Annotated in this window: 109 protein-coding genes, 5 pseudogenes and 2 riboswitches (2 of these 116 cut by a window edge); of the genes and pseudogenes, 88 read left to right on the forward strand and 26 right to left on the reverse strand. The window is 39.2% G+C overall.

Annotated features, from left to right (window positions below; all coding sequences use genetic code 11):
• The 4 genes from LQE94_RS00320 to LQE94_RS00335 all read right to left on the reverse strand — a co-directional run.
• A protein-coding gene (locus LQE94_RS00320) for a MobA/MobL family protein (protein ID WP_107029154.1) crosses the window boundary here: on the reverse strand, positions 1-1396 show its 5' portion. 326 nt of this gene lie to the left of the window's left edge; only the first 1396 of its 1722 coding nucleotides appear in the window; its start codon is at positions 1394-1396; its stop codon lies beyond the left edge, outside the window.
• Positions 1353-1724 carry a hypothetical protein gene (locus LQE94_RS00325; protein ID WP_044998624.1) on the reverse strand — a complete coding sequence of 124 codons (372 nt, stop codon included), beginning with the start codon at positions 1722-1724 and terminating at the stop codon, positions 1353-1355. The genes LQE94_RS00320 and LQE94_RS00325 overlap by 44 nt, the downstream gene beginning before the upstream one ends.
• On the reverse strand, positions 1724-2038 hold the full coding sequence (locus LQE94_RS00330) for a relaxasome subunit MobC (protein WP_072522126.1): 315 nt from the start codon (positions 2036-2038) through the stop codon (positions 1724-1726). Before LQE94_RS00330 ends, LQE94_RS00325 begins: the two co-directional genes overlap by 1 nt.
• 140 nt (positions 2039-2178) lie before the next feature.
• Positions 2179-2409, reverse strand: coding sequence for a helix-turn-helix domain-containing protein (locus tag LQE94_RS00335; RefSeq protein ID WP_004843519.1), 231 nt, complete (start codon positions 2407-2409; stop codon positions 2179-2181).
• A 171-nt stretch (positions 2410-2580) separates the two neighbouring features.
• Between LQE94_RS00335 and LQE94_RS00340 the strand changes: the two genes are divergently transcribed.
• The 13 genes from LQE94_RS00340 to LQE94_RS00400 all read left to right on the forward strand — a co-directional run bounded on the left by LQE94_RS00340 (position 2581) and on the right by LQE94_RS00400 (position 15482).
• Positions 2581-3210, forward strand: a complete 630-nt coding sequence (locus LQE94_RS00340) for a helix-turn-helix domain-containing protein (protein ID WP_008369918.1) — start codon at positions 2581-2583, stop codon at positions 3208-3210.
• Positions 3211-3296: 86 nt separating this feature from the next.
• Entirely contained in the window at positions 3297-4592 is a 1296-nt protein-coding gene (locus tag LQE94_RS00345) for a tyrosine-type recombinase/integrase (protein WP_117593971.1), read from the forward strand.
• A 286-nt stretch (positions 4593-4878) separates the two neighbouring features.
• Positions 4879-5541 carry a response regulator transcription factor gene (locus tag LQE94_RS00350; RefSeq protein WP_208728473.1) on the forward strand — a complete coding sequence of 221 codons (663 nt, stop codon included), beginning with the start codon at positions 4879-4881 and terminating at the stop codon, positions 5539-5541.
• On the forward strand, positions 5531-6355 hold the full coding sequence (locus tag LQE94_RS00355; RefSeq protein WP_240576704.1) for a sensor histidine kinase: 825 nt from the start codon (positions 5531-5533) through the stop codon (positions 6353-6355). The genes LQE94_RS00350 and LQE94_RS00355 overlap by 11 nt, the downstream gene beginning before the upstream one ends.
• Positions 6356-6531: 176 nt before the next feature.
• Positions 6532-7212, forward strand: a complete 681-nt coding sequence (locus LQE94_RS00360; RefSeq protein ID WP_015512815.1) for an ABC transporter ATP-binding protein — start codon at positions 6532-6534, stop codon at positions 7210-7212.
• Entirely contained in the window at positions 7212-9200 is a 1989-nt protein-coding gene (locus LQE94_RS00365; RefSeq protein WP_240576705.1) for an ABC transporter permease, read from the forward strand. The genes LQE94_RS00360 and LQE94_RS00365 overlap by 1 nt, the downstream gene beginning before the upstream one ends.
• Positions 9201-9617: 417 nt before the next feature.
• A complete protein-coding gene (locus tag LQE94_RS00370; RefSeq protein ID WP_009319994.1) occupies positions 9618-9953 on the forward strand; it encodes a DUF3784 domain-containing protein in 336 nt (111 codons plus the stop codon).
• Between the two features lie 27 nt (positions 9954-9980).
• The gene (locus tag LQE94_RS00375) at positions 9981-10169 is read left to right on the forward strand and encodes a hypothetical protein (RefSeq protein WP_005342828.1); all 189 of its coding nucleotides are present in this window, start codon (positions 9981-9983) and stop codon (positions 10167-10169) included.
• 149 nt (positions 10170-10318) lie between these two features.
• Entirely contained in the window at positions 10319-11329 is a 1011-nt protein-coding gene (locus LQE94_RS00380; RefSeq protein ID WP_240576706.1) for a helix-turn-helix domain-containing protein, read from the forward strand.
• Positions 11330-11681: 352 nt separating this feature from the next.
• A complete protein-coding gene (locus LQE94_RS00385; RefSeq protein WP_240576707.1) occupies positions 11682-12935 on the forward strand; it encodes an ATP-binding protein in 1254 nt (417 codons plus the stop codon).
• Positions 12936-13591: 656 nt separating this feature from the next.
• Entirely contained in the window at positions 13592-13768 is a 177-nt protein-coding gene (locus LQE94_RS00390; protein ID WP_240576708.1) for a helix-turn-helix domain-containing protein, read from the forward strand.
• Between the two features lie 120 nt (positions 13769-13888).
• On the forward strand, positions 13889-14458 hold the full coding sequence (locus LQE94_RS00395; protein WP_240576709.1) for a helix-turn-helix domain-containing protein: 570 nt from the start codon (positions 13889-13891) through the stop codon (positions 14456-14458).
• Position 14459: 1 nt separating this feature from the next.
• Entirely contained in the window at positions 14460-15482 is a 1023-nt protein-coding gene (locus tag LQE94_RS00400) for a phage integrase SAM-like domain-containing protein (RefSeq protein WP_240576710.1), read from the forward strand.
• A gap of 214 nt (positions 15483-15696) precedes the next feature.
• On the opposite strand, the gene LQE94_RS00405 is transcribed toward LQE94_RS00400, so the two are convergent.
• Positions 15697-17406 (reverse strand): acyl-CoA dehydratase activase, encoded by a 1710-nt coding sequence (locus LQE94_RS00405; RefSeq protein ID WP_240576711.1) that lies wholly within the window; start codon positions 17404-17406, stop codon positions 15697-15699.
• Positions 17403-18683 carry a 2-hydroxyacyl-CoA dehydratase family protein gene (locus tag LQE94_RS00410; RefSeq protein WP_240576712.1) on the reverse strand — a complete coding sequence of 427 codons (1281 nt, stop codon included), beginning with the start codon at positions 18681-18683 and terminating at the stop codon, positions 17403-17405. Before LQE94_RS00410 ends, LQE94_RS00405 begins: the two co-directional genes overlap by 4 nt.
• Before the next feature lie 210 nt (positions 18684-18893).
• Between LQE94_RS00410 and LQE94_RS00415 the strand changes: the two are divergent.
• The 11 genes and pseudogenes from LQE94_RS00415 to LQE94_RS00465 all read left to right on the forward strand — a co-directional run.
• Positions 18894-19256, forward strand: a pseudogene (locus tag LQE94_RS00415) (response regulator); the annotation flags it as partial.
• Between the two features lie 251 nt (positions 19257-19507).
• Positions 19508-21016 carry a hypothetical protein gene (locus LQE94_RS00420; protein ID WP_240576713.1) on the forward strand — a complete coding sequence of 503 codons (1509 nt, stop codon included), beginning with the start codon at positions 19508-19510 and terminating at the stop codon, positions 21014-21016.
• Positions 21017-21178: 162 nt separating this feature from the next.
• Positions 21179-21295 (forward strand): annotated as a pseudogene (locus LQE94_RS00425) (winged helix-turn-helix transcriptional regulator); the annotation flags it as partial.
• 61 nt (positions 21296-21356) lie between these two features.
• Entirely contained in the window at positions 21357-22289 is a 933-nt protein-coding gene (locus LQE94_RS00430) for an AEC family transporter (protein WP_118725002.1), read from the forward strand.
• Complete coding sequence (locus tag LQE94_RS00435) at positions 22273-22506, forward strand: hypothetical protein (protein WP_240576871.1); 234 nt, start codon at positions 22273-22275, stop codon at positions 22504-22506. Before LQE94_RS00430 ends, LQE94_RS00435 begins: the two co-directional genes overlap by 17 nt.
• Positions 22478-22693, forward strand: coding sequence for a hypothetical protein (locus tag LQE94_RS00440; RefSeq protein ID WP_240576714.1), 216 nt, complete (start codon positions 22478-22480; stop codon positions 22691-22693). The genes LQE94_RS00435 and LQE94_RS00440 overlap by 29 nt, the downstream gene beginning before the upstream one ends.
• Before the next feature lie 20 nt (positions 22694-22713).
• The gene (locus tag LQE94_RS00445; RefSeq protein WP_240576715.1) at positions 22714-23124 is read left to right on the forward strand and encodes a peptide deformylase; all 411 of its coding nucleotides are present in this window, start codon (positions 22714-22716) and stop codon (positions 23122-23124) included.
• Positions 23125-23150: 26 nt separating this feature from the next.
• Positions 23151-23519 carry a VOC family protein gene (locus LQE94_RS00450; protein WP_240576716.1) on the forward strand — a complete coding sequence of 123 codons (369 nt, stop codon included), beginning with the start codon at positions 23151-23153 and terminating at the stop codon, positions 23517-23519.
• 79 nt (positions 23520-23598) lie between these two features.
• Positions 23599-25125 carry a Y-family DNA polymerase gene (locus LQE94_RS00455; protein ID WP_240576862.1) on the forward strand — a complete coding sequence of 509 codons (1527 nt, stop codon included), beginning with the start codon at positions 23599-23601 and terminating at the stop codon, positions 25123-25125.
• Between the two features lie 15 nt (positions 25126-25140).
• Positions 25141-25554: a hypothetical protein gene (locus LQE94_RS00460; protein ID WP_240576717.1), complete on the forward strand. Its 414-nt coding sequence runs from the start codon at positions 25141-25143 to the stop codon at positions 25552-25554.
• A gap of 310 nt (positions 25555-25864) precedes the next feature.
• Positions 25865-27268, forward strand: a complete 1404-nt coding sequence (locus tag LQE94_RS00465; protein ID WP_240576718.1) for an alanine/glycine:cation symporter family protein — start codon at positions 25865-25867, stop codon at positions 27266-27268.
• Between the two features lie 139 nt (positions 27269-27407).
• Here LQE94_RS00465 and LQE94_RS00470 read toward each other — a convergent pair whose 3' ends face one another.
• From LQE94_RS00470 to LQE94_RS00490, 5 genes are all read right to left on the reverse strand, one after another.
• Positions 27408-28037: a YczE/YyaS/YitT family protein gene (locus tag LQE94_RS00470; protein ID WP_240576719.1), complete on the reverse strand. Its 630-nt coding sequence runs from the start codon at positions 28035-28037 to the stop codon at positions 27408-27410.
• A gap of 3 nt (positions 28038-28040) precedes the next feature.
• Complete coding sequence (locus LQE94_RS00475) at positions 28041-30284, reverse strand: alpha-galactosidase (protein WP_240576720.1); 2244 nt, start codon at positions 30282-30284, stop codon at positions 28041-28043.
• 33 nt (positions 30285-30317) lie between these two features.
• Complete coding sequence (gene melB, locus LQE94_RS00480; protein ID WP_118725008.1) at positions 30318-31736, reverse strand: melibiose:sodium transporter MelB; 1419 nt, start codon at positions 31734-31736, stop codon at positions 30318-30320.
• A 177-nt stretch (positions 31737-31913) separates the two neighbouring features.
• Positions 31914-32831 carry an AraC family transcriptional regulator gene (locus LQE94_RS00485; protein ID WP_240576721.1) on the reverse strand — a complete coding sequence of 306 codons (918 nt, stop codon included), beginning with the start codon at positions 32829-32831 and terminating at the stop codon, positions 31914-31916.
• A gap of 189 nt (positions 32832-33020) precedes the next feature.
• On the reverse strand, positions 33021-34307 hold the full coding sequence (locus LQE94_RS00490; protein WP_240576722.1) for an amidohydrolase family protein: 1287 nt from the start codon (positions 34305-34307) through the stop codon (positions 33021-33023).
• 50 nt (positions 34308-34357) lie between these two features.
• A riboswitch (purine riboswitch) is annotated at positions 34358-34454 on the reverse strand.
• Between the two features lie 181 nt (positions 34455-34635).
• Here LQE94_RS00490 and LQE94_RS00495 point away from each other — a divergent pair.
• A complete protein-coding gene (locus tag LQE94_RS00495) occupies positions 34636-35976 on the forward strand; it encodes an MATE family efflux transporter (protein ID WP_118737827.1) in 1341 nt (446 codons plus the stop codon).
• A 157-nt stretch (positions 35977-36133) separates the two neighbouring features.
• Positions 36134-37009: a YitT family protein gene (locus LQE94_RS00500; protein WP_240576723.1), complete on the forward strand. Its 876-nt coding sequence runs from the start codon at positions 36134-36136 to the stop codon at positions 37007-37009.
• A gap of 72 nt (positions 37010-37081) precedes the next feature.
• On the opposite strand, the gene LQE94_RS00505 is transcribed toward LQE94_RS00500, so the two are convergent.
• Both LQE94_RS00505 and LQE94_RS00510 read right to left on the reverse strand, forming a co-directional pair.
• On the reverse strand, positions 37082-38245 hold the full coding sequence (locus LQE94_RS00505) for an MFS transporter (protein WP_240576724.1): 1164 nt from the start codon (positions 38243-38245) through the stop codon (positions 37082-37084).
• Positions 38246-38428: 183 nt separating this feature from the next.
• Positions 38429-40189, reverse strand: a complete 1761-nt coding sequence (locus LQE94_RS00510; protein WP_240576725.1) for a diguanylate cyclase domain-containing protein — start codon at positions 40187-40189, stop codon at positions 38429-38431.
• 208 nt (positions 40190-40397) lie between these two features.
• On the opposite strand from LQE94_RS00510, the gene LQE94_RS00515 reads away from it, so the two are divergent.
• The 11 genes from LQE94_RS00515 to LQE94_RS00565 all read left to right on the forward strand — a co-directional run bounded on the left by LQE94_RS00515 (position 40398) and on the right by LQE94_RS00565 (position 47646).
• Positions 40398-41084, forward strand: coding sequence for an MBL fold metallo-hydrolase (locus LQE94_RS00515; protein WP_240576726.1), 687 nt, complete (start codon positions 40398-40400; stop codon positions 41082-41084).
• On the forward strand, positions 41081-41437 hold the full coding sequence (locus LQE94_RS00520) for a VOC family protein (RefSeq protein ID WP_240576727.1): 357 nt from the start codon (positions 41081-41083) through the stop codon (positions 41435-41437). Before LQE94_RS00515 ends, LQE94_RS00520 begins: the two co-directional genes overlap by 4 nt.
• 70 nt (positions 41438-41507) lie before the next feature.
• On the forward strand, positions 41508-41774 hold the full coding sequence (locus tag LQE94_RS00525) for a heavy-metal-associated domain-containing protein (RefSeq protein ID WP_022075194.1): 267 nt from the start codon (positions 41508-41510) through the stop codon (positions 41772-41774).
• A 153-nt stretch (positions 41775-41927) separates the two neighbouring features.
• Positions 41928-42125, forward strand: a complete 198-nt coding sequence (locus LQE94_RS00530; protein WP_021861414.1) for a helix-turn-helix domain-containing protein — start codon at positions 41928-41930, stop codon at positions 42123-42125.
• 129 nt (positions 42126-42254) lie between these two features.
• Complete coding sequence (locus LQE94_RS00535; RefSeq protein ID WP_117537382.1) at positions 42255-42782, forward strand: hypothetical protein; 528 nt, start codon at positions 42255-42257, stop codon at positions 42780-42782.
• A gap of 484 nt (positions 42783-43266) precedes the next feature.
• Positions 43267-43509 carry a DUF3427 domain-containing protein gene (locus LQE94_RS00540; RefSeq protein WP_240576728.1) on the forward strand — a complete coding sequence of 81 codons (243 nt, stop codon included), beginning with the start codon at positions 43267-43269 and terminating at the stop codon, positions 43507-43509.
• A gap of 10 nt (positions 43510-43519) precedes the next feature.
• Positions 43520-43918 carry a (deoxy)nucleoside triphosphate pyrophosphohydrolase gene (locus LQE94_RS00545; RefSeq protein WP_240576729.1) on the forward strand — a complete coding sequence of 133 codons (399 nt, stop codon included), beginning with the start codon at positions 43520-43522 and terminating at the stop codon, positions 43916-43918.
• Between the two features lie 53 nt (positions 43919-43971).
• Positions 43972-44517 carry a M48 family metallopeptidase gene (locus LQE94_RS00550; RefSeq protein ID WP_240576730.1) on the forward strand — a complete coding sequence of 182 codons (546 nt, stop codon included), beginning with the start codon at positions 43972-43974 and terminating at the stop codon, positions 44515-44517.
• Between the two features lie 69 nt (positions 44518-44586).
• The gene (locus LQE94_RS00555; protein ID WP_240576731.1) at positions 44587-45522 is read left to right on the forward strand and encodes a DUF4349 domain-containing protein; all 936 of its coding nucleotides are present in this window, start codon (positions 44587-44589) and stop codon (positions 45520-45522) included.
• A gap of 34 nt (positions 45523-45556) precedes the next feature.
• Positions 45557-46846 (forward strand): L-cysteine desulfidase family protein, encoded by a 1290-nt coding sequence (locus LQE94_RS00560; protein WP_240576732.1) that lies wholly within the window; start codon positions 45557-45559, stop codon positions 46844-46846.
• Positions 46847-46863: 17 nt separating this feature from the next.
• Positions 46864-47646 carry a hypothetical protein gene (locus LQE94_RS00565; RefSeq protein WP_240576733.1) on the forward strand — a complete coding sequence of 261 codons (783 nt, stop codon included), beginning with the start codon at positions 46864-46866 and terminating at the stop codon, positions 47644-47646.
• Positions 47647-47656: 10 nt separating this feature from the next.
• Here the strand turns inward: LQE94_RS00565 and LQE94_RS00570 are convergent, their stop codons facing one another.
• Positions 47657-48070, reverse strand: a complete 414-nt coding sequence (locus LQE94_RS00570) for a potassium channel family protein (protein WP_240576734.1) — start codon at positions 48068-48070, stop codon at positions 47657-47659.
• 161 nt (positions 48071-48231) lie between these two features.
• Between LQE94_RS00570 and LQE94_RS00575 the strand changes: the two genes are divergently transcribed.
• Together LQE94_RS00575 and LQE94_RS00580 are read left to right on the forward strand one after the other, a co-directional pair.
• Entirely contained in the window at positions 48232-49248 is a 1017-nt protein-coding gene (locus LQE94_RS00575) for an acyltransferase (RefSeq protein WP_240576735.1), read from the forward strand.
• A gap of 73 nt (positions 49249-49321) precedes the next feature.
• Positions 49322-50554 (forward strand): chloride channel protein, encoded by a 1233-nt coding sequence (locus LQE94_RS00580; RefSeq protein WP_240576736.1) that lies wholly within the window; start codon positions 49322-49324, stop codon positions 50552-50554.
• A gap of 113 nt (positions 50555-50667) precedes the next feature.
• Here the strand turns inward: LQE94_RS00580 and LQE94_RS00585 are convergent, their stop codons facing one another.
• On the reverse strand, positions 50668-51375 hold the full coding sequence (locus tag LQE94_RS00585; RefSeq protein ID WP_240576737.1) for a LytTR family transcriptional regulator DNA-binding domain-containing protein: 708 nt from the start codon (positions 51373-51375) through the stop codon (positions 50668-50670).
• Positions 51376-51653: 278 nt separating this feature from the next.
• Between LQE94_RS00585 and LQE94_RS00590 the strand changes: the two genes are divergently transcribed.
• From LQE94_RS00590 to LQE94_RS00600, 3 genes are all read left to right on the forward strand, one after another.
• Positions 51654-52193: an HdeD family acid-resistance protein gene (locus LQE94_RS00590; protein ID WP_240576738.1), complete on the forward strand. Its 540-nt coding sequence runs from the start codon at positions 51654-51656 to the stop codon at positions 52191-52193.
• Between the two features lie 154 nt (positions 52194-52347).
• A complete protein-coding gene (locus tag LQE94_RS00595; RefSeq protein ID WP_240576739.1) occupies positions 52348-53220 on the forward strand; it encodes an NAD(P)/FAD-dependent oxidoreductase in 873 nt (290 codons plus the stop codon).
• A complete protein-coding gene (locus LQE94_RS00600; protein ID WP_118725031.1) occupies positions 53221-53880 on the forward strand; it encodes an HAD family hydrolase in 660 nt (219 codons plus the stop codon).
• Positions 53881-54029: 149 nt separating this feature from the next.
• Here LQE94_RS00600 and LQE94_RS00605 read toward each other — a convergent pair whose 3' ends face one another.
• A complete protein-coding gene (locus LQE94_RS00605) occupies positions 54030-55481 on the reverse strand; it encodes a sodium:solute symporter family protein (RefSeq protein WP_118725032.1) in 1452 nt (483 codons plus the stop codon).
• Between the two features lie 271 nt (positions 55482-55752).
• Between LQE94_RS00605 and LQE94_RS00610 the strand changes: the two genes are divergently transcribed.
• The 7 genes from LQE94_RS00610 (at position 55753) to LQE94_RS00640 (ending at position 64798) form a co-directional block, all read left to right on the forward strand.
• Complete coding sequence (locus LQE94_RS00610) at positions 55753-56826, forward strand: FAD:protein FMN transferase (RefSeq protein ID WP_240576740.1); 1074 nt, start codon at positions 55753-55755, stop codon at positions 56824-56826.
• Positions 56827-56849: 23 nt separating this feature from the next.
• Positions 56850-58622: an FMN-binding protein gene (locus tag LQE94_RS00615; protein WP_240576741.1), complete on the forward strand. Its 1773-nt coding sequence runs from the start codon at positions 56850-56852 to the stop codon at positions 58620-58622.
• Between the two features lie 2 nt (positions 58623-58624).
• Entirely contained in the window at positions 58625-59050 is a 426-nt protein-coding gene (locus tag LQE94_RS00620; protein WP_240576742.1) for an FMN-binding protein, read from the forward strand.
• Between the two features lies 1 nt (position 59051).
• Positions 59052-59924, forward strand: a complete 873-nt coding sequence (locus LQE94_RS00625) for a 4Fe-4S binding protein (RefSeq protein ID WP_240576743.1) — start codon at positions 59052-59054, stop codon at positions 59922-59924.
• A gap of 2 nt (positions 59925-59926) precedes the next feature.
• Entirely contained in the window at positions 59927-60316 is a 390-nt protein-coding gene (locus tag LQE94_RS00630) for a NusG domain II-containing protein (RefSeq protein WP_240576744.1), read from the forward strand.
• Between the two features lie 83 nt (positions 60317-60399).
• On the forward strand, positions 60400-60915 hold the full coding sequence (locus tag LQE94_RS00635) for a Gx transporter family protein (protein WP_240576745.1): 516 nt from the start codon (positions 60400-60402) through the stop codon (positions 60913-60915).
• Between the two features lie 79 nt (positions 60916-60994).
• The gene (locus LQE94_RS00640; protein WP_240576746.1) at positions 60995-64798 is read left to right on the forward strand and encodes a penicillin-binding Tp47 domain C-containing protein; all 3804 of its coding nucleotides are present in this window, start codon (positions 60995-60997) and stop codon (positions 64796-64798) included.
• A gap of 31 nt (positions 64799-64829) precedes the next feature.
• Here the strand turns inward: LQE94_RS00640 and LQE94_RS00645 are convergent, their stop codons facing one another.
• A complete protein-coding gene (locus LQE94_RS00645; protein ID WP_240576747.1) occupies positions 64830-65120 on the reverse strand; it encodes a hypothetical protein in 291 nt (96 codons plus the stop codon).
• A gap of 166 nt (positions 65121-65286) precedes the next feature.
• Positions 65287-65401, forward strand: a riboswitch (FMN riboswitch).
• Positions 65402-65565: 164 nt separating this feature from the next.
• Here LQE94_RS00645 and ribD point away from each other — a divergent pair.
• From ribD to LQE94_RS00705, 12 genes are all read left to right on the forward strand, one after another.
• Positions 65566-66702, forward strand: a complete 1137-nt coding sequence (gene ribD, locus LQE94_RS00650) for a bifunctional diaminohydroxyphosphoribosylaminopyrimidine deaminase/5-amino-6-(5-phosphoribosylamino)uracil reductase RibD (RefSeq protein WP_240576748.1) — start codon at positions 65566-65568, stop codon at positions 66700-66702.
• On the forward strand, positions 66684-67337 hold the full coding sequence (gene ribE / locus LQE94_RS00655) for a riboflavin synthase (protein WP_240576749.1): 654 nt from the start codon (positions 66684-66686) through the stop codon (positions 67335-67337). The genes ribD and ribE overlap by 19 nt, the downstream gene beginning before the upstream one ends.
• Before the next feature lie 18 nt (positions 67338-67355).
• On the forward strand, positions 67356-68573 hold the full coding sequence (locus tag LQE94_RS00660) for a bifunctional 3,4-dihydroxy-2-butanone-4-phosphate synthase/GTP cyclohydrolase II (RefSeq protein WP_118725198.1): 1218 nt from the start codon (positions 67356-67358) through the stop codon (positions 68571-68573).
• A 32-nt stretch (positions 68574-68605) separates the two neighbouring features.
• Entirely contained in the window at positions 68606-69079 is a 474-nt protein-coding gene (ribH, locus tag LQE94_RS00665) for a 6,7-dimethyl-8-ribityllumazine synthase (protein ID WP_006427673.1), read from the forward strand.
• A gap of 13 nt (positions 69080-69092) precedes the next feature.
• Entirely contained in the window at positions 69093-69752 is a 660-nt protein-coding gene (locus tag LQE94_RS00670) for an HAD family hydrolase (RefSeq protein WP_240576750.1), read from the forward strand.
• Between the two features lie 276 nt (positions 69753-70028).
• A complete protein-coding gene (locus tag LQE94_RS00675; protein WP_022076198.1) occupies positions 70029-71372 on the forward strand; it encodes an ABC transporter substrate-binding protein in 1344 nt (447 codons plus the stop codon).
• Between the two features lie 33 nt (positions 71373-71405).
• On the forward strand, positions 71406-72248 hold the full coding sequence (locus tag LQE94_RS00680; protein WP_240576751.1) for a carbohydrate ABC transporter permease: 843 nt from the start codon (positions 71406-71408) through the stop codon (positions 72246-72248).
• A complete protein-coding gene (locus LQE94_RS00685; protein WP_022076196.1) occupies positions 72248-73087 on the forward strand; it encodes a carbohydrate ABC transporter permease in 840 nt (279 codons plus the stop codon). Before LQE94_RS00680 ends, LQE94_RS00685 begins: the two co-directional genes overlap by 1 nt.
• 121 nt (positions 73088-73208) lie before the next feature.
• Positions 73209-74753: a response regulator transcription factor gene (locus LQE94_RS00690; protein ID WP_240576752.1), complete on the forward strand. Its 1545-nt coding sequence runs from the start codon at positions 73209-73211 to the stop codon at positions 74751-74753.
• The gene (locus LQE94_RS00695; RefSeq protein ID WP_240576753.1) at positions 74725-76434 is read left to right on the forward strand and encodes a cache domain-containing sensor histidine kinase; all 1710 of its coding nucleotides are present in this window, start codon (positions 74725-74727) and stop codon (positions 76432-76434) included. Before LQE94_RS00690 ends, LQE94_RS00695 begins: the two co-directional genes overlap by 29 nt.
• 20 nt (positions 76435-76454) lie before the next feature.
• Positions 76455-78170, forward strand: coding sequence for an extracellular solute-binding protein (locus tag LQE94_RS00700; RefSeq protein WP_240576754.1), 1716 nt, complete (start codon positions 76455-76457; stop codon positions 78168-78170).
• Positions 78171-78376: 206 nt separating this feature from the next.
• Positions 78377-79819: a D-alanyl-D-alanine carboxypeptidase family protein gene (locus tag LQE94_RS00705; protein WP_240576755.1), complete on the forward strand. Its 1443-nt coding sequence runs from the start codon at positions 78377-78379 to the stop codon at positions 79817-79819.
• Positions 79820-79885: 66 nt separating this feature from the next.
• On the opposite strand, the gene mtnA is transcribed toward LQE94_RS00705, so the two are convergent.
• On the reverse strand, positions 79886-80935 hold the full coding sequence (gene mtnA, locus LQE94_RS00710; RefSeq protein WP_022076191.1) for an S-methyl-5-thioribose-1-phosphate isomerase: 1050 nt from the start codon (positions 80933-80935) through the stop codon (positions 79886-79888).
• A 522-nt stretch (positions 80936-81457) separates the two neighbouring features.
• Here mtnA and ileS point away from each other — a divergent pair.
• The 5 genes from ileS (at position 81458) to LQE94_RS00735 (ending at position 89751) form a co-directional block, all read left to right on the forward strand.
• On the forward strand, positions 81458-84613 hold the full coding sequence (gene ileS / locus LQE94_RS00715; RefSeq protein ID WP_240576756.1) for an isoleucine--tRNA ligase: 3156 nt from the start codon (positions 81458-81460) through the stop codon (positions 84611-84613).
• Between the two features lie 4 nt (positions 84614-84617).
• The gene (locus LQE94_RS00720) at positions 84618-87092 is read left to right on the forward strand and encodes a glycogen/starch/alpha-glucan phosphorylase (RefSeq protein ID WP_240576757.1); all 2475 of its coding nucleotides are present in this window, start codon (positions 84618-84620) and stop codon (positions 87090-87092) included.
• 17 nt (positions 87093-87109) lie between these two features.
• A complete protein-coding gene (locus LQE94_RS00725) occupies positions 87110-87883 on the forward strand; it encodes a hypothetical protein (RefSeq protein WP_240576758.1) in 774 nt (257 codons plus the stop codon).
• 55 nt (positions 87884-87938) lie between these two features.
• Complete coding sequence (locus LQE94_RS00730; protein ID WP_240576759.1) at positions 87939-88925, forward strand: SpoIID/LytB domain-containing protein; 987 nt, start codon at positions 87939-87941, stop codon at positions 88923-88925.
• 61 nt (positions 88926-88986) lie between these two features.
• Positions 88987-89751, forward strand: coding sequence for a M23 family metallopeptidase (locus tag LQE94_RS00735; protein WP_240576760.1), 765 nt, complete (start codon positions 88987-88989; stop codon positions 89749-89751).
• Positions 89752-90719: 968 nt separating this feature from the next.
• Here LQE94_RS00735 and LQE94_RS00740 read toward each other — a convergent pair.
• The 4 genes from LQE94_RS00740 to LQE94_RS00755 all read right to left on the reverse strand — a co-directional run bounded on the left by LQE94_RS00740 (position 90720) and on the right by LQE94_RS00755 (position 93768).
• The gene (locus LQE94_RS00740; RefSeq protein WP_240576761.1) at positions 90720-91556 is read right to left on the reverse strand and encodes a formate/nitrite transporter family protein; all 837 of its coding nucleotides are present in this window, start codon (positions 91554-91556) and stop codon (positions 90720-90722) included.
• 186 nt (positions 91557-91742) lie between these two features.
• The gene (locus LQE94_RS00745; RefSeq protein ID WP_240576762.1) at positions 91743-92672 is read right to left on the reverse strand and encodes a TlpA disulfide reductase family protein; all 930 of its coding nucleotides are present in this window, start codon (positions 92670-92672) and stop codon (positions 91743-91745) included.
• A gap of 69 nt (positions 92673-92741) precedes the next feature.
• Positions 92742-93635 (reverse strand): 4Fe-4S binding protein, encoded by an 894-nt coding sequence (locus LQE94_RS00750; RefSeq protein WP_186865514.1) that lies wholly within the window; start codon positions 93633-93635, stop codon positions 92742-92744.
• Positions 93628-93768, reverse strand: coding sequence for a CD1871A family CXXC motif-containing protein (locus tag LQE94_RS00755; protein ID WP_117991803.1), 141 nt, complete (start codon positions 93766-93768; stop codon positions 93628-93630). The genes LQE94_RS00750 and LQE94_RS00755 overlap by 8 nt, the downstream gene beginning before the upstream one ends.
• Before the next feature lie 102 nt (positions 93769-93870).
• On the opposite strand from LQE94_RS00755, the gene LQE94_RS00760 reads away from it, so the two are divergent.
• The 4 genes and pseudogenes from LQE94_RS00760 to LQE94_RS16175 all read left to right on the forward strand — a co-directional run bounded on the left by LQE94_RS00760 (position 93871) and on the right by LQE94_RS16175 (position 96055).
• Complete coding sequence (locus LQE94_RS00760) at positions 93871-94548, forward strand: response regulator transcription factor (RefSeq protein ID WP_022075849.1); 678 nt, start codon at positions 93871-93873, stop codon at positions 94546-94548.
• The gene (locus LQE94_RS00765) at positions 94545-95675 is read left to right on the forward strand and encodes a HAMP domain-containing sensor histidine kinase (RefSeq protein ID WP_240576763.1); all 1131 of its coding nucleotides are present in this window, start codon (positions 94545-94547) and stop codon (positions 95673-95675) included. Before LQE94_RS00760 ends, LQE94_RS00765 begins: the two co-directional genes overlap by 4 nt.
• Before the next feature lie 52 nt (positions 95676-95727).
• Positions 95728-95811 (forward strand): annotated as a pseudogene (locus tag LQE94_RS16370) (AAA family ATPase); the annotation flags it as partial.
• A 1-nt stretch (position 95812) separates the two neighbouring features.
• Entirely contained in the window at positions 95813-96055 is a 243-nt protein-coding gene (locus LQE94_RS16175; RefSeq protein ID WP_276312682.1) for an alpha-L-rhamnosidase C-terminal domain-containing protein, read from the forward strand.
• A gap of 44 nt (positions 96056-96099) precedes the next feature.
• On the opposite strand, the gene LQE94_RS00780 is transcribed toward LQE94_RS16175, so the two are convergent.
• Positions 96100-97146, reverse strand: a complete 1047-nt coding sequence (locus tag LQE94_RS00780; RefSeq protein WP_240576764.1) for a Gfo/Idh/MocA family protein — start codon at positions 97144-97146, stop codon at positions 96100-96102.
• 156 nt (positions 97147-97302) lie between these two features.
• Here LQE94_RS00780 and LQE94_RS00785 point away from each other — a divergent pair, with 156 nt between their 5' ends.
• The 4 genes and pseudogenes from LQE94_RS00785 to LQE94_RS00800 all read left to right on the forward strand — a co-directional run.
• On the forward strand, positions 97303-97515 hold the full coding sequence (locus LQE94_RS00785; protein ID WP_240576765.1) for a hypothetical protein: 213 nt from the start codon (positions 97303-97305) through the stop codon (positions 97513-97515).
• Positions 97490-98131, forward strand: a complete 642-nt coding sequence (locus LQE94_RS00790) for a helix-turn-helix domain-containing protein (RefSeq protein ID WP_240576766.1) — start codon at positions 97490-97492, stop codon at positions 98129-98131. The genes LQE94_RS00785 and LQE94_RS00790 overlap by 26 nt, the downstream gene beginning before the upstream one ends.
• 90 nt (positions 98132-98221) lie before the next feature.
• Positions 98222-98605, forward strand: coding sequence for a VOC family protein (locus LQE94_RS00795; protein WP_022075854.1), 384 nt, complete (start codon positions 98222-98224; stop codon positions 98603-98605).
• A gap of 391 nt (positions 98606-98996) precedes the next feature.
• Positions 98997-99365 (forward strand): annotated as a pseudogene (locus LQE94_RS00800) (PD-(D/E)XK nuclease family transposase); the annotation flags it as partial.
• 161 nt (positions 99366-99526) lie between these two features.
• Here LQE94_RS00800 and LQE94_RS00805 read toward each other — a convergent pair.
• Positions 99527-100069, reverse strand: a complete 543-nt coding sequence (locus LQE94_RS00805) for an NADH peroxidase (RefSeq protein ID WP_240576767.1) — start codon at positions 100067-100069, stop codon at positions 99527-99529.
• Between the two features lie 87 nt (positions 100070-100156).
• Positions 100157-100546, reverse strand: coding sequence for a Fur family transcriptional regulator (locus LQE94_RS00810; protein WP_240576768.1), 390 nt, complete (start codon positions 100544-100546; stop codon positions 100157-100159).
• A 510-nt stretch (positions 100547-101056) separates the two neighbouring features.
• Here LQE94_RS00810 and LQE94_RS00815 point away from each other — a divergent pair.
• Positions 101057-101674 (forward strand): annotated as a pseudogene (locus tag LQE94_RS00815) (C40 family peptidase); the annotation flags it as partial.
• A gap of 942 nt (positions 101675-102616) precedes the next feature.
• The gene (locus LQE94_RS00820; RefSeq protein WP_022075504.1) at positions 102617-102826 is read left to right on the forward strand and encodes a DUF1858 domain-containing protein; all 210 of its coding nucleotides are present in this window, start codon (positions 102617-102619) and stop codon (positions 102824-102826) included.
• Between the two features lie 113 nt (positions 102827-102939).
• On the opposite strand, the gene LQE94_RS00825 is transcribed toward LQE94_RS00820, so the two are convergent.
• Positions 102940-103686, reverse strand: coding sequence for an adaptor protein MecA (locus tag LQE94_RS00825; protein ID WP_240576770.1), 747 nt, complete (start codon positions 103684-103686; stop codon positions 102940-102942).
• A gap of 545 nt (positions 103687-104231) precedes the next feature.
• Between LQE94_RS00825 and LQE94_RS00830 the strand changes: the two genes are divergently transcribed.
• The 12 genes from LQE94_RS00830 to LQE94_RS00885 form a co-directional block, all read left to right on the forward strand.
• Positions 104232-104483 (forward strand): hypothetical protein, encoded by a 252-nt coding sequence (locus tag LQE94_RS00830; RefSeq protein WP_240576771.1) that lies wholly within the window; start codon positions 104232-104234, stop codon positions 104481-104483.
• Between the two features lie 57 nt (positions 104484-104540).
• Positions 104541-106460 carry a glycosyl hydrolase family 18 protein gene (locus LQE94_RS00835; RefSeq protein WP_240576772.1) on the forward strand — a complete coding sequence of 640 codons (1920 nt, stop codon included), beginning with the start codon at positions 104541-104543 and terminating at the stop codon, positions 106458-106460.
• 205 nt (positions 106461-106665) lie between these two features.
• Positions 106666-107304 carry an N-acetylmuramoyl-L-alanine amidase family protein gene (locus LQE94_RS00840; protein WP_442920066.1) on the forward strand — a complete coding sequence of 213 codons (639 nt, stop codon included), beginning with the start codon at positions 106666-106668 and terminating at the stop codon, positions 107302-107304.
• A gap of 106 nt (positions 107305-107410) precedes the next feature.
• Complete coding sequence (locus LQE94_RS00845) at positions 107411-108940, forward strand: L-threonylcarbamoyladenylate synthase (RefSeq protein WP_240576773.1); 1530 nt, start codon at positions 107411-107413, stop codon at positions 108938-108940.
• A gap of 24 nt (positions 108941-108964) precedes the next feature.
• Entirely contained in the window at positions 108965-109453 is a 489-nt protein-coding gene (locus LQE94_RS00850; RefSeq protein WP_240576774.1) for a deoxycytidylate deaminase, read from the forward strand.
• A 116-nt stretch (positions 109454-109569) separates the two neighbouring features.
• Entirely contained in the window at positions 109570-109779 is a 210-nt protein-coding gene (locus tag LQE94_RS00855; protein WP_118724008.1) for a pro-sigmaK processing inhibitor BofA family protein, read from the forward strand.
• Between the two features lie 282 nt (positions 109780-110061).
• Positions 110062-110970 carry a hypothetical protein gene (locus tag LQE94_RS00860; protein ID WP_240576775.1) on the forward strand — a complete coding sequence of 303 codons (909 nt, stop codon included), beginning with the start codon at positions 110062-110064 and terminating at the stop codon, positions 110968-110970.
• Positions 110971-111014: 44 nt separating this feature from the next.
• Positions 111015-112193 (forward strand): CpaF family protein, encoded by a 1179-nt coding sequence (locus LQE94_RS00865; protein WP_118687956.1) that lies wholly within the window; start codon positions 111015-111017, stop codon positions 112191-112193.
• A 7-nt stretch (positions 112194-112200) separates the two neighbouring features.
• Positions 112201-112899 (forward strand): type II secretion system F family protein, encoded by a 699-nt coding sequence (locus LQE94_RS00870; RefSeq protein WP_240576776.1) that lies wholly within the window; start codon positions 112201-112203, stop codon positions 112897-112899.
• Positions 112889-114166 (forward strand): type II secretion system F family protein, encoded by a 1278-nt coding sequence (locus LQE94_RS00875; protein WP_240576777.1) that lies wholly within the window; start codon positions 112889-112891, stop codon positions 114164-114166. Before LQE94_RS00870 ends, LQE94_RS00875 begins: the two co-directional genes overlap by 11 nt.
• A 46-nt stretch (positions 114167-114212) precedes the next feature.
• Positions 114213-114407 carry a Flp1 family type IVb pilin gene (locus LQE94_RS00880; RefSeq protein ID WP_240576866.1) on the forward strand — a complete coding sequence of 65 codons (195 nt, stop codon included), beginning with the start codon at positions 114213-114215 and terminating at the stop codon, positions 114405-114407.
• Positions 114407-115343 carry the 5' portion of a DUF5702 domain-containing protein gene (locus LQE94_RS00885; RefSeq protein ID WP_240576778.1) on the forward strand. Its footprint extends 422 nt past the window's final position, so 937 of the gene's 1359 nt are visible here — the first part of the coding sequence; its start codon is at positions 114407-114409; the stop codon falls past the right edge of the window. The genes LQE94_RS00880 and LQE94_RS00885 overlap by 1 nt, the downstream gene beginning before the upstream one ends.

Here is a 115343-nt window from a genome sequence, read left to right on the forward strand (position 1 = left end):
GGTGTTCTGTTTCAGTAATAAACTGTTTTCGCTGTTCAGCTTCTGTGCCAATTTCTGCCATTGCTGATTTTCGTTTTCCAAAAGCTCTATCTTCGTTTTCTGTTCTTCCATCTTGGAAAGCAGTTCCTCGGTATTTGGCAAAATGTTGAGCAGCTCGGTTAACTCGTTGTTTAATTTTTGTAATTTCTGATTCTGTTTTTGCATAAGAGAGAGTTGAGTGTCCCGGTTCTGCATTTCCAGAATCATTTCTGCCATTAGGTTCTGCTGTTCTTCGATTTGACCAATCATGGATTCCATTAAGGGTATAATTTCCCGGCTTTCTTCTAATGTCATTTAATCGCTCCTTCCATAATGATAATGCACCCGATACTTTCCCAAAGGTGTTTAGTATCTTTTGCAATAACGTGTTTTGTTGTTTTATGATTTGATTTTCCGCTACTTTCCACGAGCCTTTTATTTCCTGCCCGGCAAAAAACTTTTGTTCAATCTTTCTTGCGTCAGCTCCTTCATGGATGGTAGGAATCTGGAGTTTTCCCTGCTTTTCATAAGAACGATGATCAACTTGATTATGCAAAGGCAGATGTTCATTACATACCTTTGCCCATTCACTCCGCCACAGTTCACAATTTTTTGGATTGTTCCATCCAGTAGCATCGGTCAGCACCCGTTTCCATTGCAGGCGGTTTCTTGCTCCAATCTTCTGAATTCCGTTTTCGTCTAATACAGGGATACGGATTCCATGACGGTCAGGGTTTTTCTTATCCTGCCACCAGTTCGGATGGGATTCATCAATCACGATATTTCCGTTTTTATCTCTGACAAAATCCCAATCCTTGACTTCTTTCTTTCCCCAAGAATGATCCGGGTTAAAAGGACGCATAGTTAGAAGCAGATGGACATGGGGGTTGCCATCCCCTTTGTCGTGGATACTCCAATCAGCGCACATTCCTCTATCTACAAAAGTTTTTTGGATATAGTCGGTTGTATATTGAATTTGTTCCTGTCTGCTCCATTCTTTGGGGAGGGCAAATTCAAATGACCTGCCAAGTTGGGCATCTGCATTTTTTTCAATCTTCAATACCTCATTCCATAACCTCTGTTTTTGAAATGTGATTTTAAATTTTTTTATAGCAGCTTCTTTATCTTCTGACCTTTTGTATCGGACAGACTTTTGAAAGCGTTTTATATTTTCCTCTGGTACTATCTGCCATTCAGAAGGTGCGTTTTCGCACATCATCAGACTGGTGTAGACCACTTCTTTTTTAGAAGTGTAATAACTGATACTCCCGGTTTCTTCGTTTTTCATCACATCCCCATTGAGATATGCAGAAGCGGAGATAACAGATTTTCCTTTACTTCGTCCGACTATTTTGATTGTGTAATGAAAAATCGCCATGTCTGGATTCCTCCTTTCTGCACATCCGGCATAGATTTCCGGCAACATTGCTTTCAATTTTAGAAAAAGCAGCATTGCCGGAACGCCCTCTGCGTAAGAGTGCCCTGCGCATAGCAGTCTGCATGGAATGCGCCCCTCTGGCGAAGAGTGCCTCCTGCGGCATGAGCAGGTCTGGCTGAAAGCCCCGCCGACGGAACGAGCCCGGCAAGCGTGAGCGCAGACCGGTTGCCACTTGTGGCAAACTTATTGGGACGACCTCTGGTTGTCCATAAGTGCGCCCTTCATGAAAAAGCAATGAAGGGAATGAAAAACTCATCCCCTCCGCCATTACACTTCCTCCATATCGGTATTGGCTTCTTTCTGCATTGCCTTTGAGAAAAACTTCCCATTGGCTTCCTGCCTTTTCAGAAAACCAATCAGCTTTGGGATGTCTTCCTCCTCAATAGGTGCACCAAGAACGGATTCCACTGCACCGCCAATCTGACAGAGCCTATGGGTTCGTTTTTTACTTTCTTCGGCTTTCTTTCGTTTCAGAAGTTCTTTCTTCTGTGTTGCATATCTTTTCGCCTTTTCAAGGCTTTCCTGTTCCTTCTTTTCCATTTCAAGCATTCGTTCTTCATAACTTTTTGTTGATTTTGCCATGATTACATTCCCCTTTCTTTTGCAAACATAAGTTCTCGGTTGCGTATCAGAAGAAGCACATGGTATAATCTTCTTGCGTGTAGGTATATCATGGCTTCGGTCTGATAGAACCTTTGGCGGTTTCTTTGGAAGCCGCCTTTTTAATTTGCCGCAGTTCTTGTTACGGCTTTTACATTTCCTCTATCCCTCAAATCACGACCTTCATTCGCTTCCATAAACATTTCCAGAATATCGGTTTTAATCAGGACTTTGCGACCAACCTTTAATACTGGAAGTTTCTTCCATTCTACAAGCTGTCTTAAGGTATTTCTGCCGATTCCCGTATAATCAGCAGCTTCTTCGATGGATAATGCAATTTTTCTTTGCGTCATATAATCACCTCCTTATAAATTGCATTATGCAATTCTTGTGATGTAAGTATATCCTTTCCAAATCTTTTTGTCAAGCGTTACGAAATATTAAAAATAATTTTTATATTGCATATTGCAATTTCAGAAAAACAATGCTATAATTCATACATACCGAAAAAGGAGGCAGTCAGCATGAAAGATAAAGAACTACGCAAGCTGATAGGCAGCAGAATAAAACAGCGCCGTCTGGAATTGAATCTGACACAGCCTTATGTCGCAGAAAAGATGGGTGTTACCGCTTCTACAATCCTGCGTTATGAGAATGGTTCGATTGACAATACGAAAAAAATGGTGCTGGAAGGTCTTTCGGAAGCACTCCATGTATCCGTGGAATGGCTCAAAGGGGAAACAGATGAATATGAAACCGACATTACGGATAAGAGAGAATTACAGATTCGTGATGCGATGGGAGATATTCTGGAACAGTTACCGCTTGCCCTTACCAAAGAAGAAGATGCTTTTTCAAAAGATTTATTACTGCTGATGTTAAAACAATATGGTCTGTTTTTGGATTCCTTCCAGTTCGCCTGCAAAAACTTCAAGGGAAATGCTGGTCAGACGGATATTGCCAAAACAATAGGGTTTGAATCGAATGATGAATATAATGAGATTATGTTCTTAAGGGAAATCACTCCTACCATCAATGCTTTTAATGAGATGGCAGACATTGTAAGGCTCTATTCCAAGAAACAAAAAACAGCAGAACAAAGGCTTGCAAATCTTTTATCAGAAGTCTTATACGAAGATTCCGAATCGGTATAGTAAGACAACCGGAGTTATGATATACTTACACGCACGAAGCATTTCATCAGTTCCGATTGTCTAATATCGAAAGGAGACATACGATTATGGCAAAAGGATCTGTAAGAAAAAAAGGAAAGAAATGGTACTACCGCTTCTATGTAGAGGACGCAAGCGGCAATCTTGTTCAGAAAGAATGCGTTGGAACAGAAAGCAAAAGTGGAACTGAAAAGCTGCTCCGTCAGGCAATGGATGATTATGAGAAAAAGAAATTTGTTGCCAAAGCGGAAAATCTCACAGTCGGACAACTTCTGGATGTGTGGGCAGAGGAGGAATTAAAAACAGGTACGCTCAGCAATGGTACGGTGGAGAATTACCTCGGAACAATCCGAAATATTAAGAAACACCCATTGGCAGAACGGAAACTGAAAAATGTAACCTCTGAACATTTGCAATCCTTTTTTGATTTGCTTTCCTTCGGGGGAGTTCATCCCGACGGAAAAGAGAGAAAGGGTTACAGCAAAGATTACATCCATTCTTTTTCCGCAGTCATGCAGCAGTCCTTCCGCTTTGCAGTATTTCCAAAACAGTATATTACGTTTAATCCCATGCAGTATATTAAACTGCGGTATCAGACGGATGAAGTTGATTTGTTTTCAGACGAGGACATGGACGGAAATATCCAACCAATTTCACGAGAAGATTATGAAAGATTGCTTGCTTATCTGAAAAAAAAGAACCCAGCCGCAATACTTCCAATCCAGATAGCCTATTATGCCGGGCTTCGTATTGGAGAAGCCTGCGGTTTGGCGTGGCAGGACGTAAATCTGGAAGAACAATGCCTTACCATAAGACGTAGCATCCGATACGATGGCTCAAAGCGCAAATATATCATCGGACCAACCAAGCGGAAAAAAGTGAGGATTGTTGATTTTGGAGATACGCTGGTAGAGATTTTCCGTAATGCCCGGAAAGAGCAGTTAAAAAATCGAATGCAGTACGGAGAACTTTATCACACGAACTACTACAAAGCGGTCAAAGAGAAAAACAGAGTGTACTACGAATATTATTGCTTAGACAGAACAGAGGAAGTCCCGGCAGATTATAAAGAAATTTCTTTCGTCTGTTTAAGACCGGATGGTTGTCTGGAACTTCCAACTACTTTGGGGACTGTTTGCAGAAAGGTGGCAAAAACATTAGAGGGATTTGAAGGCTTTCATTTCCACCAGTTACGTCACACCTATACAAGCAACCTTTTAGCAAATGGAGCTGCCCCAAAAGATGTGCAGGAACTGTTAGGACACTCAGATGTAAGTACCACAATGAATGTCTATGCTCACTCCACAAGAGATGCTAAACGAAAATCAGTTAGGCTTCTTGATAAAGTGGTAGGCAATGATTAAAAAAATTCCCTTATTTCCCTTGTGATTATCTCATAAGGGTAAAAATAAGGGAAACTACATATCATTTCACTAATGGACAGGCGGGAAAGCCTATAAAATGGGGAAAGTTAGAGAGATAATTATATAAATTCCAGTTTGCAGAACTGACCCAAAAGAGCTCGAAGGAGCTCTTTTTCCTTTTTTATAATAGTATCATTATGGTATAATAGAGACATTAAAATCGGAAGTTGTTTAATGGAGAATATATGAAGAAGAGAATAATCTTATAACGAAAGGACTATAATTCATGAGTAGAATACTTTTGGTGGAAGATGACACAATGATTGCTTCGGGGATTCTGTATGCACTTGAGACAGAAGGTTATGAAACAAATCATGCCACAGGTATAAAAGATGCCGGAAGTTTAATTGAACATTATAATTTTGACCTGGCAATTATAGATATGCAGCTTCCGGATGGAACTGGATTTGATGTAAGTGAGATATTCAAAAATAATGCTACATCTGTGATTTTCCTGACAGTTGTGGATGATGAAAATACAATTGTGAGGGCATTTGATGAAGGAGCACAGGATTATATTGTAAAACCTTTCAGAATTCGAGAACTTTTGGCGAGAGTTCGGCGCATTTTATCTGTCAATATCAAAAATGGAGAGAAGGATAACATAATCTATATGGGTCATGCAGCCATCCATACAGATGAGGCAAAAGTTTATGTGAATGATAAAATCATAGAACTTACAGCATTGGAATATCGGTTGCTGCTTATTTTTGCGAGTAATAAAGGAATCCTTTTGACAAGGCAGCAGATTCTTGACAAAATATGGGACGCAGACGGCAACTTTGTTGAGGATAATACACTTACCGTTTATGTGAAACGGCTGCGGGAGAAACTTGGAGAGGCAATACACATTGAGACTGTGAGAGGAATGGGATATCGTGTGGATTAAGAAAAAAGAGATAGAACAGTTGTCGGAGTTTGTGAAAGGCTATAGTTCCGGCGAGGAACTGGATATTCGAGTGAATAAGGAAGGCTCTTTTAACATATTAAAAAATGATATTTATGCTCTTGTGAACACGAAAAATGAACAGATAAAGGCAGTTGAGGCAGAAAGAGACAGTCTCTCTGATTATATGGCAGATATTTCCCATCAGTTAAAAACACCGATTACTTCCATGATGATTATGGCAGATTTACTGGAGGATGCAGAGCCGGAAAAACAGGAAGAGTTCATTCATAACATTCAGGTTTCGCTAAACAAAATGGAGTGGCTTGTAGGGGCACTTCTTAAGATGGCAAAGCTTGATGCCCATGCAATTGATTTTATCAAAAATGACATCCGCACGTCAGAACTTTTAGAGGCGGTAAAACCATCGGTGGAAATCCTATTGGATATCCACAATCTGACCATAGAGCTGAAACAGGATTGCATCATACATTGTGATAAACGCTGGACCACAGAAGTACTTACGAACATTATCAAAAATGCGATCGAATATTCACCGGATGGAAGTGTGATTGAGATTGACAGCGGAGAAAATCCCATGTATAGCTGGATTTCAGTTAAGGACAGCGGTATGGGAATGGACAAAACAGAGTATGCTGCTCTTTTTAAACGGTTTGAAAATTCTACCAATGAAAATGGATTTGGAATCGGGATGCCGCTTGCACTCTCTATTCTGAAAGGACAGGGTGGCGACATTGATGTTGATTTTGGAGGCAGGGGAGAGGGAACGACTTTTATTTTAAAATTTTTCAAGTGATATCATTTATGCTGGAAGACCAGGAATTGTTTCTAAGTGACAAAATTGTCACAATAATAATTTATTTTGTCACGGAACAGTCATTTTGCATTGCTAGGATGGTATTTGAAAAAAGGAGTAAAATTCTCTCCTCACAAAAGGTTCGGATTTTACTCCGCAAAACAAGGAGAAATGCAATGGCTGTTTTAGAAGTGAAGGAATTAACAAAGAAATATGGTGAAGGCGAATCGGAAGTGATTGCGCTTGATCATGTGTCTTTTTCGGTAGAAAGAGGAGAATTTGTTGCAATCATCGGAGCATCCGGTTCCGGGAAATCGACACTTATGAATATGATTGGCGGAATTGATTATCCAACAAGCGGTTCTATTATCATTGATGGAAATGAGATACAAGCAATGAGTGAGGATGAACTTGCAATTTTCCGAAGAAGAAATCTGGGAATTGTTTATCAGTTTTATAATCTGATACCCACTCTTACTGCGGAGGAAAATATTGCGCTGCCATGGAAATTAGATGGAAGAAAAGAGAATAAGGAACGGCTTTCTGAGATTGTGAATATGCTGGGGCTTGAGAAAAGGGCAAAACATTTGCCAGGACAAATGTCAGGAGGTCAGCAGCAAAGAGTATCCATAGGAAGGGCACTTATAAACGAGCCGGCATTTATTCTTGCAGATGAGCCGACGGGAAATCTTGATAGTAAAACAAGCAGAGAGATTCTAGATATTTTGAAGTTCACCAATCAGAAATATAAGCAGACGATTCTTCTTGTCACACATGACGAAAAGATAGCACTGCAAGCGAACCGAATCATCACGATCGGAGATGGAAAAATCATAAAAGACGAGGTGATGAAGTAATGAAAATAACAGCACAACTCGCCTTAAGCCAGATGAAAGTGAATAAAAAAAGAACGATTGCAGGAATTTTTGCAATCGCACTTGCAACATCACTTATTACAACTGTAATGTGCTTTGTGACAAGCGCAAATAAGATGCTTACGGATTTCCTTGGTTCGGATTATGGAGAATATGGAGGAGCATACTCTCTCATGCTTGCAATACCGGCACTGCTTTTAGGTCTTCTTATTGCAGCAATGTCAATTACTGTAATATCCAATATATTTTCTGCTAGTGCCAATAGGCGGATTCAGGAGTTTGGTATTTTAAAATGTGTTGGTGCAACAGGCAGACAGATAAGGGCAAGTGTTATCTATGAGAGTTTATGGCTTAGTCTGACAGCCATCCCGCTTGGACTCATTGCAGGAACTATACTTGGTTATATTAGTGTGAAATTTACAGGACATTTTATTTCCGATATCAATGATGCTGCAAAAAAAATTATTATGAGACCTTTTATCTTTTCCCTGCCCTTTCATATATCTGTGTGGACATATTTGTTTGCAGGTGTATTTTCGTTTTGCATTGTATTATTCTCTGCATACAGACCAGCTAAAAAGGTTGGTAAATTTACTGCTATCCAGTGTGTAAAAGGGATTGGAGCAGGTACAGTTTTGAAAGAGATCCAAGTAAAAGACAGCTTTATCCAAAAAATATTTGGATGTGAGTCTGCAATTGCCTATAAAAACATGAAAAGAAACAAATACGGCTATAAGGCAACGATACGTGCATTGTCACTTGGTATTTTACTTTTTCTGTTAACCGGAGGATTATCCGGTCAGGCAAAGGAATTCCAAGAATGGATGACACCAAAATCAAAAGAAATGATGGTGGATTATTCTTCCAATTACGATATCGAGGTAAATGCGAAAACAGGGAAAGAAGAGAGAAAAATCAGCCGACCTGTTACATCAGACCAATATAATGAAATCACACAAAAGCTGGAAAAGTACGGGATAGACGTATATGGTGTTGGAGCAGATACTTTTACATACAATGCGCTATTAGATAAAAATACATTAACAGAGGATATGCTACAGGTTCCGAAATTTTCTGATGATAATGGGGAAACAAGGACAGAAATCGTGTCCGTTGATGATGAACTCTATAAAAAACTGTGTGACAGGGCAGGCGCAGAATATGGAAGTATCCTTTTGCTGAACACTTACCAATATAATGACAATGGAGAGTATGTGTCGATAAAACCTTTTAAAGATGATGTGACACAGATTTCCCTGATAAACGCAGCCAATGAGAAGAACACACTTACAATTGGAGGTATTTTAGAACAGTCCGATTTAAAGGAATATGGTTTTGGGGAAAAGACACCATATCCGGTCAGAATTGTCGTACCTGATGCGGATGCGAGGTATTTTGACTGGTTTAGTATGCCATCAGATGAAGATGATTATACAGAATATGCCAGAAGTGTCATGGATGAATATTTTCCGATTGTGGCAGAGGATTCTTATGTAGAGCAGGGATATACCGTGAGAATTGCCCGCACAGATGCTATGGTTAAAATGCTCAATATAGCTATAGTTCTTGCTGAAATTGTGATGTATGGTTTTGTTATCCTGCTCGTTCTCATGGGATTTACAAGTGTAATTAGTACGCTGACGACAAATATCAGAATCAGAAGCCGTGAGTTTGCTGTGTTAAAGAGTGTTGGAATGACAAATAAATCACTTTGCAGGATGTTATATAGTGAAAGTATTTTTTGCGTTCTAAATGCACTTGTTCCGGGAGTTATACTTGGAATTGCAATTCCATTTTTAATTAATTTATCCATTCGGAAGGCTTTCCCGGTATTGTATCATATTCCGTGGGCGGCATTATTTGGTGGTATATTTGTTTTGATAGGAATTGTGTTTTTTATCACACGAACTGAAATTCACAAGTTAAGAGATAAAAGTATTATTGATGAAATAAGAATGGATATTGTATAAATGTCAATGCTGTTGTGGTACATGTTGTATAAATGGTATTCATGTTGTGTCTCCTTTAAATCCAAAAAAATATAGAAGCATTTCAATCAGTTCACCATGTCGTTTTTATTTTGTATTATACTGTTTTATAGGATTTTCTTTGTCTCCGCTGCCGCTTCGGTCGGCACAGAGCAGATGTCCACTGGACATCTTGTGCCCTTGTATTTTCCCTTATCAGAGTTCGTAAATCCATATGGGAAGATATAACATAAGGGAAAGTCTAAGGGAAAGCTCACCTGTGACAAACTTAGTGTTTTCAAGGGCTTGAGAGATATTTGATAATAAAATATAACAGTTATTAAATCCCTTTGAATATATGAAATCTCAATTCCAGTTTTTGAAACTGAGAAATTGGTATTTTAAGAGGAGGTATGTATTATGAATATAGGATTTTGGTCATGTATAATTTTGGTTATACCATTTGTAATTATAGGTGTGTTATTTGCGATTTTTAAGGAAAAAGCAACTAAATTTGTTTCAGGATTTAATTCATTTTCTAAAGAAGAACAGGCAATGTATGATAAAGCTCAGATCTCTCGTGATATAAGAAATCAGTGCTTCATATGGACTGTTATAATGTTAGCAGGAGCGACATTATCCTGCTTTTTAACCCCATATATGGCTATACCAACCTATATTATTTGGTTAGTTCTGTTTTTTAGAGAAGTCCACTTTGATAATCATAAAGCGTTTAAAAAATATTTATTAAAATAAATTATTGTTTGCAGGAGATTCTTATTTATGAAAAAAGGGATAAACAAATCAATCTTATTTTACATTGCATCAGTTCTGTTTTTCATAGCGTCAGCTATTGGCTTTACGAGTGGAAATGAAAGTTCTATGGCTATAGTATGGTTATGTCTTGGTTCTTCATTTCTTTGCTTGGGTTCGACTCATAAGAAAAAGGAAAACAATACAGATGATAAATAATTTCCTGCTTGTATTGTTGGAAAATCGGAATTCATCGAGTCCTTTTGTGATTTGCAACTGCTGGTTGACAGATTTACAGCCTGAAATGGTGGAATGCAAACAGCAAAACTGTTATATTTAGCTCATAAAATCTGCAAAAGGAGGAAAAAATGATTTTAGCTGATAAGATTACAGAGGAAAGAAAAAAGAATGGATGGTCACAGGAAGAACTAGCCAATCAGTTGGGCGTATCCAGACAGGCAGTATCTAAGTGGGAAAGTGCAGGAGCTGTTCCAGATTTGCAAAGAATTTTACAGATGTCGGAGCTATTTGGTGTTAGTACAGATTACCTATTAAAAGATGAAATGAAAGCAGAAAATATCACCTATCACGAAAGTACTGAAAGCTATGCAGAACCGTTGAAAAAAGTAACTATGGAGAATGCAAATGAATTTCTTGACATGAAAAGAAATGGATCCAAAGTAATGGCAAACGCAACAAGTATGTGTATCTCAAGTCCAATATTATTGATTGTTCTTGTGACAATGGCAGAAGATGGCGTATTTCATGTTTCGGAATCTCTGGCAACAGTATTTGGATGTGTTTTTTTGCTTGGAATGGTTGCGGCAGCCGTCTTTTTGTTTATTACATATGGAATGCGTGAATCACATATGGAACATTTTGAAAAAGAATGTTTTGGAACAGAGTATGGTGTATCTGGAATGGTACGAGAAAAAAAAGATTCCTATGAACCAATTTTTATCAGAGGAACAGCTGTTGGGGTAGTGCTTTGTATACTGGCAGTGATTCCGACAATTATTGTCGGATCCATGGAAGCGTCTGACTATTACTGTGGTCTTTCCGTTGGATTACTGCTATTCATACTTGCAATAGGAGTGAATCTGTTGGTTCGTGTTGGGATGGTAAAAAGCAGTTACGATACCCTTCTTCAGGAAGGCGAATATACAAAAGAAGAAAAATTGTTTAAGAAAAAGACTGACACGTTTTCTGGTGTATATTGGTGCTTGACTACAGCGATTTACCTTGCATGGAGCTTCTGGACGATGAGCTGGGATATTACATGGATTGTATGGCCGGTTGCAGGTGTTTTGTTTGCAGCATTGCTTGGTGTGGTGAAAATGGTGTTAAAGAATGGTAGTGAAACTCAGCACTATATTTAAGATGAAGTTAAGTTTTTTTCGCATATTATACGCATCCAGAAATTCAAGTTTGTTGAACTGAATCCGAAAAGCATTAGGGCGCAGAGGAGATAGAATCCTTTGCGTAAAAGACTAACAAACATATTTAATGAAACATCGGAACCATCTTCTTTTTGTTGTCTACCTATAATAACGATTGGAGTAATCGATTATAGACACTGCAATCAAAAAAATCTGAAAATATATTTATCAACATTACATAAAAGTGTGTAGATGCACATAAAATGGGAATACATATTGAAATTCAGGTCGTTCTGTGATAGAATTTCATTACTAAAAAGTGTGTAGATGCACGGAAATGGGGAGTATAACGATGGAGATTAAAAGAGACGCTTACCTACAGCAGCTGATCGAGCGAAAAGATAATGGAATGATAAAGGTGATTACCGGCATTCGTAGATGTGGCAAATCCTTTTTGCTGTTTACCATCTTTAAGAGATACTTACTGGAGAACGGCGTTGATGTTGATCATATTATTGAAATTGCATTGGATGGTATTGAGAACGAGGAATTAAGAGATCCCAAGGTATGCTTCAAGTACATCAAGGATGCCATGAAAGACGACGGGAAGTATTATCTCTTTTTGGATGAAGTGCAGTTCATGCCACGATTTGAGGAAGTGCTGAACAGCCTGCTCCGCATGAGCAATATTGATGTGTATGTCACCGGAAGTAATTCCAAGTTCCTGTCCAGCGACATTGTGACCGAATTCCGTGGCAGAGGTGATGAGATTAGAATCTATCCTCTCTCCTTTGCAGAGTTTTATTCTGTCTATGACGGCGATTATGATGATGCCTGGGATGACTACATAATCTACGGAGGATTGCCGCAGATCGTAAGTTTCCAGAGCGAACGACAGAAAGCGGACTATCTGAAGAACATCTTTGCAAATGTCTATCTGAAGGATGTTATTGAAAGAAATAAGATTCAGAACGTGGATGAGATTGGGATTCTGGTTGATGTGCTTGCATCTGCAATCGGCGCACCGACCAACCCTTCAAAGATTGCCAATACCTTTGCCAGTGAGCGCCAGATGACTTATGCTAATAAAACCATCTCCAAGCATATCGACCATTTGACAGATGCCTTTTTGATTTCCAAGGCAAGCAGATACGATATTAAGGGCAGAAAGTATATCGGTGCAAATCTGAAATACTACTTTACTGATCTGGGACTGAGAAATGCACGTCTGAATTTCAGACAGCAGGAGCCTACTCATATCATGGAGAACATTGTTTATAACGAGTTGCTGATCCGTGGCTACAATGTTGATGTGGGTGTCGTGGATATCTTCGATAAGGATAAAGAGGGCAAACGTGTTCGCAAGCAGTTGGAGGTTGACTTTGTGGTGAATCAAGGAAACCAGAGATACTATATCCAGGTTGCATATGACATGACTTCGGAAGAAAAACAGACGCAGGAGTTCAATTCTCTGCGTAATATCCCGGACTCTTTCAAGAAGATCGTCATTGTAAATGGCAGCAAAAAGCCTTGGAGAAATGATGAAGGTTTTGTCATCATGGGAATGAAGTATTTCTTGCTGAATGCGAATAGTCTGGAATTTTAAGTCGATTTGAGTTGTTGCTGTGGTGTTGTTCTATTTCAAAAAAGAGTGAAATGATATAAATAAGGCCACGGCTGATTTCATGTTGGAACAGCCGTGGCTCAGTTTATCTCAGTCGAGAAGACTCCCACCTCTTTCAGGTGGTGAGTAACAGCAAATTTGTCTCAGTGGGAGTCCAATCTCCGACTGAGATAAATGCTCCGCGAGGATGCGCAGTGATTCTGTAAAGAATGTGTCAGCTTACGCTGCCCAGAATCACGCGCCAAGTCTCGCGGATGCTCGACTTGAATTTTTTATCCGTACAAACGAGACTGTTCCGCAGATTATGTAGAACAGACAGAGTATGACTCCGATAGTGAGAACATACGAGAATAAAGATGAAGTTAAGAACGAGATAAACAAAAGTTTGTTGAATTAAAAATGAAATAAAATTCCAGTAATCATAGAGTGTATGGATTCAATTCCATATGCTCTTTTTCTTTACTGAAAAATCTAATGTTACGAGTTTCTTACGAGTGGTATTTAAAAAACACGCAAGAAAACTCGTAAGAAAAAAAGTAAAAAAATTTGCTTTTGACCACTGTAAAACATGCTCTGAGCGTTTCGTTATATGAAGGGATAATTTTTCTTTCATATTTCAAAGAAAAGAGGATAAAGAAATGTCAGAAAAAAGATGTTATACAGTTCAAGAGTTACAGGAAATCTTAGGAGTCAGCAGACCTACTATTTATAACCTTTTGAAGAAAAAGGAATTCCGGTGGATCCAGTTGGATGGCGGAAAGTATCGCATCTCTAAGAAGAATTTTGATGACTGGCTCGATAACTTAGAACAGTAAAAAACAGGGTGTTGATCAGGCAGATTTTGTCTGCAATCGACATCCTAAATTTTTATCTGGATTTGAGATATGATATAAGAAAAAACACTAACTCTAAAAAAGACAGGAAGTGAAGAATAAATGGCAACAGCAATTATGAAACAAAAAGAAGTTCCGGAAATGGACGATGTTGAAGAAATCATTTCGAAGATATCAGAAGAAAGTCCTTACAAACGGCGTCCAACACAAAAGAAAACCGGGATGACAGTGCCGGAAATGGGAAAGCTGCTGGGATTAAAAAAGACCGATCGATATTGGCTGGTGCATAAAAATGTTTTTGAATTAAAAGAGATTGCAGGAAAGAAAAGGATCACAAAAGAGAGTTTTCAAAAATTCCTGGAAGGTCAGGACCGTTATAAGCTGGATCCATCGAATGATTATGAAGAACTTGCACAGGAACAGAATATTGCCCTGGCTAATTTCCGGCGGAAGAAATTATCACAAACCGGAATACGAGGAAGCAATGGAAATATAAAATATCTTACTTTTGATGAAGCTTCCTATCTGGCAAAGGTCAGCAGAAGCATGATCAACAAGTGGGCGGATAAAGGAAAGTTCACAGTAATAAAAGTTGGCAGTCGAGTAAGGATCTGTCGGGATGAATTTGAGGACTGGATGGAACAAAGAGATTTGGAAAGGAGCATGCGATAATATGGCATCAATAAGAGAACGAAACGGAAAATTCAATGTAATCTATTCTTATACAAATGAAAAAGGTGAGAGAAAACAGAAATGGGAAACCTATGAAACAAAAGCCGAAGCAAAGAGAAGAAAAAAAGAAATTGAATATAAAAAAGAGATGGGATCATTTGTCGTCCGTAAATGCAAAACACTGGACGAGCTTATTACAGAATATGTTGCACTTTATGGCAAAGAAAACTGGGCGCTTTCTACATATGAAGGAAATGTCTCTCTTATCAATAACTATATTCTTCCGATCATTGGTGATACGAAACTCTCAGAGATCAATACCCGTTTCATCGAAAGATATTATCAGAGTCTTTTGAAGAGACGTGCAGTTATCAATCCATTAAATAAAACCAGTCGAAATGAATTTGTATCGTCCAGTACGGTCAGGGATGTTAATAAGCTGCTTAGAAACTGTTTTGAACAGGCAGTGAAATGGGAACTGATGGAGAAGAATCCCTGTACTCATGCGACTGTACCAAAGCATAAATCACAAAAAAGAGACATCTGGACAGCGGATACATTGATGTATGCACTCAGTGTCTGTGAAGATGAACGATTAAAGCTCGCAATTAATTTATCTTTCTCATGTTCCCTGCAAATTGGTGAGCTGCTTGGTCTTACCTGGGATTGTGTAGATATTTCTCCTGAGGCAATTGAAGAAAACCGTGCATATGTCTTCATCAACAAAGAATCACAGCGTATAAGAAAAGAATCTTTAAATGCATTGGATGGAAAAGATGTGTTGTTGGTATTTCCGACAAATCATAAGAAGAATTCTACGGTCCGTATTCTGAAAACACCGAAGACAGAAAGCAGTGTGCGTAAAATATTCTTACCGAAGAGTGTTGCTAATATGCTGGTAGACTGGAAAGCTGAGCAAGATGAAATGAAAGAAATTCTTGGTGATGAATATATGGACTATAACCTGGTTATGGCAAGTACCTTTGGGCTTCCTCTCGGAGATGGAGCAATCCGTGGTCCTTAAAAAAAACTGATCGAGGACTATAATCTCCACCGGTTGTTGGGAAATTACTATGACTCGAAAGCCACCTACGAAAAACTCTTTGATTGGACCGATGAACACAAGTTTAAAACCGGCAAATACTCTTATAAAGAGGCTGTGGTCGACAAATTGGCCACAGCCTCTCCCAGTGAATATCTGACGAAAATATCGATACAAGTGTTTTAACCCTGCCGCTTCATCGCGTTTCCTCCGCACTGCCTTTACATTTCTCATAAGCAAATAGCGCCGCTCCCAGTGCACCGCAGAGCTGCGCCTCATCACAGATATAAAGTTTAGCACCAAGCTTCTCTTCCAATGCCTGGATGATACCCCGGTTCTTCGCCACACCGCCGGTCATCATATATTCACCTGGATGATCCTTTCCAAGGCGGGCTGCCAACGCGCCGACTTTTGAGGCAACTGACACATTTAAACCGTGGATAATATCTGCCACATCCTTATTCTGTGCCACCAGCGACACGACCTCCGACTCTGCAAACACCGTACACATGCTGGAAATCACGATATTATGCTTCCATTCCAGCCCTTTCACACTCATTTCCTCCAGGGAAAGTCCCAGCGTTTTCGCCATCATTTCCAGAAAACGTCCCGTTCCGGCGGCACATTTGTCATTCATCAGGAAATTTTTCACGGCTCCCTGCCCGTCGATGCTGATCGCCTTGATATCCTGCCCGCCAATGTCGATGATAGTGCGGACATTCGGATTCAGATAATTTGCGCCCTTGGCATGGCAGGTAATCTCCGTGATGCTGTCATCCCCGCTGTCAATGTAGGATCGTCCATATCCGGTCGTATTGATCCGCACGATCTCCTCTTTCTTAATTTCCGCTTTCTCAATCGCCAGATCCAGACTCTTCTCGGCGCTCATCATCGCACCGCCGCCGGTCGGAATAATCATCGTCGATTTAATTTTTCCATCCTGATCCAGTATGACCACATCAGTACTTGTCGAACCGCTGTCGATTCCCGCTACATAAAAAATGCCTGACTCCATCTTCTTTCTTGCCTCCTCACTGATACCTTTTCCCGGATCCATATCCTCTGATCCCTCGATCGTCTCCTCAAATGCCTGAATGCGCGTCAAAAGCTGCCCCGCGCTCTGGCTCGTAAAATCAGTCTCAATCTTAAGGAGCGGAACCTTGATATCCCGCTTGATACTCGCATACTCAAATCCATAATAATCACAGAACTTGATCGTGTGATAAATAATTCCCTTTAAATTCGGATCCAGATACAGACGGTTTCTGCGGATCGAACGGTTCATGCGGAAACACGGCATCTGTCCCAGCAGGACGTCCGCGTAAGAAAGAAACAGCTCCTCTTCCTCCATATTCCACATTTCATCCTGTACGACCGACAGTTTCCGACCACCCGTACAGGTCAGATTTTCCACATCCATCTGGATATTGTCCCGGATCATATCCTCCAGAATGCCGCTGACCCGCACGCCCAGCACACCAATGTACGGCTCCGTGTTCATTTCCGGCGTAATAAAGGACTTGATAAAAGCGCGTTTATCAAACACTTTCCCGGAATATGCCTCATATGCCTTTTTAAGCCTCCGGATCGTGCCCGCAAATTTCACTTTTTCACATTCATTATCATCATGCGGCAGATCCAGCATATATAAAAACTTACATTTTCCCGTGCTCTCCACGATATCGTAAACGCGCCGCATCGAATCGCAGCAGTTTACCAGCACCAGCTGTTCAACCTTTCCTTCCAGCACTGCCTGAATGACCGATTTTCCAAAGCCGCACAGATTTGCATGTGCAATTTGATCCGACTGTTCGAAATTTTCCGGCATTTCCTCCAAAACAGAACATTCTTCTCCAAACCCCCGGAACAGCTCGATCGGGGTGTACTTACAGACGTAATAAATCATGCGTGTTTCTCCTCCTTGCCCTTTTCCAGCATTTCCACAAACGCCTGAAGCCGCGTCGATACCTGACCGTCGCTGGTATTGGCGGGGTTGCAGCCGTCACCGTCGAGAATCATCGTCGGAAGTCCTGTTTTTTCTAAGGACTGCTTAATCAGGCTGGATGCACCGATCGTTCCCTTACAGCCCCAGTGGGCAAATAAAACAGCACCATCCGATTCCGTGATTCTGGCAAGCCGTTCCGCTTCCTCAATTCTCTGTTTCACACTGCCATTGTAAATGCAGTAGACCATTTTCTCTGCCATCGCCTCATACGGGTCTTCCGCATGCATCTCCTGAAAACCATCTGCGATGAAATCACAAGCGCGGATGTGCATTTTCTTACTATAATTAAAAATATCCTTAACCGGCTTCTGTAAAAATGGCATGATGTGCATCCAGATTACCGAAAGACCATCTCCACTCGGTGACATCCGCACATCGCGCAGAAGTTTTTCCGTATAGGTAACTGCCGTCTCTGAGCCAGCCATCAGATGGCACATAAAAAGCGCATACAATTCATTCGTCAGAGAGGTCACCGGGTCATGCGCACACCGCAGGGCAAGCTGTTTTTTATAATTCGCTGCCGCTTTCCGGCTGTTATCTACCGCACTCCGCACTGTTTCCTCCGAAATCCGTCTGTCCGTCGTCTCCTCCAGAAACCGTTTCAATTTCCGCAGCTGATCCGCCACATACAGAACCGATTCCCGGTTTTTCTCATACGGAACATCAATATAAAAGCCTGGACATTCAAATTTATCCTTTAAATACGGAAACGTCATCATATTTCCATCACACGCAAGGTTCGTATAAATCATGCAGTTCGGTTTTGGCAGAATCCCCGTCAGCGCCGCCCCCAGAAACACCCTGTGGTACGAACACATCGTCTCCGGAAATCCTTCTTCCTCCGTTTTCCGAAGAAACGTCTGCTCACACTTCGTTCCCGCCATAAAACAGGACATTGCCTCCACTGAGTACGGCGTCAGCCCTGCCGCCATCACCAGCTCTCCCGGCACAAATATGCTGACCATCGCCGCATTCTCCGGTTCCGACAGCGACTGAATGATATTTTTCATAACCACCCGCGCCACATACTGTCCCGACGACGGCAGCCCCCGATCCGGCAAAAACTGAAGCTTCTTTTCCTGCAGGCGGTATCCCGCAAGAAGCAGCCGACGCGCTTTTTCCGGATTCTTAAGCGCCTGGCTGCTCACCCTATTTCCAAATTTTTCAATTACATCCATTGTTCTTTCATCCATTCTTTTAAGTTCATTTTTCTGTCATATCGCCCTGATGCAGATGGATATGGTTCCGCGCCTTTGCAGGCAAACGGACATTCTTTATTATAGTCAGTTGGATGGGAATTGTAAATATATCGGATATGAAATGCGAAACAGCGGGGGAGAAGAACTTTACGCCTGTGACAAAATCATCTATATTCCAAAAAACTGAACAAAATCCTAATGGAATTATTAAAGCTTGAAGGTGCAGAGTGTACTATTTGTGAAAATGGCAAAAGGATTTTGGAAGCATTTGAACAGTCCGTGCCCGGTGAGTATGATATAATCTTGATGGATGTGCAAATGCCTGTTATGAATGGTTATGAGGCAACGGAGGCAATCCGTAGAAGTTCACATGAACAGGCAAAGACGATCCCGATTATTGCCATGACTGCCAATGCATTTTCAGAGGATATGCAGCACTCTCTCGCTGCTGGAATGAATGCTCATATTTCAAAACCAGTTGATATGAAGTTGCTGAAGAAAACCATAAGAAATATAAAACTTGGGAGGGAGGAAGCCCAATTTATTGATTAATAATCACTAAAGAGAAATAAGAAGGACAAGAAACAAAATCTTCTGGAGTAGGTTTTAAGAAGAGAGTGGTGAACGGTTTGAAAATCTGCAACATTTGAAGGAATATTTTGGTAAGAAGCAAAGTAAGATAACTTCAAGTTTTGAGGGATGACAAGCGGCTCAGTATGATATTAATTGAAAATGCGTATATGGTTGATTGGTGTGTGCGGTAATATACTATATTCAGAAAAACTATTCAGGAGGGTGTTAGTGTGAGAAAATCAGATTGGGCAAAATGGTTGATCGTGATTCCGGCAATGCTAGGCATTGTGTTGGTAACCTATGTGGATCGTATAACAGATATCTGGGAATTTGGTGCATTTATCTGCCAGCTGATTGCGATTTTAGAATTGGCTTATGGTATGCGAATCGCGATGCTGGCACAGAGTAGAAAGAAGTCCTACCGGTTAACACCGGAAGAACGACATGAGTATGCACAGTATTTATATGAGAAACAATATCAACGTTACCCTGCTGTGGCGAATCAGATGCTTTTGGTTATGGCAAGGATGAGTATACTTCTTGACAATTATGAACGGGCTACACAGGAGCTGGAAGATATTTGTATAGATAAATTTAATCCGGCACAGTTGAAGGTGTATTATTACCTGAAAGTGGTTACAGCAGCAGTGGCAGGAGATACAGAAGGGATTCAAGAGAGCCAGATGCGTTATGCAGGGATTCCGGATACTAAATGTGTATATCCGCCAGAAACTGAGCTTGCTGAGTGGATAGAGCAGAGAGATACAGTGCAGATGGCAGAAGCACTGAAAAAGGCAGTGCCGGATAAGAAAGAGCATCCGGTACGGATCAGTGTCATTACTTTGATTCTTGCATATAGTACCTTCTTTTACGGATTGTGGTATGGTATAAACCGTGATATGGGATATGAAGTGAGATATCGTTTCGCAGAAATATCGATTGCTGTTATTACAATCAGTCTGGCGATTCTTTTAATCTGGGGAATCGTAAGTTTGTACAGACACAATTGCCAGGCATTATCCATACAGCCTGGTAAAAACAGAGTGGCATTAATAATCATTTTTGGAGCCGCTGCGATATTTACACTTTTGATTATTGGAATGAGTGGTCTGAGTGTAGTGTTCGGAATGGATGGAGAGGAGACGGTGACTGGTCATGACAGCAAATATACGTATATAACCGTGCAGGAGGATTATGGCGGCGAGCGGAGATATCGAACCAATAATCCATTTGTTATGCAGAGTATGGATGGTCTGTGGTGGTCTTCGGATTCTTCGGATATAATGGATGCTGAAGAAGATAACGAAGAATCATCGGATGCGGATACAGAGGATTTCCCAGTGACAGAAGATACTCAGAACGGAGATGTGGTAGAAGATTATGAGGCAGAAGGACAGCATGATGGTCTGACAATTCAGAATGCGATGCTGGCGGTCTATAATTATCTTCAGGAGAATAATGCACTTCAAAATATGGCCTTCAGTTACACTGCGAATGCAAAAGGAGAAGTCTATGGTATTGTCAGTGAGACGCAGGAAACAAAAGATGGTAATACGGTAAATGTAAGATATTGTCTGTATGACAACGGAGCGAAGACGGATGTGGATGGTAATTCTTGCGAAGAACTGGTGTTAGAAAAAGTATATCCAGACGGTAATTACGAGACCGAATTGGTAGATTTTTATCTGGTAAATACGGATACGATGCAGGTGACAGATGAACAGAAGAATACGTGGTAAAATAAATTCTGGGGAAGTAGGTGCATTATATGACAATGGGAGAAAGAATAAAACAACTGCGAAGTATAAATGGGTTTACACAAGAAATGCTTGCAGAAGGTTGATATGAGAAAAAGAATCTGGATCCACAGATGCATGTACAGCAGGAAAATAATAATGCAACTGTCAAGACAGCTAAAAGCACTGGAAGAAGATGGTTTGATTATCAGAACTGAATATGCGAAGATTCCGCCAAAAGTAGAATATAGTTTAAGTGATATTGGAATGAAAGTTTATTAAGCATAATGTAGACGATGTGCTATAATACTGACAGTATACATCAGAAAAGAAGGGACAAAATATGCAAATCAGTTTATTACTAATGGAAGAGATTGCAAAGCTTTTTGCGATCATGCTTATGGGATATGCGGTTGTAAAAGCTGGACTTATGAAGTCATCAGAGAGTAAAAGCATATCTGTAGTTATGGTTTATCTTGTTATTCCATGCGTGATTATCGACGCATTTCAGGTGGACTATACATCAGATGTAAAAAAAGGACTGCTCCTGGCATGTGCAGCAGCAGTTCTGGTACATGTTTTATTTCTGATACTTACTGCAATATTAAAACAAGTATTACAGCTAGATACGATTGAGCGTGCAACTGTTATTTATTCAAATGCCGGTATACTGGTGATTCCGCTGGTACAGGACTTGCTTGGACAGGAGTACGTTATTTACTCCAGTGCTTATATTGCGGTACAGCTGGTTCTGATTTGGACACACTGCAAAAATATGATTTGTGAAGAAGATAGATTAGAGTGGAAAAAAGTATTTTTGAACGTAAATATTATTTCAATCATAGTAGGGGTGATATTGTTTATCTGCAGAATCCAGTTACCTTCGGGTGTACAGGATGTCATGGATATGATGAATAATATGATTGGTCCGATCGGTATGCTGCTTGCCGGAATGGTTATTGCGGATGTACCTCTTAAGACTGTATTTACTAAAAAAAGGAACTATGTTTCGACAGTATTGAGATTGATTGTCTATCCAATATTTATATTGATTTTAATGAAAATGATTAATACATTTGCGGGACTAAATGATTCCAAACAGATTCTCCTGATTGTGTATATTGCATCCATAACACCTGCCTGTGCAACTGTGACATCCATGGCGCAACTATATGATAAAGATGCAGCATATGCGAGCTCATTGTATGTACTTACGACACTGCTGTCAATTGTGACCATGCCAGTGATGGTGGGAATGTATGAGATGTTTGTGTGAGAAAATAAAAAGATTGAAGAATTCTATTTATGAAATTTGTGATTATAATGTTCCATATGAGATTACATTGAAGGAAGCAATTAATAAAGGGGCATTAGTTTCATTCCATTATTATGGTATTTACGATGAAACAGACTATTCGACACTCAAATTGATAAAAGGACGATATGATGAGAAGGAATTGAATTATGATGTACACAGTAAAGCGAATCGATGAAGACCTGAATTTTGGTTGTGAAGAACGACCGGATGAGGTACCTGTCATGGCAATAGTGACTCTTGTGGACTCTTCAGAAAAAGAAGTGACAGTAAAAGCAGAGGATGCCGAGCTCTATGAGCGTAATATTAATGAAGGAGACAAAGTTTGTCTCGATGTAAATAATAAATTGGAAAAAGTAGAATGAAAGCTACAGGGAGAAAGTAAATGGTAAAGCAAATTGTAAGGGATGTTTTCTTTTTAGGTCAGCCATCCGAACCAGCCACGAAAGCTGATATTCAGGTTGGGAAGGATCTGCAGGATACGTTGCAGGCAAACCGGGAACGGTGCGTTGGTATGGCTGCAAACATGATTGGTGTAAAGAAGAATATCATCATTGTAAATATGGGATTCATAGATGTTGTGATGTTCAATCCGGTGATTGTTTCAAAACGTGACATATATGAGACAGAAGAAGGCTGTCTGTCGCTGGATGGTATTCGCAAGACAACCAGATACCAGGAAATAGAAGTAGAGTATTATGATTTCAACTGGAAAAAGCAGCGCCAGAAATTGTCAGGATGGACGGCGCAGATCTGTCAACATGAAATTGATCATTTGTCAGGGAAAATCATATAACTAATGCGGATTGCGAGGTGACGGATATGCTGAAAAATGTATTAATCGTGGTAAATGATATAGAAAAATCCATAGAGTTTTATAGGGATTTATTTGGATTACAAGTGATTCTTCAGAATGAAGGAAATGTGATCTTATCGGAGGGTCTTGTTTTGCAGGATGTCGGTTTATGGGGGAAGACACTGGATGAGATTTCTACTCCATTCAATAACAGGATGGAACTGTATTTTGAGGAATTTGATATAGATGGATTGCTTGCAAAATATGAATCTGGTAAGTATTTCGTCCGATATGCCACTGAACTAACAGAAATTGCGGGTGGTCAGAAACTTGTAAGACTGTATGATCCGAGTGGTAATCTCATTGAGGTTCGCACTCCATTCAGGTGTAATTAAAGGAGAGAATATGCAGATTTTTGGCCAAGATAAATAAGAATTAGAAACAGAACACAGGAGAATCGGGAGGTGTAGAATGATGGAAAAGGAAAGAACCTATATTGCAATCGATCTTAAGTCATTCTATGCGTCTGTGGAATGTAAAGAGCGAAATAGGGATCCTTTGACGACCAATCTTGTAGTTGCGGATAAAAGCAGAACAGAAAAAACAATCTGTCTTGCGGTATCTCCAGCTTTAAAGTGTTATGGGATACCAGGAAGGGCTCGTTTATTTGAGGTTGTTCAAAAAGTAAAAGAAGCCAACGGCGTTCGCAGGTGGAAAGCGCCGAATAGAACTTTTATCGGGGCCTCTGATGACAGCACAGAATTAGATATCAATCCGGCACTGGAGATTGATTATATTGTTGCCTCGCCCCGGATGGCTCTCTATCTGGAATACAGCACCAGAATTTACAGCATTTATCTGAAATATATTGCGCCGGAAGATATTTTCCCTTATTCAATCGACGAAGTATTTATGGATGTAACGGATTATCTGCATACGTATAATATGACAGCAAGAGAACTTGCAATGACCATGATACAGGATGTGCTGAAAACAACAGGTATAACGGCAACTGCTGGAATCGGAACAAATATGTATCTGTGTAAGATTGCGATGGATATCGTGGCGAAGCATATTAAAGCAGATAAAGATGGTGTACGAATTGCAGAACTGGATGAAATGTCATACCGAAGGAAACTCTGGGGTCACAGACCACTTACTGATTTCTGGAGAGTAGGAAAAGGATATGCAAAGAAACTGGAAGAATACGGGCTTTATACAATGGGAGATATTGCAAGATGTTCCATCGGAAAAGAAAATGAATTATACAATGAAGACCTGTTATACAGGCTTTTTGGTGTTAATGCAGAGCTTCTGATCGACCATGCCTGGGGATATGAGCCCTGTACCATGGAAATGGTCAAGGCTTACAAGCCGGAAACGAACAGTGTTTGTTCCGGGCAGGTACTTCATTGTCCTTATGATTTTGAAAAAGCAAAATTAGTCGTCAAAGAGATGACGGACCAGATGGTTTTGGATTTGGTAGATAAGAAGCTTGTGACGGACCAGATTGTGTTGACAGTTGGTTATGATATTGAGAATCTGAACAATGCCGATAGGAAAAAACAGTATCATGGAGAGGTTACGATCGACCGTTATGGAAGAAGAATTCCAAAACATGCACATGGAACGACCAATCTGAAACGGCAGACGTCCTCAACAAAACTGATAATGGATGCGGTAATAGAGCTATATGACAGGATTGTTGACAGAAACCTGCTTATCAGAAGAATTAATATCACGGCGAACAGGCTTGTGGATGAAAATTCGGTAAAGAAAGAAGAAGTGTATGAGCAGCTGGATCTTTTTACGGATTATGAGGCACAAAGGAAAAAGAAGGAAGAGGATGAAGCAGCGCTGGATCGCGAAAAACGTATGCAGGAAGCAATGCTTAGTATCAAAAAGAAATTTGGAAAAAACGCTGTACTGAAGGGGATGAATCTTCAGGAAGGCGCAACCGCTAAGGATAGAAATGAACAAATTGGCGGACATAAGGCGTAAAGGAGTTGGAAGAGGATGAAAAATAATTCTTATGACGATATTATCAATTTACCGCATCCGGTCTCTAAGAATCATCCGCAAATGCCACTTCAGGATCGGGCAGCGCAATTTGCTCCTTTTGCAGCTTTGACCGGACATGATGCTGCGATAAAGGAAACGGCAAGATTAACCGATGAGAGATTGGAACTGAGCGAGGAAGTGATTGCTCAGCTGAACGAAAAAATCAATATAATCAGAAATAATATCGGTACAGAACAGAAAGTATCGATAACTTATTTTGTTCCCGATGCAAAAAAAGCCGGCGGATCCTATGTTACGTGCGTAGGTATTGTAAAAAAGATAGACGAATATGAGCATACCATAATCATGACGGATCAAACGGTTATTCCAATCGAGCAGATAAGTGAAATGGCAAATCAAAATTTGTAAGAATAAATCAGAAGTTTTATCTGCGGCATTTCCGTGTTATTAACATTATCCTTGCACTAACATTACTGGAGTGCGTTTGGGGAATGTTAAGATAATTGTTGTTTTTAGTGAAGCATAATCTGGAGTATTTAAAATGTCTTCTGTCGCAGATCCGCCGCTTTTATTCGACTTTGGTTCACCGTTTACAACAATCACATCCATCTTCTCAAGAAAGGGACGGAATGAAGTCACACTTATTTGGTATAAAAGCTTGCAAATCCACCTTCTTTCCGTTAATATATTGACAGCAAATAAGGAAAGGAAAGAAGGTATGTTTCAAACGATTATTGGTACAATAAGTTCTTTTATGTACAGCAAGCTGCTGGTCATTCTACTGATTGGTGCGGGAGTGTATTTTACGATCCGTACAAGATTTCCACAGGTAAGATTATTTAAGAGAGCTTGTGGATCCGTAATGGAAAAGCCAGAGGATAAAGAGGCGATTTCCTCTTTTCAGGCACTTATGGTTTCAACAGCATCCCGTGTGGGAACGGGAAATATTGTCGGGGTTTCATCGGCAATTTGTATAGGGGGATTTGGTTCTGTATTCTGGATGTGGGTGATTGCGATCATCGGAAGTGCATCTGCTCTGATCGAGAGTACATTGGCACAGATTTATAAGAAAAAAGGGGAAGACGGAAGTTGCTATGGAGGGCCGGCGTACTATATTGAAGCGGCACTTCATTGTCGCCCGCTGGCAATTGTTTTCTGCGTTGCAATGATTTTAACCTACGCATTTGGATTTAATATGCTGGCATCTTATAATCTGCAGTCTACATTTTCAGTATTTTCTTTTTATAATGCAGAGATGAGTCCATGGATCATCGGTGGAATTTTGGCTGTGCTGACAGGATGGTGTCTGCTTGGCGGCGGCTCACGTATCGTAAAAGTAACATCAATGATTGTGCCAGTAATGGGGATTGCGTATATCGGAATTTCACTTTTGGTAGTAATTATTAATATTCAGAATGTGCCGGCAATGTTTGTGCGCATTTTTGAAGAAGCATTTGATTTTAGAGCAATTTTCGGAGCATTTTCCGGTTCAGCCATGATGCAGGGAATCCGCCGGGGACTCTATTCCAATGAGGCAGGTATCGGTTCTGCTCCGAATGCATCTGCTTCAGCAAATGTCAGCCATCCGGTAAAACAGGGGCTGGTACAGATGTTGTCCGTATTTATTGATACTTTGCTGCTTTGTACAGCAACAGCAATGATGTGTATGTCATCTGGGATTGACCCGGCAAAAGAATTGCAGGGAGCACCATGGGTGCAGGCATCTCTGCAGGAATCACTTGGTTCCTTCGGTCCGGTTTTTATTACAGTAGCAATGGTATTTTTTGCATTTACAACTCTGCTCGGAAACTGTTTTTATTGTGACAATCTTTTAATATATATTCACAAAAAACAGCCGGGAAAAGCTTTTATGAAAGGCTTCAGACTGGTATCGGCACTTGCAATCTTTCTGGGAGCAGGAATGGAGATGTCTCTTTTGTGGGATCTTTCCGATGTATTGATGGGGGTTATGGCGCTCATTAACATTCCGGTTATCCTGATTTTATCAGGGATTGCATTTAAAGCGGTCCAAGATTATGAAGCACAGTTAAAGAAAGGACTTAACCCTGTTTTTAAAAGCGCAGACATCGGGCTTAGTCAAAAAACAGATTTCTGGAGATAGGTTTAACAAAAGCTAAAAGAATATATACCAAAATGATAGAAAAATATGATTATCAGAGATTCAGCCGATTGGCTGAGAAATAAAAAAGGCTCGCATCCGTTCTGGATATGAGCCTTGCAAGAATTGTAATCCGTAGATTTTATAGGTAAAATGTTTCCAGTTTTGTTTTAAAAAATTGAATTAATGGACCATTGAAGCAGGCATTTATAATTGTACCAATCCCTACTACCGACCAGATACCTGCCCCAGATGCAGTGGCAAATATAATTCCGATAATTACGACAACAACATCCGAAAGAATCCTTGCTTTATGGAATGGAATTTTTTGATGTGTCAGTTTCTCGATTATAATTGCGACACTGTCATATGGGGCAATTCCCATATCTGCAACCATATATAATGCCACTCCCATGGACGCCATCAGCTGAGCAAGCAGCAGTGCAAGGATACGCAGTGGCAGATTCATCTGAATCTGCACTACATCATTTGCTACATAACAGATAAAATCTGCAATATATCCGACAAATACCATATTGATAATGGTACCCGCACCAATGCAGGTTCTTGCCTGAAAGAATACAACTACAAGAATGATCGCATTGACAAGCAGTTGCCACGTTCCAAAACTCCATCCGATAAACCCACTGATTCCAAGATTCATCGCACTGAACGGATCCACACCAAATTGTGAAAGTCGTAAGAAAGATACACATAATCCTATGAACAATATTCCCAGTATCATTCCGCTGATTCTTTTTGTCTTCGTCATGCTCTATCTTCCCTCCTGAACTTTTTTGCCTTTCAGCATATATATTCTAGATTCAAAATCGGTACAAGGAGTCACATTTCCAGGCACTTCACCAGCTGTCACATCGGATGTGATCAATCCATAATTCATTAATTCATCTCCGTAATTTTCTGTATGGTTCCATACATTTTCATAAACCATATCTGGGTTCAATCCCTGTAATCTGACACGGCTATACGGCTGATTCACTCCATTTAAAACACGATAGTATCCTACGATTGCAAGCGTGCGGTCTTCATTTGTCACCATCCATACCGTCTCATTTCCTTCGAATGGACTTTTCAGACGATAAAATGTTCCAAACTGTAACACTTCTCGGTATTCTTTCATAAATGTGATCTGTTCTTTTACTTCTTTGATTTCTTCTTCTGTCAATTTGTTGAGATCCAGTTCATATCCAAAAGTTCCAAAGTATGCTACATTCGCTCTTGTATGTAATGGGGTATTGCGAAATACCTGGTGATTCGGGACAACAGACACATGGCTTCCCATACTGCTGAGCGGATAACACATAGAAGTTCCATACTGAATCTTCAGACGCTCAATTGCATCCGAATCATCACTTGTCCATCCCTGTGGTGCATAATACAGCATTCCCGGGTCAAATCTTCCGCCACCGCTGGCGCAGGATTCAAATAATACTTCTGGAAACTCATTTGTCAAACGTTCATACAGATCATATACACCTAAAATATAACGATGGAACACTTCTCCCTGTCTGTCTGAAGGAAGTTTGCTGCTGTAGCATTCTGTAATGCTTCGGTTCATATCCCATTTAATATATGAGATTTTCGACTCCGATAATAACTTTGCCATCATTCCGTAAATATGATCTACTACTTCTTTTCTTGCAAAATCGAGTACATACTGGTATCTGCCGTGTGATGTATTTCTTCCCGGTGTCTGTAAGATCCAGTCCGGATGTGCTCGATAAAGATTAGAGTCTTTATTTACCATCTCCGGCTCAAACCAAAGACCGAATTTTAATCCTAGTGCTTCAATTCTTTCTGACAGGCCTTTGATGCCATTTGGCAGAAGCTCTTCATTTGCCACCCAATCGCCAAGACCAGCTCTGTCATTTCTTCTTGCGCCAAACCATCCGTCATCTAAGACAAACAGTTCTACTCCACATTCTTTTGCTTTCCTTGCAATCTCTACAAGGCGATCTTCTGTAAAGTCAAAATAAGTTGCTTCCCAGTTGTTATTTAAAATCGGTCTTGCCTTATCACGCCAGTACCCTCTTGCGAGTCTCTTAGCGTACAACTTCTGGAACGTCTGACTCATGCCATTTAATCCATTTTCACTGTAAACCAGAACTGCTTCCGGTGTCTGAAAGCTTTCTCCCGGTTCTAATTTCCAATCGAATCCTTCCGGATTGATCCCAGCTGTAATTCGTGTCACATCATGTGTATCTACTTCTGCCTGCATACGGAAATTTCCACTGTATACAAGGCTTATTCCAATTGCTTCTCCTGCATTTTCATCTGTATTGTGACGTTTTAAAGCAAGGAACGGATTATGTTCGTGAGAAGAATTTCCGCGCATGCTGTCGATAGCTGTTATGCCTTGCTCCAATGTTCGATTCTTTATATAGCGCTCTCTGGACCATGCACCGGACAACTGCATCCATTCATAATCCTTATCTGGAAGATCCAGACTTAAACTCATCATATTTAATACATGCAGATTTTTCTCACCTGCATTTTCAATATACGCACTTCTTGCAATTGCACCGTATTCATCAAAAATGGTATATAAAAGTGCTAGTTTCGCACCGGTCAGAGCGTCTTTCAGGAAGATACGCAATGTCTGCGCCTCCCCCTCAGACTCTGTATAAGTTGCCGGCAATCCGGGAAGCTTTGGTTTTCCATCAATGATCTCATAACTGTCATATTGGAACTCACTAATCCTGCTGCCGTTTTCCTGCAACAATTCAATTGCCGGATGTCTGTAATCTGTTGTACCGTAAACAGGATATTCCTGTCGGATATGTTCCAATGAAAAAGTACGATCCCATTCATATATATATGATGTCATTGGGCGTTCACATTTCTCAACCAGATAAGAAAAATCTGCTTTATCATGAAGTCGTTTTCCAAAATATAATTGTCCCAGATGTCCATTTTCTAATACACATAAGATATAACTGATTTTTTCATTGTATAAATGGAAAGTTTTTGTTTCCTCGTGAAAAATAATCTGTCTCATATACTACCTCTTTTACAATTGAATTGTTGTCTCTTAAGCTGTCTGCTTTTTCGCATGCATTTCATTTACTTTTCTTGTGATTTCTTCCATCTTCTCACCTTTTAAAGTGTAGTATTTTTTGTAAATACCAAAGCTTGCACATGCAAGAATGATTGGAATCACAAGCATTAACACGCGAATACCCATTACGGTCGCTGCGCTCTGAGTTACCGCTTTTGCGTTGTATCCTACAATCTGAAGACCAATTCCTGTTAATCCACCTGCTACTGCCGTAGCTGCCTTCATAAGAAATGTCTGTGCAGAGCATGTTACGCTTTCATTTCGTACACCAAATTTTACTTCTCCATAGTCGATAACGTCTGCCATACAGCATGTTGTTACTCCAAGTGAAAGACCTGATCCGAAGAAAAGCAGTGCACAACATACAACAACTAATACATTACTCTGTGGTGCTACATATCCTGCTGCACCGAGCAGTACAAATCCAGCAATTGGAAGTCCACATGCAAATGCGTATACCTTTTCACGGCTAATTTTTGCTGCGATTTTTGGGAAGCATAAAAGTCCTGCCATCTCAGCAATAATTGCAAATCCAAAGATAGAATACAGATATTCATCGTGGCATACACATTTGAAATAATACACAGCAAAGCTTTTTGCAATCTGTGTACAAAGGTTAAATGTCAAAAGTAATCCGATAAATGCAAGCAACTGATCATTTTTTACAATTACATGAAATGCCTGTTTCAGACTTGTCTTTTCTGCTGATATACCTACTGTTGATTCCTCTTTTACATTAAATACAGTAATTCCGATTGTAACGATGAAAATAACTGCGATAATAATTGCAAAAAGTGTATATCCTTTTTCTGCGTAGAGATTGCTCTCGCCTGCTGCTTTATTCAGGTAATTGATAATATAAAGCCCAAATGTTGCTACTGAAAATCCTGCAAGACTTGCGAAAAATCTTGGAATTACGGAAACTTTCTCACGTTCACGCGGGTCATTTGTCAGGTTAGGAAGCCATGACCAGTAAGGTACATCCATGATCGTATAAGTCATTCCATATAAAATGTACATAACGGATACATATACGTACAAGGCTGTTCCTGACAGGTTAAAACTGTGGAATAACAAAACAAATACAACTGAATTTACCAATGTTCCGATTACAAGCCAGATTCTGAATTTACCAAAACGTGTATGTGTATTGTCAACGATCATTCCCATCATCGGGTCATTGATCGCATCCCATATTCTTGCTACCAAAAACAGTACGCCGACAAATGCCGGTGCCAGATACAAAGTATCTGTAAAATAAAGCATTAAAAATGCTCCTACTAAATTGCAAATCGCATCTTTGCCGATTGCTCCAATTCCAAAACATAATTTTTCTCTTGTAGACGCATATTTATATTGCGGATTTTTCTGAGTATCTTTTTGATTTTCCATGATTCTCCTCCTCTAATACTCCTTTGTTTATTTGATATCTGAGTGAAGAAACCTGTGCACTTGTTCCTTATATCTGCTGATACAAGTATAGCGTACAAAAAAAGACATCCGTTATACCTTTTTGTTAAGTATTATATCTCAAATGTTAGGTATCGGATGTCTTTTTCAACATTTCGTCTATTCTTTTTCGACTTCTCCTACATAAATTTTTTTATGTTCCTTGTATTCTTTCAGTTCGTTTTGTGCACTGATCAATTGTTCTCGGGCAGCCTTTCTGTTATCATTACGATATTGGGTCGGCGTCATTCCCATTTTCTGTTTAAATACTTTGCCGAAAGCAAGTGAATTGCGATAACCACAAGAAACTGCGATTTCCTCCACAGAGAGATCTGTAAGTGTGAGCTGCTCCTTTCCTCTGGAAATTCGAAATTTCGTCAAAAAATCCTTCGGCGAGATTCCAAGACTGTTCTTAAATATTGTATATAAATAACTTCGGTTAAGTGCCAGATAATCAGCTATATCTTCCACTGTGATTTTCTGTGAATAGTAATTCTTTATATAGGCAATTGCTTCCTGTACATGTATACTTTCTTTTGTATCATCCGCATATTGCTGAATTTCAATCCCGCGAGCCAGCACGGAGAAAAACTGATACAATTTTCCCTGGAGATAATAAAGATTTTCTGCAGTTGAACTCGTATGATGAAGCATTTCAAATACAATTTCTTTCAGTTCTTCTCCATATTCGCACTCGCATGTAAGCTGACGACTGTTCAGTCCGAGATCTCTGACAAATCTCTGTGCCTCCGTACCACCAAATCCTACCCAAAGGTAAGACCATGGGTCCGTTTTATCTGCCTGATAAAAGGTTAGACTCTCCGGTTCAATCAGAAAGGCTTGCCCTTCTTTCAGCTGATACTTCGTTTCGCCGACCTGATAGATTCCTTTGCCCTTTATTACATAATGCAAAATATAATTGGGTCTTGTGGCCGGTCCGTAGCTATGTAAGGGTTCACATTCTGCAAATCCGCAGAAACACAAATGAAAATCTTTAAACTTTGGTTTTAATAGTTGTAATACGTAAGAATCTTCCATAATCTGCATCCTCTCTTAATCCCTAAGATCACAAGCACTTTCCAGTCATGCTTACTTTTGCTGTTACTCACTCAACAATAGTTAGTTTAACCATTTTCCTTATTCTATCACAGTATCGTGTTATTCTTCCATTAGTTTTCAAACCAAGTATAAAAACGAAAAAAAACTTGCAAATCCCCCTTCTTTCCGTTAATCAGATATTTTTTCTCCTACTACATATTTAGCATAGACTTCTCGTTCGTCCGCCAAATAAATCATTCGTTCTAACCGCTGCTCCACATTCATTTCCTGTGGATGGATTAAGCGTTTATCATCGAGCACTACGGCATCCATTTCGTACTCTGCTTCGAAACTTCCTACTTTACCAAAAAACTCTCCGCCGCCCTTTGTAGCCATGTAAAATACTTCAGGCATAGTTAATGGGGACAGTTTTTCATCTTTCAATCTCCAGCGTAGTTTTGAAGCCTGAATGGCATACCGCATAGCAACAAACATATTTTCAGTAGATCCGGCAGCAATATCACTTCCTAATCCTACATGCATTCCTTCTTCCAAATATTGTCTGACAGGTGCAACTCCTGAGGATAAATTTGTATTAGATTCCGGACAATGTGCGATAAACACACCATTCTCCTTCATTCTTTTAATTTCTTTTTCGTCTGAGTGTACGCAATGAGCCATAATTGTCTTGCTGTCTCTTCCAAACAATCCAAACTGATCATATGCGTCTCCATAAAATTCTGATTTTGGACACAATTCCTGTACCCATGAAATTTCGCCATAATTTTCTGAAAGATGAGACTGCACCGGAATCTGATATTTTTCTTGAATATCTTTCAGTTTACACATCAGTTCATCTGTACAGCTTGGTATAAATCGAGGAGTCAAAATAGGTTTTGTATGTTGGTACTGTTTCTTTTGTACTTCTTCAAGCCAAGAGATTGTTTCGTTTACACTTTCTTCTGTTTCTTCTCTCAGATAATCCGGTGAATTGCGATCCATGTTCACTTTACCAACCATCGTAGCAAGCCCGGATTTTTCAAGCATATCCATCAATAAAATAGTTGATTCTTTATGAATCGTTGCAAATATACATGCTCTTGTTGTTGCGCTTTTCTTCAGATTATCTACAAACATCTGATAAGCTTTTCGGGCATAGATGATGTCTTTATATTTTGACTCCTCTGGAAAAGTATTTGTCTCCAGCCAGTCTAAAAGCTCCATATCCATACCTAATCCACGGAAAGCATATTGTGGTGCATGTACATGTAAATCTACAAATCCAGGAACAATGATTCTGTTCCCATAATCTTCTACCAATATTCCTTCATATTCTTCCGGAAGTGTTGGATATACTCCTTTAATTTGATTTGCTTCATATACAAGATATCCATTTTCACAAATCTTTAATTTTTTCGAGGATTCAGAATATACAATCTGACCTTTTAAAGCTTTAATCTCTTTCTTTTTATTCATAATTTGTCAAACCTCCTATCACAAAGTTCTTTTTAGGCAAACAAAAAAGAGTCACCACATAGAACTTATGTAGTCAACTCTTTACGGTAGTTGGTAGAAACACTGGACCAATCTCCAGCATATACATAATAATATTAATCGACTGATTCAATATGGATTATAATATTTTTATATATGATTGTCTATTGACTTTATATTAAAAAAACACAATTATTTTTTGTGTATATTGCATATTCAATTTATCAGAAAATGTTGATTGATCATAACAACATTTGCATTTTGTGTTTTGAAGATATAAAATAAATCTCTATAGAAGGAGAATAAGACAATGTCAAAAGATGAATATTTAATTACAGATGCGCCTCTTAAAGCGCTGACTGTTTTTGCAATGCCTATGATTCTAGGCAGTTTTTTTCAACAAGTATATAATATGGCTGATTCTATTATTGTTGGTCAGTTTGTAGGCTCATCTGCACTTGCTGCAGTTGGTGCCTGCGCCGCACTTACGAATGTATTCATTTGTGTAGCATTGGGTGCAGGTGTAGGTGCAGGGGTTCTTGTAAGCCGTTATTTTGGTGCCCGGGATTATAGCAAAATGAAAACGATTGTGTCGACATCATTAATTAGTTTTCTGATTCTAAGTATACTTCTGGGTCTGTTTGGATTTTGCTTTTCCCATCCAATGATGAGTTTATTACAGACACCTGCTGATATATTGGATGAAGCGGTACTGTACCTTCGAGTTTATTTTGTGGGATTTCCGTTTCTGTTTATGTACAATATCCTTTCAACGATGTTCACTTCAATCGGCGAATCAAAGATTCCGTTAGGTCTTTTAATATTTTCTTCGGTTTTAAATATATTTATGGACCTTTGGATGGTGGCTGGACTTGGTCTTGGTGTGTTTGGTGCAGCCCTTGCGACTCTTATTGCACAAGGAATTTCTGCAGTATTTTCACTTTTGATTTTCTTTAGTCGGATGCGCCGATATAAAAGTCACTTTAGCTGGTTTGACGGGCAGGAGTTACGCTCAATGCTTCGAATTGCTGTACCTTCGGTTCTTCAGCAGTCTACAGTGTCAATTGGGATGATGATTGTACAGGCGGTTGTAAATCCATTTGGTACACAGGCACTAGCGGGTTATTCGGCAACGATGAGAGTAGAGAATGTATTTTCACTGATATTTGTATCTATTGGAAATGCAATTTCGCCGTATGTTTCTCAAAATCTTGGTGCAAAGAAAATCGAACGTATCAAAAAAGGATATCATGCTGCACTGGTGTTAGATTTATGTTTTGCAGTTCTTGCTTTTATAGTTATTGAGACATTGCATACGCAAATTTCTTCGTTATTCTTAGGAAAAGACGGAACTGCTTTAGCTTATCAGGTATCAGGGGATTATATGAGATGGCTAGGCTACTTTTTCATTTTCATGGGTATCAAGATGGCAACAGATGGAGTCCTTCGTGGGCTTGGAATCATGCGGCCATTTCTTATTGCAAATATGGTAAATCTTGCAATAAGATTGTCAGTTGCCTTAATCTGTGCCCCTCGTTTTGGTATTGCATTTGTCTGGCTTGCTGTACCGGCTGGATGGCTCGCAAACTTTTTGATTTCTTATGCGGCACTCAGAAAATCATGGCCGACTGATAAGGTGGATTCAATTTGATATATAATTTGACAAAACAGCCGTTTCTCTATAATTGACTGCGGGGATTTCTCTGATTATTTATAAAAACTATTATTGAAAAAATGAAGTGTTTCTCAGTATAATATTCTGTATTGGGGAATGTTAGTTAAAAGTATATAAGTAATTGGAGGTTGTTATGGATCAAACACATTTAAAGAGAGCAGGTACAGTTGCAACGGTTATTTTAGGAAATATTCTCTATGCCTTTGTAATCAGACTTTTTCTTTTGCCGGGGAATCTGATGACAGGAGGAACAACCGGTATCGGTCTGGTAGTGAAGCATTTTACAGGAGCATCAATTTCTGGGTTTGTTTTAGTGTTTAATATTGTGATGTTACTAGTTGGATGGACGCTTCTTGGCAAGAAATTTGCACTGACAACAGTTATCAGTTCTTTTACTTATCCAATCGCATTGGAAGCGGCCAATCATATTTTCGGTGATCTGGTGATTACGACTGATCCAATGCTGAATACCATATTTGCCGGACTTGGAATCGGGATTGGTCTGGGGATTGTGATTCGAACGGGAGCTTCTACAGGAGGTATGGATATTCCGCCGTTGGTATTGAATAAGTATTTTCGAATTCCTGTGTCGCTTAGTCTGAATGTATTTGATATATTGATTTTGGTTCTGCAGATTGTATATAATCCTCCAGAGCGTGTTTTATATGGTGTGTTACTGGTTATGATCTATACGACAGTGTTGGACAAAGTATTGATGATGGGAAATACTAAGACAGAAGTGAAGATTATTAGTAGTCAGGTGGAAGAAATACGTCAGGCGATTCTTGCGCAGGTAGACAGAGGTGTGACGATGTTGTATGGTGAAGGCGGATATCGGCAGGAACAAACACAGATTGTGTTGAGTATTGTATCTAATCGTGAGCTTCCACAGGTTGAGAGGTTAATCAGACATATTGATCCAGAGGCTTTTATGATTGTCAGTAGAGTTACAGAAGTACGTGGAAGAGGGTTCTCATTGAGTAAACATTACGGAGAAGAGGAAGCGTGATGAATATAGAGGCATCTTGGATGGCAATTAAATAAACTTCCGCCAGGCTGGAATTTTATTTTTCACCAGACATTATATGGCTGTGGAGCGTGTTTTTAGTTCCAACAACTCATGCATATATACCATTAATATAAGCAGAATCAATAAATATAAAGGTAACAATCGGATCGATATATGGTTAGCGATTAAACCAAATAATGGAGGCATGAGACATGTTCCAATATAGGCACTTGCCATCTGTACTCCAATAATTGCCTGTGAGCGGTCTGCTCCAAAATGCTCCGGTGTAGAATGAATAACACATGGATATATCGGTGCACAGCCTAATCCAATTAACGAAAATCCAATCAGCGAAACCGCTTGTCCAAAAGGAAGAAACATTATAATAATACCAATCAAAATAATAGTCTGTCCTATACGAATCATCTGTCTGTCTTTCAATCTCATTGCAATAAATCCATTGATTCCACGACCAATAGTAATACCGATGCAAAACATACCAGCAAAGGAAGCAGCTGTTTTGGCATCTACATCTTTTGCCAGATTCAAATAGCTGCTTGCCCAAAGCATAGTTGTCTGTTCAATTGCACAATAGCAAAAGAAGCAGAGCATGATTGCCCTGGCACCTGGAATTGCAAGAATTTCTTTCAGTGATAGAGCTCTTCCGACAGTGTCGTTTCCCGATATAGTATTTTGCTTTTTCCATTTTGGAAGACTAAATATCAAAGCAGCTGTCAGTATGATCTGCAAGACTGAAATAATTCGATAGCCCGTATTCCATGTGGTTCCGCCAGTAAGTGCAGCGCCCATAATGTATGGACCGAGTGTTGCACCAATTCCCCACATGCAATGCAGCCAGCTCATATGTTTGCTGGCATAATGCAGTGCAACGTAATTATTTAAAGAAGAGTCTACACTGCCGGCACCAAGACCATAAGGAATTGCCCATAGGCACAATAAAATAAAACTGTGACTGACAGAAAATCCCCACAGAGCAAGTGCTGTGATTCCGACGCTTACAGCCGTAACTTTCCCAGTTCCAAATTTTCTTGTGAGGCGGTCACTTTGTAAGCTGGAAATAATAGTTCCCAATGCGATAATCATGGAAATGATTCCGGCGTAGGACACCGGCACCTGAAATTCAGGATACATATTTGGCCATGCTGCACCAAGAAGGGCATCCGGAAGTCCAAGACTAATAAATGAAAGATAAATAATTCCTAATAAAAAGCTCATGTTTCATTCTCCTAATTTTTTTATACGCTATATTATATAGTTGCAATATAAGAATTTCAATTTTAAAATTGCCAGATAGTTGATTGCTTTTTAGAGCCAGTTAGGGACGGGGTTTACTGGCTCTTTTCGGAGCCGATTAATAAAACCGGTGTGGGATTTGATATGCTCCCGCACCGGCTTTTCCTATTCTGAAAATTTATCCTTGTAATGAATGTGCATATCCTCCCAGTCCATAAACAGAACATAAAATACTCGTCCGTATTGCTGACTCTCCACAATTCTTCCATGGTCGAGTACAGAAAGATAAGAACCATCAGCTTTTCGAAGATGGAAGTGAATATAGTCATTTTCATTGCCACTGTCAATTTGTTTCCAGATGCTGGATTCTATCTGTTGTTGCTCATCTTCACGGATCAGATTGCGAAACCTCTTTTTTGTGAGTTTAAAGAATTCATCAATATTTTTATAACCAGCCATATGAAGGAATTCATGGTTTGCATAAAATAGTTCATCGTCTTTTTTATCCGCTTTGTATATGATAAATGCACCCGGAAGATGTTCGGCGATGTCTTTAAATGCAAAGCCAAGCTGTTTTCGGACTCCTGATTGAAGTTCTTCTCTGTAAGCCATACATCCATTTTTTCCATGAAGTTTTATCCCATAAAGAGCGGCATCTGCACAGCGCATGAGTTGTGCGTAGTTGGATGCAAATGTTGGATATTCCGCATATCCGAGAGAAATATAAAATGGATATTCTTTTCCTTTGTATGAGAATGTTTTTGGAATTTTGGTGAATTTCTGAAATAGTTCTTCTGCTTTTTTAAAGGTATAATTTGGCAGAAGGACGCAGAATTCATCACCACCATTTCTTCCAAGTAATACATCATGTGGGAAAAAAGCTTTCATGCTATCTGCCAGGCTTTTTAATGCTCTATCCCCATAAACATGTCCATAGATATCATTGATAAACTTAAAATCATCGATATCAAGGAGTGCGGCTATAAAATATTCTTTCGGATTTTTGCTTATCATCTCTTTTGCCAATTCATCAAATCCATAACGATTGTGGATATTGGTAAGAAAATCCGTGTGAGCCAGTCTTTGAAATTTATTTTTATTCTCTTTCGATACTAACCACACCCGTGTAAGTCCAGATAAAAGTAAGAGGATAAAAGTAAAAAATCCAATAATTATTGCTATTAATGTAGTATTTCTCCATCCGTTTTCAGGAGTTACTTCAAAAATCCACTTCTCTTCACCTATTGTAAAACTATAAGAAACAGGATGAAGCATTTCACCATCCGATTGCTCAATAATTGTATAAGTATCGCTCCAAGGTGTGTCTGTTTTTGAAAGTCTGTATTCATATCCAAAATTTGAAATCGCATCAATTGAGTCTGAAAAAATATCAGGAATACGGAGGATAACAATGGTAAATCCCCAGAAGTATTCTTGTCCATTTTCATCTTTCAGGTAGACTGGATTGCGGACAGCAATTCCCATGCCTCCCTGTTTCAATTCGAAGGGACCTTGAGTAATGATTGTATGATGGTCTCTTGCGTAACAGGAAATTTCTTTGCGGTCTTTATCATGGAGCAGATCAATTTTACCTGCTTCATTTCCATTGGCAGGATAAATATCTGTCACAATGCCATCTGGAGCAAGCTGTATGCTTGCAATAGAGTCAGATATGATATTCTCTGCAATTGTGTCAAAGTGGTTGATTTCACCATCTTCACTGATCAAAATTTGTTCCAGTGTATTGGTAATCTCAATTCCGGTTATAATTTCGTTTTTTATACGTTCACCATAGGTTGCGGCATTAAATTGTGCAGTTGTGTGTCTCTCTGCTTTTTCATGGGTGTCTGTTTTGTATACAATTAAACCAACCAGGCACATACCCAGTAAAAAAATGATAAGAGGCACAAGTGTTTTTTTCTTCACTTAGTTCACCTCGTATTATAAATAGAATTTTTATAATGCTTTAGTATAGCATAGAAATGTAAAAACAAAATGTATTTTAGAGAAAACATAAAAAATTTTATGTTAAAAAGATACATCAGATAATTTGGCAAGTGATACTTTACAAATTTAACGTAACAATGTACAATAATAGCGAATTTGAAACATGTCATTTTTAGCAGGTGATATCATGAAAATAACTTATATTAATCATAGTGGCTTTTTGGTTGAGACTAAAGATTGCTACTATATCTTTGACTATTACAAGGGTGAATTGCCGTTTCTCGATAAAAAGAAAGAAGTGATTGTCTTTTGCAGTCACTTTCACGAGGATCATTTTAACCCGAAAATCTTCGAGATCCTTGATGAAATGGGGATGACCTATCAGGCTGTTTTATCGAAAGATATACGCAAGAAGAATAAGCGGTCGGATATGAAAATTACATATGCTTATCACGATAAAGCATATACGTTGGATAATGATACCGAAGTTGATACATTGCTTTCAAATGATAGCGGTGTTGCATTTATTGTCAAAACAAGAGAAGGAACGATTTACCACGCCGGTGATTTAAATGACTGGTATTGGGAGGGTGATCCGGAGACGGATAATCAGAGGCTTACATCGGCATATCGTGCAGAAATTAGAAAAATTAAGGGGATGCATTTTGATGTTGCGTTCGTTCCGCTTGATCCAAGACAAGAAGGTCACTATGCTGATGGGATTCTATATTTTCTTGAAAATGTAGATTGCAATGCCATTTTTCCAATGCACTATTGGGGTGATGCCAGTGTAATAAAGCGGTTTATTACTGAACACCCACAATATAAGTCACGTATTAAAAACACAGAATGTACAAAAGGAGAAGCATTATGAATTTTAAAATGGTCCATGAAAATTATAACGTATCAGATTTAGACAAATCTATTAAATTCTATAACGAAGCCCTCGATTTACATGAAGTAAGACGAAAGACTACAGATGATTTTATTATTGTATATTTGAGCAATGATGTCAGCGATTTTGAGCTGGAACTTACTTGGCTGAAAGAACATCCACAGCCATATGATCTGGGCGAATGTGAATTCCATCTGGCATTTCGAGCAGATGATTATGAGGCTGCTTATAAAAAGCACAAAGAGATGGGATGCATTTGTTTTGAAAATGAAGCGATGGGAATTTATTTCATCGAAGATCCGGATGGATACTGGCTTGAGATTCTGCCGTAAATCTGCTTACAGCAAATAGAAAAGAGACACAACAGCGGGTATTGCTTTCAACATGAAAGGATGATTCAGCATGATTAAGACAACAGTAAAGGTTTCTGGTATGGCTTGCACTATGTGTGAAGCTCATATTAACGAAGCAATCCGAGGCGCATTTTCGGTGAAAAAAGTAAAATCAAACCATTCTAAAGGGGAAACAATCATTTTATCCGAAGAGCCTTTAGATGAAGCTGCAATTCGGAGAACGATTGAAGCTACGGGTTATACTATAGGCGAAATTACAAGTCAGCCTGTTGAGAAGACAGTTGGCATTTTTGATTTTATAAGAAAAAAATTGTAAATTGTTTGTTATGGACAGGACGAAAAGCCTTGATTTACAAGGAGTTCGGGCCTGTCTTTTCTATTTTAGGTGAAAATATAGCGAATTGACAACATAGTATATATCGGGTACTATTAAATAACGCAATGCGTTATTTTGCAGGAGAGTTTAATCATGAGTAGAGGAAAAGAAGTAAAAAAATTAAGAGAAAAAATGGGAATGAACAGACGTGAATTTAGTGACTACTATGGTATTCCGTATCGTACTGTTCAAGATTGGGAAGCAGAGAAAAGAGAACTTCCGGATTATTTACTGCGATTGTTGAAATACAGAGCGGAAATAGAGCGTCGAATCAATAGTGAAGATAATTAAAAAGTGGTACTGATGATTTCTAGTCCAAGAATTAGTTCAAAGAAGGGTTATCAGGTATTATAGTATTCTTTGTATATTTTTTTATCATAAACATAACGCAATGCGTCATACTGGAAAGGAGGATATTTAGTGGATAAGAAAATAAGTGTAATATCAGATTTGGATGGAAAGAAAATTGTTGTAATCAGTGATATTCGTTTTAAAGGAAAGAGGAATATCAATTGGGAAGAAGTTGAGCAGTATTTAAAAGAATACATAGGAGATTGCTATGAAGTAGTCGAAACCTCGGATCAAGTCTATATTGGTTCAGATTTTCCAGGAGAATTAAAAGGATCTGGAGATACCAAAAGATTATATGGAGCGAATGCGAAAGCAAAGGCTAATGCTACTCAGGGAATTCCTATGCTTCTTCAATGTGCTACGAATAAACGATGGCAGGAAAACTTTAAAGGAAAGCATAATGTTGATGCAAAGTTTGGCTGGTATAGATTTACGACAAGGTTTGCACTTCCAGTATATAACAATGATACTGGAGATCTTGAACGGTTTAATATATTCAGGATAGAAATGTTGATACGACATGCTGCAGACGGAAATTTATATCTGTATGACATGGTGAACATAAAAAAAGAAACGAGCACCCCGCTTGAGCAATAGCTGTACGGTAACAAACCCATTTCTTGATTATATGATACATTGAACAGTATTAAATGTCAACGAAAAAAGCATAAGAAATCTCAATGAAAAACTAGCTCAGCTATTCATCGGAAAGACCATAGAAAAGACAGGTTCAGATACACTGATTACCCTCAGTGCATCCGGACCTGTTTTTTTGTTGCTATCGTTTCTTTCAGTTACCTTTGCCACGCTTGCTTCCGGGGGATTTCAGCATATCGGATTTTCGAAGAATGCCCATCAAAGTGACAAATTCATCTTTGGTGAGTGTTTGCTATATTTGATTCCTAATGTTTTAGGAACATGGCAACTTGGACTTCTTCAGTAGCGAAAGAAAACAGTTAGGGTAAAACTGCTCAATCCGCACACTTTATTCTCACAGACAAAGGTATGTATGATATAATTTGAGTTAATATGTTAAATGATAATGTTGAAATTACAAATGATTACAGTGGAGGTGATTCAGATGGTAGTAAAAGCAAATCACGATATTTCTTTAGGTTTAGATACGGCTTTTATTAATTCAGCAATCAACTCAAATTTGGCATATGATAAAGAAGCAAAAGAATTCTACTTTTTAGGTAAAATCTTTGCAAAGGGATTTCCAACTCCTATTAAAATGGAAAAAACAAAGGACGATGCATTTGAGATCAATTATACTTTGGATGTACCGGTTCGAGATGACATTTATGAATATATGACAAGTTAGGAGTTTATTTATGAAAACAATTAAAGTAGTTGCAGCAATTATCTGTGATGATATAAAAGAGAAGAATAAAATTTTCGCAACAGCTCGAGGCTACGGAGATCTGAAAGGTGGCTGGGAGTTCCCCGGCGGAAAGGTTGAGATTGGAGAAACCTCACAGGAAGCATTGAAACGAGAAATTATGGAAGAACTGGATACAGAAATCAAAGTTGGCGAATTGATTGATACGATAGAATATGATTATCCAACATTTCATCTTTCTATGGATTGCTTCTGGGCTGAAGTTGTCGCAGGACATCTGGAACTGAAAGAAGCGGAAGCAGCAAAATGGCTTACCAAGGCTCAATTAGATAGCGTAGCCTGGTTACCGGCGGATGTTACGTTAATTGATAAAATACGAAGTGAAATGTGATTTTGCAACATGATTTCAGACGCATAAAGAAAAGATATTATAGAGGAGTCATTATGGAAGTTACAGTGATTAAATCAAATAGAAAAACGATAGCAATTCAGGTAGACTTTAATCAAAATGTCACTGTAAGAGCCCCATATAGTGTTTCGGAAAAATACATTGAAGAATTTCTAAAAAAGAATGAGGCTTGGATTAATAAAAAACTTGAAGAAATAGCGGAAAAGAAGAAACATATTAAACCGAAAGCATCGGAAAAAATAACGTTTGAACAAATAAGGGAGCTTGCAGATAAAGCTTGTGTGACAATTCCAGCGAGAGTAGAATATTTTGCAAAAATAATTGGAGTTACTTATGGAAGGATAACCATCAGAAATCAGAAGACAAGATGGGGGAGTTGTAGCAGCAAGGGTAATTTGAATTTTAACTGTCTGTTGATGTTAGCTCCTCCGGAAGTTTTAGATTATGTTGTAGTTCACGAATTGTGTCACAGAAAACAAATGAATCATTCGAAAGCATTTTGGGCAGAAGTAGAGAAGGTATGTCCGGACTATAAAGCTGCAAAAAAGTGGCTTAAAGAAGAAGGAAGTCAGCTCATTTGAGAAGAAGTTGTGGTAAAATATAGAAAAAGACCTTGTATGTTCGACTTGAATAAGCAAAGGAGGGATTCTATGAAAAAGAAGGTGGAAGCATTTTTAATAGCCGTGATGCTGGTGATGATGACAGCCGGATGTGGCAATAGCTCAAAGATGGCCGTGGAAGATCGTGCAACTGTAAGTTCGGGCGCAGAATTGGATGGCGAATATAGTTGGGATACGGATGAGACGGCAGACACGGGCGTCACTTCAGAGAATGGGTTGGAAGCGCAAGTAGAAAATGGACGAAAATTGATTCGAACAGTTTCTTTATCTTTGGAGACGAAGGAATTTGATTCTGTTCTTACTAACCTAAGCACAAAGACTACAGAGTTGGGCGGTTATATCGAGACATCTTCTGTTAATGGCAATAGTTATTCCCATCATTCAACTCGATATGCAAGTTATGTTATCCGAATTCCCGCGGATAAGTTAAATGAGTTTGTAGAAGTGGTTAGTGAACTGGGAAATGTGACGCAGAAAAATGAATCTGTGGAAGATGTAACACTTCGGTATATAGATGTGGAAAGTCATAAAAAGGCCTTAGAAACCGAACAGGAGCGTTTGTTAGAATTACTTTCTAAGGCAGAGAATATGGAAGAGATTCTAACTATTGAAAGTAAATTATCGGATATTCGTTATGAGATAGAGAACTACGAAAGTCAGCTCAAAACAATGGACAATCAGATTGATTACAGTACAGTGAGTGTGTATATAGACGAAGTGGAACGTGTAACAGATACGGGTGAGAAGGGATTCTTTGAAGAGATCAAAGAACGATTTGGAAATAGTTTATATATAGTGGCACGAGGAATAAGAGGTCTTGTTATTGGAATTCTTGGTTCGTTGCCAATTCTCATCGTATGTGGAGGCGTGATTGCAGTTGTTGTGATCGTGGTCAGAAAGATATTAAAGAAAAGAAACATGAGAAAAGAAGATAGAACACAAAATAATGATATAGAAAAAATATAAAAGTAAAAATGTAGAAAAGGAACAAGATATTAAAATGGACTCGATACTATATGAAAATTATTTAAACATTCTTAAACAGGAACTTGTGCCTGCACTAGGATGTACGGAGCCGATAGCAATTGCTTACACAGCAGCAAAAGCACATCAGGTTCTTGGAGAATTTCCGGATTCTGTGGAGATGAAACTAAGTGGAAATATTATTAAAAATGTAAAAGGTGTTACTGTCCCGAATTCTGATGGGATGAAAGGAATTGAGGTTGCGGCAGTGCTCGGTATTGTAGGTGGAAATGCAGATAAAACACTTGAGGTTTTGAGTGAGGTTACGGAGGAAGATATTTCCAGAACTCGTGAGTTGATCAACCAGAACATCTGTACATGCTCATTGGTTGAAGGTGTTGATAATCTTTATATTACAGCGAAGCTGATTAAAGGAGAGCATTTTGCTTCTGTAACAATTGAACATCAACACACGAACATTACCAGAATTGAAAAGGATGGAGAGGTGCTCCTGGATAATCCTTATTTATCAGAAAGTGAGACGAGTGTAGATAAATCGAAGCTTACAGTTAAAGATATTTTAGATTTTGCAGACCAGGTTCGTATGGAAGATGTTCAGCCAATCATTGATCGTCAGATTAAATTAAATTCTGCAATAGCACAGGAAGGTCTTGACAATAACTATGGTGCACAGATTGGAAAAACATTGATGCATGTATGGGGAAAAAGTGTTATTACGAGAGCTTGTGCCAGAGCAGCAGCGGGAAGTGATGCACGTATGGGCGGCTGTTCGATGCCGGTTGTCATTAATTCAGGAAGCGGCAATCAGGGAATAACGGTGTCTCTTCCGGTTATCGTATATGCGGATGAGTGGGAAGTATCTCACGAGAAGCTTTGTCGTTCCTTAGTTGTCAGCAATCTGATTGCAATTCATCAGAAATACTATATAGGAAGTCTTTCAGCATACTGTGGTGCAGTCAGTGCAGCATGTGGTGCGGGAGCGGGTATCACATATATGTATGGCGGTACATACCAACAGATTTCATTGACTATTATCAATACACTTGGAAATATTGGAGGAATCGTTTGTGATGGGGCAAAGCCATCCTGTGCCGCGAAGATAGCATCTTCCGTTGATGCTGCACTCATGGCTTTTCAGCTTAGTATCCGGAATAAAAGCTTTCTTCCGGGAGAAGGTATTATCAAAGATGATATCGAGGAGACGATTAAGAGTATGGGATATATCGGGCGAGTTGGTATGCGTGCCACAGACACGGAAATTTTAAATGTTATGATAGATCGTGCTGATATCGATCAGGAATGTTAAAAGAGGAGGAAAATGAGATGAGCACAAACATGAAAGCAAGAAAAAATAGAACAAAAATACAGATGGTACTTACGCTGATAGTAGTATTTTCGGTTATACGACAATTTTTCCTTGGGAATTATCACAACATGTTTCTGGGAATCTTAACGCTGATATTATTCATGGTTCCGCAATTTCTGGATAAGAAATTGAGCGTTACAATACCGGTAGGATTGGAAACAGTTATTTTAATCTTTATATTTTCAGCAGAGATTTTGGGAGAAATTAACGCTTTTTATGTAAAAATTCCGATTTGGGATAGCATTTTACATACTACGAATGGATTTTTAATGGCAGCGATAGGATTTGCGTTAATCGATCTCTTTAACCGAAGCGAGAAATTCTCAATTAAGATGTCACCATATTTCGTTGCATTTTTTGCATTTTGTTTTTCTATGACAGTCGGAGTGTTGTGGGAGTTCTTTGAATTTAGCATGGATCAGTTTTTCGGTTTAGATATGCAGAAAGACTGGATTGTTACAGCAATTAATTCTGTTAAATTAAATCCTACAGGTGCAAATGTTCCGATTCACGTAGATGTTCAATCTGTAGTGATCAATGGGGAGCAGTGGAATCTTGGGGGCTATCTTGATATTGGTCTTATAGATACAATGAAAGACTTGATCGTGAACTTTATTGGGGCGGTTGTTTTCTCTGTTATTGGTATTTTATATTTGAAAAACAGAGAAAGAGGAAAGCTTGCAGCTTCTTTGATCCCACAAGTTAGAAATGAAGACAAAATAGAAGCAGAAGACGAATAAGAGTCTTCTGCTAACGGAATTCCCGTACTTTTCTAGAAATACTTTCCAGCTCTTCTTTTGAGAGTTCGGGAAGTCTTTCTAGTTTATCCATAAACATAATGAGCGTTTCTTTTCTTTGCATCTCTACCATCTGCGTATAGAAATTGACAACTACTCCGGTGACAATGGCAATTACAAAAATAGCATAAATCGTAAGTAATATGGAACATATTTTTCCGATAAATGTAACAGTAACGAAATCGCCAAACCCGGCAGTGGAGATTACAGCATAACAATACCAGAGGGCATCTCCGTAGCGGTTAATATTTGGTTCAACCAATTGGATAACCGCAGCATTGGCAAAAATAAAGAGAACGAAGCCAAGGATTATTTGTGTAGCTTTCGTTCGTTTTAAAATTATCCATAATAATTTTAATCTTTTCATAATTAAAATCCTCCGAAAAATAAAAGTAAGTACAAATTGAGTCGATTAAAGTATAATATAAATTTAGTGAAAATAACAATAGAAAACAATATTGCTGTTTAAATATACCTGTGATATCATGAAAAAATGTAAGTAATATAAGGAAAAGGTGGAATTTCTTGATGGAAAAAAATTATAATCTGGAGCTGATCCGGATCATTTCGTTTGTCTCCGTTATAGTGATCCATGTGACAAACTATTACTGTCGTGCATATGGCGAGATTAGTCAGGGAGAATATATATTTTCTATGATGTTAGATGTTCTGGCAAGAGTAAGCGTTCCGTGTTTTTTTATGATTACAGGTGCACTCCTTTTAGGGAGAGAAGAACCTCTGAGAAAACATTTAAAACGATTATGGCGCTTTATAATTGTGCTTGTCGTGTGGAGTTTGATTTATATCATCTGGAATGATTTTTATATGAAGACACCGTATGATATACGCAAGATATTATTCGAACCGGCGGAAGCACATCTTTGGTATTTATATGCAATGATTCCGATTTATATGGTTCTTCCGTTTTTTCAGGTAATGTGTAAGCACATGAATTTGAGATTGGAACAGGCATTTCTTGGTGTGATCACCTTAGCAGTCATTTTTAATTATCTATCTTCTTTGGGGAATCAAGAAGCATATTATGATCTGCCATTGATTGGGGATCGAGTTTACATGTATTACGTGTTTATCGGATATTATATTTATAAATATAGAAAACATGTGATTCGAGATCAACGAATACCGGCGATAACATTTGTTGTATGCATGCTGATAAACATAGGATTAACATGGATTGGGACAATAAAACAAGGTGTTCATTGTGAACGATTTATGGAGTATGGAAATCCCATACTTGTAGTGGCAGCCGCAATGTTCTTTATGTATATTATTCGGTTAAAGAAAAGCGAATTTTCTCCCGGACCAAAGGCAAAAAAAATCATGGATGCATTTTCGGGTTGTTCGTTTGGCATTTATCTGATACATATTCTATTTTTGGATAATTATAAAAAGTATATGGAGGCGGCAGATGCATCAGCATGGATTGTAGTTCCGGGGCTGACATTGGCAATCATTGCCCTTTCTTTTGGCTGTGTATGGCTGATGAAAAAGACCTTTGGGGACGGGGTTAAGTGGCTTTTTTAGACCTTTGGGGACGGGGTTCAGTGGTTTTCTATGGAAACGCTGGAAGATAAAGCATAAGAATGGGAGAAGAATTATGAAGAATACAAAGGTGAGAAATCAATTAGAGCTTTGGCTGTTTTGTGCAATTATCGGCGCATTTGCCGGCGGACTGGTGTGGGCGCTTTTAAAAGTTCTGGCAGTTGGAACGGAAGTGATATGGGAATGGATTCCGGGCAGGTTTTCAATTCCGTTTTATACGATTGTTGTGTGTACGATAGGAGCAGCAATTATCGGGCTTTTCCGTAAAAAATACGGGGACTATCCGGAAGAAATGGAAACCGTAATGGGTAAAGTGAAAAAAGAAAAGCATTATGAATATAAAAATATGCTGGTTATGATAATCGCAGCATTGCTTCCGCTTTTGATAGGAAGTAGTATCGGTCCGGAGGCTGGGCTTACAGGGATTATCGTCGGTCTGTGCTATTGGGCGGGAGACAATCTGAAGTTTGCGAAGCAGCATACAAAGGAGTATTCTCAGGTCGGAGTTGCAGCGTCTTTGAGTGTATTATTCCATGCACCGCTGTTCGGAATTTTCGAGGTAGAAGAGAGCGAGTCGGAGGAAGCAATATTAGAAATGTCAGGTACTTCGAAAGTATTTATTTATGGTATCGCACTGGCAGCGGCAACAGGAGTTTATGCCGGTTTATCTGCACTGTTTGGAGCGGGCCTTTCCGGCTTCCCAGCTTTTTCAGTGGTTGAAGTTGGAAGAATCGACTATCTATTGATGATTATATATATCATTTGTGGTTGTATTTTGGCAGTATTTTATGAAAAGACACATCAGCTTACGCAAACAGCAACGAAAAAAATACCTGCAGTCTTAAGGGAAACATTAGCAGGTTTAATTCTTGGTGTATGCGGTACGTTGATTCCGGCAGTGATGTTTTCGGGTGAAGAACAGATGGGCATACTTATGAAAGAGTATATGAATTATCTCCCGCTTGCATTGATCGGAGTTGCATTTTTGAAAATTCTGCTTACAAATCTTTGTATACAGTCAGGATTAAAAGGAGGACATTTCTTCCCAATCATTTTTGCAGGAGTATGCATGGGATATGGTATTGCAATGCTGCTCTGTGGAAATGTCGAGAGTCATATGGTGTTTGCGACAGCAATTGTTACGGCAGCATTGCTCGGTGGAACGATGAAAAAACCATTGGCAGTTACGATGCTTTTGTTTTTGTGTTATCCGGTGAAATGGTTCGTCTGGATATTCGTGGCGGCAGCCGCGGGCAGTAAGGGCGTATCCATTTTAGAAGGAAAATAGAGCGAAATAGAAAAGGCTGTGATTTCAGGATGTTAAGAACCCATTTTGAAATCACAGCCTCTTTAATTACAGAAAAATAGTTTTGTAATCGCATACGCCCAAATAGCAGAAAATTAAGATGGAATCAACACACATGCACAATATCCCGGAGCTGGTTGAAAACAGTAGATGGTCAGAGTCTTGTCGATTTCCGGACTATAATCCTGCAGGATATGTTTATTGCCGTTTAATGCTACATCAGCATAAGTAACAAGCCATTTTTTATCCCCGTTTTCAAAGACTTCATAAAAAGAACGATTCAACATTTCTGAAATGGGAACACCTTCAACAACAGCCATTTCATCATTGCAGTAACGAAATACAAAGTCTACACCATGTCCATTCGCATCAAATACAAGTTCAATAATACAAAAAGCAAGTGGCATATCATTGAGAAAGCTACAGTTATCAAATAATTGAAGTGAGCTGTCTTCTGAAACATCCGAATAGTTCTGCGTATTTAAACCAAGTTCCTTACGGATTTGTTTGTGCTGACTCAGATTACGTTTTCTACCCTGAAAGACAGCACCATCAGTCATTGTATAAAGTCCTTCGTCGGATATATGAACAATTTGATTTTTTCGAAGAACAACGCCCTTTGAGATATTTAGAAAATCTTCTTCCGGTAAGTAGAGCATAAGTTCTTTTATCGGGATTGTAGTCGTAATGCTTTCTCCCGAGGAAAGCGTAATGATTGTGTGAGGATTCTGTCTGGTAAGGTAAAGAATATCTGAAATTTTGATATTCTTTCGTTCGAAATATAGTGGAACATTATAACGCATATGAGACCTTCCTTTATTGTGATAATTCTATATTACTATAGTTGCTTTGAAAATACAATAAGAACAATTAAAATGCAATAATTAACACAAATAAAACGCATTTTAATTAAATTTTACTGCGATTTATCGAAAAATATTAAATAAAGATACATATTTGAGTAAAAAAAGATTGCTGATTAACTGCGTGAGTGATATTATAAAAAAGGTAACAAGTAAATAAAAATTTGTGTTATTATAGACATAACAAAAGAAATGCAGAAGCGAAAGGGGCGGCAAAAATGAAGGAGAATAAAACAATTAAAACTATCACATTAATCACAGGAATACTGACAGTGCTGTTAGGTTTTTATGCAGTAGTTCGACCTATGAGAACATTTTTAGCAATCGGATGGATTCTTGGAATGCTTCTCTTAGTGAATGGTATTGAACTTGTGGTACTTTCATTGTCTAAAGAGAAGAAAGATATCGGAGCATGTATTCTTGGAGTTCTGGAAGGACTTGGCGGTATTGTTTTATTGTTCAGTGGCGTACAGAGATTCCTGACAGATATCATGGCAACCTATCTGGTTGGCGGAAGTGTACTGATTTATGGTATCTTCCAGATTGTAGCCGGAGTGAAGAAGTTTAAAGATTCTAAAGGAAAAGGAATTCTGGCGATTATCTGTGGTGTATTATCGATCATTGTAAGTATTATCGCTTTTACACATCCGATATTGACAATGTTCTCAGTTGGATATATGATTGCATTTTCTGTTTTAATGCAGGGAATCAATATGATTGTACTTGCTGTGAATTTTGGAAAAGCGAGTGAGGAATAAAAAGATAATAGAATAGTAACAACTGAAAAGAGAATATAAAAATGATGATGCTATCTCCCTTGTATGGCATCATCATTTTCGTTATAATGAAAAATACTGCAAGATGATTTGATTTGAACGATAAATTAAAAAATATAGGAGAGGAGACAAGAAAATGGAGAGATATGATATTGCAATTATCGGAACCGGTCCTGCAGGATTATCTGCTGCAATTACAGCCACAGTCCGTAATAAAAAAGTGTTGCTGTTGGGACCGGCAAATCTGAGCGAAAAAGTACAGAAAGCACATTTGATACAGAATTATTTGGGCTTACCGGAAATAAGTGGAGAAGGGCTTGTTAAAGCCTATCAAAAGCATTTAGAAGCAATGAATATTTCCGTTACTGATGCAAGAGTAAATGCAATCTATAACATGGGTTCTTATTTTGGAATCCAGGCATCGGGTGAAATCTATGAAGCAGATACAGTCATTCTGGCGACAGGTGTTGTGACAGGCAAGATGTTGGAAGGAGAAAAAGAATTTCTGGGGCGTGGCGTGAGTTATTGTGCTACGTGTGATGCAATGCTGTACAGAGGAAAAAAGGTTGCAGTAATCGGCTATAGTAAGAGAGAAGAAGCGGAGGCAGAATTTCTTGCAGAAGTTGTGGATAAGGTGTATTATTTCCCAATGTATAAGAACGAACCGCAGCTTTCTGAAAATATTGAAATTGTCAGGGAAGTGCCGAAGAAAATATTTGGTACAGATTTAGTAGAGGGCTTGCAGACAAATAAAGGAGAATGGAAGGCAGACGGGATTTTTGTTTTACGTGAAAGCATTTCACCGGAGCAGCTGCTTGGCGGAGTAGAACTGGATGGGGTACATGTGAAAGTAAATTTGAAAATGGAAACGAGTATTTCCGGATGCTATGCGTGTGGAGATATAACAGGAATGCCATATCAGTATATTAAGGCGGCAGGTCAGGGAAATGTGGCAGCATTATCTGCGGTTGAATATTTGGCAAAAAATAAAGAAAAAAAGGTGGAATAGATGAAATCATATGAAGTAATATTATTTGATCTGGATGGAACGATAACAGATTCGTCAGAGGGTATTACCAATTCTGTAAAATATATGTTGAAGCAGTATGGAATTGAGGAAAATGATATGGATAAACTGTGTCAGTTTATCGGTCCTCCGTTGGTAGAACCTCTGCAGGAAATGTATGGATTTTCGGAGGATGAAGCAATAAAAGCGGTAGCTCAGTACAGAGTGTATTATAAAGATAAAGGAATCTTTGAAAACAAGGTTTATGAAGGCTTTGAAGATGTGCTGAAGGTATTGAAGAAAAAAGGGAAAAAGGTACTTGTTGCAACTTCAAAACCGGAACTATTTGCAAGAAGAATAATGGACTATTTTCATCTTACACAATATTTTGATTATGTGGCAGGAGCAGGGATGGATGAACGCAATGGTTCCAAGGCGGCAGTAATCGAGCATGCATTTGAAGAATGCAATATCACAGATAAATCGCAGGTGCTCATGGTTGGAGACCGTAAGTATGATGTGAATGGTGCAAAGAAGATGGGTGTTGACAGTATGGGTGTTTTATATGGTTTTGGTTCAAGAGAAGAACTGGAAGAAGCAGGGGCAACGTATATTGTTGACACAGTGAAAGATTTGGAAGAAATATTTTGTGAGATGGAATAAAAATATTCACAGTGATATGTGTGGATAACAAAATAAAATGTGAAAAAACATGGAGAGAATCCAACTGATCGTGGATAACTCTCCATGTTTTTTTGTTTAAAGAAAAATCGACTTGAATGGATCGTGGGGCTCCAATATGTATTTAATAATTATTCTTCTGCAGGAAGTTCTGTTGTTTTTTCTTTTGGTGGCATAACCAGTGAGAAAATTAAAAATGCGATCAATGCAGCAACTAAGCCAGGTACGATTGGCTGGTTGAAGTGAAGACCGAACAAGTTTCCACCAGAAATATGCTCAAGGTAAACAACTACGATTGTACCTGCAATTAATGATGCGATAGTACCGGCCGGAGAAGCACCCTTCCAATAATGTCCGAGAACATATGGGAAGAAAGCACCAGCGGCACGTAGAGTAAATGCAAACATCAAGATAGATACGATGCTTGATGTATTAAAGAGTGCGATCAATGTAGCAGCAACACCAACAGCTGCCATTGTGACACGAGTAACAATCATAACCTCTTTGTCGGAAGCCTCAGGTTTGATTACAATTTTGTAAATATCATTTGCAAAAATAGCACCGGCACCAAGAAGGTCTGAGTCAGCACTTGACATTGTAGCAGAGATGATACCTGCAAATAATAAACCGCAGATAAGAGCCGGCATAGCTTCCATAGCTAATACAGGAAGTGCGTAACGAGCACCGACATCCTGGAAGTCAGCAGCATTAAATTTACCCATGTTAATCAAAGCAAGAACGATGATTCCCATAAGAGTAGGAACAAATGCGTAAATAAAGTTTACGATCGCTGCAAGGATAGAACCCTGTCTTGCAGCTTTACCATCTCTTGCGGCATAATATCTGGATACAGCTTCCTGCCCAACAGTAAATGTAGCAACGTACATAATTGTTAAGCTGATAACGTCCATTACATTATATCCTTTAAAGATATCAAATGTTTCAGCCGGAACATTTGATACAACGTTATTCCAGCCACCGGCAAGATTCATGCCGAATGGCAATGCGATGATCATACCAACTACAATCAGAAATACCTGAACGAAGTCTGTAAGAGTTACGCTCCAGAGACCACCCATGATGGCATAAATTGTTACAACAATACCTACGATCAGAACAGCTGTCTTGTAGTTCATGTTCAGCATTGTAGATAAGATAACAGAAGAAGCAATAAACTGTCCGGCTGTCAGTCCGATCAATGGTACAAACATAATTAATGAAGTAATGATTCCAGATGGCTTTCCATAACGGCGACGGAAATACTCAGGAACAGTTTTAACCATGGCAGCACGGAATTTTGGTGCCAGGAATGTTAAAATAACAAAGGCAAATCCCATCGTGATGATGTACCATGCGGCACTCAATCCATGGCTTTCCATACCCTGCTGAACAACACCGAGAGAGCTTCCGCCTCCGATTTCTGTTGCGGCGAGAGTACCGGCCATAAGAAATGGTCCTAAACGTCTTCCGGCAACAACAAAGTCTGTGTTGGATTCAATTTTCTTGGATGATAAATAACCAATCAACAACATTACCAGAAGGTATACAACAACAACGCTGGTTACAATAATGTTTGACTGCATAAGCAATCCCTCCTCTTTTCTCATTATAACAAAATAGGTATCAGACTCCCACGAAACCTGACACCCTTGTCTTTCTATATTATAACATATAAAGAGCCAATTGGGGACGGGGTTTTCCGGCTTTTTTGCTTTGCAAAAAAAGCCGGAAAACCCCGTCCCCATTGGCCTTGTTAATGAGAACGTTTCTCAATTAACACATTTGTAATTGACATTCTATTAAAGGATAAAATATAGTATAAAAAGTTAGATGAAAGTAACGAAAGGGAGATATATGAAACTAAAAGCGGTAATGGCATGCGTTTGCCTTAGCGTATCACTGTTATTAGGAGGTTGTAATAACATAAAGCAGGATACGACAACAGAGACAAAAAACGCACAGACGGAAGAAAAAGCAGAATCCAATGAGGAAGCGTCAAAAGATATATTTGCAATGGATACTTATATGACAGTGACTGCATATGGTGCCAAGGCGCAGGAAGCGGTTGACGAGGCAGAAGCGGAAATCCAGAGATTGGATGAACTGCTTTCGACAGGAAATGAAGAGAGTGAGATTGCACAATTAAATCAAAATAAAAGTGCGACATTGTCTGAAGATGCAGGGTATTTGGTAGAACGTGCATTAGAACTAAACAAGGAGACAGACGGAGCATTTGACATTGCAATTTATCCGGTCATGGAAGCATGGGGATTCCCAACACAGAATTATCAGGTGCCGACAGCGGACACATTAGAATCTCTTTTAAAACTTGCCGATGCATCACAGATTATATACGACGAAGATAGCAGAAAGATTTCATTTGGCCAGGAAGGAATGAAAATTGATCTTGGAGGAATTGCAAAAGGGTATACTTCATCAAGAATCATGGAGATTTACAAGGAAAATAATATTTCCAGCGGATTAGTCAATCTTGGAGGAAATGTGCAGGCACTTGGAACGAAGACGGATGGCAGTAAGTGGAGAGTTGCGGTACAAAGTCCGGATAATACAGAGGATTATCTTGGCATCTTAAGTGTTGAGGATAAAGCTGTAATTACATCTGGTGGATATGAACGATATTTTGAACAGGATGGAAAGACTTATCATCACATCATTGATCCGAAGACTGGATATCCTGCAGAAAATGGTCTGACATCCGTTACTGTTGTAAGTGAAGATGGAACATTGGCAGATGGGCTTTCTACTTCTCTCTTTATTATGGGAAAGGACAAAGCAATCGAATTCTGGAGAGCGCATAGTGATGAGTTTGACATAATCATGCTGACAGATGAAGGAAAACTTTATGTGACGGAAGGAATTCAGGATGATTTTTCGACAGAAATGGAGATGGAAATCATCAAGAAATAAAAGCGAAAGAAGAGGAAAATGTTATGGATATGAACGATAAAGGAAAGAAAATAAAATCGTTTGCCCCGATTCTTTCTGTCGCATTGGTTACGGCCTGTGTAGTCGGTTCTTTAAGTGGATATAAGGAACCGGTCTATGCAGCGCAAAAGACGGAAAGGGTGGAAGATAAAGTATCAAAAACAACTTCATCGGAAAAGGTGGAAAAGAAAAGTACAGCAAAAGGCTCTTTTGATCTTGCGGATGGTGTTTATAAAGGGACCGGTACCGGATATGCCGGAGATATTACTGTGTCCGTTCAGATTAAGGATAAGCAGATTGTGGCGATTGATATCTTAAGTTCATCCGATGACGCAGCATTTTTCAATCGTGCCAAGGCAGTAATTGACCGAATTATAGAAAGTCAGACATTGGATGTTGATACGGTATCCGGGGCGACATTTAGTTCAAATGGAATCATCAGTGCGGTGAAAAATGCATTGACCGGAGAAAAGGACAGCGGTGAGACAGGCCAGTCGCAATCGGGTGGAACAGCCGCAGCTGGAAGTTCAACTTCAGTGGCTCAGGTAGAAGACGCGTCCGGCTACAAAGATGGAACTTATTATGGAACCGGTACAGGATTTGGAGGAACCCTGAAGGTACAGGTAGATATCAGTGGTGGTAAGATTGCTGCAATTCAAATATTGGAAAATAATGATGGAAGTGAATACATTTCCAAGGCGTCATCCATTATTAATGCAATCATTTCCAGTCAAAGTACCAATGTGGATACTGTTTCAGGAGCAACCTACAGCTCAGTTGGAATTATTCAGGCGGTACGAGACGCACTCAGTCAGGCGGTGGTCAGCAGTACAGACAGCAGTAGTCAGAGCAGCAACACAAGTCAGTCAGATAAGAATGATTCCACAACAGATACAATTACCGGAACCGTTCCGTACAAAGAAGGAATCTATTATGGAACAGCAGAGGGCTACAGCGGAGATGTCAGTGTTGCAGTTGTTATTCAGGAACATACACTAAAGGCAATTTTGGTTACGGATAATTCGGATGATGAGGCATTTTTCAATCGTGCAATGGATGTTGTGAAAAATATTATGAAAAAACAGAGTACCGATGTGGATACTGTCTCAGGGGCAACTTACAGTTCCAAAGGCTTGCTAAACGCAATCAAGAATGCATTGAAGCAGGCAGAGAAAGCAACCAACGGAGAATCACTGGATGAGAAAGTCGATACAGCAAAACTTACAGAAGCAATTGAAAATGTAAATAAACTGGAAGAGTCAGAATACACAGAAGCAACCTGGGCAGTTCTTAAAGTAAGATTGCAGGAAGCAAAAGCGGCAATGGAAGCGAAAGAACAGGCGGTTGTTAATAAGGCATTAGATAACTTGAATCAGGCGGTGACATTGCTGGAGAAAAAGGATTCAGGAGATAATGAAGATAAAGATGACAGAGTCTACATTGATGGAACTTATACGGTGTCAGTGCCATGTGAACCGGATGAAGATGAAGATTTTGAGACATATAACTTAACGATGAATGTGACGATTCGTGATGATAAAATCGTAGCAATCACGGATATTTATGGTGATGGCTCATCTACAAATGATAGTTATATCAAGAAAGCAACCAATGGTACATCATCAAAAGAAGGTGTCATTTCTCAGATTGTGAACAAGGGATTGCCGGAAGAAATTGATGCGGTATCGCGAGCAACTTGTTCTTCGAATGCAATCGTAGCAGGCTGTGAGAAAGCACTGGAAGAGGCGAAACGGCCGGGAAAGACGGAGGCTGAATAACGATGAGAGAGTTTTGGATTAGAGTCGTGAGTCTGATTATGGTTGTAGGCATTCTGGTCGGATATAATTCGGTTCTGGATGCAAGAGAAAAAAATGAAGAGATTGCAAAACTGAAGGCACAGGTGACGGAGACGCAGTCAGCAGAAAGTAACGACAGCAATTACAAAGATGGTACTTATCAGGGAGAGGCAGAAGGCTTCGGCGGAACGGTTGCTGTTGAGGTGAAGGTAGAAAAAGGAAAAATCACAGCAATCGAGATTGTAAGTGCCCAAAAAGAGGATGGTGCTTATCTGTCTATGGCAAAAGATATCATTCCGAAAATCATCGAGGCACAGAGTACAGATGTAGATACTATCAGCGGAGCAACATTTAGCTCGACAGGAATTAAAAATGCTTCACAGGAAGCTTTAGAAAAGGCGGTGAAGTAAGATGAAAAAAATAGGACTACATTCTGTGTCAAAAAAACAATTAAAACAGATACATACATGGTTACGGGCTGCGATTCAACTTCTGTATTTTGTTTTCATTCCTTCTGTATATACAGCAGCATTTGCCGGAGTGAAATACATATTTACACAGATTGGAGCAGGAGGGCGGATTGAGTTCACATCTTTTGTGACAGTACTTATTCTGATTTGCTTATACACGATATTATTTGGTAGATTTTTCTGCGGATTTGCCTGTGCATTTGGGACATTGGGAGATGCAGTACATGCTTTGTACCGATACATTTTCAAGAAAATCAAAAAGAAACCGCTTCTGATTTCAGATGAATGGGCGAATTGGTTGGACAAATTAAAATATGTTGTACTGACAGCGATTGTCTTAATGTGTTTTGCAGGTGTATATGGTAAAGCAAAAGGGACAAGCCCTTGGGATGTGTTTTCCATGATAAGAGCAGGTAATTTTAAATTGGGTGGTTATATCGTTGGCTTACTTATTTTAATTCTGATACTTGTAGGTATGTGTCTGGAAGAGAGATTTTTCTGTAGAAATTTATGCCCGATGGGGGCGGTATTTTCATTGCTTCCGGTATTTCCGTTCTTCGCATTACATCGTGACCGCGAGAACTGTATCAAAGGATGCAGTGCCTGCACAAAAAAATGCCCCTCTGGAATTGGACTTCCAAAGGATGGTTCACCGAGAGTGGAAGGGGATTGTTTCCAGTGTCAGAAATGTATAGATACATGTCCGAAAGGAAACGTCCATACTGGAATTCGAGGCCTGAAAGGAAATGAAATCTGGTTTACACTTTTTAGAGGAATCTTGTTAGCAGCAATCTTAATCTGGGCAGGAGTATAAGGATGAAGAAAAATGATGTCGTACTTGGTGGAGGAATTCTCGCCATTGCACTTGTTATGTTTCTGGTCATGCATTTGACCAGAAATGAAGCGGGTAATCAGATACAGATAACAGTTGATGGAGTGGTATATGGTACGTATTCTCTTGAAAAAAATCAAGTGATTGAAGTAAAAGAAGATGACTTTTATAACCGTATTCGAATTCAAGATGGCGCAGCGTATATGGAAGAGGCAAATTGTCCGGATGGATATTGTGAAGAGCAGGGAAAAATCAATGGTCGTACACAGACGATAGTCTGCCTTCCACATAAATTAGTTGTGGAAGTATTGGATGCAGATGGGCTGGAGAATGACAGTGCATCGGAACAGTTACCGGATACCATATCAAAATAAATAAAAGAATTACTGGCCAGTAGTTCTTTGGATAACGCATAGAATGTACAAAACAGATACGATTGGAAAGGAAAACGAAGAGAATGAAACGAAATAAAAAGATTGCAAATATGGCAATGCTTGTTGCAGTTGCAATGATATTCAGTTATGTGGAAAGCCTGATTCCAATCAACTTTGGAGTGCCGGGGATGAAGCTTGGAGTTGCCAATCTGGTTACCGTGACCGGAATTTATTTTCTGGCACTTCCGGAAGTACTGCTGGTAGTAGTGATGCGAGTGCTTTTGATTGGATTTCTTTTTGGAAATGGAATGTCGATCATATACAGTCTCGCTGGTGGAATATTAAGTGTCCTGGTCATGGAACTTTTGAAAAAAATAAAAGGATTTTCGGAAGTGGGCATTAGCATAGCGGGAGGAATCTCACACAATATCGGGCAATTGATTGTTGCATCGATTGTCGTTGAGAATATGAAACTGGTGTATTATCTTCCGGCACTTTTGATTGCTGGAACGATCACAGGATTTTTGATTGGAATATTAAGTAAAAAGCTGCTTCCGATTGTAAAAAAAGAAGCAGTAAAATCATTGGAAACTATATAATTTTTTTTGATTATAGGTTAGTGGAAGCTAACTTAATAATAAATTTTATCAATAAAATCTTTTTAAAAGGAGGAACCTAATGAAAAAGAAAAACATAACAACAAAAGCAATGACAATGGCTGTGGCAATGTCGATGGTAGCAGAACTTTGCCCGTCTACTGTATTTGCGGCAACAGGAAGTGAAGTTGCGAAAGATGGGGTGTATACAAGTACAAAGCATGTAACGAGAACTCAGGAAGACGTGGACGATGAAAATGAGTGGAATGAATATGATGTCCAAGTTGATTTGAAAGTAGAAAACGGAAAGTTTTCAGATATTGTAGTAACAACAAAGAATGGATATGAGAGTGCAAATGACAGTTATTTTTCGAAGGCAAATGATAAGTCAAAAGGAATAAAAACAAAGTTAGTAGGTCAGGTCGCAACAGAAGATACAATCAATAGTTGGGATACAGTGAGTCAGGCAACACGTACTTCAAAAGCAATAAAAGAAGCTGCACTCGAAGCAATCCGTTCAGCAGGAACAGCCACAGCAGTAGATACAACAGCATTGGAGCAGGCAATTGTAGCAGCAAAAGCATTGAATGAATCAGACTATACAGCAGATAGTTGGAAGGCAATGCAGACTGCATTGACAGCAGCAGAAAGTGCACAGGCAGCAAAGGAAAGCCAGGAATCGGTGGATAAAGCAAAAGACACATTGAATACAGCAGTAAATGCGTTGGTGAAAGCAGAGACAAAGGAAGAATATTCATATGTTTATGTAGGAATGACATGGGCAGAGTACTGGGCAAATGAAGGCGTATTGAATGCAGGAAGCACAGCATCATCTGATGTGTTAGATTCCCATAAAGAATATGACAAGGGAGCTTTTGATGCTGTAACAAGAGCAACGTCAAATCATGGCCTTCACAGAGGTAGTTTCCAGTGTAGTGCAGTGATTGAGACAAACGATGGACAGATATACAATCTTGCATATTGGAAAGATAAAACCATATTTGTAACAACAGACGGACAGGAAGTTGCAATTGGTGATATTAAGTCAAACATCAAAGATTATAAAGTAACAGGACTGAAGTATGTACCGGTAAAAGTAAAGACAGCAGACCTTTCAGCATTAAAAGAGAAATATGCGGTAGTAGAGAATGGTGGAACACTTAGAGGTGGATACGGAGAAGGAAACTTAAGTTCCTATGAAGTGACAGCAAATGTAACAGATAATACAAATGGCTTAAAAGAAGCGGCAAAGAACGATGACGGAAGTTTTGTATTCTCAGCAAGAAAGAATGATGGAACAGAATCAGGACTGAAAGATGTCAGCTTAAAGAAAGCGGATGTAACACCATCTGTAAGAAAAACAACAGATGGAAAGAAAAATACAGGAGCATTCGGAGATTTCCTGAGAGTAGATTTGGATGGAAACTACGGAGATCTGGGAGCAAATATGCAGGCAGTAGAGTGGACATACTATGGTTCAGACAGTAGCCGAACAAATGCAGTTGCAACATATGGAACAAAATTTGCATCAGATAACTGGATGCACAAATCAATGGGAATCCAGCTTGCATTAACAGAATCAGAGAGATTCCAGTTGCCAGAAGGAACAGACGGAACAGGATATTGGAAACTGACAGTATATGCACTTGGATATGAAGATTACACATATGAATTTGAAGTAGGAGCAGATAATCTTGCATTAGAAGAAAAAGAAGCAAGTGCAGAAGATCTTGCAGCATTACAGGCAAAAGTAACAGAGGCAGAAGGACTTACAGAGTCAGATTACACAGCAGATAGCTGGAGCAATCTGCAGACAGAACTTCAGGAATCAAAAGACCTGCTTGCAAAAGAAAAACCATTGGAGGCAGAAGTAAAAGAGCAGACAACACATTTGACAGAAGCAATCAATAATCTGGTGAAGGCAGAGACAAAAGAAACATATGTCCTTATGAATATTCCGTATGCAGCATTCTATAAAGCAGAGACAACAAACAATGAAGTAGAAGTGGATGCATTTACTTCAGCTACATTGAATAAAACACGCACAACGGGACTTTCAGGCGGTTCTTATCATGCAAATGAAGATGGTTCTAAAATTGATGGTATTACATATGCAGTAAAAGTGGATTCTTCTGTAGATCTTACAAAATATAAAGAAGTCAAAGATACAGATAAGGTAGAAATTACAGTAACAAATCGTGGAAAAACATCTACAACAACACTGGAAGGAAAAGATACTTTATTCCAGAATGAAACATATGCTTATTATCCATTAACAGAGACTCCTGCAAACTACAAAGAAGTTTCACTTGACGAAAATGGCAATCTTGTATTCAGTGAGGTAAAAGGACAGGGAGCAAAAGCTCTGACAGGAGTTACAGCAGAATTATTAACACAGTCTTCTTATGGTGATTATCAGCTTAATCTTGATGGACTTCCGAAAGATGAAATCACATCTTCTAATGTAAATGCGGTTGTTGTAAGAACAACAGATGGAACAGCATATGGTATGCGTCATCTTGAAAATATCTGGAGAGGAAACGAGCTGGCTTGGAGTACAGGATATACAGATTCAGTACATGGTTGCCCGACATCTTCCGCACATTACACATCTATGATGGGCAAGACAATTGACAATATTGAATATTACACAACAAATGGATTGTATACAATTGATATCGAAGATCTGTATGTCCCTGTAAAATTTGCAAAAACTGAAGATGCAATTAAGGTAGCAGATGCAGATATTTCTGCAGGTAAGACAACAATTGAATTGAATCTTCAGGATGACTTTGATCCAGAGTATAGTGTGGATGGTTTAGACGTGACAGTAGAAGGAAATGTATTGACATATAAGGCAGCTACAGAAACAAGAGCGGCAGGTTCAATAGAACCAGGTAAATATACGCTCACAGTAAAAGATAAAAATGGCAAATATGCAGATATTGTTACATCCTTCCTGCTGACAACAACAAATATGCCAGCTGCTTATGATTCAGAGAATAAGAAACTTGTACAGGCAGAAGGATTTGATGCTGATGCATTAAATTCATATATCGGGAAAATCACTTCTGTAAATGTAAATGGCACAGATTATGCAGCAACCGGAAGAGGCAAAGTTGAGATTATTGGAAGTGACGGAACATTAAAGACAGATGCAGCGCCATTTAAAGATGCGGTAGCGGGAACAGAATTCCAGATTACAGTAACTTCAACGGGATATACAACCCCTCTTGCATTTACTTATAAGGTTGCAGGAGAAACTCCGGCACCGGTTGTAGTTGATACTTCTGCACTGGAAGCAGCAATCGTAGAAGCGAACGGATTAAAAGAATCTGACTATACAGCAGAAAGCTGGGCAACATATCAGGCAGCCCTTGTCAATGCAAGAAGCGTAGCAGAAGCAAAAGAAAGTCAGGAAGCAGTAGATCAGGCAAAAGCAACATTGGATGCAGCAAAGACAGCTCTTGTAAAAGCAGAACAGCCGGTAAGTGTTGATACTTCTTCACTTGAAAAAGCAATCTCTGATGCAGAAGCGTTGAAAGAAGCAGATTACACAGCAGATAGCTGGAAAGCAATGCAGACAGCACTTACAAAAGCAAAGAGTGCTTTGCAGGCAAAAGAAAGCCAGACAGCAGTGGATGAGGCAAGCAATACTTTGAACAGTGCAATCAAAGGACTGGTTAAGAAATCAAGTCAGACAACACAGACAACAAATAAGACGAATAGCACAACCAATAAAACAGGCAACACAACAAAGACAAGTGGAACAAATGCTGCTAAAACAGGAGATGTGACAAGCGTGCTTGGTTGGTTAGGTCTTGCAGTATCTTCACTTGGTGCAGGTGTCGGTGGAGTGACATGGAAGAGAAGAAAACGCAAATAAGTTTTTAGCCAGGTGCTAGACAGGACTTAAATCAGTTGTCGGTTTCAAGACCGGCGAAAAATAGTTCATATGCATCATCTTCGCAAGTGAGAACAGGAGAATTTTCTCCACCGCCATTGGTGCTTCGTTTCATTGTGGCATAAAATTCATCTCCGGCTTGAATGATATCCATAGGATAAATATCATAGCCCTCTTGCTGACAAATCAGGCAGAATTCCCCCAATGGGTCTTCTGCCTTTTTTGATGCAAGAAACCGTTTTTTTAATTCCGGGGTATGTATTGCTTTCTTCTGAAGCTCATCTAATTGTTCAATCGTGTTCATGTGCAGGCCCTCCTTGATAGGTTTTTATTATTGTAGCAAATCCAAAATGGATAGGCAATGGGGAAAAGAACCAGATAGGGACTTTCGAGTGCCAGATAGGGACGGAGTTTGCTATTTCCAAACTTTTGCTTTACAAATGATATATAAAGTATTATGATAAAAAAAACGAAATCTTCAGGGCAGGGTGCGATTCCCTACCGGCGGTAAAGCCCGCGGGCCGAGAGGCATGATCCGGTGTGATTCCGGAGCCGACAGTATAGTCTGGATGAAAGAAGATGATGGTACAGTTATTTTAATAGATGAATGTAGTGTCTGAGCTCTGAGATGGTGATCCATTTCAGAGCTTTTTTGGTTAACAGATCATTTGTCAGTTATATGTAACAGATCATTTCCCCTGTAGGTATCCTGCAGGGGTTTTTGTATAACTAAGAAAGAAGGAAGAGAAATGACGGATCAGGAATACATGCTCCGGGCAATCCAGCTTGCAAAAAAGGGAGAAGGATGGACGAATCCGAATCCGATGGTGGGTGCGGTAATCGTAAAAGACGGCCGGATCATCGGGGAAGGTTATCATAAAAAATGCGGAGAACTTCATGCAGAGCGCAATGCAATCGCATCGCTTACAGAATCGGCAGAGGGTGCGACAATCTATGTTACGCTGGAACCATGCTGTCATTATGGCAAGACACCGCCGTGTACGGAAGCAATCATAGAACAGAAGATTAAAAAAGTGGTGATTGGTTCCAGGGATCCGAATCCAAAGGTGGCAGGAAAAGGTGCACAGATATTGCGTGAATCGGGAATTACAGTAGTTCGGGATTTTATGCGGGAAGAATGTGACTGTCTGAACCCAGTATTCTTCCATTATATTACGACGAAGACACCGTATGTAGTGATGAAATATGCCATGACACTGGATGGGAAAATTGCGACAAAGACGGGTGCATCGAAGTGGATCACAGGAGAACCGGCCAGACAAGAAGTGCAGCATATGCGGCACCGCTATATGGGTATTATGGCAGGTATCGGGACTGTACTTGCGGATGATCCGATGTTGAATGTCCGGGGGGAAGGATGGAAAAGTCCGGTCAGGATAGTATGCGACAGTAGTCTTAGGATACCGCTTGACAGCCAGATTGTAAGAAGTGCAAAAGAGTACCGGACAATCGTGGCTTATGCAGGACGGGAAGAGAACGAAGAAATAACAGAAAAAATAGAACAGTTACATGCGAAAGGAGTAGATACCGTCTGCTGTCCGGATGAAAAAGGTCAGATAGACCTTAAAAAGCTGATGACATATCTTGGAAATAAGGGCATTGACAGCATTCTGCTAGAAGGCGGAGGCACACTGAATGACAGTGCACTGCGGGCAGGAATAGTAAAAGAGGTACACTGTTTTATCGCACCAAAGTTATTTGGCGGAAAGAACAGTAAGACACCGGTGGAAGGAATCGGCATCGGACTTCCCTCAGAAGCATTGAAACTGAAATGTACGGATATCTGCCGGATCGGTGAAGATATTAGGATAATCTGTCAGATATGTGGAAAAGAACAGGAGGGGCCATGTTTACAGGAATCGTAGAAGAGAAAGGAACGGTCCGCTATATACAGCTGACCGGAGAGTCAGGGGTTCTGGCAGTCAGGGCGAAGAAGGTATTGGAAAGAACGAAGATTGGTGACAGTATTGCAGTCAATGGAGTGTGTCTGACCGTTACATCACTTCAGCCGGATGGATTTACTGCAGATGTGATGGCAGAGACCATCAGGAGAAGCAGTCTGGGAAGCTGTAAAGCCGGAAGTCAGGTGAATCTGGAACGGGCAATGGCGGCAGACGGAAGATTCGGAGGACATATCGTAAGCGGTCATATTGACGGAACCGGAGTGATCCGCTCTCTGGTCCGGGAGGAGAATGCCATCTGGGTATCTATCGGAACATCGTCGCAGATATTACATCTGATCGTGGAAAAAGGATCCATCTGTATAGACGGCATCAGTCTGACAGTGGCAAAAGTAGATGAAGAGGGATTTCAGGTATCGGTTATCCCGCATACAGGAGAAGAAACGACGCTTTTGGAAAAAGTGCCGGGTGATTCGGTGAATCTGGAGAATGATGTGATTGGAAAATACGTAGAAAGGCTGTTAGGCCTTGGAAAGAGTGAAGAAGAGAAAAAAGAATCCGGAATTACGATGGAATTTTTGCAGGAATTCGGATTTTAGAACAGGAGGATAAATAGAATGTCACAAAACAATCAGTACAATACAATCGAAGAAGCACTGAGGGATCTGAGGGAAGGAAAGATTATTCTGGTTACGGATGATCCGGACAGAGAGAATGAAGGGGATCTGGTATGTGCAGCAGAGTTCGCGACACAGGAGAATATTAATTTTATGGCGACTTATGCGAAAGGGCTTATCTGTACACCGATGAGTGCGGAAGTTGCAGCAAGGCTTAACTTTCCACCGATGGTTGCGGAGAATACCGATAATCACAGCACAGCATTTACCGTTGCGGTGGATCATGTCGATACAACGACAGGTATTTCGGCAGCAGAACGTTCCTATACAATCATGAAATGTGTGGATGAAGATGCGAAGCCGGAAGATTTCAGAAGACCGGGACATGTATTTCCGCTCATTGCCAGAAAAGGCGGAGTCCTGGTGCGGAACGGACACACAGAGGCAACGACTGATCTGATGAGACTGGCTGGATTGAAAGAATGCGGCGTGTGTTGTGAGATTATGAAAGAAGATGGCACAATGATGCGTACACCACAGTTGTGGGAACTTGCAAAAGAGCATAATCTTACATTTGTTACAATCCGTGATCTTCAGGATTACATGAGAATTCATGAAAAACATGTAAAAGAAGAGGCGGTTGCAGACCTTCCGACACAGTATGGAGATTTCAGACTTCACGGATATATCAATGATATTACAGGAGAACATCATCTTGCGCTGGTAAAAGGTGATATCGGAGACGGTGAAGATGTACTTTGCAGGGTACATTCGGAGTGCCTGACAGGTGATGCATTTGGTTCCCTTAGATGTGACTGCGGTCTACAGCTTCAGACAGCAATGCGTCAGGTAGAAGCAGAAGGCAGAGGGATCATTCTTTATATGAGACAGGAAGGCAGAGGAATCGGGCTGCTCAATAAGATCAAAGCATATGCACTGCAGGAGCAGGGATATGATACGGTAGAGGCCAATGTAAAGCTGGGATTTGCACCGGATCTCAGAGAGTACTGGATCGGAGCGCAGATATTATCGGATCTCGGCGTGAAGTCATTGAGGCTTCTGACGAATAATCCGGACAAAGTCTATGGACTTGGTGGATTCGGATTGAAGATCAATGAAAGAGTACCGCTGGAGATCCCACCGCAGAAGTATGATCTGAAATATATGAAGACAAAACAGGAAAAGATGGGACACATTTTCAAAGAAATAGAATTATAAAAAGATTTAATGAATAACAGGAGGAAGAAATCATGAGACAGATCAATTTAGTAGAAGGAAAAGTAGTAGCACCTGAGGGAATGAAAGTCGGAATCGTGGCTGCCAGATTCAATGAGATCATTGTGAATAAGTTATTAGGCGGAGCCGTCGACGGACTGGTAAGACATGGAGTAGAAGAAGAGAACATTACGGCTGCATGGGTACCGGGAGCATTTGAGATTCCGCTGACTGCACAGAAGATGGCACAGTCCGGAAAATATGATGCAGTTATCTGCGTAGGAGCAGTTATCCGCGGGGATACTTCCCACTATGATCTGGTGTGCAATGAATCAGCCAAAGGAATTGCACAGGTTGAACTTGCAACAGGAATTCCGGTATTATTCGGGGTGATCACAACAGAGAATATCGAACAGGCTATCGCACGTGCAGGAAGTAAAGCAGGAAATAAAGGATATGACTGTGCATTGTCCGCAATTGAGATGGTAAATCTGATGAAGCAGCTTTAATCAGGTGCAGCCGATGGTAAAAACAATCATTTTTGATTATGATGGAACGATACATAATACTCTTGGAATCTATGAACCGGCGTTCAGGGAAGCTTATCAGTGGTTGGCAGAACAGAATGTTGTAGAGGAACAGAAGATAGAGACGGCACAGATCACAGGATGGCTGGGCTTAAACAGCAAAGAAATGTGGGATACATTTCTGCCGGAATTGGACCAGAGATACAAAGATCAGGCGAGTGCGATCGTGGGAGATTCCATGGTCAGGCAGATCAGGAAGCACCGGGCAGTGTGGTATCCGGGAGCGGAAGAGATGCTCACAGCTTTGAAGAACAGAGGATATCATCTTGTGATCTTAAGCAACTGTAAGGCGGCATATCGCAAAGCACATTGGGAAGAATTCCGGATGGAAAGATGGTTTGAACGGTTTTATGACTGTGAATCGTATGATTTCTGCCCTAAGACGGGAATCGTGCAGGAATTTATCAGGGACTATCCGGGTTCTTATCTGGTGATCGGAGACAGAAGACAGGATTTGGAATGTGCCAGATCCTGTAAAAGTCCGTTCATCGGATGTCTGTATGGTTATGGTGAGAAGGGAGAACTGGATGGGGCAGATTACCTGGTTAAATCCGTAGAAGAGATAGCTGAAATCATATATAAGAGGAAACTGTGATAATAGCGTGAAGGTTATTATCGGGATACGTACTGGGCAGCAAAATGAAACAGAATAATTTCAGGAGCCAATGGGGACGGAGTTTAGTGGCTTTTTTGCATTGCGAAAAAGCCACTAAACTCCGTCCCCATTGGCTCCAAACCCCGTCTCTATCTGTTTTTTAATTTTTTCATGAAAATTGAACATGTTTCTGGAATTTTTATCATATCTTAAAAGTGTAGTTTTTTTTATAATGTAATCATCAAATTGAAAGCGATAAAAAGGAGGACAAGAACTATGAAAAAGAAAAAAATAATTGCTATGCTTCTTTGTACAGCAATGGTTGGTGGAATGGTCGCAGGATGCGGAAGTTCAGGAAGTAGCGACGAAGGTTCAAAAAGTGCAAAAGGCGATGCAAAAGGAAAAGTTTATTATTTGAACTTCAAACCAGAGCAGGCAGATCAGTGGGTAGACCTGGCAGAAAAATATACAGAAGAGACAGGCGTACAGGTAGATGTACAGACAGCTGCTTCTGGAACATATGAGTCACAGTTGAAATCAGAGATGGCAAAAGACGAAGCTCCTACACTGTTCCAGGTAAATGGACCGGTTGGACTGGCTACATGGAAAGATTACTGCTATGACTTATCAGACAGTGCAGTTTACAAAGACCTCCAGAGCGATGATTATGCACTTAAAGATGGTGATGAAGTAAAAAGTATTGCATACGTAATCGAGACATATGGTTTGATTTATAACAAAGCATTATTGAATAAATATTTCGAGTTACCAGATGCAGAGATTACATCAATTGATGATCTGAATAACTTCGATGCATTGAAGAAAGTTGCAGATGGAATCCAGGCACACAAAGATGACCTTGGAGTAGAAGGAGCATTTACATCAGCAGGTATGGATTCTTCTTCTGACTGGAGATTTAAAACTCATCTTGCAAACCTTCCAATTTACTATGAATACAAAGATGAAGGAATTTCATCAACAGATGCAATCAAAGGAACTTATCTGGATAACTACAAACAGATTTGGGATCTGTATCTGAAAGATTCTACTTGTGACCCAAGCATGATCTCATCTAAGACAGGTGATGATGCAGCATCTGAGTTCGCACTTGGCGAAGCAGTATTCTATCAGAATGGTACATGGGCTTACAACGATATCAAAGATAATGAAGTAGCTGACGAGGATCTTGGAATGCTTCCAATCTACATTGGTGTAGACGGAGAAGAAGATCAGGGACTTTGTACAGGATCTGAGAACTACTGGTGTGTAAATAAAAACGCATCTGAAGAAGATATCCAGGCAACACTTGATTTCTTACAGTGGGTAGTAGAAAGTGATGAAGGAAGAGATGCTATAGCAAATGAAATGGGATTTGTAACACCATTTACAACATTTGATGAGTATCTTCCAGCTAATCCACTCGTAGAAGCAAACAGCGAATATACAAAAGCAGGAAAAACACCTGTAAGCTGGAACTTCACAACAATGCCATCAGAACAGTGGAAAAACGACCTTGGAAGCGCACTTCTTGAGTATGCACAGGGAACAGGACAGTGGGATGCAGTACAGAAAGCATTCGTAGATGGCTGGGCAACAGAATATGCAGCAGCAAACGAATAGGTAGTAATATTAGAAAATGAGCAGTAGAAAATTATGGAAAAAGCAATAAAAAAATATTTTCCGGTTTTTGTACTCCCGACATTGGTTGCATTTACAATTGGATTTATAGCACCATTTCTTTTGGGAATCTATTTATCCTTTTGTAAATTCACAACCGTGACGGATGCAAAATTTATTGGATTTAAAAACTATACGAAAATTTTAGAAGATTCAACATTTTTCCATGCCACATGGTACACAGCATTATTTACAATTGTAACAGTAGTGCTGATCAACGTACTTGCATTTGCAGTAGCATTGTTATTGACAAAGGGAATCAAAGGAACAAACATTTTCAGAACAGTATTTTTCATGCCGAACTTAATCGGTGGTATTGTGCTTGGTTATATCTGGCAGCTTTTGTTAAATGGTATTCTGGCGATTGTTGGAAAAACATTGACATATTCTTCAGTATATGGATTTTGGGGATTAGTCATTCTGATGTGCTGGCAGCAGATAGGTTATATGATGATCATTTATGTATCCGGTATTCAGAATATTCCGGGAGAATTGATCGAGGCTGCAAAAATTGATGGGGCAAGTCCAAGTCAGATATTAAAAAGTGTAACAATTCCGATGGTAATGCCATCTATCACAATTTGTACATTTTTAACTTTGACAAATGGATTTAAACTGTTTGACCAGAACCTGGCACTTACAAATGGTGCTCCGTCAAAAATGTCAGAAATGCTTGCACTGAACATTTACAATACATTCTATGGAAGAACAGGATATGAAGGCGTTGGACAGTCAAAAGCAGTTGTATTCTTCATTATTGTAGGCCTTATTGCACTCATTCAGAATAAGATGACAACATCGAAGGAGGTGCAGCAGTAATGGGAACGAGAAAAGCAAAACACGGATGGCTGTTGACCATCATTTTCACAATCATTAGTGTAGCATACCTTTATCCGATAGCACTTGTATTTATTAACTCTTTCAAGAAGAAAGCATACATTAGTAAATTTCCATTTAAAATTCCAACAGACAAGATGTTTGTCGGACTGGAGAACTATGTACGAGGAATTGAAAAGACAGGTCTCATTCAGGCATTTGGATGGAGCTTGTTTATTACAATCGGTTCAGTGGCAGTGATTATTCTTTGCTGTTCTATGTGTGCATGGTATATCAGCAGAGTACATACAAAGGTTACAAAAGCAATTTATGTAATGTGCTTATTTGCAATGGTAGTACCTTTCCAGATGGAAATGTATACATTGTCAAAAATTGCAAATATGTTAAAGCTTGGAAATCCTTGGGGAATCATCATTATTTATCTGGGATTTGGAGCCGGATTGTCGGTATTTATGTTTACCGGATTCATGAAATCGATTCCGCTTGAAATTGAAGAAGCAGCTATGATTGATGGCTGCACACCAATCCAGACATTCTTTAAAATTGTACTTCCAATTACAAAACCTACTTGTGTGACAATCACAATTTTGCAGGCAATGTGGATTTGGAATGACTATCTGCTTCCATCACTTGTGCTGGATGCAAGAAAATATAAAACAGTTCCGATGGCTGTTCAGTATCTGAAAGGTGGATATGGTTCAGTTGATATGGGAGCTATGATGGGTACTTTGGTACTCGCAATCGTTCCAATTATTATCTTCTATTTATTCTGTCAGAAATACATCATCGAAGGTGTTGTGGCAGGAGCAGTTAAAGGTTAAACCTTGTAAAAAGAAGATGGATAAACTAAAATAAAAGAGAGAAACTTATTATATGATAACAGCAGTATTTTTTGCAGAAAGAAATACTGCTGTTTTCGGACGTTAAAAAGGAATAGAGTGTATGACTACAATATTAATTGCAGATGATGAAAAACTGGAACGAAACGGAATAAAATTATTGTTGAAAAGAGAAGGGGCAGAGTGTGAAATTCTGGAAGCTGAAAATGGAAAAGTGGCACTGGGGATTTTGATGAATCGGAAAGTGGATATTCTGTTTTCTGATATTAAAATGCCATATATGAATGGGCTTGAGCTAACAGAAAAAGCGAGAGAGTTATATCCGGATCTGGAGATTATTATTTTCAGCGGGTATAACGATTTTACTTATGCAAGAGATGCTTTGCGTTATGGGGTGGTTGATTATGTGCTAAAGCCTGTCAATCCGAAAGAATTTCACAAGACATTTGAACGTGTGCAAGGAAAAATCCAAAGCAGGATTGAAGATAAAGAAAAACAGACAAGACAGGGGGATTATCTGAAAAAATATTTTCTTCAAAATTATCTTTACAAAGGAAATATTGAAGATTACCAACAGGTCCAGGCGTATGCACAGGAAATGACAGATGAGAAGAATCCATATATCAGAATGATAATAGCGAGCAGTACCAATCATTTCTTTGAAACAGAGGAAGAACATTTTGTTGAAAGCTTAAAAGAAAAGTTAAAAAGAGACTTTTTTTACCTGAATCTGAATTCAAATGAGTCACTATTTTTATTCAGAGAAAAATATGCAGATTATGAAGAACTGGCAAATCAATTAAATCATTTTTTTCAACAGCACTATGATACAAACTGCTATTTTGCGGTAAGCAGGGAAGTAAGCGGTATTCAAGAAATGCCAGAGGAATTTCAGCAGTTAGAACAGTTGCTGGAAGAAAAATTTTATCAGCCGAAGCAACATATATTTGTACATGGAAAAAAGGTGGAGTCAACAGAAGATGTTATTGTTGAAGACTCAGAGATATTAAATAATATTTCAGAGGATATTAAGTTCAAAGATATTACACATTTATGGCAGGATTTCCATCGATTGGAGCAGAAATATACGACAGATAAACCTTATTCGGAAATGTACGCAAAATTTGTTTTTTCAAGCATTTTAAAGGAAGTTTATGAAGCAATGTCTTCATCGGAAGAAAAAGGATTATCAAAAAAAGTAGATCAATTATATCATTGCAAGACAATACAGGATGTGCGTTCCATCACATCCACTGCGATACAGGAGCTGGAGAATTATTTACAAGAACAAAATGAAGGGTTCCGAAGCGAAATCACAGAAGTTAAGAGTTATATTTACCACAATTATGAAAAAGAATTGAATGTTGAGATACTGGCAGAAAAGGTATACTTGTCGGCTGGATATTTAAGTGCGATTTTTAAAGAAGCGACGGGGATGAACCTGAATCGATTTATACGAGAGGTGCGAATGAACAAGGCAAAAGAGTTGTTGGAAAATTCGACAAAGAAGATTACACAGATTGCAAGAGAAGTAGGATTTTCAAATACATCATATTTCTGTCGAAGTTTCAGAGAATTCTTTGGAAGTACACCCGAGTCATGTCGAAAAGGAGAGATGGATGATAAGGAAACTGAAGCAGAAGTATAAAGATTTAAAATATCGTTATAAGACTACACTTATAATTGTGCTGGCAGGGATGCTTCCGGTAGTACTCATTGTCATATATATGCAGATGGGTGTGTTGAGATCTCTTAGAGAGCAGGAAACAGGCAGTATGCAGAACTCATTGAATCAGGCTGTAGATACGATGGAAGGACAGATTCAGATATATGAGAATCTAATTGATTATTTGTCATATTCTCAGAATCTGAGAAATGTTTTAAGTCAGACCGGAGAGAGTGATTACGAAAAATACGTTCAGTATAGAAATGTAGTAGATCCACTTTTGGAAATGCCGCAGATATATCATAAAGAGATTCAGGGGATAACAATTTATTCGGGAAATATTGATGTGGAGCATGGTTCATCTCTTGTTCCAATGGAAGCAATACAAGGAGAAGAATGGGCAGAGCAATTAACTGACAGTTCAATACTGGAATGGTTTGTACAACGTGGTGCTAATAAGAAAATCGTTGTTGCAAGAAAGTTTTATGACGAAGATGATATCACGGCAGTGCTTGCAATGAAGCTGGATTATTCTGTAATGCTGGAACCATTTACTTCATTACTGAAGAATAATACAGGAGGGATTATTCTTGATGAAGACGGAAATGTGATATATTCCAGTTATTCTATGGATGAAGTATTTAGACCAAAGTCGCCGGAGTCGTTAGAGTATTTACAAAAGAACTATGTGTGCATGGGGCAGGAGATGGAAAATACGGGATGGTATTTTTATTTGTATCGTCCTGAAAAAATTATTACAAAGTCAGCATATATACTTGGTTTGCGTAATATTCCGATTATATTATTATGTATCGTTTTATTGGTTGTTTTAGGGTATGCATTTTCAAAACGACTGGTTTCTTGTCTGGAACGATTGACAGAGAATATGAATCAGGTTCACCGTGGATTTCGTAAAGTAACAGTAGATAGTGATTCTAAAGATGAGGTCGGAACGCTGATCCGTTCTTTCAAACGAATGATGGAAGAATTAAATAAATTAATATCGGAAGTGTATGAAGCTAAAATCGAGCTTCAGCATACGGAGATGAGAGCGTTGCAGGCACAAATCAATCCACATTTTTTGTATAATTCGTTGTCTATTATTAACTGGAAAGCAATAGAGGCAGAAGAGGATGAAATCAGTAAAGTGACCTTGGATTTGTCCACGTATTATCGAACCAGTTTGAATCGTGGTGAGACAATGACAACGGTTGAAAATGAAATCCGAAATATCAGGGCATATTTGAATATTCAATTAATTATGCATGATAATAGTTTTCGGGTTGAAGAGGAGATCGATGAAAGTTGTTATCAGATAATGACACCCAAATTGATTTTACAGCCGCTTGTAGAAAATGCGATAGATCATGGACTTGATCCTCTTGAAAAAGAAGAAAAAGTTCTCACGATCCGTGTGAAAAAAGAGGAAAATCAGGTTGTATTTCAAGTTCAGGATAATGGAAATGGGATGCCACAGGAAAAAGCAGAACAAATACTGGGAATTCAGTCTCCTGGCTATGGCGTTCATAATGTCTATGAAAGAATTAAGCTGCTATATAAAGAAAATGGAGCAATGCGAATTGTGAGTGAAGAAGGAAAAGGAACTATGGTAGAAATTCGGATTCCGGAAAAGCAGGAAATGGAATACGAAGGAAGAATTTAGGATGGAAAGGGAAGAAGATAATGAAGTACCATAGATATAATAAAAAGACAGCGAGAAAAAGATTTCCCAATAAACAAAGAATGAAAGTGATTGCAGGATGCACGGCATTGTGTATTGCTTTATTAGGAGAGAGCTGTCTTCCTGTATCAGCGGATCAAAATAAGAAAGATTTAAAGACGAGGGTGCTGGAGCGGGCGGAACATTCTGCGTATGGTGCATATCCGGAAACCGTTACATATACACTTGGGAAAATCGCGGGGACAAAAAATTCAAACCTTCCGGTGGGAGATACTTACGAGAATAACGCATATACAAGATATTTGAAAAAACTGCTGAATATTCAGAACAAGGACGTTTTTGAGTTGGAGGATGGAAGAACCTATGAGCAGGCTGTAGAAATGGCAATTCAGGATAAAGAAATCCCGGATGTTCTTGTAGTAAAAGGATTGGATACATTGAAACAACTGGTAGAACGGGGAATGGTGGAAGATTTGTCCTCTGTATATGAGGAATGTGTAACATACCGAATTAAGGAAATGTATGAGAGCTATGGAACAAGCGTCCTGGACTCGGCTACATTTGATGGGAAGTTATACGCATTTCCAGATACGGTGATAGATCATGGCTCCACGCTTTTGTGGATCAGAAGTGACTGGATGGAAGAGCTTGGGCTGGCAGAACCGACAACAATGGATGAGGGGATGGAAATCATTCGTCAGTTTGTAGAACAGGATATGGCAGGAGATAACAAAACAATTGGAATTGCATGCAGTACCGATTTGATGTCAGAGAGCAGTTCAACCTACGGAGTTGATCCGATTTTTACAGAAATGGGTTCAATGCCGGGAAAATGGATTTTGCAGGATGATGGAAGTGTTGTATACGGATCTGTGACAAATCAGACAAGAGATGCATTGGCATATTTACATGAGTTGTATGAAAATGGAATCATTGACTCTAGATTTCTTCTTAGAAAGACAGAAAATCTGGATCAGATGATTGCAGATGGTACCTGCGGGGCTGTTTTTGGAAAATGGTGGGCACCGAATAATCCGTTGAGCAGTACAAGCCGGGCAAATGAGTCCGCTGTCTGGAAACCGTATTTGTTGACAAATAAGAAACAGGTACAAACGCTGGAATCTTATAAAGACTGGCTGTATGTGGTGGTAAGGAAAGGATATGAACATCCGGAAATCGTAGGAAAATGCATAAGCGTATTGTTTGATTATACAAGATATCAGGATAGAAATGCATCTGAGATTAACGATTATTTTTCATTAAATGTGGATCCGAAAGCCAGACCGATGAACATCAACGTAGATTATTGGGATGGCCTGTATCGGACAACAGAACATATTCAACAGGCATTAGATGGAACAATAAAAGCAACCAATCTGACAGGGATTGAAAAAGCCTATTATCAGACGTGTAAATCTTACATGAAAGGGTATTTGACGACAGCAACTGCCTGGGCATCTTATGCATCCCGTATGCAGGCAGTACCGCTTTTGGCAAAATCAGAATCAGGACGAGGAAACCAGCCATTGTCTATGGGAGATGCAGATGGGGAAATTCCGCAGACATTGCAGGAACTGGAACAGGCAACATTTTTACAGATTGTCTGCGGAGAAAAGCCACTCTCGTATTTTGACGAATTTGTCCAGGAATGGTATAGTTCTGGAGGGGACAAATTGACCCAGGAAGTACAAAAAGGATATGATGGAAAGAATAAATAAAGTCGAGCAGCCGCGAGACTTGGCGCGTGATTCTGGTCAGCGTAAGCTGACACATTCTTTACAGAATCACTGCGCATCCTCGCGGAGCGTTTATCTCAGTCGGAGATTGGACTCCCACTGAGACAATTTGCTGTTACTCACCACCTGAAAGAGGTGGGAGTCTTCTCGACTGAGATAAAAATTCTCATATTTAACAGGAGTGGGAAATGAAGGGAAAAGTAATATTGAAAAAAATCGGGATAGGAATAATCACGGCAGCATTATTATTATCTCAGCCAATGCAACTGGTGTATGCGGAGGAAGAAAATAATCCAGAGGCAACAGAAGAAGCCGCGGATGCGAATCCGGAAGAGAAGACAAAAGAGCAGATCGCAGCCGAGGAGGCTGCAAAAAAACAGGCATCTTATGACACACCGGTAGATACAAATGGATTGGAAAACTGGCCGACAGGGCCGAATGTATATGCAGCGTCAGCAATTGTCATGGATATTGATAGCGGAGCAGTCCTTTACGGGAAACAGATAGATGAAAAACGATATCCTGCAAGTATTACAAAACTGCTTACTGTATTAGTTGCATTGGAAAATGCAAATCTGACAGATAAGATTACATTTACAGATGAATGTCTAAATTTTTTAGAGTGGGATGATGCAAATATCGGAATGCGTGTCGGAGAAGAGATTACGCTCGAAGAAGCACTTTATGGGGTGTTACTCGCATCAGCAAATGAAGTTTCTTATGCAGTTGCAAAGAATGTCGGGGAAAATCTTGGCATAGGTTATGATGGATTTATTGAATTAATGAATGAACGTGCTCAGGAACTTGGATGTAAAAATTCGCACTGGGTTAATGCAAATGGTCTTCACGACGAAAATCATTATACAACGGCTTACGATATGGCACTGATTGCATCAGCAGTCTATCAGAAAGAAGATTTCCAGAGAATCGAGCAGACGTTGGAGTATAAACTGGGCAAGACAAATCTGGTAGAGGAAGAACGTATTCTGGATCAGAACCATAAGATGCTCTGGCCGGAAAACTATTATTATTATCCATATGCAAAAGCCGGAAAAACAGGATATACAGACCAGTCAAAGACAACGCTTGTAACGATGGCGGATAATGGAAATATGAGACTGGCAGCGGTCGTGCTTGGGGATTATGGCGTGGATGCATATGAAGATACGAGAAATATGTTTGAGTATGGATTTGGAAACTTTCGAAAAGTTATGCTGTCCGAACAATCAAAGTCGGAGGATATTGAAAGTTTTGCAGATAGTAACGCATACATAGTCTTGCCGGAAGCAGTTGATTTTACAAATGTGGACTGTGAAATTCAGTTGTCGGATACTGACGGTAATAATGCCGATATGGCAACAGCAGTATACACTTATCGGGGAAATATTGTAGGAAAAGCAGAAGTTAAGGTAAGTGATATTTACAAAGAAAAACAGAGTGCAGCGGTGACAGAGAAAAAGGATTCGAAGAAACCGGCTCAGACAGAAGCAGCAAAAGATGGAGAAATTTCTTGGAAAGGGTACCTGCCATTGATTGTAATGGGAGGCATTACAATAGCAATATTGTTTGTGTTTTTACCAATTTGGCTGCATCTTCAGAGGAAGAGAAGGAAGAACCGAAGAAGAAGGTAAAACGGATAAAGGAATAATCAGGGGCAGATATGAGTGGTGTCATATCTGCCCCTGATGGGGTATGTGCTATTTTGCATTTACTACTTGTGCAACTTTCTCTTTGTCAGGATTTGCTATGATTCCTTTGTCAGTTATGATTGCAGTAATTAATTCATGAGGAACAACATCAAACGCCGGATTATATACTTTTACTCCTTCCGGAACTGTTCGCTTGCCAAAACCACAGGTTATTTCTTCCGCACTTCGCTCTTCAATCGGGATATCGTCTCCGGTCGGTGTGTTCATATCAATTGTTGAAACCGGACCTGCAATATAAAATGGAATATTATGATGTTTTGCTAAAACAGCAACGGAATATGTACCAATCTTATTTGCGGCATCTCCATTCGCCGCAACTCTGTCACAGCCAACAATTACTGCGTCAATTTTTCCTTGTTTCATTACCATTCCAGCCATATTATCTGTAATAACCGTAACATCAACACCGGCTTGATTTAACTCCCATGCTGTTAAACGGGCACCTTGTAATAAAGGTCTTGTTTCATCTGCGTATACCTTGAAATTAATGTTTCTTTCTTTTCCTAATAACATTGGAGATAATGCTGTTCCATAATGTACGGTTGCCAGTCCACCGGCATTACAATGCGTCAATAATGTCATGCCATCTTTTAACAATGTCAATGCATTTTCACCAATTGATATGCATGCATTCTCTTCGTATTTTTCAATGTTTATAGCTGTTTCTTCCAATGCCTTCTGGCACACCTCATTTGATTCATCAGCATATTTTTCTCCGGTTTCTTTCATCCTATCTAATGCCCAAAACAAGTTTACTGCCGTAGGTCTGGAAGTTGCCAGATATTCGATGGTTTCTTTTAATTTTTTATGATATTTTGCGGTACTTTCTTTGACATGTTTCTGCATTTCTATTGCAACGCCATAACCTGCTCCAACCCCAATCGCAGGTGCTCCTCTGACACAGAGCATTTTAATGGCATCCCACATTACCTGTGCGTCTCTGATTTCCATAAATTTCACTTCTTCAGGTAATAAAGTTTGATCTAATACTTTTACATAAGTTTCTTTCCATTCTACTGGTTTGATCATACCACTCATCTTTTACTCCTCCTAATGTTTTTGTGACCGACAAGATATCCTGTATTTTTTCTCCCATTAATTAAGATAATTCTAGCATAAAGGTTTTGAAAATAGAAGTGCGTGGGTTGGTAATAGAAAAATTTGTCGAGGAAAACAACAAATATCCTTGTCAAGCCCTTGACGAAACCTCGATTTCTCCGTATAATTTACACTGTGAAATTTATAAAAACTATGAAAAACGATGACGAAGACAGTAGGGAATACCCGAAAGTTACAGCGAGCCGGAGATGGTGTAAGACCGGTACGAGTAAGACATTCTTGAATATCACTTCCGAGTTGCAATTGATGAAACAGCAGATTGATCAATAGATTAGATGGAGTAGCAATTGCCGGAGTTCCACCGTTACAGGAACGCATATGAACATAGCAGAAAAGCTTTGGAGTATGTTGTAACAGGTGGTTTATAAACGAAGATTTAACCCTTCGTCCTATTACAAGGACGGAGGGATTTTTTCATTATTAAGAGAAAGGAAGAATAATATGTATCAGAAAGTTTCTACAGACATGAATTTTGTCGAGCGTGAAAAAGAAGTTGAAAAGTTCTGGGAAGACAATCAGATTTTCCAGAAGAGTATGGAAGAAAGAGAAGGAAGTCCAATGTATACATTTTACGATGGACCTCCGACAGCTAATGGTAAACCACATATCGGTCATGTGTTGACTCGTGTAATCAAAGATATGATTCCACGTTACCGTACAATGAAAGGTTATGAAGTTCCTCGTAAAGCAGGATGGGACACACATGGTCTTCCGGTAGAATTGGAAGTTGAAAAAATGCTTGGACTGGATGGAAAAGATCAGATTGAAAAATATGGTCTGGAGCCATTTATCAACAAATGTAAAGAGAGTGTCTGGAAATATAAAGGAATGTGGGAGGACTTCTCAAGTACAGTTGGATTCTGGGCTGATATGGAGAAACCATATGTCACATATGACAATAATTTTATCGAGTCTGAATGGTGGGCATTAAAAACAATCTGGGATAAGGGACTTCTTTACAAAGGATTTAAGATCGTACCTTACTGTCCTCGTTGTGGAACACCGCTTTCAGCACAGGAAGTTGCTCAGGGATATAAAGATGTCAAAGAACGTTCAGCAGTTGTTCGTTTTAAGGTAAAAGATGAGGATGCATATATTCTTGCATGGACAACAACACCTTGGACATTGCCATCAAACCTTGCACTTTGTGTGAATCCAAAAGAGGATTATGTAAAAGTAAAAGCAGCAGACGGATATACTTATTATATGGCAGAGGCATTGCTTGACACAGTACTTGGACGTCTGGCAGAAGAAGGTCAGGCAGCATATGAAGTACTTGAGAGATATAAAGGTAAAGATTTGGAATACAAAGAGTATGAGCCATTGTATCAGTGTGCAGCAGATGCAGCAGAAAAACAGCACAAAAAAGCATTTTTCGTTACATGTGATGAATATGTAACATTAACAGATGGTACAGGTGTTGTTCATATCGCACCAGCATTTGGTGAAGACGATGCGAATGTAGGAAGAAATTATGATCTTCCATTTGTACAGCTTGTAACAGAAAAAGGTGAGATGGCTGACAGTACTCCATTTGCAGGATTATTTGTGAAAAAAGCAGACCCGGAAGTACTCAAAGATCTGGATGCTAAGGGATTGCTGTTCGATGCACCAAAATTTGAGCATAGCTATCCTCACTGCTGGAGATGTGATACTCCACTGATTTACTACGCTCGTGAGTCTTGGTTTATCAAGATGACAGCTGTTAAGGATGATTTGATCGCAAATAATAATACAATCAACTGGATTCCTGAAAGCATTGGAAAAGGACGTTTCGGTGACTGGCTTGAAAATGTTCAGGACTGGGGTATCAGCCGTAACCGTTACTGGGGAACACCACTGAATATCTGGCAGTGTGAATGTGGACATATGCATTCAATCGGAAGTATTGAGGAACTGAAGTCTATGTCCGACAATTGTCCTGATGATATTGAACTGCACCGTCCATATATTGACGATGTAACAATTAAGTGTCCAAAGTGTGGTAAAGAAATGCATCGTGTACCGGAAGTAATTGACTGTTGGTTTGACAGCGGATCAATGCCTTTCGCACAGCATCATTATCCATTTGAAAATAAAGAGATTTTTGAAAAACAGTTCCCGGCTCAGTTTATTTCAGAGGCTGTAGACCAGACTCGTGGATGGTTCTATTCTCTGTTGGCAATTTCTACATTGTTGTTCAATAAAGCACCTTACCAGAATGTAATCGTACTTGGACACGTGCAGGATGAGAACGGCCAGAAGATGAGTAAATCTAAGGGAAATGCGGTTGATCCGTTTGATGCATTACAGCAGTACGGAGCAGATGCGATCCGTTGGTATTTCTATGTTAACAGTGCACCATGGCTGCCAAACCGTTTCCACGGAAAAGCCGTTATGGAAGGACAGCGTAAATTCATGGGAACATTGTGGAACACATATGCGTTCTTTGTATTGTATGCAAATATTGACAAATTCGATGCTTCAAAATATACACTTGAGTATGATAAGTTATCCGTTATGGATAAATGGCTGTTGTCAAAACTGAACACATTGATTAAAGCAGTGGATGACAATCTTGCAAACTACAAAATTCCAGAGAGTGCAAGAGCACTTCAGGATTTCGTAGATGATATGAGTAACTGGTATGTAAGACGCAGCCGTGAGCGTTTCTGGGCAAAAGGAATGGAACAGGATAAGATCAATGCGTACATGACATTGTATACAGCACTTGTAACAGTTTCAAAAGTTGCTGCACCAATGATTCCATTTATGACAGAGCAGATTTATCAGAATCTGGTAAGAAGCGTAGATCAGACAGCTCCAGAAAGTATCCATCTTTGTGATTATCCTGTTGTAAATGAAGATTACATTGATACAGAGCTTGAAGCAAATATGGAAAATGTACTCAAACTTGTTGTAATGGGACGTGCCTGCAGAAATACATCTAACATTAAGAACCGTCAGCCAATCGGACAGATGTTTGTGAAAGCAGAATTCACATTACCTGAATTTTATCAGGAAATCGTTGCAGATGAGTTGAATGTAAAGAATGTTAAATTTACAGATGATGTAAGAGACTTTACTTCATATAGTTTCAAACCACAGTTAAAGACAGTTGGACCAAAATATGGTAAAATGTTGGGTGGAATTAAGAAAGCTCTCGATACAATAGATGGTAATGCAGCAATGGATGAATTAAATGCGAACGGTTCATTAAATCTGGATGTAGACGGTCAGGAAATTACATTGTTCAAAGAAGATTTGTTGATCGATACAGCTCAGATTGAAGGATATGTATCAGAAAATGATAATGGAATTACAGTAGTTCTTGATACAAATCTGACAGAAGAACTTCTTGAGGAAGGATTTGTAAGAGAGATTATCAGTAAAATCCAGACAATGCGTAAAGAAGCTGGATTTGAAGTTATGGACAAGATCCGAGTTACTTATACAGGAAGTGAAAAAGCAGAAAGCATTTTTGCTAAATACGCAGAAAGCATTAGCAGTGAAGTGCTTGCTGAGGAAGTTACAAAAGCAGAACCAGCCGGTTATGTAAAAGAGTGGAAGATAAACGGCGAGCAAGTTACAATGGGAGTTTGGAAAGAGGGGATGTAAAACCATGTACAGCAAAAGATTTGAGAAGGAAGCATTTAAAGCGGCAGTAAAAGAGAATGTAAAAACATTATATCGTAAAAAGATTGAAGAAGCTTCAAAGCAGCAGATTTTCCAGGCAGTATCATATGCAGTAAAAGATATTATCATGGATGATTGGTTTGAGACACAGAACAAGTACGAAGAAGAGAATGTAAAAACAGTATATTACATGTCAATGGAATTCTTGATGGGACGTGCGCTGGGTAACAACCTGATCAATATGACAGCATATACAGAAGTAAAAGAAGCTCTGGATGAAATGGGAATCGATCTGAACGTGATTGAAGACGAAGAACCAGATGCAGCTCTTGGAAATGGTGGCCTCGGTAGATTGGCTGCCTGCTTCCTGGATTCTCTTGCAACATTGAATTACCCTGCTTACGGATGTGGAATTCGCTATCGTTATGGAATGTTCAAACAGAAAATTAAAGACGGATATCAGGTGGAGACACCAGATAACTGGTTAAAAGAAGGAAATCCATTTGAACTTCGTCGTGAAGAATATGCAAAAGAGGTTCGCTTTGGCGGAAATATCCGTTTCGAGAAAAATCCTGAGACAGGACGTGATGAGTTTATTCAGGAAAATTATGAATCAGTACTTGCAATCCCATACGATATGCCAATCATTGGATACGGAAACCATGTAGTAAATACATTACGTATCTGGGATGCACAGGCAATTGTTGATTTCCAGCTTGATTCATTTGACCGTGGAGACTATCACAAAGCAGTAGAACAGGAAAATCTGGCAAAAACAATTGTTGAAGTACTTTATCCTAATGATAATCATTATGCAGGAAAAGAGCTTCGTTTAAAACAGCAGTATTTCTTCATTTCTGCAAGTTTGCAGGAGCTGATTGCAAAATATAAGAGAACAAATAGTGATGTTCGTAAACTTTACGAAAAAGTTGTTATTCAGATGAATGATACACATCCAACAGTTGCAGTACCTGAACTGATGCATCTGCTCATCGACCAGGAAGGTCTGACATGGGAAGAGGCATGGGATGTTACAACTAAGACATGTGCTTACACAAACCATACAATTATGGCAGAAGCATTGGAAAAATGGCCAATCGACCTCTTCTCTAAACTGCTTCCACGTATTTACCAGATCGTGCAGGAGATTGATCGCCGTTTTGTAAATGAAGTAAGAGCAAAATATCCTGGAAATGAAGAAAAAGTACGTAAGATGGCAATTCTCTGGGATGGTCAGGTACGTATGGCTAACATGGCAATCATCGCAGGATTCTCTGTAAATGGTGTTGCAAAACTTCATACAGAAATTTTGAAAAACGAGCAGCTGAAAGATTTCTATGAAATGATGCCAGAGAAATTTAACAATAAGACAAATGGTATTACACAGAGACGTTTCCTTGCTCATGGTAATCCACTTCTTGCTGACTGGGTAACAGATAAGATTGGTGACGGATGGATTACAGACCTTGCACAGATTTCAAAATTGAAACCATATGCAGAAGATGAAAAAGCAAGAAAAGAATTTATGGATATCAAATATCAGAATAAAGTCCGTCTTGCAAAATATATCAAAGAGCACAATGGAATCGATGTAGATCCACGTTCTATCTTTGATGTACAGGTAAAACGTCTGCATGAGTACAAACGTCAGTTATTAAATATTCTGCATGTTATGTATCTGTATAATCAGATCAAAGAGCATCCGGAGATGTCATTCTATCCAAGAACATTTATCTTTGGTGCAAAGGCAGCGGCAGGATATCAGAGAGCAAAAGAGACAATCAAACTGATCAACTCAGTTGCAGATGTTGTAAACAATGACAGAAGCATCAACGGAAAGATCAAGGTTGTATTTATCGAAGATTATCGCGTATCAAACGCTGAGTTGATTTTTGCGGCAGCAGATGTCAGCGAACAGATTTCTACAGCATCAAAAGAAGCTTCAGGTACAGGAAACATGAAGTTTATGCTGAATGGTGCTCCAACACTTGGAACAATGGATGGGGCCAATGTGGAAATCGTAGAAGAAGTTGGTATTGAAAATGCATTTATCTTCGGATTGAGCTCAGAAGAAGTTATCAACTATGAAAACAATGGCGGATATAACCCAACAGATATTTATTTCAATGATTGGGAGTTGAAACGTGTTATTGATCAGCTGATGGATGGAACATATGCAAAGGGTGATCATGAGATGTATAAGAACCTTTACAATTCACTTCTGAATACACAGTGTACAGACAGAGCAGATACATACTTTATCCTGAAAGACTTCAGATCTTATGCAGATGCTCAGAAGAGAGTGGAAGAAGCATATCGTGATCAGGACAGATGGTCAAAGATGGCAATGTTAAATACTGCATGTAGCGGTAAATTTACATCAGACCGTACAATTGAAGAGTATGTAAAAGATATTTGGAAATTGAAGAAAGTAACAGTTCCGTCTGGACAGCCTGAATAAAAGAAGAGGCGATTTATATGTATAATAATATTTATGGTTACAGCTACAGCATACCGGCAGAGGATCCATTTACAGGAATCGGAATAGGAATAATGATGTTTTATATCATTGTAATGCTGTTGATAGGGATTATTTCCCTTGCAAGTTATATCCTTCGTGGTATAGGATTATATACAATTGCAAAGCATAGAGGATATGAGTATGCATGGCTTGCATTTATTCCATTCTTTAGAATATATCTGCAGGGAAAATTGAGCGGAGATATCACATTTAAGAACAAAACAATGCGTGATACAGGAATCTGGCTTGCAGTCATTCCGCTTATGTACGGCGTTGTGGTTTCGGTCATCTATGGAGTGATGTGTTTATGCGGAATGCTTGCAATATTTAGTATGACGATGCATGTAAGTGCAGGAAGAATTTTGATTCTTATTATTCTGATCATACTGGCACTTGCTATAAGTCTGGGATATAAGGTCCTTTATAAGACTTTGCGGGTAATGGTCAATTATCAGATTTACCGCAATATGACATCAGGAAATATGGCTGTAGCACATGCGGTGCTCGGAGCACTTTTACCATTGTATGAGTCTATTTGCTTCTTTGTGATGAGAAATCGCGAGCAGAGCAACAATAACGAGACTCATGATGCAGATTCCACAGAGGATACAGAGGAAGAGCAAAAGACAGAAGAACCGCAAGAGGAAATGCCGATTGCAAATGAAGCAGTATCATTAGATACTGGAGATTCTGATGAGGTCGCATCAGACAATGAAATAACAGAACTTTAAATATGGAATATATTAGGACAGCCCTTCATATCATATGATATGGAGGGCTGTTCTGATGAAAAAAGAAGAGATACAACGGAAAATAAAATTCTGGGCATATTTCCTCATAATCCTTATTTTATTTCCATATGTTATGACCGTGTTTATTCATGGGGCGGATATGAAAACAAAATGGAACCAAAATCAAAATTTTGTAAAAGTAAAGCAGGCAGATATAAAAGGCGAGGAAGAAATCATAGAAGTTCCCTGGAATGAATATTTTACAGGAGTGCTATCAGCAGAAGTACCGGTTTCGGCAGAAAAAGAATTTATAAAGGCGCAGGCGGTTGTTGTGCGGACAAAATTGTATCAGATAAATGAGGATGCAAGACAAAATGGAAGAGAAGCTGTATTTGAGGAACAATATTTAACAACGAAAGAAATAGAAAAAAAGCAGATGAATGCTCAAGATGATTCTTATTATGAGAGGCTTATACAAGCTGAGGAAGAAACAAAAAAGCAAGTGTTGTATTATCAGGGGACATATGCATATGTACCGTTTCATCGGTCTAGTAACGGAATGACGAGAAGTTATCAGGAAGTTACAGGGCAAGAAGCATATCCTTATTTGACGGCAAAAGAGTGCCCGGAAGATGAAGAGGCAGAGGATGAATTACAAGTACGGACTATATCGTATCGTGAGGTACAGAAAAAATGTCAGCCATTTTTGAAAGCGGTGGAAGAAAAGGATGCAGATAAGCTCTATAAGTTTTCGGATTTTAAAATAGAAGCTTATGATTCTGCCGGATATGTGTTGCAGATGAAAATAGGAAATACCATTTGTAGCGGAGAGCAATTTAGAGAAGCACTGTCACTCCCATCGAGTTCATTTTCTATAAAAGATGTAAAGGGAGAATTACAGATTAAAACAAGCGGTAATGGACATGGTTTGGGAATGAGCCAGTGGACAGCGAATCAGATGGCAAAAGAAGGAAAATCGTATAGGGAAATTCTGCAGTATTTTTATGAAGGGACGGAAGTTGTGGAGCAGACAATGGAATAAAATCAGTAAATAGGTATAAGAATTCATTTATCTGGTAAAAATATAGCCAGAGGTGATGAATATGAATAATAAAGAGAAAGCTTCATTCTGGAAAAAAAGAAGTGCAGCAGTTGCAGTTGTCATCTGTTTTGTTGCAGTGATTGCAGGTATTGGTAGGTATACATTTCGCAATTCTGAGGACAAAATAAAGCAGCAGGTGAAGAATGCTCAGGAGGAAACAAAAGGGACAGAAGAAAAAAGTCAGTCAGTAGGAACAAGTGATATTGTGCTGCCTGAACAAGAAGCAAATACATCTGATACAGAAGAGGATACAGATGAAAATGCGACAGATAATAATGAGAATACAGCAGATAATAATGAGGATGCTTTGCAGGAAACAGAAACATCGGCCAGTACGTATAATGTCTGGTTTGATGAAAATAGTCTTCTGGAATGGCCTGCAAGCGGTGCAACATTAATTGGTTATAGTATGGATCAGACGGTATATTTTCCAACGCTGGAGCAATATAAATATAATCCGGCAATAATCATAGGCGGACAAGTTGGAGAAGAGATTGGGGCGGCAGCACCAGGGATTGTAAGTAATATCGAACAGACTGCCCAGACTGGCGTTACGGTAACGTTGGATATGGGAAATGGGTACACAGCGGTTTATGGACAGTTGAAGGAAGTGCCGCTACAGATTGGAGATTATGTGGGAGCAGGAGAATTGATTGGGTATGTGAGTGAACCTACAAAGTATTATTCGATGGAAGGAGCAAATTTGTATTTTGAAGTGCAAAAGGATGGTGTTCCGGTGAATCCATTGGATTTTATGGAGGGGTAGGGTTTATTGATTCACTTGGGTGGCCTACGCAGTCCTTTTGAAAATTATTATATATGGACTTCTTACTCAAGTTCCGTTCGTTAAGAAGTAGATAAGAGAGCTTATATTTGCTAAGAACAAAGAAATTGAATTCAAACTCGGCTCTGTGAGCCTCAAACATGTTCATTCAATTTCTTTAACGCAAATATAAGCTCTCCAACTACTTCTAAAACTCTCTCCAAATTCGCACGAAGTCCGTATATAATAATTTTCGAAAGCCGTATAACGGCACAGGTAGTGAATAGATAGAAAGAAGATACTAGAAACTAGATGAAGTTGGAGTTGTAGCTTTCTAGCGTCTGATGTATCTATATCCTGAGGTTATTTGCTTGTACAGATGCCTTTGTGGCAATCGTTGTATCTGCACTGGCTTAATATTCGCTGTTGCAGATACTTTTTTTGAGACCGATGTATCCGCAACTTACTTTTCTTTAAACTTGCAGATATTTTTCATCCTGTCTGTCATGTACAATTGCATCTACATCTTGCTTTTTCTATGCCTTGCAGATACTCTCTAGTAAAAATGTGCATCCTCAATTTGCTCTTTCTATGCTTCACAGATACTCCTCATCAAAATTTTGCATCTTTAATTCCAAAAATCCATTATCTCAGATATCTTCCCCAATATCCTTTGCGTTGCTAGTTACTTCACAACTTGAGCCAATACATTACTTACTAAAAAATTGATATAAGAAATTCGAGCGAATATGGAGTGAGCGTTGGAGACACTTAGAGCGTAAATTTTTGTGTTAATGAATTTGAACGAACATGTTCGAAGCTGCGTAGCAGCAAGTTTGAGTTCAAATTCATTTGCTTTTAGCAAAAATCTACGCTCTTATGTGTCTCCCGCTCATGGAATCTGAGCACGAATTTCTTATATCAATTTTTTGTAAGGAACGTATCCCCACCCAGTGAACTAAACAGCAACTTTAGTTCCACTTCTTTTTATAAATCAAATACAATGGCAATCCCACAAACACCATTCCACCAATCATATTTCCAAGTGTGACAGGAATAAAATTGTGCAGACTGTTTAGTGGTGTGAGAGTGGCAATCTGCTCAGCTGTGATGCCGTAAGCATCTTTAGCCTTTGCAACATAGTCGGGGTTAGCAGCTGCCATAATACCAGCCGGAATATAAAACATGTTTGCAACGCAGTGTTCGAAACCGCCAACAACAAATGCACATATCGGGAAGAAAATTGCCCATACTTTTCCGGCAATATCTCTTGCAGAAGTAGCCATTAAGACTGCAAGACAAACAAGGATATTACACAAGATTCCGGATGTGATTCCCTGAACTGGTGAAATAGCAAGTTTTCCGACTGCAACTTTAATTGTGTAAGCACCGAGCAGACCGCCCGAATAGTTCAAGTTTCCGCTGAATACGATCAGAATGTCAACGCATAGAGCACCAATCAGATTACTGAAAAATACAATAATCAGGTCACGGAAAAGTCCTCCCCAAGTTACACGTTTGTCGAAAACATCCATAACAATAAGACAGTTTCCAGTAAAAAGTTCTCCGCCGAGAAAGACAATGAGCATCAGACCTACAGGGAAAATAGTACCGGCAAGAGCTCTGGCAACTCCGACATTTTCTACAGCGTGTGCAGCTGTGCTACTTGTTGCTCCGCCGAATGCGATAAATGCACCGGCCATGATGCCGAGAAGAATCATCTTGCCAAGTGGAAGGCGGGTTTTATTTTCACATGCCTTGATACTTAGGTCGATGACTTCGGCAGGGGTATTAAAGTGATTGTCCATCAGTATTTCCTCATTTCTTTAGTTTTTTATCAACTGTATGTTAAATAATTAACGGAATTATTCTATACTAGAAAATACTGGAACGCAAGTGTTTGGCGCAATGTTTCCCGATAGATACAAAATAAAGCTAGTATTCTGATGGATATAAAGCAAAACTATTATTTCAATGGATACAAAGCAACGCTATTATTTTGAAGATGCAGCGTCAGCATCGATAACAGACTGGATCTGCTTCATAAGACTATCGTAGTTTTTCTGCTCGTTGATGCCGCCAAGTAATGGCTCTCCAACAATATTTCCGTTTCTGTCAACGAGGATAGTAGTTGGGAAAGCTACAATATTTCCGGCATATTTTCCGAGTTCAGAATTTGAATCAAATGTGAGGTTGCGGTAAGAAGCCCCCTGTTTTTCTAAGATTTTTTTAGCTTCTTTTATTCCATCCTGATTGTCATCCAGAGTTTCTGTGTTGATGCCAACTACTTCTCCGCCCATTTCCTTAAGTGTTTCGTTTAATTTGTTAAGCTCAGGAAGTTCTGCTACGCAAGGTTTACAACCGCTGAACCAGAAGTTTACAACTGTAACAGCATTTTTTGAGAAAAGACTTTCATCAACATCGTTTCCGTCAAGATCTTTTCCGGCGAAACCACTGAAGACACTTGAAGAAGAATCGGATTTATCAGAAGCAGATTTATCGGAAGCGGAAACCTCTTTTTCAAGTTTCGCAATTTCTTCCTCGATGCCACGAATTTGCTCAATATCTTTATTTAATATGTCAAGTTCTTCTTCAGTGAAGCTATCCTTGTTTGCTTCAACTGTTTTAGCAAGAAAATCCCCATAGTTTTCATCCGTTTCGCTGGCAGCAGCATCCTTATTCATAAGACCAAAGAATTTGTTCCAGGCATCCTGATGCTTGGCAAAAAGCTCATTTTCCTGCTGATAAAGAGCATCCAGGCGTGCGTTGAGGTCATCGGAAGAGTCTTCTTTTGTAGTAGCTGCTGTGCTGCTTTGAGTAGATGAACTGTTTTTGTCTGCATCAGAGCTTTTGCTTGTGCATCCTGAAAATGTTAATACCATTGAAAGTGCCATTGTTGTTGCAATAAGTTTTTTGAATTTCATAATTAAAATCTCCTTGTTTTTATATTATTATTTTGAACCGAAATGTTTTTGTATCGGTTGTTTTAAAAGTTAATTGTTTGTATTCTTCTTTGTGGATTTATTACTAAATCCGTATTTATAACAAAGTGCGTCTGTAGGACATGCTTTGATACATTCGCCACATCGGATACACTCTGGATGATTAGGGCTCTCGACTACATTTACATCCATTTTGCAGACCTTACTACATTTCTGACATCCTACACATTTATTATTGTCTACGTTTATTTTAAGGAACGAAACTTTGTTAAAGAGAGAATAAATCGCTCCAAGAGGGCAGATCCATTTACAAAACGGACGGTAAAATAAAATACTAAGGATGATAACAATTGTAAGGATAGAAAATTTAAATGTAAAAAGTTTTCCAAGTGCACTTCGGATGCCGGCATTTGTGATAGAAAGCGGAAGTGCTCCTTCTAATACGCCCTGGGGACAAATGTATTTGCAGAAAAATGGGTCACCCATGCCAAGCGAGTTTGTTACAAGGGCAGGGAGTAGTATAACAAAAACGACAAGAATAATATATTTTACATATCGTAAAGGTTTTAATTTGGCTGTGGAAAATTTCTTTCCGGGGATTTTGTGGAGCAGGTCCTGAAACCATCCGAACGGACAGAGGAAACCACAAATAAATCTTCCAAGCAGAACGCCCATTAATATAAAAAATCCTGTTATATAATAGGATATTTTAAACTTGGATGAACCGACCACTGCCTGAAAAGCGCCGATCGGACAAGCTCCTGTAGCCGCCGGACAGGAGTAACAATTCAGACCCGGTACGCAGGCTGTCTTGACATTTCCCTGATAAATAGTTCCTTTGAAAAGGTTTGGCAGATGAATGTTGGTAAGCAGTGTTGCAGCTGCTTGTATCCATCCGCGGAAGCGGCTTAAAGTTTTTGAGATTATATTTTTGTTCTTATCCAATTCCGACACACTCCAAACATAATTTTATTGCTTTGCTAAGTACAACTGCGGCTTCACCACGGAAAATACCATAGAGAAACATGATAATACCGACACAAAATAAACCGAGCTGCGACCATTTTACTGACTTCAAAATAAAACTCCTTCCTTTCATTTGATGATTTATTGACCTTTCGATATTCGCATTATACAATAGAGGATGTAAAATTTCTGTTAAGAAAATGGAGAAGTTAAATTGAGAATATTAATAGTCGAAGATGAAAAGAATTTGTGTGATATGATAGGAAAAAGCCTGCATAATGCAGGGTACGAAGTGGATCTGTGTTACGACGGTGAGGATGCATTGGAGATGATCTATGCAGAAAAGTATGATCTGATCGTATTGGATCTGAACTTGCCAGGAGTGGATGGGATGGAGATCCTTAGGGAACTTCGGAAGGAAAATGAGGAGACAAAAGTATTGATACTTTCTGCAAGAAGTCAGATTGCGGACAAGGTGGACGGGCTCGACGCAGGGGCAAACGATTATATGGAAAAGCCATTTCATTTACAAGAATTAGAGGCGCGTGTAAGAAGTCTGACAAGAAGAAAATTTATACAGAAAAATGTTTGCCTGGAATGTGATGGGGTGAAGTTTGATACGCGGGAACGAATGGCGTACGCGAATGGAGAGAAGGTGGCACTTACCAGAAAAGAGAACGGAATCCTGGAATATTTGTTGCTGAACCAGGGCAGACCGGTGAGTCAGGAAGAGTTGATAGAGCATGTATGGGATTCTTCGGTGGACAGTTTTAGTGGCTCTATTCGTGTGCATATGTCTTCTTTAAGAAGAAAGCTAAAGGCGACGCTTGGGTTCGATCCGATTGTAAATAAAATCGGTGAGGGCTATAGGATAGGAGGAAATTTTAAATGAAAAAAATGTCACTCCAGTGGAGACTTACAATCATTACAACACTGTTGATTGCTATTATATGCGGATGCCTGACGCTTCTTTTATATAAGAATGGAATTTATTATATTGATTCATTGCAGGATACGGTAAATAGTCAAAATACAAATCCGGATGAATTATATATTGATATTCCGGATGATGAGTGGGATGATTTTGCAGCGAAATTTTCCATGAAGGTGTACGACAGCAAAGAAGATTATAGGAAGAGAAGTCTTTTGATCACAGTGCTCATAGCAATGTTTGGCGGAGCTGTGACTTATTTTATAAGCGGACGTGCATTGAAGCCACTTCGGGATTTCTCAAAATCTGTTGAAAAAGTGCAGGCTCAGAATCTTACAGACTGTACAATTGAAGGTGGAACTGTTCCTGAGTTGGACAGGCTGAGCGTATCATATAATAAAATGCTCTTAAGATTGTCCGAAGCTTTTGAAGTGCAAAGACAATTTACCGGAAATGCAGCGCATGAGCTTCGAACACCGTTGGCCCTTATGCAGGCACAGCTTGATATTTATAATTCAACAGAGCATCCGGCTAGTGATGAGCAGACAAAAGAAACAATAAAAATGATGACAGAGCAAAATGAGCGTCTTAGTAAATTAGTAAGAACTCTGTTAGATATGAGTGAACTTCAGACGGTGGCACGTAAAGATGAGATAGAACTCAATTCTCTTATCGAGGAAGTGTTAGCGGATCTTGAGCCACTGGCACAGGAAAAAGAAGTAAAGCTGGTAGAGGAAAGCGAAGAACTCGTTATGACAGGGAGCGACATTTTGATTTATCGCATGATCTATAATCTCGTGGAAAATGCGATTAAATATAATCATGTTGGTGGGCAGGTACTGGTTAAAGCGGCTCAAAAAGATACGGATATCGTGATTGAGATTGAAGACACAGGAAATGGGATATCCGAGGAGTTTAGAGAAAGAGTATTTGAGCCATTCTTCCGTGTAGATAAATCAAGAAGCCGCGCGTTAGGCGGAGTCGGACTTGGACTTGCAATGGTGCGGGAGATTGTGCGCGTGCATGATGGAAAGATATCAATAAAAGAAAATGAATATGGTGGAACGACGTTTGAAGTTGTGCTGTAGCGGCGAGAGCCGGTAGGGACGGGGTTTAGTGGTTCTTTGCATGAGCCGGATGGGGACAACGCAAAAATATATTTGTATCAGTCGTCCAAGATGTTTTGGAAAGTCCATCACAGCAAATATGCTTGCAGCCTACTATGATGGGACATATTATTGAATGGTATTACAATGGTATTGCAGGAATTATCCCAGAGGAGCCTGGATTTACAAAAGTAACGATTAAGCCATATATGCCAAATACAATGAATCATTTTAGCTGTTCATTTAAAACACCTCAGGGGGTAATAAAAGTGTCTGCACAAAGAAATGGAAAAGAAGTGGAATTGAATGTAGATGTGCCAGATACAATTGAGTATTTAGTGGATCGAAGTAATTTAGATTAGTAAAAACCGGGAAATCAGCATTTGTCGATTTCCCGGTTTTTTCGTTAAAGCTTGATCGTACGATCCTCAATACTCGACTGAAAACTTGCCTGCACTACACGTATTGCATTTACAGAAAATTCATCGGCGGCGTTTGCCCAGTTATTTTTTTCTAATTCCCGGACAAATTCTCTGATAACACCGGATTCTCTTTGATCCATATTTGTCATCATTCGATCCAGATCATAATAAATTTTATCACTGCGGTCAGTACTGATCTGAATGGTATGTTCGCTATTGTCATAGATACGCATCAGACCTTTTGTTCCAAAGATAACAGTGGAGTTATCTTCCTCGCCATAGTCGGTCCAGCTGGCATTCATGGTACCGATGACACCATTTTCCATCTTAAAAATACAGATGGCATTGTCCTCCAGTTCGATCAAATTTCCGGAAGAATCTTTTTTATCCAAAGTCAAAATTTTTGCGGTTACTTCTTTAATCTTTTGACCTAACAGATATTGCATCAGATCAATTTTGTGAATACCGAGATCTGCCATAACTCCAAGGCCGGCGATTTTCTTATCAAAGAACCAGATGTCTTTTGGCATGTCATCGGGATCCGGACCGGCAAGCCAGCGTTCTGGACCGCCATGACAGAAAGAGGTCTTAAAGCTGAGTGGTTTTCCGATAATTCCCTGTTCGATTAATTCTTTGGCGCGTACATGACCTGTGTTAAAACGCTGATTCTGTCCGATCATAAGAAAACAATTCATCTCTTTGGCAACGCGAAGCATCTCTTCACATTCTTCTACGGTACGGGCCATCGGTTTTTCACAGAGAACATGTTTTCCGGCACGCATGGCCTGAATACTGACTTCTGCGTGGGTATTGTTTGATGTACATACACTGACCGCTTCAACTTCCGGGTCTGAGAGCATATCATCGATTGAATCGTAAACTTTCCCACCATACTGCGCGGCCAATGCTTCAGCTGCTTCTTTTCTGGCATCGAAATATCCAATGATCTTGGCATGGATATTTGAAGCGTACTCAGGTACATGACGTCTTTGAGCGATTTTACCACATCCAATAATTCCAACTTTTACCATAATGATTTCCTCCTGAAAAATTTTAATATAAACATATTACGAGATGTGATTGTGTTTTGAACCAATCATTTAGCAATGGGTTTATCTGTAAATGTTCTGTATATATCATAGCATTTTTTAACATGAGATAACATATAAAATGGGGAACAAATTGTATTGAAAAGTCCAAAGGCGTTTGAGTCGATTCGTTTTCAAGATTATGAAAATGTTGATGCAGAAACATACTATATCAAAAAAGTAGAAAGAGAACGTGAGGCGAGACGTGAATATAGAAAGCGTAAAAAAGAAAGTGCAGATATTCATGAGTTGTTCATGTTGGACATTATGAGGGAGGGGATGAAAAATGGCGATACACGCTTATTCCGATGATTATCTAACGTCAGCGCAGAGAATATTGGGAGATATGTTGGATTTTGCAGTAAATACTTATGATATGGATATTGACAAATTTTTTGAAATGTTTTTAGTTTCGGATGTGTCGAGGCAGTTTGAGACCGGAAATCCTACTTATGTAGCAGGAAAAACGGGATGCGAGTTAGTTAAAGAGATAATCCGTGATTCTGGAATTTTGATGGAAGATTATCCAGATGAGATGTACCTGGATAAATCTCCGGAGTATTGGGCTGGATGGGCGTTGGCATATTATCAATGGTACTATGGTAGGACATTTTCAAAAATTTACAGAGCAGTGTCTATGAAAGAAATTCGGAGGATGTATGAGGTGTATCACGAAATGGATCTTGTACATTTTGTAGAGCGGTTAGACGAGTTGTGGAATATATGTTATCCAGAAACGAATCTGAAACGAATTCGTAATCTTTCGGGATTGTCGCAACGGGAATTGGCAGATTTGTCAGGGGTGTCTGTGCGACAAATACAACTTTTTGAACAAAGACAGAGAGATATCAACCAGACGAGGGCTATTGACATACTGAAATTGAGTCGTGTACTTGGATGTAAGAATGAAGATTTATTAGAAATCTAATGAGTGGACTGCTTTAATATTTATTTTTAAAATAAAAGGTGCTAAAATATTCTAAAAATGAAAATTCTAAAAGATAAGGAGTAGAGAACCATGAGTTTAGTAAAAGGAATTCACCACATAGCACTGAAGTGCTGCAGCGAGCAGGAGTATGAAAAAACCAGACATTTTTATAAAGAGATTCTGGAGCTCGAAGAGGTAAGAGCCTGGGATACAGGTTGTATGTTTAATACTGGAGCAGGTCTGATGGAGATTTTTAACGATGGAGAATGTCCATTGGGACAGGGAACAATCAGACATTTTGCACTTGCAACAGACGATGTAGACGCATGTGCCAAAAAAGTAAAAGAGGCTGGATATGAAGTGTTCATAGAGCCAAACGATATTGTAATTTCGTCAACACCGGAGTTCCCTGCAAGAATTGCTTTCTGTAGAGGACCGGTTGGAGAAGAGATTGAGTTCTTTCAGGAAAGATAAGAATTGAGTGCAGAATAGATACGCTCAATATAATTGGAAACATGAGTGCTGTTACATATTGCGAATAATACAATTCGTGAAGTGACAGCACATTTTCATTGCAATATGCCAGGCTATATGCTATCCTAAATCAACACAGATGATATTCGTTCATCTGTAAAGAAATCTATAAATCAAATCGGTATTTCAATTCATAAGCTCAAATATTCGAGCAGGTAATCCGATGAAACGAACAAGACAAAGACTGAAAAAATATACAGGGACTTTCATAAGGAAAATCTATGTGATACATTATATATATATTTAGGAATTCTTGTATCTTTTGACAGTTGTGTTGTCACAAAAGAGAGGAGAATTCAATGAAAAAAGCAAGTAAACAAAAGAAACAAATCTTATGAAATGGATGCGTTTTTTCGGTGGGAGATGTGAGGAGGATTTTAAGAAAATGGCAGAAAAGGATGAATATATCGGCGAGGCGTATGAAGCATTAAAAAATATGAGTGAAGATGAAATAAAGCGAATGGAATACGAAGCTCGGCAAAAGGCAATCCGGGATTATAATTCTTATATGCATAGTGCTGAGAGACGTGGACTTAAGAACGGACTTAAGAACGGAATTAAGATTGGAAGAGAAGAAATATTGAAACAGCAAGTTGAGAAGAAACTTGCCAAAGGCAAGAGCCTGGAGATAATTGCAGATGAGTGTGAAGAGGAAATTTCTGTTATTCGGGCACTTATTAACGAGATAAGAGCAGAGTAACAGGAGCCAGACGGGAGCCGGATAGGGACGGAGTTTAGTGGCTTTTTTGCTACGCAAAAAGCCACTAAACTCCGTCCCTATCCGGCTCCCGTCTGGTTCCTGTCTGACTGGCACAAAAAGAGGGCAAGACTTTCATCTCACCCTCTTGGAAGTGTCAAATATTAGCCGAAATATCTCTTAAGCAGTCCTTCGAAAGCTTTTCCGTGTCTAGCTTCGTCTCTTGCCATCTCATGTACTGTATCGTGGATTGCATCCAGGTTAGCAGCTTTAGCACGTTTAGCAAGGTCAAATTTACCAGCTGTAGCTCCGTTCTCAGCGTCAACTCTCATCTCAAGGTTTTTCTTTGTGCTGTCTGTTACGACTTCTCCAAGAAGTTCTGCAAATTTAGCAGCGTGCTCTGCTTCTTCGTAAGCAGCTTTTTCCCAGTAAAGACCGATCTCTGGGTAACCTTCTCTGTGAGCAACTCTTGCCATTGCAAGATACATACCAACTTCTGAACATTCTCCTTCAAAGTTTGCTCTTAAATCAGCAAGAATGTCTTCGCTAACACCCTGAGCAACTCCTACAACGTGCTCAGCAGCCCATTCTCTTTCACCTGTCTGCTCTTTGAATTTGTCAGCACCAACACCACAAACTGGACATTTCTCTGGTGCAGCATCTCCTTCGTAAACATATCCGCATACTGTACATACAAATTTTTTCATAATTTTGTTCTCCTTTTCTTAAAATGAAATTTTGGTATAATTAAGACCTTTCATAGTTATAATTCGCAGAAATCTGTGAGTTTATAACTATTTTATGCAGTCACCGCATTTACCATAAAAAATAGTGTTACTGGATTCTATAATGCCATCGAAATTCGTGGCGGCTGCCTTGTTCATCTGTTCGATTTCCTTCATATCCAGGTCAAGGTCAAGAACCCGTCTGCACTCAGTGCAGAAAAAATGATTGTGTGGCTTGACACATCCATCAAATCTGTCGGCTCCATCTGGAGTGGTGATTTTCAATGCTTCACCAATGTCCGTAAGAAGATTCAAATTCCGGTATACAGTTCCAAGACTGATGTTAGGATAATCTTCCTTTACATGCAGATAAACCATGTCGGCAGTTGGATGCTCTTTAGTCGAGGCCAGATACTGTTTGATGGATTCTCGTTGTCGGCTGAATTTTAATGTTGCCATGGGAATCCCTCCTTAAAACTTAAACAATAATAGTAACAATTACTGTAATTAGAATATACAATTATTTGAGGAAAATGTCAATACTTTTTGAAAAAATTTAATATAAATTTTTATGAAAATGAATATAAAGAATAGTATAAATTTAGATAATATATTACAAAAATATTACATAAAACAAGGAAAATATGAAATATATGTAAAAACAAGTCGTAAAACATAAATGGAAAAACCTGGTAAAGCATTGACAAAACAAGATGTTATTGCTACAATACAAACGTAACTAAAAGTTAACAAATGTGTAACAATTAAAAACTTCCTACAAAAGATAAAGAAAAAACAGTAAGGAGGTTTTAGATGAAACAAGTACACATAAAACAAAAATTGATTGCTTCTGCAATAGTTGGAGCATTGATGATTCCGGGGAGTGCAATGGTAGTAGATGCAGCAGATGCAGATGAAAATGTAAATGTAGTATCGCAGGTTGCAGGAATCGATCAAGTTACAGTTGCAACAGTAACGGCAGATGTGCTGAATGTAAGAGCCGGTCAGGGAACCGATTTTCAAATTTTATTGCAAGTTTTAGAACAAGAACGTTATGAAGTAACAGGGGATTCAGTAAATGGATGGTATCCGATTACAGTAGGGGATGTAGACGGATGGGTGTCCGGTGAGTGGATCACGACTGAGAAAGTGGACAAAGATGAATTTGCAGAAGAGGAAAAACAGGCACAAAAAGATAGTGTGGGGACGGCACAAGAAACGGTTGCGTTACAATCTTCGTCATATACAACAGGACAGCAGGTTATAGATTTTGCTTGTCAGTTTATTGGAAATCCCTATGTATGGGGAGGTACAAGTTTAACTAGTGGTGCAGATTGTTCAGGATTTGTACAGTCTGTATATGCAAACTTTGGGATAAGTCTTCCGCGAACCACATGGGATATGGAAAATGTCGGATATGAAGTATCATATGAACAGGCACAGCCGGGTGACTTGATTCTTTATGATGGTCACGTCGGCTTGTATATGGGTGATGGAAATATTGTAAATGCAATGAATGAAGCAGATGGGATTGGTATATGCACGGCAACGTATGCGCCAATTGTGACAGTGAGGAGAGTATTATAGATATCAAGAATGGTGCGGAGAAAAACTTCCGCATCATTTTTTTACATTATTATAGGAAGAAAGTATATCAGAATCACTGCGCATCCTCGCGGAGCGTTTATCTCAGTCTGAGATTGGACTCCCACTGAGACAAATTTGCTATTACTCACCAGCTGAAGAGGTGGGAGTCTTCTCGACTGAGATAAATATGTGGATAACTTAGCCAAATAGCTTATCCACACTATCAACATGAAAAATAGTGTAATATACACCGACTTTTACTGAAAAATAGAAGATTATTCACCAATTCTCAACAGATTATCAACAGGGAAAGGAAAATTTTTCACTGGTATACCCCTGATTTTTCACATGAAAAACCGAGTTATCCACAGAAATTCACAAAGTTATCCACATTTTGTTAATATGTTGGGGGAAAATAGTGGGTAACTAGTACATGAACAACTGTTTGGAGTTAGTTATGTGAAAAAGTATGACAGTAATGAGGTATTTGTGTGTAACAGGGTGAATTTACAGAAAGTTTATAAAATAATAAGACAGGAAAGATTGTTAAAAGTTCTCCAATGGGAAAATGGCGAATGGCAAAATGCACAAAAAAACAGAAAAACGTCGAAAATCTTGAAAATGGAGTTTTCAACTTATTCACATTGAAAATTCGGAAAATGGTGGATAAATTAGAGATTTCCTCATAGTTATTCACATTATCCACATTAAAAACCCACATTTATGTGAATTACTTTTAATAAAAAAAGAACAGATGTTTTGGTGCAAATTATGAAAATGCATTTTTGTCGAAAAAAAACAAAAAAAGAATTGACTTTTAAGATGTCTAAAATTTATGGAAATTGAAGTGACAATTCAGATATTTGATACATTTTTAGAGTTGCTAAATTCAATGTATGGGATTATAATAGGAAACACGAAACAATAAGGAGGAAATTGAAAATGGCACAGATTACAAGAGCTACAAAAATCGGCGAACTGTTGAATGTATTTCCAGAATCAGCTCCAATCTTAATGGAAATTGGAATGCATTGTCTTGGATGCCCATCTTCACAGATGGAGTCATTAGAAGAAGCAGCTATGGTTCATGGTATTGATGCAGATTTACTTGTTGAGAAGATCAATGCAGCAATGACAGCAGCAGGAAAATAAATTAAAATGACTAAAATAAAAATGTCCGAAATTCTTCAAATCGAATTTCGGACATTTTTTTGCTTAAAAATAATGATTACATCATAGCAGATACGATAAATGAATATCTGTTATTAGCTAAGATGTGCCAGTTTCTGTACGGCATCGGCTGCTATCACAATCTCACAGTGTTCTTCAAGGAATGCGAGAATCGTAGTAGATACCTTCTCCGGAGAACCATATTCAGAAAGCATGTTACAGACTTTATTAAATTCATTTTTTGTATGCTCTGACTGCGTCAGTGCCAGAATGTAAATGCCATCGCTGTTGTTATCACGATACAAAGTATTAGCACCATGATAAAGAGAACCGATTAACTGTGCCATTTGAATGACCTGGTCGATATCGTCAAAGGAATATAATTTGACATTGAGTGGAACAGGTGCATCTTCTGCTGTTTTTTTCTCTTCCTGTTCTGATGATGTAGCAGATACGCTGGCAGCAGCGCCCTTTACTTTATTGAGTAAGTCTAAAAATTCATCTGCACCTTCAAGCTTATTCAATGTTTCAGGAAGAGGAAAATCATTCTCCCCTGCAGACGTGAATTTTGAAAAACGGGTATCCAATTCTTCCGGGTCTTCAACCTTTGTAATAATAAGTACAATTGTGTCAGCAGAAGTTGGAATTGCTTCTATCATCAATGGAATATCGTCAGCTTCAAAACCAAAGTCAAATGATGCCTGTTGCATCATATCACGAAATAAGGACTTGGCTTTTTCTGTACCATATGCAAGTTCACTTAGTTTCAAATGGCGGGCAGCCAAATCGGCATGTGTCAATGTACAACGAATCTGGTTATCGTTAATTTTTTCAATTTTCATATGATCACATCCTTACATTTATATATTATTTCTCATGATTAGTATAAACAAATCTTTTTCGAATGTAAAGAAAAACACAAATATATTACTTATCAACAAATCCACAGCACTTATGAACAAAAAACACATTGAAATATGGGAAAGATGTTCCTATAATGGCAAGTACAGAAGATAGTATTTCGTGATAAATAAATTAATATACGAGAGGAGGCAAGAATCATTTCGGGAAATACAATTAGAATCGTAAGATCTAAATTCGGATAACAAAAACATTTCATAAACATTTCAGTCAAAAAATCTATTCGAAAAATACGAGCAACTATTCAGATTAAATTGGAAAGTTGCATATTCTAAAGAATTCGAGTCCTGAGTTCTAGGACATGTACACAACTAATAATTAAAAAAGAGAAAGTCATGGTACGGTTCGTACTATCTTTTGGACATATCATCTTGCGGCATGTCACACACCTAACCTCCGATATACAGATGATATATATAAATGCATATTTATCAGAACCGACATGGAAAGGAGCAGAGTCAAAAAAATGGATTTAAGTAATGGAACGGTATATACAGAATTATATACAGAATTGGAAGGATACGAAAGGAATGGCGTCTGTCTGTTGATGGAAGGAAGTCATGTCAGCCCGATGAAGGTAGTGAGAGAACTAATGGCCCGGGAAGAAGGCAGTTATATGCGGGATTATGAGATGAATGCAGATGGATATATCGAATCCTTATCTTTTATCAATGTAACAAAGAAAAATGAAACTGAGAATGAGCATAAACCGTCGTAAACCCCTTTATTTCAGACAGTGTAATATGGTATAATGAAATCTGATAGGAGGTACGCCATGGACGAAAGAGAAAGACGCCAAAAGCGTCAAGTTAAGAAAACCAGACGACCGGTACAGTCAGGTAGAGGCGGAAGAGCCGGAGCGGGGTATCCAGAGGCAGATGCGCAGAGAAGAACTTCAAACAATGTGAATAGAGCAAGACGTAATCGTGCGAGACGCAGAAGAAGACTTTTTATAATCAGAGGAATAATATGTATTATTTTAGTTGTCGCAGTGGGCTTGGGATTCATACTTTATCACAAATATGGTTCATCTAAAGAGAAAGCTGATTTGAAAAATTATTATGGAATTAGTGATAAGAATGAGTTGGGTGTCACAGTAAACAACAAAGTAATCAAGAATAGCGATGGGAATGCGGTAGGCAGATTGATTGACGGTGAAGCGTATGTGGAATATTCTGTTGTCAGAGATTATATAAACGAACGTTTTTATTGGGACCCGAATGAGAACATTATGCTATATACATTACCAAACGGCAATGTTTCAGTTGAAGTTGGAAGCAAAGATTATACAGAAGTTACAGAGAAAAAAAGTGAGACGTATACAATTCTGAAGACAGAGGGAAGAACAGCATATATAGCCGTTCCATTCATCCAACAGTATACGAACATGGATTACAACATATACAAAACCCCGAATCGTGTTGCAATTACAAGTAGCTGGGGAGAGATTGAAAGTGCGATCGTAAAGAAAAAAACAGAGGTGCGTTATCAAGGCGGAGTGAAGAGCCCGATTTTGACAGAAGTGAAAAAGTCAGATAAAGTAACCGTGCTGGAAGATGAAGATGGCTGGAAGAAAATAGCAACGGAAGACGGATTTGTCGGATATGTTAAGACAAGAACGTTAAAGAAGATTCAGAAAGAAACGACAAAAAGAGATTTTGATGAACCAAAATACACGAATATTTCTGTAGGTCATACGATTAATATGGCATGGCACAATGTTGAAAATGAAGATGCGAACAGTTATGCATTAGAAACAATTGCATCTACAAAAGGGCTTAATGTGATAGCTCCTACTTGGTTTAAAATTGCAGATACCGATGGAAATCTGACATCACTTGCAAGTTCAGATTATGTTAATTATGCACATCAGGTGAATCTTGACGTATGGGCTACAGTCAGAGATTTTCATGGTGGAATCAATAGCTATGATGAGACTTATGAAGTATTAAGTTACACTTCAAAACGTGAGAATCTGACGAATCAGATTATTGCTGCAGCACTTCAGACAGGAATTGATGGAATCAATCTTGATTTCGAATTGATTTCAACAGAATGTGGAGAGCATTATATTCAGTTCGTGAGAGAATTGTCAGTAAAATGCAGACAGAATGGATTAGTATTTTCAGTAGATAATTATGTTCCGCAACCATATAATGAGCATTATGATTTAAAGGAACAGGGAATTGTCGCAGATTATGTTGTAATTATGGCATATGACGAACATACAGAAGGGTCTTATGAAGCAGGTTCTGTATCATCTTATAATTATGTGAAAGATGGAATTAAGAATGCAGCAAAGAGTGTATCATCTGATAAGCTGATAGCAGCAGTTCCATTTTACACGAGACTTTGGTTAGAAACTCCGAAGACTGATGCTGAATTGGCATCCGAAGAGGGAACTGAAGCGGCAAATTATAAGAATAAAGTAAGTAGTACAGCATTAGGCATGGATGAAGCACAGCAGGTAGTTCAGGATGCGGGTGCACAGACTGAATGGGATGATACTACAAAGCAGAACTATGCACAGTGGAAAACGGAAGATGGAACCTACAAAATTTGGCTGGAAGATACAAAATCCCTGGAGGAGAAATTGAAACTGATCAAGAGTGATAATCTTGCAGGTGTTGCAGAGTGGAAGCTTGGTTGGGAGAATTCTGATGTTTGGGATATGATTCTGCAGTACGTAAATTAAATAAGTAAGAAAGAGACATCCTTTTTCTGCATATATTTTAAAAGTAATATATGTGGGAAGGGATGTTTTTTTGAAGTTAAATTATAAAGAAATAAAGACAAAGGGTAAAACAGTACTCGTGATAGTCTGTTTAATGGGAGTTGCAATTGGGAGCCAGATTATCGGGACAAAGTTTTATGAACATGTTATAAGTAAAGTAGATGATATGCAAAATAATAGTCAGAATGCAGAAGATATGGGAAGTGAAACAAGTGTAGAGAGCACACAGATAGAGAATAAAAAGGTACAGATTGTGCTGGATAGTGGGCACGGGGGAAGTGATCCGGGAAAGATTGGGATTAATGGCGTACAAGAGAAGGATATCAATCTTATGATTGCAAAGAAAGTAGAATCCAAATTACAGGAAAAGCAAATTGTTGTGATGATGACCCGGACAGATGAAAGGGGACTGGCAGACTCAAAAGTGGAAGATATGAAAACAAGAGTAGATATAATTAATGAAAATAAGCCAGTGTTGGCAGTTAGTATTCATCAAAACAGTTATGAGCAGGAAGGAATTTGTGGGGCACAGGTTTTCTATTATACACATTCAACGGAAGGGAAAAGTGCAGCAGAATATATGCAGAATAGTTTATTGAGTGTAGACGCAGATAACAAAAGACAGGCGAAAGCAAATGACACTTATTACATGTTGAAGCGTACAGAAGTTCCGCTCATCATTGTGGAGTGCGGATTTTTAAGCAATCGGGAAGAAGCGGAAAAATTAAGCACAGATGAATACCAGGAAAAGGTTGCAGATGCAATTTGTAATGGAATTGAAACATATCTGAAAGATATAAGTTAGAAATTTGCATTTTTTCTGTAAATATTAGTAGAAAGTTTGCCCGATAGACTGCTTTTTTAGAAGATGCATATTTTTTTTTACTATGAAAAATGGTATAATAAAATTTATGGAAACGATAATTAGAAAAGTAGATAAACATAATATTGACATGAAGATTATGCAAGAAGCAGGAGAGATTCTTAAGAAGGGCGGTCTGGTAGCGTTCCCAACAGAGACGGTTTATGGTTTGGGGGCGAATGCGCTGGACGAGGAGGCAGCGAAAAAGACTTATGCAGCAAAGGGCAGACCTTCGGATAATCCATTGATCGTGCATATTGCAACTTTAGAAGATTTGGAGAAGGTAGCTAAGAATATTTCGAAAGACGTAGAAGCACTGGCTAATCGATTCTGGCCGGGACCACTGACGATGATATTTGAAAAGACAGATATCGTGCCATATGGAACAACAGGAGGATTAGATACAGTGGCTGTCAGAATGCCAAGTGACCCGATTGCGAGAGAATTAATTCTGGCAGGAGGTGGATTTGTATCGGCACCAAGTGCGAATACTTCGGGACGTCCAAGTCCGACGACAGCAGAACACGTAAGTGAAGATTTGAGCGGAAAGATTGACATGATTATAGATGGAGGAAGCGTAGATATCGGATTGGAGTCTACAATTCTTGATATGACGGTCAATCCGCCGATGATTTTAAGACCCGGTGCAATTACAGCAGAGATGTTTGAAGAAGTGATCGATCATGTAACGATTGATGATACAATTCTTGGAATAGAGACAAAAAAGGCACCAAAGGCACCCGGAATGAAGTATCGTCATTATGCACCAAAGGCTAAATTGACGATTGTAGAAGGTAATATCAGGGAAGAAGTTCTGGCAATCCGCCAGCTTGTGTATGAAGCAATCAGACAGGGCAAGCACGTTGGAATCATTGCAACGAACGAAACAATTGCGTATTATACAAATGGTGTGATCAAGAATATCGGAAGCCGTGAAAATGAAGAAACGATTGCGAGAAATCTTTATGCAATCCTGCGTGATTTTGATGCAGAAGAAGTAGATTTAATCTACAGTGAATCATTTGCTTTGCAGGGGATAGGAAAAGCAATCATGAATCGTCTTGAGAAGGCGGCAGGACATACAAGAATCTCAGCACAGGCAGTTATGAAATATCAGAAGTACAGACGTATTGTATTTTTGAGTGATGCAGATACATGCCGTGGACCAATGGCTGCAGAGATGCTCAGACACAAAGATTTATGCCAGGAATATGCCATTGATTCCCGTGGGCTGGTAGTATTGTTCCCAGAGCCGGTGAATCAAAAAGCTGAGGCGGTTATGAAAAGCGCACAAATGACGATGGAAAATCATACAGCAACTGCATTTTCAGAAAATGATGTTGCAGAAGATATACTGATATTGGCAATGTGTGAGAGTGAAAAAGAAAAAGTACAGTCAGAGTATGGTGAGGCTGCGAAAGTCTTTACGCTCAGTGAATTTATCGGTGAAGAATCGGAGATACCGAACCCGTATGGTCAGCCATTGAACGCATATGGAGAATGTATGGAGAGGCTGACAGAGACAATCGATAAACTGGCTGAAACCTTAAATAAAGACGCGTCTTTTGAAGAAGTGTAAAACTGGGAAAAACAGGAGGGGAATATGTCAACAAAACGAGATGATTATATATCATGGGATGAATATTTTATGGGGGTAGCTCTGCTTTCCGGACTTCGTTCAAAGGATCCGAATACACAAGTGGGGTGTTGTATTGTAAGTCCTGACAATAAGATTTTATCAATGGGTTACAATGGACTTCCAAGAGGTTGTTCAGATGATGATTTTCCTTGGACGAGAGACGGAGAAGATCCGTTAGAAACAAAATATGTATATTCAACACACAGTGAGCTCAATGCTATTTTGAATTATAGCGTCGGCAGTCTGGAAGGGGCGAGAATGTATGTCTCTCTGTTTCCTTGTAATGAATGTGCAAAGGCAATCATTCAGTCAGGAATTAAGGAAGTTATTTATGACTGTGATAAATATGCCGATACACCAAGTGTGATCGCATCTAAGCGTATGATGAGCGCAGCAGGTGTGAAATTCTATCAGTATCATAGAACAAACAGGGAAATAAAGATTAATTTATAATAAAGAACATAAAGAAGATGTCAGCAGCATATAGATATTTCAGGAAATGAGAATGGTGTATCTAAATTGTTTAGTGGATAACAATTGGGTAAAATAATTCTGGACGGAGGTATGGTATGCTTCGTAAGCTGGCATCTTTTTTTGTGACATTTTTTATTCGTGCGCTTGTTGGAGGAACACTGATCTTTTTTATAAATCATTATGTGTTACCGGATCAAACATCGTTAAATGTGGGGATTAACGCAGCTTCGTTGGTTACAAGCGGGGCGCTTGGAGTACCTGGGGTATGTCTGTTATATAGTATCTTAATTTTTCAAAATTTGTGAGGATTTCACAAAAACAAAAAAGATGAAAAATCTATCTGGACAAATAAAAAATACACGTTTATAATACGATTCACACAGTAGTTATCACATCTGCTGTTTCATTTCAAATCAATCTGATTTGGATATTTCTAGGGATTGGATGAGCAAGTATATCATTCAATTATCAATTATGAATTCCGTTGCATATTTCGCAACAATGTTTCAAGTTGAATTAATCAAAGTAAAATACGGACAAACTCTATAGGACTATAGGTGTGGTGTGTAGAGAGACAGGAGGACAAAGTGTATGTAAAAAATGTTGTAATTTGTGATTCTCAAAAACAATATTCGGAAAATCTGTTTCAAGTATTAACAAAGAGTAAGTCACCGGAAGTACAGTTTTATCTTTTCCACAGTATGCAGGACGCGGAGCAATTTGCAAAAGAGAAGAAGATTTATGCATTGCTGACAGGAGAAGAATGTCCAAAAGAAAAAAGAAGGCAGATTCCGGCGGTAAGGAAGTTTGTGTTAGTACAAGATAAAAGGAGTGCATTGGAAGACGGAGAGATTGGTGTTTATCGATATCAGAGTGCAGAAGCAATACGTGCGCAGATGTTAGAAAGAAGAGTTAAGAGAAAGGAGACGCAGAGAAGTACAAGAGCACGAAGAGGAGGACAATTGATCGGGGTGTATTCTCCGATTCATAGAATTGGCAAGACAAGATTTGCTCTTGCACTGGGAAAGAAATTAGCGGAGCGAGAACCGGTATTGTATTTGAATCTGGAAGGATATGCGGGTTCGTCTTACTATTTTACCGATTCAACAGAGCAGACACTGGCAGATTTGATTTATTATCTGCGTCAGGAAAAGGGAAATCTCGGGATGCGGATCAGTATGATGGCAGGTCAGCTTGAGAAGTTAGATTATATTAAACCGATGCCATATATTTTGGATATGCAGGCGATACAAAAAGAGGAATGGTTACAATTATTTCAACAGATTTTAAATCAGTGCATTTATGAGAAGATTATTTTGGATTTGGGAGACAGTGTGAATGGTTTGTTTGAAATTTTGGAGGCATGCCATACTGTTTACACACCATATATCGAAGAGCGGGCAGCAATGACAAAGCTTGCAGAGTATACGGAAAATTTGCGTAAAACAGGAAAAGAACAGGTTTTGGAGAAAACGATTCAAAAAAGAATGAGGTAGAAGATAACGTGAATATACAAGAAGAACAGCTATATGAACGGGTGATGGAACGGATAGACCTTACAAGAGAGATGGAGGACGAAGAATTATCCGAGATTATCTATAGTGTGTTACAGGAATTTTCGGAGGAAGAGTATTTGCCATTGAAAGAGCAGATACGGTTGAGCAGACGATTGTTTCATTCTTTTCGTAAATTGGATGTGTTACAGGAGCTGGTAGAGGATGATTCAATCACGGAGATTATGATTAATGGAAAGGATCACATATTTGTGGAGAGGGACGGCAGAATAGTCCGCTCTGACAAGACGTTTTTATCGCAGGAAAAATTGGAAGATGTGATCCAGCAGATTGTATCAGGAACGAATCGTTATGTAAATGAATTGTCTCCAATCGTAGATGCCAGACTGGAAGATGGTTCACGTGTGAATGTTGTGTTGAAACCAGTGGCTTTGAATGGTCCGATCATGACGATCAGAAAGTTTCCAAAAGAAAAGGTGACGATGAAACAGTTGGTTGAATGGCAGAGTATCACAGAAGAGGCGGTAGAATTTTTAAAGATGCTTGTCAAAGCCAAATATAATATTTTTGTGAGTGGCGGAACTGGATCAGGGAAGACAACTTTTTTAAATGCCTTATCGGACTATATTCCAAAGGATGAACGAATCATCACGATTGAAGATAATGCAGAATTACAGATAAAGGGGGTCCCGAATCTTGTAAGGCTGGAAGCGAGAAATGCGAATCTGGAAGGAGAAGGAGCGGTGACAATCAGAGATTTGATCAAATCGGCACTTCGAATGCGACCGGATCGTATCGTAGTTGGAGAGGTAAGAGGAGATGAGACTGTGGACATGATATCATCGGCGATGTTGAACGGGCACAGCGGCTCTATGTCCACCGGACATTCAAATAATCCGACCGATATGTTGCATCGATTAGAAACGATGATGATGATGGGAATAGACCTTCCTTTAACGGCAATTCAGAGACAGATTGCATCTGCATTAGATATTATTATTCATTTGGGAAGATTGAGGGACAAGTCAAGAAAGGTGCTGGAGATAGTGGAGGTGTTAGGATTTGAGAACGGTCGGATTCAAACACAGACGCTATACGAATTTCGAGAGGAGGGAATGCGAGGTGGAAAGATTCAAGGAACACTGGTGAAGAGTGCGGAATTGGTTCATCGGGACAAATTGCTGGCAGCAGGATATACAGCGTAAGGAATACATGGTTGCAATTACAAAGGCTATTGTACTGGATTTGCTCTTAGCATATTTATTTTATGATTCATGGATTGCAGGTGTTGTCTTATTGCCGGTTGCAATCGGATATTTTCAGCAGTGGAGAGAAGAGTGCTGCAGGAAAAAAGAATTGGAATTCCGTATGCAGTTTCGAGATGCAATGCAGATCATGGCGTCTTCCTTGAAGGTGGGATATTCGGTAGAGAATGCGATTCGCTCCACAGAAAAGGAGTTGCAAACATTACATTCAAAGGATAGCCGTATATGTCAGGAGTTTGAACTTATGACACATAAATTAAGTATGAATCAGACTGCCGAACAAGTATTGTGGGCGTTTGCCAAAAGAGTTCAGCAAGAAGATGCAGAAGATTTTGCGGTGGTGTTTGCGACAGCCAAGCGGATGGGTGGAGACAGCATTACAATTTTAAAAGAGTCAATCCGCATGATAGGAGACAAGATGGAAGTAGAGCGGGAGATCCAGACGATGTTAGCGGCGAAGAGCTTAGAATTTCAAGTGATGTGTATGATCCCGTTAGGTATGGTACTGTATATGCGTTTTACATTTCCGGAGTTCTTATCTGTCTTGTATGGAAGTGCTGCAGGAGTCGTGTTGATGAGTGTGTGCCTGATTATTTATATAGCGGCATATTACATGGGAAGGAAGATGGTACACATTGAAGTTTAAAGAAAATCGGAATACGATGCAGAAAAAAATAGGGATAATTCTTCTTACAGCAGGAATATTATCTTTGATTCTTTTTCTTGCAGATAATCTTAAGAGTCTTCCGATGACGAAAGAAGGGATAAATTATGTGGAACGTAACAAGCAAGGTAAAGGAGACAGACAAGAAGATTTACAAGTATGGATCGGAGATGCCAAAGAACCATATACTGTCCGAATTCACGAACGGAAATATACGGAGGCAGAATTACAACGAGAACTGGCCAAGGCAGAAGTTCAGCTGGAGAAGCTGATATTAGGAGATAATAGAAGTCTTGATGAGGTTCGAAGTAATTTGAATCTTATTCGTAATATTCCTGATACGGGGATTAAAGTGTCCTGGGAGCTGGATAATTATGAAGTGTTGAATTTGCAGGGGAAAGTTCAGAATGATGATTTACCAAAGGAAGGACGCATAGTTGAACTGAGAGCTACGTTATCTTATGAGGAAATAAAGGAAATGTATTTTCTTTATGCAAGAATATTGCCACCGAAACAGACAGATATGGAAAAACTGATGTCAAATTTAAACGAAGAGGTAGATGAGCAGGACCGGTTAAGCGAGACAGAGAAACGGATGTTACTTCCAACAAGTATAAACGGGGAGGTTATAATCTGGAAATATGCAAAGAATCTACGTGCAGCAGCAGTACTTCTGATCGGTATTGTTATGGCAGTGTTGATGTATGTGTCAGAAAAACAAAAGGTAAAGGAAACACATTCAAAAAGAGAGCAGCAGTTAGCATTGGATTATCCTAAAATGATAAGTCGTTTTACACTTTTTCTTGGCGCCGGTATGACACCAAGAAATGCGTGGAATAAGATTGTCAACGACTATGAACAGGAGAAAAGACGGGCTGTAAGTGTAGAAGAAGGAAAAAGAAAAAAAGAAAAAGTTGAAAGAGAAGTATATGAAGAGATGGCATACACAATGCATGAGATGAAAGGCGGTATGGCAGAAAATGAATGTTATGAACGCTTTGGTGAACGTTGCGGATTACAAGTCTATAAAAAGTTTGGAACAATGTTGTCACAGAACTTAAAAAAAGGCACAAAAGGCTTGACTGAATTGTTGAGACAGGAGGCAGATACAGCGTTTGATGAGCGGAAAAACACAGCAAAACAGTTGGGAGAAAAGGCGGGAACGAAGATATTATTTCCAATGTTTTTGATGCTGGCGGTTGTATTGCTGATGATTATCGTACCGGCATTTTTATCGTTGCAAATATAAGGCATGTAGGATATGGAGGGACATTATGATAAAACAAATTACATTAATGGGGAAGATAAGACTACAGAAAGAAGCAGAAAAATTTAAAAACATTCTGAAAGACCAGTCGGGAATGTCGGTTATAGAATTGTTGTTGATTTTGGTCGTGATTATTGCATTGGTTCTTATTTTTAAGAATCAGTTGACAGATTTGGTAAATACAATTTTTGAAAAGATTACAAGTGAAAGTGCAGGTATCTGATGCAATGTGAAAGAACGGTATCAGGGGAAATTACAGCATTTCTAAGTTTAATTTTTGTTCTACTTATTTCATTTATTTTTGCACTGCTTGAAAGTGCGACAATTCAAACCACAAAGAATCAAAAGCGATTGGATGTGGATCGAGCAATCTTTTCAATATTTGGAGAATATCAAAAGGAATTATGGAAGGAATATGAAGTGTTTGCGTTGGATGCTTCTTACCAGTCAGGACAATACGATGAGAATCGGATTCTGGACAGGCTTGCATATTATGGAAGTGCCGGAATCGAACAGGAGATTTCGGAAATACAGATGTTGACAGATAATCAGGGACAGGCTTTCCGTGAACAAGTTCTGGCATTTATGGAACAACAGACAGGAATTCAAAGCATACAGAATATGATTGGATTATCTGCACAATGGGAAGAAAGAGAGATTGAAGGAAGTCAGTTGACAGAACAGATGGAGAATGAATTATTACAAAACGGAAGTGTTATAGAGGAAGAAGCCTCAGAATTGCTTCAGACAAAGGCATCGGGACTTTTGGCACTGGCTTTGCCGAAGAATTTTATTTTATCGAACAGATCAATATCGAAAGAACAGCAATTGTCAAGTCGTACTTTAAACGGAGGCAGAGGAAGTTTTCCAGCAAGAGTAGGAGTTGGCGGTTTAGAAGAGAGAGTATTATTTGAACAATATATAGAACAACATTTTAGTTCAGCTGTTGAAAAGAAATCAGAAAATCGGACATTGGACTATGAAATGGAATATATATTGTGCGGGAAGTCGTCAGATAAAGAGAATCTTGAAGCAGTTATAAAACGGTTGATGGCGGCACGTTTTGCATTAAACTACGGATATTTGATGGGAAGCGTACAAAGGCAGGAAGAAGCAGCGGCGTTGGCGGCTACCGTTGCGGTGATTTTACTACAGCCAG

The sequence above is a fragment of the Mediterraneibacter sp. NSJ-151 genome (genome assembly GCF_022487435.1).
GTDB classification, from domain to species: Bacteria; Bacillota; Clostridia; order Lachnospirales; family Lachnospiraceae; genus Schaedlerella; species Schaedlerella hominis.

Coding starts and splice junctions, on each gene's coding strand:
- LQE94_RS00325 (WP_044998624.1), bottom strand. CDS start 1,724: ATGGCGGAGGGGATGAGTTTTTCATTCCCTTCATTGCTTTTTCATGAA.
- LQE94_RS00330 (WP_072522126.1), bottom strand. CDS start 2,038: ATGGCAAAATCAACAAAAAGTTATGAAGAACGAATGCTTGAAATGGAA.
- LQE94_RS00335 (WP_004843519.1), bottom strand. CDS start 2,409: ATGACGCAAAGAAAAATTGCATTATCCATCGAAGAAGCTGCTGATTAT.
- LQE94_RS00340 (WP_008369918.1), top strand. CDS start 2,581: ATGAAAGATAAAGAACTACGCAAGCTGATAGGCAGCAGAATAAAACAG.
- LQE94_RS00345 (WP_117593971.1), top strand. CDS start 3,297: ATGGCAAAAGGATCTGTAAGAAAAAAAGGAAAGAAATGGTACTACCGC.
- LQE94_RS00350 (WP_208728473.1), top strand. CDS start 4,879: ATGAGTAGAATACTTTTGGTGGAAGATGACACAATGATTGCTTCGGGG.
- LQE94_RS00360 (WP_015512815.1), top strand. CDS start 6,532: ATGGCTGTTTTAGAAGTGAAGGAATTAACAAAGAAATATGGTGAAGGC.
- LQE94_RS00365 (WP_240576705.1), top strand. CDS start 7,212: ATGAAAATAACAGCACAACTCGCCTTAAGCCAGATGAAAGTGAATAAA.
- LQE94_RS00370 (WP_009319994.1), top strand. CDS start 9,618: ATGAATATAGGATTTTGGTCATGTATAATTTTGGTTATACCATTTGTA.
- LQE94_RS00375 (WP_005342828.1), top strand. CDS start 9,981: ATGAAAAAAGGGATAAACAAATCAATCTTATTTTACATTGCATCAGTT.
- LQE94_RS00380 (WP_240576706.1), top strand. CDS start 10,319: ATGATTTTAGCTGATAAGATTACAGAGGAAAGAAAAAAGAATGGATGG.
- LQE94_RS00385 (WP_240576707.1), top strand. CDS start 11,682: ATGGAGATTAAAAGAGACGCTTACCTACAGCAGCTGATCGAGCGAAAA.
- LQE94_RS00390 (WP_240576708.1), top strand. CDS start 13,592: ATGTCAGAAAAAAGATGTTATACAGTTCAAGAGTTACAGGAAATCTTA.
- LQE94_RS00395 (WP_240576709.1), top strand. CDS start 13,889: ATGGCAACAGCAATTATGAAACAAAAAGAAGTTCCGGAAATGGACGAT.
- LQE94_RS00400 (WP_240576710.1), top strand. CDS start 14,460: ATGGCATCAATAAGAGAACGAAACGGAAAATTCAATGTAATCTATTCT.
- LQE94_RS00405 (WP_240576711.1), bottom strand. CDS start 17,406: ATGATTTATTACGTCTGTAAGTACACCCCGATCGAGCTGTTCCGGGGG.
- LQE94_RS00410 (WP_240576712.1), bottom strand. CDS start 18,683: ATGGATGTAATTGAAAAATTTGGAAATAGGGTGAGCAGCCAGGCGCTT.
- LQE94_RS00430 (WP_118725002.1), top strand. CDS start 21,357: ATGCAAATCAGTTTATTACTAATGGAAGAGATTGCAAAGCTTTTTGCG.
- LQE94_RS00435 (WP_240576871.1), top strand. CDS start 22,273: ATGAGATGTTTGTGTGAGAAAATAAAAAGATTGAAGAATTCTATTTAT.
- LQE94_RS00440 (WP_240576714.1), top strand. CDS start 22,478: ATGATGTACACAGTAAAGCGAATCGATGAAGACCTGAATTTTGGTTGT.
- LQE94_RS00445 (WP_240576715.1), top strand. CDS start 22,714: ATGGTAAAGCAAATTGTAAGGGATGTTTTCTTTTTAGGTCAGCCATCC.
- LQE94_RS00450 (WP_240576716.1), top strand. CDS start 23,151: ATGCTGAAAAATGTATTAATCGTGGTAAATGATATAGAAAAATCCATA.
- LQE94_RS00455 (WP_240576862.1), top strand. CDS start 23,599: ATGGAAAAGGAAAGAACCTATATTGCAATCGATCTTAAGTCATTCTAT.
- LQE94_RS00460 (WP_240576717.1), top strand. CDS start 25,141: ATGAAAAATAATTCTTATGACGATATTATCAATTTACCGCATCCGGTC.
- LQE94_RS00465 (WP_240576718.1), top strand. CDS start 25,865: ATGTTTCAAACGATTATTGGTACAATAAGTTCTTTTATGTACAGCAAG.
- LQE94_RS00470 (WP_240576719.1), bottom strand. CDS start 28,037: ATGACGAAGACAAAAAGAATCAGCGGAATGATACTGGGAATATTGTTC.
- LQE94_RS00475 (WP_240576720.1), bottom strand. CDS start 30,284: ATGAGACAGATTATTTTTCACGAGGAAACAAAAACTTTCCATTTATAC.
- melB (WP_118725008.1), bottom strand. CDS start 31,736: ATGGAAAATCAAAAAGATACTCAGAAAAATCCGCAATATAAATATGCG.
- LQE94_RS00485 (WP_240576721.1), bottom strand. CDS start 32,831: ATGGAAGATTCTTACGTATTACAACTATTAAAACCAAAGTTTAAAGAT.
- LQE94_RS00490 (WP_240576722.1), bottom strand. CDS start 34,307: ATGAATAAAAAGAAAGAGATTAAAGCTTTAAAAGGTCAGATTGTATAT.
- LQE94_RS00495 (WP_118737827.1), top strand. CDS start 34,636: ATGTCAAAAGATGAATATTTAATTACAGATGCGCCTCTTAAAGCGCTG.
- LQE94_RS00500 (WP_240576723.1), top strand. CDS start 36,134: ATGGATCAAACACATTTAAAGAGAGCAGGTACAGTTGCAACGGTTATT.
- LQE94_RS00505 (WP_240576724.1), bottom strand. CDS start 38,245: ATGAGCTTTTTATTAGGAATTATTTATCTTTCATTTATTAGTCTTGGA.
- LQE94_RS00515 (WP_240576726.1), top strand. CDS start 40,398: ATGAAAATAACTTATATTAATCATAGTGGCTTTTTGGTTGAGACTAAA.
- LQE94_RS00520 (WP_240576727.1), top strand. CDS start 41,081: ATGAATTTTAAAATGGTCCATGAAAATTATAACGTATCAGATTTAGAC.
- LQE94_RS00525 (WP_022075194.1), top strand. CDS start 41,508: ATGATTAAGACAACAGTAAAGGTTTCTGGTATGGCTTGCACTATGTGT.
- LQE94_RS00530 (WP_021861414.1), top strand. CDS start 41,928: ATGAGTAGAGGAAAAGAAGTAAAAAAATTAAGAGAAAAAATGGGAATG.
- LQE94_RS00540 (WP_240576728.1), top strand. CDS start 43,267: ATGGTAGTAAAAGCAAATCACGATATTTCTTTAGGTTTAGATACGGCT.
- LQE94_RS00545 (WP_240576729.1), top strand. CDS start 43,520: ATGAAAACAATTAAAGTAGTTGCAGCAATTATCTGTGATGATATAAAA.
- LQE94_RS00550 (WP_240576730.1), top strand. CDS start 43,972: ATGGAAGTTACAGTGATTAAATCAAATAGAAAAACGATAGCAATTCAG.
- LQE94_RS00555 (WP_240576731.1), top strand. CDS start 44,587: ATGAAAAAGAAGGTGGAAGCATTTTTAATAGCCGTGATGCTGGTGATG.
- LQE94_RS00560 (WP_240576732.1), top strand. CDS start 45,557: ATGGACTCGATACTATATGAAAATTATTTAAACATTCTTAAACAGGAA.
- LQE94_RS00565 (WP_240576733.1), top strand. CDS start 46,864: ATGAGCACAAACATGAAAGCAAGAAAAAATAGAACAAAAATACAGATG.
- LQE94_RS00570 (WP_240576734.1), bottom strand. CDS start 48,070: ATGAAAAGATTAAAATTATTATGGATAATTTTAAAACGAACGAAAGCT.
- LQE94_RS00575 (WP_240576735.1), top strand. CDS start 48,232: ATGGAAAAAAATTATAATCTGGAGCTGATCCGGATCATTTCGTTTGTC.
- LQE94_RS00580 (WP_240576736.1), top strand. CDS start 49,322: ATGAAGAATACAAAGGTGAGAAATCAATTAGAGCTTTGGCTGTTTTGT.
- LQE94_RS00585 (WP_240576737.1), bottom strand. CDS start 51,375: ATGCGTTATAATGTTCCACTATATTTCGAACGAAAGAATATCAAAATT.
- LQE94_RS00590 (WP_240576738.1), top strand. CDS start 51,654: ATGAAGGAGAATAAAACAATTAAAACTATCACATTAATCACAGGAATA.
- LQE94_RS00595 (WP_240576739.1), top strand. CDS start 52,348: ATGGAGAGATATGATATTGCAATTATCGGAACCGGTCCTGCAGGATTA.
- LQE94_RS00600 (WP_118725031.1), top strand. CDS start 53,221: ATGAAATCATATGAAGTAATATTATTTGATCTGGATGGAACGATAACA.
- LQE94_RS00605 (WP_118725032.1), bottom strand. CDS start 55,481: ATGCAGTCAAACATTATTGTAACCAGCGTTGTTGTTGTATACCTTCTG.
- LQE94_RS00610 (WP_240576740.1), top strand. CDS start 55,753: ATGAAACTAAAAGCGGTAATGGCATGCGTTTGCCTTAGCGTATCACTG.
- LQE94_RS00615 (WP_240576741.1), top strand. CDS start 56,850: ATGGATATGAACGATAAAGGAAAGAAAATAAAATCGTTTGCCCCGATT.
- LQE94_RS00620 (WP_240576742.1), top strand. CDS start 58,625: ATGAGAGAGTTTTGGATTAGAGTCGTGAGTCTGATTATGGTTGTAGGC.
- LQE94_RS00625 (WP_240576743.1), top strand. CDS start 59,052: ATGAAAAAAATAGGACTACATTCTGTGTCAAAAAAACAATTAAAACAG.
- LQE94_RS00630 (WP_240576744.1), top strand. CDS start 59,927: ATGAAGAAAAATGATGTCGTACTTGGTGGAGGAATTCTCGCCATTGCA.
- LQE94_RS00635 (WP_240576745.1), top strand. CDS start 60,400: ATGAAACGAAATAAAAAGATTGCAAATATGGCAATGCTTGTTGCAGTT.
- LQE94_RS00640 (WP_240576746.1), top strand. CDS start 60,995: ATGAAAAAGAAAAACATAACAACAAAAGCAATGACAATGGCTGTGGCA.
- LQE94_RS00645 (WP_240576747.1), bottom strand. CDS start 65,120: ATGAACACGATTGAACAATTAGATGAGCTTCAGAAGAAAGCAATACAT.
- ribD (WP_240576748.1), top strand. CDS start 65,566: ATGACGGATCAGGAATACATGCTCCGGGCAATCCAGCTTGCAAAAAAG.
- ribE (WP_240576749.1), top strand. CDS start 66,684: ATGTTTACAGGAATCGTAGAAGAGAAAGGAACGGTCCGCTATATACAG.
- LQE94_RS00660 (WP_118725198.1), top strand. CDS start 67,356: ATGTCACAAAACAATCAGTACAATACAATCGAAGAAGCACTGAGGGAT.
- ribH (WP_006427673.1), top strand. CDS start 68,606: ATGAGACAGATCAATTTAGTAGAAGGAAAAGTAGTAGCACCTGAGGGA.
- LQE94_RS00670 (WP_240576750.1), top strand. CDS start 69,093: ATGGTAAAAACAATCATTTTTGATTATGATGGAACGATACATAATACT.
- LQE94_RS00675 (WP_022076198.1), top strand. CDS start 70,029: ATGAAAAAGAAAAAAATAATTGCTATGCTTCTTTGTACAGCAATGGTT.
- LQE94_RS00680 (WP_240576751.1), top strand. CDS start 71,406: ATGGAAAAAGCAATAAAAAAATATTTTCCGGTTTTTGTACTCCCGACA.
- LQE94_RS00685 (WP_022076196.1), top strand. CDS start 72,248: ATGGGAACGAGAAAAGCAAAACACGGATGGCTGTTGACCATCATTTTC.
- LQE94_RS00690 (WP_240576752.1), top strand. CDS start 73,209: ATGACTACAATATTAATTGCAGATGATGAAAAACTGGAACGAAACGGA.
- LQE94_RS00695 (WP_240576753.1), top strand. CDS start 74,725: ATGATAAGGAAACTGAAGCAGAAGTATAAAGATTTAAAATATCGTTAT.
- LQE94_RS00700 (WP_240576754.1), top strand. CDS start 76,455: ATGAAGTACCATAGATATAATAAAAAGACAGCGAGAAAAAGATTTCCC.
- LQE94_RS00705 (WP_240576755.1), top strand. CDS start 78,377: ATGAAGGGAAAAGTAATATTGAAAAAAATCGGGATAGGAATAATCACG.
- mtnA (WP_022076191.1), bottom strand. CDS start 80,935: ATGAGTGGTATGATCAAACCAGTAGAATGGAAAGAAACTTATGTAAAA.
- ileS (WP_240576756.1), top strand. CDS start 81,458: ATGTATCAGAAAGTTTCTACAGACATGAATTTTGTCGAGCGTGAAAAA.
- LQE94_RS00720 (WP_240576757.1), top strand. CDS start 84,618: ATGTACAGCAAAAGATTTGAGAAGGAAGCATTTAAAGCGGCAGTAAAA.
- LQE94_RS00725 (WP_240576758.1), top strand. CDS start 87,110: ATGTATAATAATATTTATGGTTACAGCTACAGCATACCGGCAGAGGAT.
- LQE94_RS00730 (WP_240576759.1), top strand. CDS start 87,939: ATGAAAAAAGAAGAGATACAACGGAAAATAAAATTCTGGGCATATTTC.
- LQE94_RS00735 (WP_240576760.1), top strand. CDS start 88,987: ATGAATAATAAAGAGAAAGCTTCATTCTGGAAAAAAAGAAGTGCAGCA.
- LQE94_RS00740 (WP_240576761.1), bottom strand. CDS start 91,556: ATGGACAATCACTTTAATACCCCTGCCGAAGTCATCGACCTAAGTATC.
- LQE94_RS00745 (WP_240576762.1), bottom strand. CDS start 92,672: ATGAAATTCAAAAAACTTATTGCAACAACAATGGCACTTTCAATGGTA.
- LQE94_RS00765 (WP_240576763.1), top strand. CDS start 94,545: ATGAAAAAAATGTCACTCCAGTGGAGACTTACAATCATTACAACACTG.
- LQE94_RS16175 (WP_276312682.1), top strand. CDS start 95,813: ATGGGACATATTATTGAATGGTATTACAATGGTATTGCAGGAATTATC.
- LQE94_RS00780 (WP_240576764.1), bottom strand. CDS start 97,146: ATGGTAAAAGTTGGAATTATTGGATGTGGTAAAATCGCTCAAAGACGT.
- LQE94_RS00790 (WP_240576766.1), top strand. CDS start 97,490: ATGGCGATACACGCTTATTCCGATGATTATCTAACGTCAGCGCAGAGA.
- LQE94_RS00795 (WP_022075854.1), top strand. CDS start 98,222: ATGAGTTTAGTAAAAGGAATTCACCACATAGCACTGAAGTGCTGCAGC.
- LQE94_RS00805 (WP_240576767.1), bottom strand. CDS start 100,069: ATGAAAAAATTTGTATGTACAGTATGCGGATATGTTTACGAAGGAGAT.
- LQE94_RS00810 (WP_240576768.1), bottom strand. CDS start 100,546: ATGGCAACATTAAAATTCAGCCGACAACGAGAATCCATCAAACAGTAT.
- LQE94_RS00820 (WP_022075504.1), top strand. CDS start 102,617: ATGGCACAGATTACAAGAGCTACAAAAATCGGCGAACTGTTGAATGTA.
- LQE94_RS00825 (WP_240576770.1), bottom strand. CDS start 103,686: ATGAAAATTGAAAAAATTAACGATAACCAGATTCGTTGTACATTGACA.
- LQE94_RS00830 (WP_240576771.1), top strand. CDS start 104,232: ATGGATTTAAGTAATGGAACGGTATATACAGAATTATATACAGAATTG.
- LQE94_RS00835 (WP_240576772.1), top strand. CDS start 104,541: ATGGACGAAAGAGAAAGACGCCAAAAGCGTCAAGTTAAGAAAACCAGA.
- LQE94_RS00840 (WP_442920066.1), top strand. CDS start 106,666: ATGCAAAATAATAGTCAGAATGCAGAAGATATGGGAAGTGAAACAAGT.
- LQE94_RS00845 (WP_240576773.1), top strand. CDS start 107,411: ATGGAAACGATAATTAGAAAAGTAGATAAACATAATATTGACATGAAG.
- LQE94_RS00850 (WP_240576774.1), top strand. CDS start 108,965: ATGTCAACAAAACGAGATGATTATATATCATGGGATGAATATTTTATG.
- LQE94_RS00855 (WP_118724008.1), top strand. CDS start 109,570: ATGCTTCGTAAGCTGGCATCTTTTTTTGTGACATTTTTTATTCGTGCG.
- LQE94_RS00865 (WP_118687956.1), top strand. CDS start 111,015: ATGGAACGGATAGACCTTACAAGAGAGATGGAGGACGAAGAATTATCC.
- LQE94_RS00870 (WP_240576776.1), top strand. CDS start 112,201: ATGGTTGCAATTACAAAGGCTATTGTACTGGATTTGCTCTTAGCATAT.
- LQE94_RS00880 (WP_240576866.1), top strand. CDS start 114,213: ATGGGGAAGATAAGACTACAGAAAGAAGCAGAAAAATTTAAAAACATT.